Annotated in this window: 105 protein-coding genes, 3 tRNA genes, 1 pseudogene and 1 riboswitch (1 of these 110 running past the window's edge); of the genes and pseudogenes, 59 read left to right on the top strand and 50 right to left on the bottom strand. The window is 66.5% G+C overall.

Features of this window, described 5'->3' with window-relative positions:
• Positions 1-273: the final stretch of a hypothetical protein gene (locus tag CQ040_RS12535; RefSeq protein WP_105526579.1), read on the top strand. 831 nt of this gene lie to the left of the window's left edge; 273 of the gene's 1,104 nt are visible here — the last part of the coding sequence; its start codon lies beyond the left edge, outside the window; it ends in the stop codon at positions 271-273.
• Positions 274-516: 243 nt separating this feature from the next.
• Here CQ040_RS12535 and CQ040_RS12530 read toward each other — a convergent pair whose 3' ends face one another.
• Positions 517-1,020: a GNAT family N-acetyltransferase gene (locus tag CQ040_RS12530; RefSeq protein ID WP_105526578.1), complete on the bottom strand. Its 504-nt coding sequence runs from the start codon at positions 1,018-1,020 to the stop codon at positions 517-519.
• Between the two features lie 92 nt (positions 1,021-1,112).
• On the opposite strand from CQ040_RS12530, the gene CQ040_RS12525 reads away from it, so the two are divergent.
• From CQ040_RS12525 to CQ040_RS12500, 6 genes are read left to right on the top strand one after another with little or no spacing between them, the layout of a single operon-like run.
• A complete protein-coding gene (locus tag CQ040_RS12525; protein WP_105526577.1) occupies positions 1,113-1,808 on the top strand; it encodes a DUF1684 domain-containing protein in 696 nt (231 codons plus the stop codon).
• Between the two features lie 28 nt (positions 1,809-1,836).
• Entirely contained in the window at positions 1,837-3,333 is a 1,497-nt protein-coding gene (locus tag CQ040_RS12520) for an ABC transporter substrate-binding protein (protein WP_105526576.1), read from the top strand.
• A 52-nt stretch (positions 3,334-3,385) separates the two neighbouring features.
• Entirely contained in the window at positions 3,386-4,348 is a 963-nt protein-coding gene (locus tag CQ040_RS12515; RefSeq protein ID WP_105526575.1) for an ABC transporter permease, read from the top strand.
• Complete coding sequence (locus CQ040_RS12510; RefSeq protein WP_181156733.1) at positions 4,345-5,205, top strand: ABC transporter permease; 861 nt, start codon at positions 4,345-4,347, stop codon at positions 5,203-5,205. Before CQ040_RS12515 ends, CQ040_RS12510 begins: the two co-directional genes overlap by 4 nt.
• Positions 5,202-5,999, top strand: a complete 798-nt coding sequence (locus tag CQ040_RS12505) for an ABC transporter ATP-binding protein (RefSeq protein WP_105526574.1) — start codon at positions 5,202-5,204, stop codon at positions 5,997-5,999. The genes CQ040_RS12510 and CQ040_RS12505 overlap by 4 nt, the downstream gene beginning before the upstream one ends.
• Complete coding sequence (locus CQ040_RS12500; protein ID WP_105526573.1) at positions 5,996-6,751, top strand: ABC transporter ATP-binding protein; 756 nt, start codon at positions 5,996-5,998, stop codon at positions 6,749-6,751. Before CQ040_RS12505 ends, CQ040_RS12500 begins: the two co-directional genes overlap by 4 nt.
• A 17-nt stretch (positions 6,752-6,768) precedes the next feature.
• On the opposite strand, the gene CQ040_RS12495 is transcribed toward CQ040_RS12500, so the two are convergent.
• The 4 genes from CQ040_RS12495 to CQ040_RS12480 form a co-directional block, all read right to left on the bottom strand.
• Entirely contained in the window at positions 6,769-7,170 is a 402-nt protein-coding gene (locus tag CQ040_RS12495) for a DUF779 domain-containing protein (RefSeq protein WP_105526572.1), read from the bottom strand.
• 66 nt (positions 7,171-7,236) lie between these two features.
• The gene (locus CQ040_RS12490; protein ID WP_105526571.1) at positions 7,237-8,787 is read right to left on the bottom strand and encodes an aldehyde dehydrogenase family protein; all 1,551 of its coding nucleotides are present in this window, start codon (positions 8,785-8,787) and stop codon (positions 7,237-7,239) included.
• Between the two features lie 104 nt (positions 8,788-8,891).
• Complete coding sequence (locus CQ040_RS12485) at positions 8,892-10,220, bottom strand: GAF domain-containing protein (protein WP_105526570.1); 1,329 nt, start codon at positions 10,218-10,220, stop codon at positions 8,892-8,894.
• Positions 10,221-10,298: 78 nt separating this feature from the next.
• A complete protein-coding gene (locus CQ040_RS12480) occupies positions 10,299-10,865 on the bottom strand; it encodes a TetR/AcrR family transcriptional regulator (protein WP_105526569.1) in 567 nt (188 codons plus the stop codon).
• 70 nt (positions 10,866-10,935) lie between these two features.
• Between CQ040_RS12480 and CQ040_RS12475 the strand changes: the two genes are divergently transcribed.
• From CQ040_RS12475 to CQ040_RS12465, 3 genes are read left to right on the top strand one after another with little or no spacing between them, the layout of a single operon-like run.
• Positions 10,936-11,505, top strand: a complete 570-nt coding sequence (locus CQ040_RS12475; protein WP_105526568.1) for a dihydrofolate reductase family protein — start codon at positions 10,936-10,938, stop codon at positions 11,503-11,505.
• A 47-nt stretch (positions 11,506-11,552) separates the two neighbouring features.
• Positions 11,553-11,900 (top strand): hypothetical protein, encoded by a 348-nt coding sequence (locus CQ040_RS12470; RefSeq protein ID WP_105526567.1) that lies wholly within the window; start codon positions 11,553-11,555, stop codon positions 11,898-11,900.
• Positions 11,887-12,279: a PIN domain-containing protein gene (locus tag CQ040_RS12465; protein ID WP_105526566.1), complete on the top strand. Its 393-nt coding sequence runs from the start codon at positions 11,887-11,889 to the stop codon at positions 12,277-12,279. Before CQ040_RS12470 ends, CQ040_RS12465 begins: the two co-directional genes overlap by 14 nt.
• Before the next feature lie 6 nt (positions 12,280-12,285).
• Here CQ040_RS12465 and CQ040_RS12460 read toward each other — a convergent pair whose 3' ends face one another.
• The gene (locus tag CQ040_RS12460) at positions 12,286-13,713 is read right to left on the bottom strand and encodes a CCA tRNA nucleotidyltransferase (RefSeq protein WP_105526565.1); all 1,428 of its coding nucleotides are present in this window, start codon (positions 13,711-13,713) and stop codon (positions 12,286-12,288) included.
• A 151-nt stretch (positions 13,714-13,864) separates the two neighbouring features.
• Here CQ040_RS12460 and CQ040_RS12455 point away from each other — a divergent pair, with 151 nt between their 5' ends.
• The 3 genes from CQ040_RS12455 to CQ040_RS12445 all read left to right on the top strand — a co-directional run bounded on the left by CQ040_RS12455 (position 13,865) and on the right by CQ040_RS12445 (position 19,045).
• Positions 13,865-16,411, top strand: coding sequence for a metallophosphoesterase family protein (locus CQ040_RS12455; protein ID WP_105526564.1), 2,547 nt, complete (start codon positions 13,865-13,867; stop codon positions 16,409-16,411).
• Between the two features lie 127 nt (positions 16,412-16,538).
• On the top strand, positions 16,539-17,186 hold the full coding sequence (locus CQ040_RS12450) for a hypothetical protein (protein WP_105526563.1): 648 nt from the start codon (positions 16,539-16,541) through the stop codon (positions 17,184-17,186).
• Between the two features lie 80 nt (positions 17,187-17,266).
• Positions 17,267-19,045, top strand: coding sequence for an alkaline phosphatase family protein (locus tag CQ040_RS12445; RefSeq protein WP_105526562.1), 1,779 nt, complete (start codon positions 17,267-17,269; stop codon positions 19,043-19,045).
• 22 nt (positions 19,046-19,067) lie between these two features.
• Here CQ040_RS12445 and CQ040_RS12440 read toward each other — a convergent pair whose 3' ends face one another.
• The 5 genes from CQ040_RS12440 to CQ040_RS12420 form a co-directional block, all read right to left on the bottom strand.
• Positions 19,068-21,011, bottom strand: coding sequence for a collagen binding domain-containing protein (locus tag CQ040_RS12440; protein ID WP_105526561.1), 1,944 nt, complete (start codon positions 21,009-21,011; stop codon positions 19,068-19,070).
• Between the two features lie 50 nt (positions 21,012-21,061).
• Positions 21,062-21,484, bottom strand: a complete 423-nt coding sequence (locus CQ040_RS12435) for a GNAT family acetyltransferase (protein ID WP_105526560.1) — start codon at positions 21,482-21,484, stop codon at positions 21,062-21,064.
• A 35-nt stretch (positions 21,485-21,519) separates the two neighbouring features.
• Complete coding sequence (locus CQ040_RS12430) at positions 21,520-22,170, bottom strand: dihydrofolate reductase family protein (RefSeq protein ID WP_105526559.1); 651 nt, start codon at positions 22,168-22,170, stop codon at positions 21,520-21,522.
• A 99-nt stretch (positions 22,171-22,269) separates the two neighbouring features.
• Entirely contained in the window at positions 22,270-23,325 is a 1,056-nt protein-coding gene (locus CQ040_RS12425) for an LLM class flavin-dependent oxidoreductase (protein ID WP_105526558.1), read from the bottom strand.
• A gap of 28 nt (positions 23,326-23,353) precedes the next feature.
• On the bottom strand, positions 23,354-24,868 hold the full coding sequence (locus CQ040_RS12420; protein WP_181156744.1) for a class I SAM-dependent methyltransferase: 1,515 nt from the start codon (positions 24,866-24,868) through the stop codon (positions 23,354-23,356).
• Between the two features lie 97 nt (positions 24,869-24,965).
• On the opposite strand from CQ040_RS12420, the gene CQ040_RS12415 reads away from it, so the two are divergent.
• The 4 genes from CQ040_RS12415 (at position 24,966) to trxA (ending at position 30,247) form a co-directional block, all read left to right on the top strand.
• Positions 24,966-27,146, top strand: coding sequence for a DUF6049 family protein (locus CQ040_RS12415; protein ID WP_105526556.1), 2,181 nt, complete (start codon positions 24,966-24,968; stop codon positions 27,144-27,146).
• A complete protein-coding gene (gene murJ / locus CQ040_RS12410; RefSeq protein WP_105526555.1) occupies positions 27,139-28,755 on the top strand; it encodes a murein biosynthesis integral membrane protein MurJ in 1,617 nt (538 codons plus the stop codon). Before CQ040_RS12415 ends, murJ begins: the two co-directional genes overlap by 8 nt.
• A 119-nt stretch (positions 28,756-28,874) precedes the next feature.
• Positions 28,875-29,855 carry a thioredoxin-disulfide reductase gene (gene trxB / locus CQ040_RS12405; protein WP_105526554.1) on the top strand — a complete coding sequence of 327 codons (981 nt, stop codon included), beginning with the start codon at positions 28,875-28,877 and terminating at the stop codon, positions 29,853-29,855.
• A gap of 68 nt (positions 29,856-29,923) precedes the next feature.
• On the top strand, positions 29,924-30,247 hold the full coding sequence (gene trxA, locus CQ040_RS12400) for a thioredoxin (RefSeq protein ID WP_028501190.1): 324 nt from the start codon (positions 29,924-29,926) through the stop codon (positions 30,245-30,247).
• Between the two features lie 56 nt (positions 30,248-30,303).
• Here the strand turns inward: trxA and CQ040_RS12395 are convergent, their stop codons facing one another.
• The 11 genes and pseudogenes from CQ040_RS12395 to rpmH all read right to left on the bottom strand — a co-directional run bounded on the left by CQ040_RS12395 (position 30,304) and on the right by rpmH (position 38,931).
• A complete protein-coding gene (locus CQ040_RS12395) occupies positions 30,304-30,834 on the bottom strand; it encodes a GrpB family protein (RefSeq protein WP_181156732.1) in 531 nt (176 codons plus the stop codon).
• Position 30,835: 1 nt separating this feature from the next.
• Positions 30,836-31,171: a hypothetical protein gene (locus CQ040_RS12390; RefSeq protein WP_028501191.1), complete on the bottom strand. Its 336-nt coding sequence runs from the start codon at positions 31,169-31,171 to the stop codon at positions 30,836-30,838.
• Between the two features lie 9 nt (positions 31,172-31,180).
• Positions 31,181-32,665: pseudogene (locus tag CQ040_RS12385) on the bottom strand (sugar porter family MFS transporter); the annotation flags it as partial.
• A 25-nt stretch (positions 32,666-32,690) separates the two neighbouring features.
• Positions 32,691-33,662 (bottom strand): ParB/RepB/Spo0J family partition protein, encoded by a 972-nt coding sequence (locus CQ040_RS12380; protein ID WP_105526551.1) that lies wholly within the window; start codon positions 33,660-33,662, stop codon positions 32,691-32,693.
• Positions 33,662-34,588 (bottom strand): ParA family protein, encoded by a 927-nt coding sequence (locus CQ040_RS12375; protein WP_105526550.1) that lies wholly within the window; start codon positions 34,586-34,588, stop codon positions 33,662-33,664. Before CQ040_RS12375 ends, CQ040_RS12380 begins: the two co-directional genes overlap by 1 nt.
• A gap of 1,267 nt (positions 34,589-35,855) precedes the next feature.
• Positions 35,856-36,485, bottom strand: coding sequence for a 16S rRNA (guanine(527)-N(7))-methyltransferase RsmG (rsmG, locus tag CQ040_RS12370; protein WP_105526549.1), 630 nt, complete (start codon positions 36,483-36,485; stop codon positions 35,856-35,858).
• Between the two features lie 36 nt (positions 36,486-36,521).
• Positions 36,522-37,013, bottom strand: coding sequence for a R3H domain-containing nucleic acid-binding protein (locus tag CQ040_RS12365; RefSeq protein ID WP_028501196.1), 492 nt, complete (start codon positions 37,011-37,013; stop codon positions 36,522-36,524).
• A complete protein-coding gene (gene yidC / locus CQ040_RS12360) occupies positions 37,010-38,080 on the bottom strand; it encodes a membrane protein insertase YidC (RefSeq protein ID WP_105526548.1) in 1,071 nt (356 codons plus the stop codon). Before yidC ends, CQ040_RS12365 begins: the two co-directional genes overlap by 4 nt.
• A 3-nt stretch (positions 38,081-38,083) precedes the next feature.
• Entirely contained in the window at positions 38,084-38,434 is a 351-nt protein-coding gene (gene yidD / locus CQ040_RS12355; protein ID WP_105526547.1) for a membrane protein insertion efficiency factor YidD, read from the bottom strand.
• Positions 38,431-38,787 (bottom strand): ribonuclease P protein component, encoded by a 357-nt coding sequence (rnpA, locus tag CQ040_RS12350; RefSeq protein WP_081663010.1) that lies wholly within the window; start codon positions 38,785-38,787, stop codon positions 38,431-38,433. The genes yidD and rnpA overlap by 4 nt, the downstream gene beginning before the upstream one ends.
• A gap of 6 nt (positions 38,788-38,793) precedes the next feature.
• Positions 38,794-38,931 (bottom strand): 50S ribosomal protein L34, encoded by a 138-nt coding sequence (gene rpmH, locus CQ040_RS12345; RefSeq protein ID WP_013584598.1) that lies wholly within the window; start codon positions 38,929-38,931, stop codon positions 38,794-38,796.
• A 316-nt stretch (positions 38,932-39,247) separates the two neighbouring features.
• Here rpmH and dnaA point away from each other — a divergent pair, with 316 nt between their 5' ends.
• The 9 genes from dnaA to CQ040_RS12300 all read left to right on the top strand — a co-directional run bounded on the left by dnaA (position 39,248) and on the right by CQ040_RS12300 (position 52,056).
• Entirely contained in the window at positions 39,248-40,639 is a 1,392-nt protein-coding gene (gene dnaA / locus CQ040_RS12340) for a chromosomal replication initiator protein DnaA (protein WP_105526546.1), read from the top strand.
• Positions 40,640-41,134: 495 nt separating this feature from the next.
• Complete coding sequence (gene dnaN, locus CQ040_RS12335; protein WP_105526545.1) at positions 41,135-42,277, top strand: DNA polymerase III subunit beta; 1,143 nt, start codon at positions 41,135-41,137, stop codon at positions 42,275-42,277.
• A 147-nt stretch (positions 42,278-42,424) separates the two neighbouring features.
• On the top strand, positions 42,425-43,180 hold the full coding sequence (locus CQ040_RS12330) for a cohesin domain-containing protein (protein ID WP_105526544.1): 756 nt from the start codon (positions 42,425-42,427) through the stop codon (positions 43,178-43,180).
• Positions 43,177-45,045, top strand: a complete 1,869-nt coding sequence (locus CQ040_RS12325) for an amidase family protein (RefSeq protein WP_105526543.1) — start codon at positions 43,177-43,179, stop codon at positions 45,043-45,045. The genes CQ040_RS12330 and CQ040_RS12325 overlap by 4 nt, the downstream gene beginning before the upstream one ends.
• 91 nt (positions 45,046-45,136) lie before the next feature.
• A complete protein-coding gene (gene recF / locus CQ040_RS12320; RefSeq protein WP_105526542.1) occupies positions 45,137-46,351 on the top strand; it encodes a DNA replication/repair protein RecF in 1,215 nt (404 codons plus the stop codon).
• Positions 46,344-46,847 (top strand): DUF721 domain-containing protein, encoded by a 504-nt coding sequence (locus tag CQ040_RS12315; RefSeq protein WP_028501205.1) that lies wholly within the window; start codon positions 46,344-46,346, stop codon positions 46,845-46,847. Before recF ends, CQ040_RS12315 begins: the two co-directional genes overlap by 8 nt.
• Positions 46,848-46,965: 118 nt before the next feature.
• Positions 46,966-49,056 (top strand): DNA topoisomerase (ATP-hydrolyzing) subunit B, encoded by a 2,091-nt coding sequence (gene gyrB, locus CQ040_RS12310; protein WP_028501206.1) that lies wholly within the window; start codon positions 46,966-46,968, stop codon positions 49,054-49,056.
• Positions 49,057-49,099: 43 nt separating this feature from the next.
• Positions 49,100-51,655 (top strand): DNA gyrase subunit A, encoded by a 2,556-nt coding sequence (gyrA, locus tag CQ040_RS12305; protein ID WP_028501207.1) that lies wholly within the window; start codon positions 49,100-49,102, stop codon positions 51,653-51,655.
• Entirely contained in the window at positions 51,652-52,056 is a 405-nt protein-coding gene (locus CQ040_RS12300; RefSeq protein ID WP_028501208.1) for a DUF3566 domain-containing protein, read from the top strand. Before gyrA ends, CQ040_RS12300 begins: the two co-directional genes overlap by 4 nt.
• An 80-nt stretch (positions 52,057-52,136) precedes the next feature.
• Here CQ040_RS12300 and CQ040_RS12295 read toward each other — a convergent pair whose 3' ends face one another.
• Positions 52,137-52,847: a VIT family protein gene (locus tag CQ040_RS12295; RefSeq protein ID WP_028501209.1), complete on the bottom strand. Its 711-nt coding sequence runs from the start codon at positions 52,845-52,847 to the stop codon at positions 52,137-52,139.
• Between the two features lie 127 nt (positions 52,848-52,974).
• Here CQ040_RS12295 and CQ040_RS12290 point away from each other — a divergent pair, with 127 nt between their 5' ends.
• The 6 genes from CQ040_RS12290 to CQ040_RS12265 all read left to right on the top strand — a co-directional run bounded on the left by CQ040_RS12290 (position 52,975) and on the right by CQ040_RS12265 (position 57,616).
• Positions 52,975-54,243: a histidine kinase gene (locus CQ040_RS12290; RefSeq protein WP_105526541.1), complete on the top strand. Its 1,269-nt coding sequence runs from the start codon at positions 52,975-52,977 to the stop codon at positions 54,241-54,243.
• Complete coding sequence (locus tag CQ040_RS12285) at positions 54,231-54,920, top strand: response regulator transcription factor (RefSeq protein ID WP_105526540.1); 690 nt, start codon at positions 54,231-54,233, stop codon at positions 54,918-54,920. The genes CQ040_RS12290 and CQ040_RS12285 overlap by 13 nt, the downstream gene beginning before the upstream one ends.
• Positions 54,917-55,846: a hypothetical protein gene (locus CQ040_RS12280; RefSeq protein ID WP_105526539.1), complete on the top strand. Its 930-nt coding sequence runs from the start codon at positions 54,917-54,919 to the stop codon at positions 55,844-55,846. The genes CQ040_RS12285 and CQ040_RS12280 overlap by 4 nt, the downstream gene beginning before the upstream one ends.
• 85 nt (positions 55,847-55,931) lie before the next feature.
• Positions 55,932-56,005, top strand: a tRNA-Ile gene (locus CQ040_RS12275).
• 27 nt (positions 56,006-56,032) lie between these two features.
• Positions 56,033-56,105, top strand: a tRNA-Ala gene (locus CQ040_RS12270).
• 275 nt (positions 56,106-56,380) lie between these two features.
• Positions 56,381-57,616: a CDP-alcohol phosphatidyltransferase family protein gene (locus CQ040_RS12265; protein ID WP_181156731.1), complete on the top strand. Its 1,236-nt coding sequence runs from the start codon at positions 56,381-56,383 to the stop codon at positions 57,614-57,616.
• A gap of 84 nt (positions 57,617-57,700) precedes the next feature.
• On the opposite strand, the gene CQ040_RS12260 is transcribed toward CQ040_RS12265, so the two are convergent.
• The 3 genes from CQ040_RS12260 to CQ040_RS12250 form a co-directional block, all read right to left on the bottom strand.
• Positions 57,701-58,075 carry an HNH endonuclease gene (locus CQ040_RS12260; RefSeq protein WP_105526537.1) on the bottom strand — a complete coding sequence of 125 codons (375 nt, stop codon included), beginning with the start codon at positions 58,073-58,075 and terminating at the stop codon, positions 57,701-57,703.
• 35 nt (positions 58,076-58,110) lie between these two features.
• Positions 58,111-59,235 carry a Xaa-Pro peptidase family protein gene (locus CQ040_RS12255; RefSeq protein ID WP_105526536.1) on the bottom strand — a complete coding sequence of 375 codons (1,125 nt, stop codon included), beginning with the start codon at positions 59,233-59,235 and terminating at the stop codon, positions 58,111-58,113.
• A 62-nt stretch (positions 59,236-59,297) separates the two neighbouring features.
• The gene (locus CQ040_RS12250; protein ID WP_036273554.1) at positions 59,298-60,209 is read right to left on the bottom strand and encodes a helix-turn-helix domain-containing protein; all 912 of its coding nucleotides are present in this window, start codon (positions 60,207-60,209) and stop codon (positions 59,298-59,300) included.
• 156 nt (positions 60,210-60,365) lie between these two features.
• On the opposite strand from CQ040_RS12250, the gene CQ040_RS12245 reads away from it, so the two are divergent.
• The 4 genes from CQ040_RS12245 (at position 60,366) to CQ040_RS12230 (ending at position 65,817) form a co-directional block, all read left to right on the top strand.
• Complete coding sequence (locus tag CQ040_RS12245) at positions 60,366-61,904, top strand: APC family permease (RefSeq protein ID WP_105526535.1); 1,539 nt, start codon at positions 60,366-60,368, stop codon at positions 61,902-61,904.
• Positions 61,901-63,037 carry a tyramine oxidase subunit B gene (locus CQ040_RS12240; protein WP_258131284.1) on the top strand — a complete coding sequence of 379 codons (1,137 nt, stop codon included), beginning with the start codon at positions 61,901-61,903 and terminating at the stop codon, positions 63,035-63,037. Before CQ040_RS12245 ends, CQ040_RS12240 begins: the two co-directional genes overlap by 4 nt.
• A gap of 40 nt (positions 63,038-63,077) precedes the next feature.
• The gene (gene solA, locus CQ040_RS12235; protein ID WP_105526534.1) at positions 63,078-64,256 is read left to right on the top strand and encodes an N-methyl-L-tryptophan oxidase; all 1,179 of its coding nucleotides are present in this window, start codon (positions 63,078-63,080) and stop codon (positions 64,254-64,256) included.
• Between the two features lie 136 nt (positions 64,257-64,392).
• Positions 64,393-65,817, top strand: coding sequence for an aldehyde dehydrogenase family protein (locus tag CQ040_RS12230; RefSeq protein ID WP_105526533.1), 1,425 nt, complete (start codon positions 64,393-64,395; stop codon positions 65,815-65,817).
• Positions 65,818-65,862: 45 nt separating this feature from the next.
• On the opposite strand, the gene CQ040_RS12225 is transcribed toward CQ040_RS12230, so the two are convergent.
• On the bottom strand, positions 65,863-66,309 hold the full coding sequence (locus CQ040_RS12225; RefSeq protein WP_105526532.1) for a hypothetical protein: 447 nt from the start codon (positions 66,307-66,309) through the stop codon (positions 65,863-65,865).
• 120 nt (positions 66,310-66,429) lie between these two features.
• Here CQ040_RS12225 and CQ040_RS12220 point away from each other — a divergent pair, with 120 nt between their 5' ends.
• Positions 66,430-68,025 carry an amidohydrolase gene (locus tag CQ040_RS12220; RefSeq protein WP_105526531.1) on the top strand — a complete coding sequence of 532 codons (1,596 nt, stop codon included), beginning with the start codon at positions 66,430-66,432 and terminating at the stop codon, positions 68,023-68,025.
• 44 nt (positions 68,026-68,069) lie between these two features.
• Positions 68,070-68,492 carry an NUDIX hydrolase gene (locus CQ040_RS12215; RefSeq protein ID WP_105526530.1) on the top strand — a complete coding sequence of 141 codons (423 nt, stop codon included), beginning with the start codon at positions 68,070-68,072 and terminating at the stop codon, positions 68,490-68,492.
• 9 nt (positions 68,493-68,501) lie between these two features.
• Here CQ040_RS12215 and CQ040_RS12210 read toward each other — a convergent pair whose 3' ends face one another.
• Positions 68,502-69,017: an aminoacyl-tRNA deacylase gene (locus CQ040_RS12210; protein ID WP_374954127.1), complete on the bottom strand. Its 516-nt coding sequence runs from the start codon at positions 69,015-69,017 to the stop codon at positions 68,502-68,504.
• Positions 69,014-69,514, bottom strand: coding sequence for a DNA helicase (locus CQ040_RS12205; RefSeq protein WP_105526614.1), 501 nt, complete (start codon positions 69,512-69,514; stop codon positions 69,014-69,016). The genes CQ040_RS12210 and CQ040_RS12205 overlap by 4 nt, the downstream gene beginning before the upstream one ends.
• Positions 69,515-69,661: 147 nt before the next feature.
• On the opposite strand from CQ040_RS12205, the gene CQ040_RS12200 reads away from it, so the two are divergent.
• On the top strand, positions 69,662-70,219 hold the full coding sequence (locus tag CQ040_RS12200; RefSeq protein ID WP_028501222.1) for a peptidylprolyl isomerase: 558 nt from the start codon (positions 69,662-69,664) through the stop codon (positions 70,217-70,219).
• Positions 70,220-70,240: 21 nt separating this feature from the next.
• Complete coding sequence (locus CQ040_RS12195) at positions 70,241-71,134, top strand: rhomboid family intramembrane serine protease (RefSeq protein WP_105526529.1); 894 nt, start codon at positions 70,241-70,243, stop codon at positions 71,132-71,134.
• Between the two features lie 282 nt (positions 71,135-71,416).
• Here the strand turns inward: CQ040_RS12195 and CQ040_RS12190 are convergent, their stop codons facing one another.
• Positions 71,417-71,656 (bottom strand): cell division protein CrgA, encoded by a 240-nt coding sequence (locus CQ040_RS12190; RefSeq protein WP_028501224.1) that lies wholly within the window; start codon positions 71,654-71,656, stop codon positions 71,417-71,419.
• 102 nt (positions 71,657-71,758) lie between these two features.
• On the opposite strand from CQ040_RS12190, the gene CQ040_RS12185 reads away from it, so the two are divergent.
• Genes CQ040_RS12185 through CQ040_RS12180 form a run of 3 tightly spaced genes read left to right on the top strand, consistent with a single transcriptional unit; the run spans position 71,759 to position 73,366 of the window.
• On the top strand, positions 71,759-72,553 hold the full coding sequence (locus tag CQ040_RS12185; RefSeq protein WP_105526528.1) for a class E sortase: 795 nt from the start codon (positions 71,759-71,761) through the stop codon (positions 72,551-72,553).
• A gap of 28 nt (positions 72,554-72,581) precedes the next feature.
• Positions 72,582-72,737 (top strand): hypothetical protein, encoded by a 156-nt coding sequence (locus CQ040_RS20715; protein ID WP_036273556.1) that lies wholly within the window; start codon positions 72,582-72,584, stop codon positions 72,735-72,737.
• The gene (locus CQ040_RS12180) at positions 72,734-73,366 is read left to right on the top strand and encodes an aminodeoxychorismate/anthranilate synthase component II (RefSeq protein ID WP_105526527.1); all 633 of its coding nucleotides are present in this window, start codon (positions 72,734-72,736) and stop codon (positions 73,364-73,366) included. The genes CQ040_RS20715 and CQ040_RS12180 overlap by 4 nt, the downstream gene beginning before the upstream one ends.
• Before the next feature lie 33 nt (positions 73,367-73,399).
• On the opposite strand, the gene pknB is transcribed toward CQ040_RS12180, so the two are convergent.
• From pknB to CQ040_RS12145, 7 genes are read right to left on the bottom strand one after another with little or no spacing between them, the layout of a single operon-like run.
• Positions 73,400-75,088 (bottom strand): Stk1 family PASTA domain-containing Ser/Thr kinase, encoded by a 1,689-nt coding sequence (gene pknB, locus CQ040_RS12175; RefSeq protein WP_105526526.1) that lies wholly within the window; start codon positions 75,086-75,088, stop codon positions 73,400-73,402.
• 44 nt (positions 75,089-75,132) lie between these two features.
• Positions 75,133-76,875 (bottom strand): protein kinase, encoded by a 1,743-nt coding sequence (locus tag CQ040_RS12170; protein WP_258131291.1) that lies wholly within the window; start codon positions 76,873-76,875, stop codon positions 75,133-75,135.
• Positions 76,872-78,326, bottom strand: coding sequence for a penicillin-binding protein 2 (locus CQ040_RS12165; RefSeq protein WP_105526524.1), 1,455 nt, complete (start codon positions 78,324-78,326; stop codon positions 76,872-76,874). The genes CQ040_RS12170 and CQ040_RS12165 overlap by 4 nt, the downstream gene beginning before the upstream one ends.
• Positions 78,323-79,708 carry an FtsW/RodA/SpoVE family cell cycle protein gene (locus CQ040_RS12160; protein WP_028501230.1) on the bottom strand — a complete coding sequence of 462 codons (1,386 nt, stop codon included), beginning with the start codon at positions 79,706-79,708 and terminating at the stop codon, positions 78,323-78,325. The genes CQ040_RS12165 and CQ040_RS12160 overlap by 4 nt, the downstream gene beginning before the upstream one ends.
• Positions 79,705-81,009 carry a PP2C family serine/threonine-protein phosphatase gene (locus CQ040_RS12155; protein WP_105526523.1) on the bottom strand — a complete coding sequence of 435 codons (1,305 nt, stop codon included), beginning with the start codon at positions 81,007-81,009 and terminating at the stop codon, positions 79,705-79,707. Before CQ040_RS12155 ends, CQ040_RS12160 begins: the two co-directional genes overlap by 4 nt.
• A gap of 7 nt (positions 81,010-81,016) precedes the next feature.
• Positions 81,017-81,535 carry an FHA domain-containing protein gene (locus CQ040_RS12150; RefSeq protein ID WP_028501232.1) on the bottom strand — a complete coding sequence of 173 codons (519 nt, stop codon included), beginning with the start codon at positions 81,533-81,535 and terminating at the stop codon, positions 81,017-81,019.
• Positions 81,532-82,257 carry a DUF3662 and FHA domain-containing protein gene (locus tag CQ040_RS12145; RefSeq protein WP_028501233.1) on the bottom strand — a complete coding sequence of 242 codons (726 nt, stop codon included), beginning with the start codon at positions 82,255-82,257 and terminating at the stop codon, positions 81,532-81,534. Before CQ040_RS12145 ends, CQ040_RS12150 begins: the two co-directional genes overlap by 4 nt.
• 144 nt (positions 82,258-82,401) lie before the next feature.
• Between CQ040_RS12145 and CQ040_RS12140 the strand changes: the two genes are divergently transcribed.
• A tRNA-Leu gene (locus CQ040_RS12140) sits at positions 82,402-82,484 on the top strand.
• A 311-nt stretch (positions 82,485-82,795) separates the two neighbouring features.
• Here the strand turns inward: CQ040_RS12140 and CQ040_RS12135 are convergent.
• Positions 82,796-83,452, bottom strand: coding sequence for a response regulator transcription factor (locus tag CQ040_RS12135; protein WP_219844699.1), 657 nt, complete (start codon positions 83,450-83,452; stop codon positions 82,796-82,798).
• Positions 83,433-84,722, bottom strand: a complete 1,290-nt coding sequence (locus CQ040_RS12130) for a sensor histidine kinase (protein ID WP_105526521.1) — start codon at positions 84,720-84,722, stop codon at positions 83,433-83,435. Before CQ040_RS12130 ends, CQ040_RS12135 begins: the two co-directional genes overlap by 20 nt.
• Before the next feature lie 278 nt (positions 84,723-85,000).
• Here CQ040_RS12130 and lanKC point away from each other — a divergent pair, with 278 nt between their 5' ends.
• From lanKC to CQ040_RS12085, 9 genes are all read left to right on the top strand, one after another.
• Positions 85,001-87,625 (top strand): class III lanthionine synthetase LanKC, encoded by a 2,625-nt coding sequence (gene lanKC, locus CQ040_RS12125; RefSeq protein ID WP_105526520.1) that lies wholly within the window; start codon positions 85,001-85,003, stop codon positions 87,623-87,625.
• Between the two features lie 145 nt (positions 87,626-87,770).
• Entirely contained in the window at positions 87,771-88,493 is a 723-nt protein-coding gene (locus CQ040_RS12120; RefSeq protein ID WP_105526519.1) for an ABC transporter ATP-binding protein, read from the top strand.
• A 110-nt stretch (positions 88,494-88,603) separates the two neighbouring features.
• Entirely contained in the window at positions 88,604-90,418 is a 1,815-nt protein-coding gene (locus CQ040_RS21025) for an FtsX-like permease family protein (protein ID WP_258132746.1), read from the top strand.
• Complete coding sequence (locus CQ040_RS12110) at positions 90,355-92,145, top strand: ABC transporter ATP-binding protein (RefSeq protein ID WP_308736900.1); 1,791 nt, start codon at positions 90,355-90,357, stop codon at positions 92,143-92,145. The genes CQ040_RS21025 and CQ040_RS12110 overlap by 64 nt, the downstream gene beginning before the upstream one ends.
• Positions 92,146-92,373: 228 nt before the next feature.
• Positions 92,374-93,549: a serine hydrolase gene (locus CQ040_RS12105; RefSeq protein WP_219844698.1), complete on the top strand. Its 1,176-nt coding sequence runs from the start codon at positions 92,374-92,376 to the stop codon at positions 93,547-93,549.
• 169 nt (positions 93,550-93,718) lie between these two features.
• Positions 93,719-94,195 carry a MarR family winged helix-turn-helix transcriptional regulator gene (locus tag CQ040_RS12100; RefSeq protein ID WP_105526515.1) on the top strand — a complete coding sequence of 159 codons (477 nt, stop codon included), beginning with the start codon at positions 93,719-93,721 and terminating at the stop codon, positions 94,193-94,195.
• Complete coding sequence (locus CQ040_RS12095; protein ID WP_258131293.1) at positions 94,188-94,976, top strand: HEAT repeat domain-containing protein; 789 nt, start codon at positions 94,188-94,190, stop codon at positions 94,974-94,976. Before CQ040_RS12100 ends, CQ040_RS12095 begins: the two co-directional genes overlap by 8 nt.
• Positions 94,977-95,057: 81 nt before the next feature.
• Complete coding sequence (locus CQ040_RS12090) at positions 95,058-95,759, top strand: GntR family transcriptional regulator (RefSeq protein ID WP_105526514.1); 702 nt, start codon at positions 95,058-95,060, stop codon at positions 95,757-95,759.
• 41 nt (positions 95,760-95,800) lie between these two features.
• Entirely contained in the window at positions 95,801-96,487 is a 687-nt protein-coding gene (locus tag CQ040_RS12085; RefSeq protein ID WP_181156729.1) for a GntR family transcriptional regulator, read from the top strand.
• A gap of 213 nt (positions 96,488-96,700) precedes the next feature.
• Here CQ040_RS12085 and CQ040_RS12080 read toward each other — a convergent pair whose 3' ends face one another.
• Positions 96,701-97,669, bottom strand: coding sequence for a GNAT family N-acetyltransferase (locus CQ040_RS12080; protein ID WP_105526512.1), 969 nt, complete (start codon positions 97,667-97,669; stop codon positions 96,701-96,703).
• A gap of 147 nt (positions 97,670-97,816) precedes the next feature.
• Between CQ040_RS12080 and CQ040_RS12075 the strand changes: the two genes are divergently transcribed.
• Complete coding sequence (locus CQ040_RS12075) at positions 97,817-98,449, top strand: hypothetical protein (protein WP_146113874.1); 633 nt, start codon at positions 97,817-97,819, stop codon at positions 98,447-98,449.
• Between the two features lie 38 nt (positions 98,450-98,487).
• Here CQ040_RS12075 and CQ040_RS12070 read toward each other — a convergent pair whose 3' ends face one another.
• The 3 genes from CQ040_RS12070 to CQ040_RS12060 form a co-directional block, all read right to left on the bottom strand.
• A complete protein-coding gene (locus tag CQ040_RS12070) occupies positions 98,488-98,787 on the bottom strand; it encodes a hypothetical protein (protein ID WP_105526510.1) in 300 nt (99 codons plus the stop codon).
• Positions 98,784-99,050: a hypothetical protein gene (locus tag CQ040_RS12065; RefSeq protein ID WP_105526509.1), complete on the bottom strand. Its 267-nt coding sequence runs from the start codon at positions 99,048-99,050 to the stop codon at positions 98,784-98,786. The genes CQ040_RS12070 and CQ040_RS12065 overlap by 4 nt, the downstream gene beginning before the upstream one ends.
• Positions 99,051-99,374: 324 nt before the next feature.
• Positions 99,375-99,968: an isochorismatase family protein gene (locus tag CQ040_RS12060; RefSeq protein WP_105526508.1), complete on the bottom strand. Its 594-nt coding sequence runs from the start codon at positions 99,966-99,968 to the stop codon at positions 99,375-99,377.
• 124 nt (positions 99,969-100,092) lie between these two features.
• On the opposite strand from CQ040_RS12060, the gene CQ040_RS12055 reads away from it, so the two are divergent.
• On the top strand, positions 100,093-101,046 hold the full coding sequence (locus CQ040_RS12055; protein WP_105526507.1) for a GlxA family transcriptional regulator: 954 nt from the start codon (positions 100,093-100,095) through the stop codon (positions 101,044-101,046).
• Between the two features lie 227 nt (positions 101,047-101,273).
• Positions 101,274-107,228 (top strand): DUF5979 domain-containing protein, encoded by a 5,955-nt coding sequence (locus CQ040_RS12050; protein ID WP_146113873.1) that lies wholly within the window; start codon positions 101,274-101,276, stop codon positions 107,226-107,228.
• Positions 107,229-107,237: 9 nt separating this feature from the next.
• Here CQ040_RS12050 and CQ040_RS12045 read toward each other — a convergent pair whose 3' ends face one another.
• The 4 genes from CQ040_RS12045 to CQ040_RS12030 all read right to left on the bottom strand — a co-directional run bounded on the left by CQ040_RS12045 (position 107,238) and on the right by CQ040_RS12030 (position 110,505).
• Positions 107,238-107,789, bottom strand: a complete 552-nt coding sequence (locus CQ040_RS12045) for a TlpA family protein disulfide reductase (RefSeq protein WP_105526505.1) — start codon at positions 107,787-107,789, stop codon at positions 107,238-107,240.
• Positions 107,782-108,813 (bottom strand): type I glyceraldehyde-3-phosphate dehydrogenase, encoded by a 1,032-nt coding sequence (gap, locus tag CQ040_RS12040; protein WP_105526504.1) that lies wholly within the window; start codon positions 108,811-108,813, stop codon positions 107,782-107,784. Before gap ends, CQ040_RS12045 begins: the two co-directional genes overlap by 8 nt.
• 114 nt (positions 108,814-108,927) lie before the next feature.
• Positions 108,928-110,079, bottom strand: coding sequence for a calcium:proton antiporter (locus tag CQ040_RS12035; protein WP_105526503.1), 1,152 nt, complete (start codon positions 110,077-110,079; stop codon positions 108,928-108,930).
• A 141-nt stretch (positions 110,080-110,220) separates the two neighbouring features.
• A complete protein-coding gene (locus CQ040_RS12030) occupies positions 110,221-110,505 on the bottom strand; it encodes a hypothetical protein (protein ID WP_105526502.1) in 285 nt (94 codons plus the stop codon).
• Between the two features lie 139 nt (positions 110,506-110,644).
• A riboswitch (guanidine-III (ykkC-III) riboswitch) is annotated at positions 110,645-110,709 on the top strand.
• A 179-nt stretch (positions 110,710-110,888) separates the two neighbouring features.
• Between CQ040_RS12030 and CQ040_RS12025 the strand changes: the two genes are divergently transcribed.
• From CQ040_RS12025 to CQ040_RS21020, 3 genes are all read left to right on the top strand, one after another.
• Entirely contained in the window at positions 110,889-112,595 is a 1,707-nt protein-coding gene (locus tag CQ040_RS12025) for a ubiquinol-cytochrome c reductase cytochrome b subunit (protein ID WP_105526501.1), read from the top strand.
• Entirely contained in the window at positions 112,573-113,160 is a 588-nt protein-coding gene (locus CQ040_RS12020; RefSeq protein ID WP_105526500.1) for a hypothetical protein, read from the top strand. The genes CQ040_RS12025 and CQ040_RS12020 overlap by 23 nt, the downstream gene beginning before the upstream one ends.
• Positions 113,161-113,247: 87 nt before the next feature.
• On the top strand, positions 113,248-113,382 hold the full coding sequence (locus CQ040_RS21020; RefSeq protein WP_258131296.1) for a hypothetical protein: 135 nt from the start codon (positions 113,248-113,250) through the stop codon (positions 113,380-113,382).
• Positions 113,383-113,437: 55 nt separating this feature from the next.
• Here the strand turns inward: CQ040_RS21020 and CQ040_RS12015 are convergent, their stop codons facing one another.
• The 3 genes from CQ040_RS12015 to CQ040_RS12005 form a co-directional block, all read right to left on the bottom strand.
• Positions 113,438-114,418: an SRPBCC domain-containing protein gene (locus CQ040_RS12015; RefSeq protein WP_105526499.1), complete on the bottom strand. Its 981-nt coding sequence runs from the start codon at positions 114,416-114,418 to the stop codon at positions 113,438-113,440.
• Entirely contained in the window at positions 114,415-114,660 is a 246-nt protein-coding gene (locus CQ040_RS12010; protein WP_105526498.1) for a hypothetical protein, read from the bottom strand. Before CQ040_RS12010 ends, CQ040_RS12015 begins: the two co-directional genes overlap by 4 nt.
• Before the next feature lie 68 nt (positions 114,661-114,728).
• The coding region (locus CQ040_RS12005) for a hypothetical protein (protein WP_219844764.1) at positions 114,729-115,343 on the bottom strand (615 nt) is incomplete at its 5' end.

Raw genomic sequence — 115,343 nt, 5'->3', positions numbered from 1 at the left:
GCGTGGTTGTTCGGCGTCGTGGGCGCACTGCTGGCGAAGTTCGATCAGTGGTCGCGGTGGCGCGATGAGCGACTGACTGCCGACGACGCTGGTGCCACGGCATCGGGCCGGCACCCTGGACAGGCGCTGCCCTTCGCTCCGCCGGCGGGACTGCGCACACCACCACCGGGAGTCGCTCCGCAGGGACGTCGCCTGAAGCGAGGTGGGACCTGGCTTCCGATCATCGTGGTGATCGGGTTCATCGCGTTCTGGGTCGTGAGCCGACTGAACTGACGCGGATCCGAGTGTGGGGGTGGGCGTCGGCTGGGGACCGAACTCCCACCCCATCCCCCCTCGGGATCGAAAAGAGATCCACTCTCCCTCCGCATGACGGCTGAGCCGCCCCGCCCACGGTCAGCTGGGGACTGACACTGCTGGGCGTATGGCCAAATGGTATACCGGACGAGGTTGCAACCTGTTGCATCCATGCACCGGAATGGGCTTTCCGATGGTGACCGATCGGAGCAGGTGTCCGGATCACGGCGTCAGCGTCGCGCGAGCATCTTTCGTCAGCAGGTAGAGCGTGCGCTGCCCATCGGGGAACGGCGTGAAGCCGAATCGGCGATAGAACGGCACCACGTGGTCGCTGATCGCATGCACGAGCACGGCATGAACGCCGATGGTCTCAGCCGCTTCGAGGGCTCGAAGCGTCGCGTGCTGCAGAAGCGAGACCCCCAGACCTCGTCCGGAGAACTCTTGATCCACGGCTAGGCGACCGAGGAGCACCACGGGGACAGACGCGGGCATGCCGGAAGCGAGAGGTGGCGGACCGTCGTCTCGATCGATGGCGCTGGACGCGAGGCAGTAGTACCCGGCGACCCTCCCCTCCCGCGTCACGGACACCATGGTGCGCGAGGCGCCGCTCCTCTCGTTCGAGCGCGCGCGACCACGGAGCCAGATGTCGAGGCTCTCCTCGCCGCAGCGGAACTCCGAGAGCTTGTCGCCGGACATGAGACGTCGCGGCGTCAGGAAGTCAGTCAACGAAGACGGATCCGCGACTCAGCTCGATGCCGCGTTACTCCGAGTGACGCCCTCGGCCCCACCTCGTTCTGCATGCAAGAGAATTGAAAGTGATGTCTGAACGCGAAGATCATACCCACTGGCAGGCCGAGCGCCGCGCTGCCGTCACTTCGGCGACGGGCAACCTCGCCCTGATCGAGACCCGCTGGACCGGCGAACGCCCTGATCTGGACGCCGAGCAGCGCGCCGCAGCAGACACGGTGACCGTGACGCCGGTCGAGCGCACGAACATCGAGACCGGCCAGGCGGAGCACGGGCTGCGTGTCTGGGATGCCGACGCCCCCGCCATCCGCGCCTTCGACCGCATCGACACCTACGAGTACGACCCCGCATGGGTTCTCGAAGGGCACTTCACCCCTGTGTCGGGTAGTCGCCGCGTCTCGTTCGAGCACATCCGCGACAACGGCGGCACACGCGACCTGGTCGTCCCCGGTGACATCCGCCTCGAGCTCGACGGCCAGGAGTACACCCTCGCCGCCTTCGACGACGGCGGCACGCTGCTGCTCGTGTTCGGCGACGAGACGAACGGATCGGAGACCTACGGTTCCGGTCGCTTCCTGTTCGTCCAGCTGCGCGACGACGAGGGCTCAGTGGTCCTCGACTTCAACCGCGCGTTCGTGCCCCCATGCGGATTCAGCGCCCAGTACAACTGCCCGCTGCCGCCGGCATCCAACCGCTTCCCCCTGCCTATCCGAGCAGGCGAGAAGAACGTCGTCTTCCGCGACGGCTTCGACATCTACGCGGCGTGACGCCGCACACTCTCACCCTGGAGTACTCATGAGAAGAACCCGCATCCTCGGCGCGCTCGGCGCCGTCGCCACGCTCGCCCTCGTGGCCGGTTGCGCGTCCGGCACGAGCAACGATGCCACCGCGAGCGAAGACGCCACGATCTTCATCGGGTCGCTGTACGAGCCCACCAACCTGAGCAACACCCAGGGCGGCGGCCAGGGCGTCACCGAAGCACTCACCGGCAACGTCTACGAGGGCCTGTACCGATTGACGGATGACGGCGCGGTCGAGCCTCTTCTCGCCGAAGACGCCCAGGTTTCCGACGACGGCCTGACCTACACGATCACGCTGCGCGACGACGTGACCTTCCACTCGGGCGACCCGCTCACCTCCGCCGATGTGAAGTCGAGCATCGAGGCCGTCACCGCCGAGGACTCGGTCTCTGCCCGCAAGTCGAGCTTCAAGACGATCGCCGACATCGCCACCCCCGACGACAACACGGTCGTGTTCACCCTGTCGGAGCGGTCGATCTCGTTCCTCTACAACCTCAGCTACGTCTGGATCGTGAACGACGAGGCCGGCGACATCACCAGCACCGAAGACGGCACCGGCCCGTACACGCTCGACGAGTGGAAGAAGGGCTCGACCCTCACCCTCGACCGCTGGGACGACTACTGGGGCGAGCCCGCCAAGAACGGCGAGGTCGTCTACACGTACTTCACCGACGCGACGGCCGAGAACAACGCACTCCTCACTGGCGAGATCGACGTCATCACCAGCGTGCAGAGCCCCGATTCGCTCACGCAGTTCGACTCCGATGACTACGTCGTGAGCGAGGGAACCTCGACCACGAAGGAGCTGCTCGCCTTCAACGACCGCGTCGCCCCCTTCGACAACACGCTCGTGCGCAAGGCGATCTACTCCGCGATCGACACGAAGAAGCTCCTCGAATCGATCTGGGGCGACTACGGCACGCTGATCGGCTCGATGGTCCCCCCGACCGACCCCTGGTACGAAGACCTCACCGCGGTGAACCCGTACGACGTCAAGCTGTCGAAGGATCTGCTCGCGCAGGCCGGCTACGCCGACGGCTTCACGTTCACGCTCGACACCCCGAGCTACGACCCGCACCCTGCGGTTGCGGAGTTCCTGCAGTCGCAGCTCGCCGAGGTCGGCATCACGGTCGAGATCAACACGATCAGCGCCGACGAGTGGTACACGAAGGTCTTCAAGGAGCAGGACTTCGAGGCGACTCTCCAGGAGCACGTGAACGACCGCGACGTGGTCTGGTACGGCAACCCCGACTTCTACTGGGGCTACAACGACGCCGACGTGCAGCAGTGGGTCGCCCAGGCCGAGCAGGCCGCCACGACCGACGAGCAGACGGCTCTGCTGAAGCAGGTCAACGAGAAGATCGCCGCGGATGCCGCGAGCGTATGGTTGTACCTGTACCCGCAGATCGTGGTCGCCTCCAGCGACCTCAGCGGTTACCCGGTCAACGGCCTGAACTCGCAGTTCTTCGCGTACGACATCGTCAAGTCCTGACGTGCGTGGGGGATGCCGCGCGTCGGCATCCCCCACGTCATCCTGAGAAGCCATGCTCGCCTATCTCCTGCGCCGCCTCGCCTTCCTCGCGGTCTCGCTCGTCGTCGCGATGGTCGCGATCTTCGTGCTGCTGCGACTGCTTCCCGGCGACCCGGCCAATGCACTGCTCTCGGTGAACGCCACCCCGGAGCAGATCGACGCCGCGCGCGCCCAGGTCGGCTCCGACCAGCCGCTGTTGCAGCAGTTCACGACGTGGGCGGCACAGCTGCTCCGATTCGACCTCGGCGAGTCCTTCCTGAGCTCCCGTCCCGTCGGACCCGACATCGCCGATCGCCTCGGCGTGACGCTTCCGCTCACGCTCATCGCCTTCACCATCGCGCTGCTCGTCTCGCTCGTGATCGGCATCACCGCAGCCGTGAAGTCCGACCGCTGGTACGGCATCGCGCTCTCGGGGTTCGCGCAGCTCGGTGTCGCGGTTCCCGTGTTCTGGGTCGGTGTCGTGCTCGTGTGGGTCTTCGCGCTCGGGCTGGGTCTGCTGCCATCCGGCGGGTTCCCTCGAAAGGACTGGGAGGATCCGGCCGATGCGCTGCGCTCGCTCGCGCTTCCGGTGCTCACGATCGTGATCGTCATGAGCGCCTCCCTGAGCCGCTACGTCCGCTCGGCCACCCTCGACGTGCTGGGCAGCGACTATCTGCGCACCGCCCGCGCGGGAGGATCCGGCATGGGTGAAGCCCTGCTCCGGCATGGGGTGCGCAACGGCGCGGTGCCCGTCGTCGCGATCCTCGGTATCGAGCTGTCGACCACGCTGCTGGGCGCGGTGGTCGTCGAGAGCGTCTTCACACTTCCCGGTCTCGGCAGCCTGCTGCTGTCGGCCATCGAGCAGCATGACTTCCAGGTCATCCAGGGCGTCCTCGTCGTCAGCACCCTCTTCGTGCTGCTGGTCGGGTTCGCCGCCGACATCGTGCAGCGCCTGATCGACCCGCGCCTGCGCACGAGCGTCTCGGGGAACCGATGAGCCGCGTCGCCGAACAGCTGATCACCGGATCGGTGCCCGTGCGCCGGCGTCCGAAGGCGACCCTGCTGATCGGGATCGTGCTCACGGGCCTCATCGTGCTGATGGCCCTGGTCTCTCTGTTCTGGCTGCCCTACCCGCTCGCCGACACCAGCGGCAGTCGCCTCGAGGGGCCCAGCGCCCTGCACCTGCTCGGCACCGATCGACTCGGTCGCGACCTGTTCTCGCAGCTGATGTGGGGCGCACGGATCGCCCTCATCGTCGGCACCTGCGCCGTCGCGATCGCCGCGCTCCTCGGCACGGTCGTCGGACTCCTCGCCGCGTTCGCCCGCCCCTGGGTCGACGACACGCTCTCGGCGGGACTCGACGTCGTCATCGCCTTCCCCGTGCTGCTGCTCGCGATGCTGGTCGTCGCCGTGCAGGGCGCATCCCTGTGGTCGGCGGTGCTCGCGATCGGACTCGCGATGTCGGCGGTCGTGGCACGTCTCACCCGCATCCTCGCGCGGCGCGTGCTGCAGGAGCAGTACATCACCGCGGCGCGCACGAGCGGCACCGGCGTGCTCGGAGTCGTGTTCCAGCACGTGCTGCCGAACATCGCACCCACACTCGCCGTGAGCCTCGCGCTGCAGTTCGGCGCCGCCGTGCTGGCCGAGGCGAGCCTGTCGTACCTCGGGTTGGGGGCGCCACCGCCCAACGCGTCATGGGGGCGGATGCTGCAGGAGGCGCAGGGCACTGTGCTTGTCGCACCGGTCGGCGCGATCGCTCCCGGTATCGCGATCATCGCGCTCGTGCTCGGTGTGAACTTCCTCGCCGACGGTCTGCGCGATCTTGCCGACCCGACCCGCAGGAGGAGCCGATGAGCATTCTCGACGTCTCCGGCCTCACGGTGCGCTCCGGCACTGGCGCGCTCGTGCGTGACGTGTCGTTCGCGCTCGCTCCCGGTGAGCGACTGGGGCTGATCGGTGAGTCCGGTTCGGGCAAGTCTCTGACTTCGCTGGCGGTGACCGGGCTGCTGCCGGATGCGCTCAGCGCATCGGGATCGGTGCTGCTCGACGGCCACCAGGTCATCGGCGCTCGAGATGCCGATCTGCGCCCACTGCGCGGACCCGTCGCGCAGATCGTGTTCCAGGAGCCCCTCACCGCGCTCGATCCGCTGATGCGGGTGGGGCGTCAGATCGCCGAACCGCTGCGCCGCCACCTCGGGCTGCGCGGCGCGGAACTGCGTGCTGCGGTAGCGGCTGCTCTCGACGAGGTCGCGCTGTCCGACGCCCGCATCGCACGCGCCTATCCGTACGAGCTCTCGGGTGGTCAGCGCCAGCGGGTGGCGATCGCCATCGCCCTGGCAGCCCGCCCGCAGCTGCTCATCGCAGACGAGCCGACGACTGCACTGGGTGTGACCGTGCAGGACGGCGTGCTCGCCCTGATCGAGCGCCTCGTCGACGAGCGCGGCATGGCGCTGCTGTTCATCAGCCACGATCTGGCCGTCGTCTCGCGCATGGTCGAACGCATCGTCGTGCTGCGCGACGGGCTCGTCGTCGAAGCGGGTTCCGTGACGCAGGTGCTGCAGGAGCCTGCGGAGCCGTACACGCGGATGCTGGTCGACAGCGCCCGTGCACTCGATGCGTTCCTCGACGCCGGGAAGGCCGGCCGATGACACTGCTCGAACTGCGCGGCGCCGGCTTCGCCTATGGGTCACACCGGGTGCTCGACGACGTGTCGCTGCGCATCGACGAGGGCGACTCGCTCGGCCTCGTCGGAGAATCGGGCGCGGGCAAGTCGACGATCCTGCGACTGCTGCTCGGACTCGCCGCCCCGCGCGATGGCCAGGTGCTGTTCGAGGACGCACCGCTCGCACTGCGCGACCGCGCGCAGATGCGTCGCTTCCGCGCGAGCGTGCAGCCGGTGTTCCAGGATCCGTACTCGTCGCTCGACCCGCGCCAGCGCATCGATCGGATCGTCGGCGAACCGCTCCGCTCACTGGGGCTGGCATCCGGCGCCGACGCGCAGCGCCGCATCGCGGAAGCCCTCGACTCCGTGGGGCTTCCCGCCGACACCGCACGCCGGTACCCGCACGAGTTTTCCGGAGGACAGCGTCAGCGCATCGCGATCGCGCGGGCCGTGGTCTCCCGTCCCCGGGTGCTGCTCGCCGACGAACCGGTCAGCGCCCTCGATGTCACCACCCGCGTGCAGGTGCTCGAGCTGCTCGACCAACTGCGCCGCGAGAACGGCCTGTCGCTCGTCATGGTGTCGCACGACCTGACCGCGATCGCCTCGGCCTGCGACCGTACGGTCGTGCTCCAGAACGGACGCGTCGTCGAGCAGGGGGCTACGTCGGCCGTGCTGCGCGACCCGCAGGACCCCTACACGCGGGCGCTGGTCGACGCCGTTCCCCGGCTCCCGCGCTGAGCGCGCGACCCCCTCTGTCAGCTCCCTGACGACACCAGACCGAAGTACGCGAGCTCAGCCTCGTTCAGCATCCGGGAGCGGATCAGGAAGCGCATGCCGGTCGGCCCCTCCACACTGAATCCGGCACCGCGCCCCGGCACGACGTCGATGGTCAGGTGCGTGTACTTCCAGTACTCGAACTGAGACTCCGACATGAAGACCTCGACCGGCTGCGGAAGCCCGACGTCGAGCGCGCCGAGCAGCACGTCGCCCGGCCCCGTGATGAACATCCCGATCGGATAGCACATGGGTGAAGAGCCGTCGCAGCAGCCGCCGGACTGGTGGAACATGAGCGGCCCGTGCTGCACGGTCAGTTCGCGCACGAGCGATGCCGCCGCATCCGTCACGTCCACCCGCTGGTAGGTACCGATACTGACCATGACTGCCGCCTTCCGGGGATGGAGCCGGGCGGACGCTGAGGGAGCAGCGCCCGCCCGGGATCGAACTCAGAAGAAGCCCATCGGGCCTTCCGCGTAGGAGACGAGGAGGTTCTTCGTCTGCTGGTAGTGATCGAGCATCATCTTGTGGTTCTCGCGCCCGACCCCCGACTGCTTGTATCCGCCGAACGCCGCGTGCGCGGGGTACTGGTGATACGTGTTGGTCCAGACGCGTCCGGCCTCGATCGCCCGCCCTGCACGATAGGCCGTGTCTCCGCTGCGGCTCCACACACCCGCGCCGAGTCCGTAGAGGGTGTCGTTCGCGATCGAGATCGCATCGTCGAAGCCGTCGAACGAGGTGACCGACAGCACCGGGCCGAAGATCTCCTCCTGGAAGATGCGCATGTCGTTCGTGCCCTCGAACACGGTCGGGGCGACATAGTAGCCCTCGCTCAGATCGCCGCCGAGATCCACTCGCTCGCCACCCGTGAGCAGGCGCGCACCGCCTTGCTTGCCGATGTCGATGTAGCTGAGGATCTTCTCCAGCTGGTCGTTCGACGCCTGCGCGCCGATCATGGTCGCGGGGTCGAGCGGGTTGCCCTGCACGACCTTCGCGACCCGCTCCAACCCGTCGGCGAGGAAGCCGTCGTAGATCGAGCGCTGGATGAGAGCGCGCGACGGGCAGGTGCAGACCTCACCCTGGTTCAGCGCGAACATCGTGAAGCCCTCGAGCGCCTTGTCGTAGAACGGGTCGCCGGTCGAGCGGGCCACATCTTCGAAGAACACGTTCGGGCTCTTGCCTCCGAGCTCCAGCGTGACGGGGATCAGGTTCTGCGACGCGTACTGCATGATCAGGCGTCCGGTCGTGGTCTCCCCCGTGAAGGCGACCTTGCGGATGCGCTTGTGCTGCGCGAGCGGAGCGCCCGCCTCGATGCCGAATCCGTTGACGATGTTCACGACTCCGGCGGGAAGCAGGTCGCCGATGATGTCGAACAGGAACAGGAGCGACGCCGGGGTCTGCTCGGCCGGCTTGATGACGACGCAGTTGCCTGCGGCGAGCGCGGGCGCCAGCTTCCACACCGCCATCAGGATCGGGAAGTTCCAGGGGATGATCTGCCCGACCACACCCAGCGGCTCATGGAAGTGGTACGCGACGGTGTTCTCGTCGAGCTGGCTGATGCCGCCCTCCTGAGCGCGCAGGACGCCGGCGAAGTACCGGAAGTGGTCGACGGCGAGGGGGATGTCGGCGGCGAGGGTCTCGCGCACCGGCTTGCCGTTCTCCCACGTCTCGGCGACCGCGATCTCCTCGAGGTGCTGTTCGATGCGGTCGGCGATCCTGTTCAGGATCACCGAGCGCTCTGCCGGGCTCGTCTTGCCCCACCCCGCGAACGCCTGCCAGGCGACCTCGACTGCACGGTCGATGTCTTCGACGGTGCCGCGTCCGACCTCGGTGAAGGGCTTGCCGTTCACCGGGCTGACGTTCTCGAAGTACTGGCCCTTCACGGGATCGACGAACTCGCCGCCGATGTAGTGGCCGTAGCGCGGGCGGTAGTTCGCGAGGGCGCCCGGCCGGCCCGGGGCCGCGTAGGCGAGGGACACGTCTTCTTCGACGATGCTCATGGGGTCTCCTTCGACGGGCCGCGCGTCGGTGCGGCGGCTGTCCTCCGAAGGTAGGTCGCGCGAGGTTGCGCCCGGGTGCGCAACGTTGCGCCCAGTTGCAGACCTCAGCTCTCGAGGCGCTCGATCCGTGCGACCAGCCCTGCTCGTTTCGGCGACCGGGCGGGCAGCATCTCCAGCGCGAGGCGGAGGGCCTCGGCATCGCCCTGCCCCTCGGGGATCTCGGCGTACGAAAGCAGCACGTCGAGACTGGCCTCGGACAGCATCGCCTCTCGCAGCGCGGCCCGCACCGACTCGCGGAACTCCTCCACGCCGGGTGATGTCGACTCCGGCAGCACCGGGCCTCGATACGCGGTGAGTGCCACCCGGTGGGCACCGCGGTCGAGCAGCGACAGCACATCGTGCGCATCGGTGTCGAGCGGGACGGGAAGGCGATACGGACGAGAGTCCGGCACCAGGTCGGGCGCAGTGCGCTCGAGCACCTTGCGCAGGCGCACCATCTCCGGGCGCAGTGTGTCGGGAGAGACTCCACTGCCGTAGACGAGCTCGCAGAGGCGTTCAGCGGAGAGACCCTGACGATGCACACCCAGCATCAGCAGGATCGCGGCGTGACGCGCGCTGAGCTCGATCACCGACTCCTCGAGATCGGACTCGGTCTCGAGTCGAGCCCGATCCCGACCCAGCACATGAAGGGTCGCGCGGGCGGTGGCCGACGAGCGCCGTTTCGTCGTGACCGACCTGGCGCGAGGCGCCTCGCTGCGTTCGCGAAGACGTGCCACCATCAGCTCCGACTCGACCGCGCGGGCCGTCGCGTCGACGAGCAGTCTCGCCTGCAGAGACACGACCTCGGGACCTCCCGTGATGTCGATGACTCCGAGCACCCGCTGGGTCTCAGGGTCGCGCACCGGGGCAGCGGTGCACGACCACGGATGCACCAGGCGGTTGTAGTGCTCTGCGCCATGGATCTGCACCGACTGCCCGAGGGCGAGCGCGGTTCCCGGCGCACTCGTGCCGACGGAATCCTCCGACCAGTTCGCCCCGGCGACGAAACCCATCCCATCGGTGAGCGAGCGCAGCTGGCTGTCGCCCTCGATCCACAGCAGTCGCCCCGCCTGGTCTCCCACCGCGATGATCACACCGGTGTCCTCCACCTCGCCGGGAAGCAGCAGGGCACGGATCATGTCCATCGCTGAGGCGAGCGGGTGGGCGAGGCGATAGGCCTCGAGTTCGTCGCTGACCAGCTCGAGCGGAGGGGCACCCTCGGGGCCGACCCGACCGCGCCACGACCGTTCCCACGACTCTCGGACGAGGGGTCGCACCTCCTGCAGTCGCCGGTCGTCGAGGTTGCCGGCCAGCAGCTCCTCGTGTGCGCGCTCGATGAGCAGTCGCGATGTCGGAGGAAGGGACTCGCGAGATACCTGCCACGGCGCAGACACAGCGGTCTCCGATCGTCGAGGACGTGCGTTGCCTCAGTGTACGAGCAGCGCGCCCGCGAGGGAACACCCCTTGCGACGTCAGCGGATGAGCCCTGCCACCAGGTCGTCGATCACGTCATCGGTGGAGGTCTCCGGATCGATCGGCGTGGTCAGCCTGTCGAGCAGCAACCCGTCGATCGCGTAGTGGAACAGAGCGATCTCACGGCGTCCGCCCGGGAGCCCTGCCGCGGTGTTGAAGGCTACGTCGCCTTCGAAGCCGGCACGCTGCCAGGCGCCGAGGACCGCAGCGACCTCCGGGCGGCGTCCACCTTCGAGTCGCAGCTCGAAGAGGGCGAGGGTGACGTCCGGGTCGTCGGTGAGACGGCGGACGATGTCGCGGATGTAGTCGGCGAACAGCGCAGGCCCCGGGGCCGCGGAGGCACGCCGTTCCAGATCGTCCGGTGTGGGCGCGAGTCGCTCCCCGATCCGCTCCACGAGCCCCTCGATCAAGGCGTCCCGACTGCGGAAGTAGTTCGAGGTCGTGCCGGTCGGAACCTGGGCGGCGGTGTCGACCGCGCGGTGGGTGAGGCCCCGCGACCCCTCTCGCGCGAGCACCGTGAGCCCGGCGTCTGCGATCGTCCGCCGTCGGGAGTCGTTCTTCACCATGACTCGAACACTAGCGCAATCACTACGCCTGTTGTACTGTAACTGCGACATCTGTAGTGATTGGAGAATCATGCGAGAGCTCGTGTACTACGCCGCCGTCACCCTCGACGGCTACATCGCCGGTCCGAACGGGGAGTTCGATGCCTTCCTCGTCGAGGGCGACCACATGGCGGGCATCAACCGGCGTTTCGCCGACACCCTCCCCACCGTCGCCGCGGAAGCACTCGGCATCGAACAGAAGCGCGAGGTGTTCGACACCGTGCTGATGGGGTGGAACACCTACCAGGTGGGCGGTCTGCCCAGTCCATATGCGCACCTCCGGCAGATCGTGTTCAGTCGCACGAGGTCCGCGGAGGCCGAGAGTCTGGAGGCCACAGCCGAAGATCCGGTCACCGTGGTGCGCCGCCTCAAGCAGGAGGACGGCGCCGCGATCTGGCTCTGCGGCGGCGGCGCTCTGGCCGCGACGCTCGCAGAAGAGATCGATCGGCTCGTCCTCAAGCGGCAGCCTCTGCTGTTCGGCTCGGGCATCCCGCTGTTCGGCGACCGCCCCTACCGTCCGGAACGATTCGACGTCGTCGAGACCGTCGCCTACGACAGCGGCGTCGTGTTCACCGAGCTGGAGCGCCGCCGCGAGGGGTAGATGGGCACCGGAGGCGATGCTAGCATTCTGCTGTCAGGAGGCGAGACATGGCGACCGTGACCATCCGGAATCTCAGCGACGACGTCGTCGACGCTTTGAAGGCGCGTGCCCGGCGAAACTCCCGTTCGATGGAGGCCGAGGTGCGAGATGTACTGACCCGCCTGGCGGAAAACGACGCGAGCGGGATCGAGGCCGCCCTCGCGCAGCGGATTCCGCAACGTCGACGCTGGTCCGTTCCGTCGAGCGAGATCATGGCGTGGATCGACGCGAACCCTTCGACTCCGGCGCAGGACAGGATGCGGGAGGAATGGGCGGCTGAGTTGGAGGCCGATCGGAGGAACCCGCTGTTCGACGAGACCATCCGTGACCCATGGGACGACGATGCTTCTGCTTGACACGAACGTGCTGATCCGGATCCGAGAAGTGCGTCTCCCTCGTGACGACGTCGCTCTGAGCGCACTCTCCTTCGCGGAACTCCGGTTCGGCGTCGAGCGTGCGAGCGCACCTGCAGTCCGCCGAGAGCGTCAGACCGACCTCGCTCGAGTCGCGACCATGTTCTCGTCCGATTGGCTGCCGTTCGACACCGCCGCCGCCGATTCCTATGCCACGCTCGCGGCGCACGTCGCAACCAAGCGTCCCGCCCACGCGCGGAGCACCGACATCATGCTGGCCGGCCACGCCCACTCACTCGGCGCCGCCCTCCTCACCTTCAACCCGAAGGACTTCGAGCTCGTGTCCGACCGGGTCGAGATCATCGTCCCCGAACGGCGCTGAGGCCGCTCAGCTCCGCGCGGCCCACCACTCGCGCAGCCGCTGCTCGGCGACCTCCGGGCCCAGCACACCCTCGTCCAGACGCAGGTCGAGCAGGAACTTGTAGGCCTCGCCCACCTCGCGCCCCGGCGTGATCCCGAGGACCTGCTGGATGCGGTTGCCGTCGATCTCCGGACGGATGGAGTCGAGCTCCTCCTGCTCGCGCAACGCGGCGATGCGCGACTCGATGTCGTCGTAGGCGCTCGCCAGGCGTCCGGCCTTGCGCTTGTTGCGGGTGGTCACGTCGGCACGGGTGAGGATGTGCAGGCGCTCGAGCAGGTCGCCGGCGTCACGCACGTAGCGGCGCACGGCAGCATCCGTCCACGCCCCCTCGGCGTAGCCGAAGAAGCGCAGGTGCAGTTCGACGAGGGTGGCGACAGCGTCCGTCGTATCGCTGTCGAACCGCAGCGACTGCAGTCGCTTGCGTGCAATGCGGGATCCGACCACGTCGTGGTGGTGGAAGGTGACCACTCCCCCGTCTTCGAGCTTGCGGGTGCGGGGCTTGCCGATGTCGTGCAGCAGCGCGGCGATGCGCAACGGCACATCGGGCGCAGCGTCGGGATGCCGGGCGTGCTCGAGTTCGATCGCCTGACTGAGCACGGTGAGTGAATGCTCGTAGACGTCCTTGTGGTGGTGGTGCTCGTCGACCTCGAGGCGCAGTGCGGTGACCTCTGGGAGGAACTCATCGATGAGGCCGGTGTCGACCAGCACTCGGATGCCGCGCACCGGGTCGTCGGTCTGCATGAGGCGCACGAGCTCCGACTGGATGCGCTCGGGGCTCACGATCGCCAGTGTCTCGCGCAGCTCGGTGATCGCGTCGGCAGTGGCCTCTTCCACGCGGAAACCGAGCTGGGCGCTGAAACGGGCCGCACGCAGCATCCGCAACGGGTCGTCGCCGAACGAGACCCGCGGATCGGCGGGTGTGCGCAGCACGCCGGCGACCAGGTCTTCGACGCCTCCGGTCGGGTCGACGAGCTTCACGGACGGCACCAGCAGGGCCATGGAATTGACGGTGAAGTCGCGGCGCACGAGGTCGCCGTCGATCGTGTCGCCGAACTCGACCGTGGGCTTGCGGGTCACGCCGTCGTAGCTGTCGGCGCGGTAGGTCGTGATCTCGACCTGCTCACCCTGCACGCGGGCACCGATCGTGCCGAACGCACGGCCGATGTCCCACTGCGCGGTAGAGAGCGGCTTGACGATCTTGAGGATGTCATCGGGCGAGGCGTTCGTCGTGAAGTCGAGGTCATGCGTCGCACGGCCGAGCAGCGCATCGCGTACCGGTCCACCGACCACGGCCAGGTCGAAGCCGGCATCCTCGAACGCCGTCGCGAGGGTGCGGACGACCGGATTCTCGGCGAGCGCACCGAGACGGGCGAGGCCGTCAGCCATGTTGAGCATGGTTTCCAGCGTACCGGGGTGGGTGCGAAGGCTGCCGCGGGGCCTGTTCACCTCCCGGTCGCCCGGAGGCCAGCCCCCGGTCATCCGCCTTCGATGGGGTGGAGGGGCCCCGTGCGGCTGAGCACGGAACTCCCCACCCCGAAGGACTCACATGACCTCCCCCACCCCTGCGGTGCGGTGGCGGCGTCGCGGATTGACATCCGTCGCGCTCCTCGCCCTGCTCGGCGGCGCCGTCGTCGCCCCCGCGGCCCTCGCCGCACCCGACCCCGAGGTGCCGACGGGCTCGCTGATCACCGGCGACACCGCCTGGCACTACCTCGACGACGGCTCCGACCCGTCTCCTGCGCCGGCACAGCTCCGCGACTGGACGCTGCCCGCCTACGATGACAGCGCGTGGAAGACGGCGCCGGGTTCGTTCGGCGCCAAGGGCGGGAAGCTCGCACCGGTCGGCCCGCAGACGCCGAAGACCCTTCTCAACCACTACATCGACGGCACCAAGGCCCCGACCGTGCCGACCTACTTCTTCCGCACGACGTTCGAGCTCGAAGCGGGCGTGGCCGAGCAGGTCGCGGCCCTGCAGAGCACCATCACGTACGACGACGCGATCATCGTCTGGCTCAACGGCGTGGAGGTCGCCCGCTACGTCGACGGCCGCATCACCGACACCAAGAACGTCGAGTACGCCGGAGACAGTGGCGGCGACCCGCTCACGAGTTCATTCAGCGCCGAAGGCGAGCTGCTGCACGACGGTACGAACACCATCGCCGTGTCGCTGTTCCAGGACCGCGAGACCAGCTCCGACATCTACTTCGACATGTCGTCGCTGACCCTCGTGAAGGCATCCGCTCCCGGCGCGCCCGTCGTGGCGCCGCCGACGCGCGTCATCCTCACCCCGACCGAACAGCCGGCCGTCTCGCAGTCGTTCTCGTGGCTCGCCGGAGACGCCTCGCACACGGTCGGACAGGTCGAGATCGCCCCATCCGCCGGCGGCGACACGCGCACGGTCGACGCCTACGATGCGGGCGTCGTGAACGGCAACCCGAACAAGCACTTCTCGGCGACAGTCACCGGTCTCACGGCAGCCACCGAGTACCGCTACCGCGTCGGCCTGCCCGGCAGCTGGAGCGACTGGTTCGAGTTCCGCACGGCCGACCCCAAAGCGACCGACTTCCAGTTCATCTACTACGGCGACGCGCAGATCGGCCTGGACACCACGTGGCCGAGCGTCGTGAAGCAGGCCGAGGCCAACGCACCCCGGTCGATCGGCTCCGTGCACGCCGGCGACCTGATCAACACGTCGAGCAACGAGAACGAGTGGGTCAACTGGTTCAAGGGCATGAAGGATTCGGCCGTCCGCACCAACGTGATGGCAGCCCCCGGCAACCACGAGTACTCCGGCGACAAGCTGCTCACGGCATGGAAGGCCGCGTTCGAGTACCCGCACAACAACCCGTCGACGAGTTCGATCGGCGAACTCGCGAACCTCGCGAAGGGCGACTCCGAGGTCGCGCAGCAGTACCGCGCGTTCTTCGACCACTGGAGCTCGTTCGCCGCCGAGACCGCGTACTACACCGACTACCAGGGCATCCGCTTCATCACTCTGAACGCAACGCGCGACACGACGTTCCTCACGCCGGCCGGTCTCCCGTCCTGCACGGGAACAGAGTGCCCCTCCGCGCAGATCGGCCTCCTCTGGACCCGCTTCCAGGGCGCGTGGCTCGACCTGCTGCTGCAGAACAGCCCGTCGAAGTGGAACGTCGTCACGTTCCACCAGCCGGTGTTCTCCGCATCCGAGGGACGCGACGAGCCGGTGCTGCGCGCCGAATGGCTGCCGGTCTTCCAGCGCAACGACATCGATCTGGTGCTCATGGGCCACGACCACACCTACGCCCGCGGCTACGTGAACACGGATGCCACCGAGACCCCCGGCCTCACCACCGGCCCGGTCTACGTCGTGTCGAACTCGGGCGCGAAGCACTACGACCTCGAAACCCCCGAGAAGAACGTCTGGACCAACAACGGCGCCACCCAGGTGCTGCGCGGTCAGGGCGTCACGACCTACCAGGTGATCGACGTCTCGAAGAACCAGCTCGTCTACCGCTCCTACCTCGCGGAGAAGCAGCCGGGCGCCACGACCGATCTTCCCGTCGGTGCCGTCTACGACACCTTCACGGTGACGAAGTCGGATGCCGGCGAGAAGTGGGTCACTGAAGCCGGTGTCACGCCTCCGGTCACGCCGGAGCCCGAGGTTCCTGCCAAGGTCGAGCTCGGCGCTGCATCCGTGAAGGCCGGCGGCACCGTCACCGTGTCGGGCAGCGGCTTCGCGGAGGGCGCTCAGCTGCGACTCGAGCTGCGTTCCGACCCGGTGCAGCTGGGCACGGCGACCGCCGGTGCGGATGGCTCGTTCCAGCGCACGGTCACGATCCCGGCGAACACTCCCGCGGGTTCTCACACGCTCGCCGTGGTCCTCCCGGACGGCACCGAGGTCACCGCCGCACTGACCGTCGCGGCGGCAACCGGTGGTGGAGCGGTGGCACCCGGCAACGGCGGCTCATCCGGCGGCGACCTCGCCACCACGGGTGCCGACAGCGTGCCGTACATCGTCGCGGCCGTCGTGCTCCTCGCGGCGGGCCTCGGCCTGTTCGCGATGCGCCGTCGTCGCCAGCACGCCACGGTGGAGACGACTGAGGCGGAGTAGTCCGAAGGAGGGCGCCGTCCGGGCTCCGGGCCGGGCGGCGCCCTCTGCTGATGTCCCATCGATAACGATCCGGATGCCGCCACGCGTACGGGCCGTCCTCGTCCGCGGGGCATCCTAGGCTCGTACCATGCACCGCCGCTCCCACGTCATCCTCGCTTCCACCGCCGCCGTGCTGCTGGGCTTCTCGCTCACCGCCTGCGCCCCCGCGAGTACGGACGGCTCCGCGACACCGTCACCGACGTCATCGCCGGCACCCTCCCCGTCCGCCACACCCACCCCTGAGGTACGCATCATTCAGATCTCGGTCGACGGGCTGTCGATCGACGACGGCCCCGTGATCACGTACAGGGAACCGGACGGTGCTGTCGCCGCCCTCACCGATGCATTCGGATCGGCACCGACGGAAGGTCCGGTCGAGGGTCCCTATGGCAGCGTGTACGCCGGGTTCGACTGGGAAGGGACGAAGGCGACGGTCCAAGAGACATATTTCGACCTGGTCGTGTCGGCAGATGCCCCCGGCGTCACGTTCCGCACCCCGGAAGGCATCGGCATCGGTTCGACGCGCGCCGAGGCGATGGCTGCCGGAGCAGAAGACGAGTGGGATGAGGACGGCGACGGCATCGCCGACTACCTGATGATCGGCATGCGAGAGGCACCCGACACCGTGTCGCTCAGGCATCCCGGCGAGGTCGGAGTGGAGTACATCGTCCTGAAGATCACGGACGACACCGTCACCCGTCTCAGCAGCGGCGGCAACGACTTCGCCGACATCTGACGCGACTCGCGAGGTGCATCGACGGCGATCTCCGAAGTCATGCCGGGCGACGAGGAGTGGCACGGTCATAGGATCGCGGCATGGCCGATGACGACTCCTCCTCCCCCGACGCTCCCCGCGATGCTCCCCGCGACGCCTCCCGCCGAGGCTTCTTCAAGGTGGGGGGTGCCGCTCTCGCCGGCGCGGTGGTCGGGGGTGCAGGTGGCGCGGCCATCGGGGCCTCGATCGCAGGAAGCGCACGCGATGGTTTCGCGGCCGACCCCGACCAGTTCGCCGCACTCTCGCCACGCAGTGAGCCGGGCTTCGACCACCTCGTCGTGGTGATGGGTGAGAACCGCTCCTTCGACAATCTGCTCGGCTACCTGTACTCGAAGGAGAACCTGCCGAAGGGCGAGAAGTTCGAAGGCCTCGACTTCGGCTCGTACAGCAACACCGCCGCCGACGGCACGGTGGTCGACGCGCACGTGTACGAAGGCGACACCGACCGGATCATGAGCCTTCCCGACCCGGATCCGGGCGAGGAGTACCCGCACGTCAACACGCAGATCTTCGGCACGGTCGACCCGAAGACGAACGCCGACCTCTTCGTCGACCAGATGACCGCGCCGTTCAACGCCCCGACGCACGGCGAGAAGGCCACGATGTCGGGGTTCCTCGACGACTACATCATCAACTTCCGACGCCTGCGCCGAGGTGTCGATCCGAAGCACGAAGAGGCGGCGCACATCATGGGCTCGTTCTCGCCCGAGATGCTGCCCGTGCTGTCGACGCTCGCCTCCGAGTTCGCCGTCTTCGACCACTGGTACGCGGGCGTGCCTTCGCAGACCTTCTGCAACCGCTCCTTCTTCCATGCCTCCACCTCGCACGGCTTCGTGACCAACCAGGCGGGCGGTGGCTACCGGAAGTGGCTGGATGCACCGGCCGCGCCCACGGTGTTCAACCGGCTCGAGGACAAGAAGGTGAGCTGGAAGATCTACATCGACAAGCTGCAGCTGGTCTCGTTCACGGGGATGCTGCATGCGGCGGTGCTGGAGAAGTACTGGCGCACCGACCACTTCGGCACCATGGAAGACTTCTACGCCGAGGCCAAAGACGGGAAGCTGCCCGCCTATGCGTTCATCGAGCCGCGGATGGTCTACGACCACAACGACTTCCACCCCCCGTTCGGTTCTCCCCGCGAAGGCGAGGTCGACGGCGAGGCCGTGTTCGACAGCGCGATCTCGGATGTGCGCGCCGGCGACCGGCTCATCCACGACATCTACGAGGCGGTGCGCACGAGCGCCTCCCCGAAGGGCTCCAACGCCGTCAACACCCTGCTGCTCATCACGTTCGACGAACACGGCGGATGCTACGACCACGTGCCGCCGCCCGCTGCCACCAAGCCCACCCCCGACACCGAGGCGGGCGAGATGGGCTTCACATTCGATCGACTCGGATGCCGCGTACCGGCGATCGCCGTGTCGGCCTACACGCGGCGCGGCAGCATCATCCACGACGAGATGCATCACGGCTCGGTCACCGCGACCCTCTCGCGCCTGCACGGCCTGAAGCCCCTCAACGACCGTGACCAGTCAGCCAACACGCTGCTGAACGTCGTGAACCTCGACAAGCCGCGGCACCCGTCCGACTGGCCCGTGACGACTCCCGCCTACACGCCGCCGAACCCGGAGGACACGGCACCGCAGCCAGGCGAGCAGGATCAGATGAAGCCGCTCACGCCGCCCGCGCGTGGCCTGCTCGGCCTGCTCCTCGCGCGCTACGGCAAGCCCGGTGAGCAGGAGCCCGAGACGTTTGCCGACGCCTACAAGCTCCTCCATGAGCATGGCGAAGAGTTGTTCGGCCCGCCGAACGGCAGCTGACCGCGACTCGCGGCCACCCGGGCTACTTCCGCCCTGCGCGCCGGCGGGAGACGATCAGGAGAGTCGCGCCGAGGATGATCACGACCGCACCGCCCGCCGCCCAGGCGAGCGTCTCGGGTCCGAGTCCGGTTGCAGGCAGCCGTCCGCTGCCGTTGCTGTTCGCGTTTCCGGTCGACGGATCGGGCGACGGCGATGGTGGGACGACGACGGCCGCGAGAGTGAAGTCCTGCCCCTCGATGGACTCGCCGACAGCGGAGATCACGACGGTGCGGGTCGCCGGGCCGACCACACTGCTGCCGGTCGGTGTGCGCACGATCAGCTCATAGGTTCCGGGAGCGAGGCTGCCGAGACCATAGGTGCCGTCGGCGTCGGTCGTGAGTTGTTGTGGACCACCGGGCCCGTTCACGTCGATCACCACACCGCCTACGGGGGCGCCGCCGTCGGTGCGCACCGTGCCGTCGATGGCCCCCAGCCGCGCCAGGTCGAAGTCCACACCTGTCACGTCCGTTCCTGCGACGGGCTCGGTGCGGCTGACGGGAGATATGGCGACATACCCCTCGGGCGTCGTCATCGTCACCGTGTAACCGCCGGCGGGCAGGCGCGGGAACGTGTATGCGCCGTCCGCTCCGGTCACGGTCGTGAGAGTGCCCCCACCCTGCAGCACGGCGGTGACCGTGACTCCTGGCACTCCGCCGCCGTTCCATCGGACGGCCCCGCTCAGGCTCGGGTTCGCCTTGATGACGAAGTCGGCGAGGGTGATCAGATCCTCGTTGTCTGCGGGAACCACGAAATCAGGCGGGGCGGCGGTGAGGGTATACCCGGTCGGGACGACGATGCTCGCCTCCTGCGGCCCGTCCAGGACCATGTCGAACAGATACCGTCCGTCGGCGTCGGTCGTCGTCGTCTGTCCGCCGATCGTGACCGCGACACCGGCGATGGGGTTGCCGTCCCCGTCGACCACCAGCCCGGTGACGGGTGAGGGGATGATGTCTCGCACCGTGAAGTCGACCCCCTCGGCATTGCCGCCGCTGAGGTCGACCGGGGTCGTGGTCTGGCCGACCGCGATCTTGTCGTCGGGTGCCGTCACGCTCACGCGGTACCCGTCCGTGGCGATGAATCCCGGGAACGAATAGGTGCCGTCCGCAGCGGTGGTCGTCCTGCCGACGATCGAGCCGTTGCCGTCTGTGAGCGTCAGGGCGACACCGTCCAGAGGACCGGTGCCCACGTCGGCGACGGTGCCTCGGATGTCGTTCGCGGCCGAGACGAACCACGTCTGGTAGACGGGGAGGCCGGATCGCCGGGTGAAGATGAAGCTGAGTGAGCTGATGGGGGTCGAGGGCTCGAACCACGCGGCCGACCCGCTGGTGTCGGCGGCAGCCGCGTTGCCGGTGAGCGTGAGGGTCGCGGCATCCCAGGTCGGCACGTCATCCGCGGCACCGTTGCAGGCGGGCTTGCCGGCGACTCCGGGGGCGCAGTAGTTGAAGCGGTCTCTGAGACCGATCTCCGAAGCGGTGAGCACATGCCCGTCCGGGGCGACGGCCTGGATGCGCACGCTGTCGGAGTCGATGTCCCCGAGCGCGAAAGCCCACCCCGACGTCGGCGTCGGCGCTGCGAACGAATAGGTCGTCGTCGACGGGCTCGTGGCATTGTCGGCCTTGGGGCGCAGATTCAGGTACGGCTGGTCCCTGCTGGATCCGTACTTGGCCCCGATGGGCGTGCCCTCGGACAGCCAGATCGACGCCCCGGTGATCACTCCGACCTGTCCTGCGCGCGAGTCGCTGGTCATGGTCGCGGTGAGCGCAGGCTTCGGCGCCACCTGGACCGTGGTCGTGTAGGCGCCTCCTGTGCCGCCGAGCAGCCCCCAGGTGGCCCAGGACGTCACGGCGGCTGCGGCGGGGATGGCTCCCACGAGCACGGCGACGAGCACGATGGCTCCGGTGATGATCCCGTTGCGGCGAAAACGCATGCGGTCAGAGTACTGGTATACCGGATCGCTGAGAAGTGAATTCTTCGGGATTACACGTCGGCGATCAGCCTCTTGCCGAGGTCCACCGTGTCGTCGATCTCGTAGCCGAGCCGGCGGTAGAAGTCGACGACCTGCGCGTTGCCCGAACGCACCTGCAGGTTCACCTTCGGGCAGCCCAGGTCGCGCAGGCCGGCCTCGACGTGAGCGACGAGTGCCCGGCCCACCCCGAGCCCTCGGGAATCGAGCTGCGTGGCGAGATAGTTCATCCACCCGCGGTGTCCGTCGTACCCGGCCATGACCGAGCCGAGGATTCGGCCCGTCTCGTCTTCCGCCACGACGAAGAGGTGCGACTGCACGGTCGCCTTGCGAGCGATGTCCTTGAGTGGGTCGTTCCACGCTCTCGTGAGCCCTGCAGCCGCCCACAGGGCGACGACGGCATCGGTGTCTTCAGGCTGGAAGGGTCGGATTCGCACCCGTCCAGCTTTCCAGATCGGAGCGCTTCCCCGGATCAGCCCTCGCGTGAGAACGTGATGTGCGTGACGCCGGACTCGGCGACCTCCGAGGTGACGCGGTAACCGGATTCGAGACCGCGCAGATCGTCCCACAGACGGATCCCGCTGCCGATCACGATCGGCGTGATCCCGACATGCAGGTCGTCGACGAGTCCGGCACGAAGATACTCGCGAACGGTCGTCGCCCCACCCCCGACGCGCACATCCTTCCCGCCCGCCGCGTCGACCGCGGTGCGCAGTGCCTCCTCGGGAGTCGCCGAGAGGAAGTGGAAGCTCGTGCCGTTGGCGAACTCGATCGAGGGACGCGGCGTGTGTGTGAGCACGAACACCGGGGCGTGGAACGGCGGCTCCTCGCCCCACCAGCCGCGCCACTCGGGGTCGTCCGGGTTGGCATGCAGACCGAACATCCCGGCTCCCATGATCTCGGCGCCGATGTTCTCGAAGTACTGGGCGGCGTACTTCTCGTCGACGCCGTCGGTGCCCGCCCCGCTGGTGTCGTGGAAGACGCGCTCGTGGAACGTTCTGGTCGCCGTGTAGGCGGCGGTGAGTCGGCCCCAGTCCTCGCCGAAGGGATTCTCCGGAGTCTGGTCCGTGGTTGTGGCGAAGCCGTCGAGCGAGACGTTGAGATCGACGCGAACACGGGTCATGACTGCCTCCGGAACTGCACGGGGTGACGGCGCCTCCATCGAAGCACCGTCACCCAGCGTCAGCTTTCCTCCCGGCGATGTCAAGGGCGCCGGTCGGGATCAGACCGCGTCGCCCTGGACGGGCCCTTCGGTGTTCGGCTTCCACCCGAGGGCGGGGGCCACGTGCTTGGCGAACGACTCCAGCACGTGCAGGTTGTAGTCCGGTCCGAGCTGGTTCGGGATCGTCAGCATCAGGGTGTCAGCAGCCATCACGGCCTCGTCCTGTCGAAGCTGCTCGATCAGCACGTCGGGCTCGGCGGCGTAGGTCTTGCCGAACGTGGAGCGGAACCCGTCGATGATGCCGACCTGGTCGGCGTTCTCCTCGCTCCGAAGGCCGAAGTAGGCACGGTCCATGTCGGAGACCAACGGGAACACGCTGCGACTGACCGAGACCCGCGGGGTGCCGGTGTGCCCGGCTTCCTTGTAGGCCGATCGGAACAGGTCGATCTGCTCGCGCTGCAGTTCGTGGAACGGCTGCCCCGTCGCCTCGGTGACGAGGGTCGAGCTCATCATGTTGAGACCCTTGCGACCCGTCTCGATCGCGGTCGGCCGGGAACCCGACCCCCACCAGATGTGGTCACGGAGTGTCGGCGACTGCGGTTCGATCGCGAGGTAGCGCCCCGCGCCCACCATGCGGGGGTCGCCGGGGGCGATTCCTTCGCCGTCGATCGCGCGGAGGAAGAGGTCGAACTTCTCACGGGCGATGACGCTGCCGCGCTCGGTGTCCTCCTCGTCGACATAGCCGAACGTCTCGTAGCCACGAAGAGCCGTCTCGGGTGAACCACGGCTCACGCCCAACGCGATGCGGCCGTCTGCGATGAAGTCGAGAGCAGCGGCCTCCTCAGCGAACTGGAACGGGTTCTCGTACCGCATGTCGATCACGCCGGTACCGACCTCGATGCGCTGGGTCCGCGCGGCCATGGCACTCAGGAGCGGCATCGGAGAAGCCGCCTGGCGTGCCCAGTGATGGACGCGCACGTACGCGCCGTTCACACCGATCTCGTCGGCACCCTCCGCGATCGCGATGGTCTGCTTCAGCATGTCGCCAGCGGTGCGGGTCGCCGAGCCTGGCACATCCGCGTAGTGCCCGAACGAGAGGAATCCGAAAGCCTTCATGATCTATTCCAACGCATGTATCCGCGGTCTATTCCCCTGGTACCAGGATGCCGTCGAGCACGAGGGAACGGATGCGGGGCTCCAGATCCGCCCACAGCTCCACCAGCGGCACCTCGAAGAGGTCAGCCAGCGCGGCGACGATCTGCACGACCGTGAGCTCGCCATCACAGGCGCCCACGAAGCCTGCGAGTGCGGGGTCGACGTTCACCGTGCGAGCGAAGCCACCGCCCTGACGCAGCTCGATCACGCTCGGGTCGTCGTTGCCGGGAAGCAGGTGCCTCGCCTCAGTGACATCCGCCGCCGTCACCAGCCTCGCCGGTATCCCCACGGCGAGAACATCATGCGCCGCCAGGCCCGTGCCCAGGGCAGCTCCGACGTTCGAGACCTGCTGGGCGATGCGCTCTGTGCGACGGAGCGGCTCACCCGAGGTGCCTCTGCGCATCAGCACGTACCCGAACCCGATGGATGTCACGGCGCGAGCGGCGAAGTCGTCGAGCCATGCGGTGAGCAGTGGGGTGAACGCGGGGTCACGCGGCGTCGTGCCGCCGTCGCGGATCCACAGCTCTGCGTAGCCGAGGGGCGACAGCTCCTCGCGTTCGATCACCCAGAGGTCGAGTTCGCCCGGCACCCAGGCTTCGAGGCGCGCGAGACCTGCGACGCCCGCCCTGGACTCCCAGTTCCCCAGCAGCTGCGCGATGCCGTTCGGGGTCAGGAAGGCAGGTGCACTGCGCACGAACTGCTCGACGAGAGCGTCTCCCACCAGCCCCCCGTCGCGGTACTCGTACGCAGGGACACCCTCCACGCGCGGAGTGATCACGAACGGCGGATTCGAGACGATCAGGTCGAAGGCCTCTCCTTCGACGGGTTCGAACATGCTGCCGTGTCGGAACTCGATGTTCGTCACGCCGTTGAGGTGGGCGTTGAGCTCGGCGAACGCCAGAGCACGGGCGGAGATGTCCGTCGCCACGACCGTGCCGGCTCGCCGTGCGACGAGGAGCGCCTGGATCCCGCATCCGGTGCCCAGGTCGAGGGCACGCTCGACCTGGATCGGAACGACGGTCTCGGCGAGCGTGCGCGAGGCTCCGCCGACACCCAGCACATGGTCGGCGGGCAGCGGGCCGTCGAGAGCCACCTCATCGAGGTCGCTGGCGATCCACCACTCACCCACACCCTCCGCATCGACGAACGACTGCGGACGCAACAGGGCGGTCGGTGTCACGGTGTCGGCGTCGTCGAGCTTCGCGAGCCCGAGGTCGACGAGCCCATCCACTCCGAGCCGCGGCAGTGAGGCGGCGACGGCCACGCGGGGCTGCGGCATACCGAGCACGAGCAGACGGCCCAGCGTCGCCAGCACCCCCGAGTCACCGGCGATCGCGCGGAGGATCGGCTCCCGCATTCCGCGGGCGAGTGCGTCGTCCGCCTCCTCGCCCCACAGGCGTCGCAGTGGCTCGGAACGGAGGTCCGCAGTGTCGAGATCAGCGGCGAATGCGGCGCTGCGAAGCGGGTCTGGGAACGGTGTGGGGGTGTCGGACACGGCCGTCACTCTACGCGTCTTCAGGGTTCTCATTCCCCGCGCCTCCTAGAATCACTAGGTCAGTACTCACGATCAGCCCGATTCCGGGCGTTCGAGGAAGACCTTCATGACCGCGATCACCCCCGAGCACGGCCTCCGTGCGCGCCTGCGAAGGCTCGCAGGCAGGACCGTCGTTCTCGCGATCGCACTGGGCTCGTGTGCACTTGCCGCACCGAGCGCGGCCATGGCTGCCGATCAGTCGTCTTCGAGCGATGATGCGAGCGTGGGGTTCCACGTGGCAGCGGGCCTTCGGGGCCTCGTCGCACCCGGTTCCTCGACCACGGCGATGCTCACCGTGCAGAACGACACCGAGTCGAAGTTGTCCGGTGGTCAGGTGCAGGTCGAGCTCAGCAAGACGCCGCTGACCGATGAAGACGCGGTCTCGAGTTGGCTCGATGATGGCGACGCTCCCGGTGACTTCGCCTCGATCGGCACCGACACGACCGCCGCGCTCGATGCCGGGACCTCGGCCACGACGACGATCTTCGTCCCCGCCGAAACGCTCGCCGATCTCACCCCCGGCGTCTACCCGCTGCGGGCGGAACTGACCGGTGCGACCACCGAGAATGCCGCGGACGACCGTTCGACGACCGTGGCGACGACGGCTTCCAGCGTGCTGGTCATCGCCGGCTCGCAGACGGCTCAGGTCGGGGTGCTCGTTCCCATCACCGCGACTCCGGCCGGCGGTGCTCTGCTCACGGCCGAAGAGCTCTCGAAGCTCACGGCCCCCGACGGCTCTCTCACCGCTCAGCTCGACGGTGTTGCAGGCACCACCGCGGTGCTCGCCATCGATCCATCCATCCTCGCGGCGATCCGGGCGCTGGGTTCGGCGGCGCCCGAGACCGCGCAGGAATGGCTCACACGCCTCGAGGGCCTGCCGAACACACGGTTCGCGTTGCAGTTCGGCGATGCGGATGCTTCGGCCCAGGCTCAGGCAGGGCTGCCCGCTCTTCTGCAGCCGACGACTCTGGCTCCTTTCCTCAACGGAGCGAACTTCCCGCAGGCGCCTGCCTCCCCTGCTCCCACGGCTTCCGCGAGCACGACACCGACACCGACACCGACCGCCACCCCTCAGCTCCCCGACGACGAAGAGCTCACCGCGATCAATGGTGCGCTCCCCCGCATCCTCTGGCCCGACAGCAGCCTCGATCAAAGCGATCTGGCCGCGTTCACGGGCTACCTCGGTGAGGGGACGACCACAATCGTCTCGTCGACGGCGGTCGGCGATCAGAGCGCAGCACACGCGACATCCGGCGGACTCGATCTACTGGTCACAGATGCCGCGACGTCCGACTCCCTCTCGGACGTGGCCGCCGAACCCGACGCCGTGGAGCGTCAGCGTCTGCTCGCCGAGGCCTCTGCTCTGCTCCTGCTTGCCGAGGGCCGCGTGCCGGGAGCTCCACTGCTGATCGGACTCGATCGCGACGAAGCGCGCACCGCCGGCGCGCTGCGCGACGCGATCTCCACCGCCGACTCGATCGGATTCGAGCTGTCCGCACTCCGCGCGACGACGCCCGTTTCGACATCGATCTCAGCTGACATCGATCCGGCTCGCGCTGCAGCGGTGACGGACCTCCTCGCCGACGAGGGCAGGCTCACCGCCTTCTCCTCCATCCTCACCGACCCGCAGGTGCTGTTGAGCCCGGAGCGAATCAGAATTCTGCGCACCCTCTCTGTCGGCACCTCCGCGAGCGCCTTCGCCAAGAAGGTCGACACACACAAGGAACGGACCGAGGGCACTCTGGCCGCGGTCAACATCCCGCCGTCCAGCACGATCCAGTTGCTCACAGCCAATGCCGATCTGCCGATCGCGGTGCGCAACGATCTGCCGTGGCCCGTGAACGTGCAGCTCTTCGCCTCTCCCACTGACCCGCGTCTCGAGGTCACACCGATGATTGAGACGGTCGTGCAGGCCACCTCGACGGTGCGAGTCAAAGTACCCGTGTCCGCACGGGTGGGAAGCGGCGAGGTCGACCTCCGGCTCAGCCTCTACAGCCCCACCGGCGTGCAGATCCAGGACACGCAATCGGTCCGCGTCGCCGTCCGCGCCGAGTGGGAGACCATCGGACTGATCGTCTTCGGCGGTCTCACCGTCGTGCTGATCGCGCTCGGCGTGATCCGCACCGTCCGTCGCAAGCGCCGCGAGGCAGCCGAAGAGGCAGTCCTCGAAGCGCAGATCGAAACTCTCGAAGAGGATGCCGTGGAAGCCAGACCGGATGCCACGACGACCGAAGACAAGCATGAGTAGTCTCGGACGCGCGAGCGCCGTGATCGGCGCCGGCACACTGGTGTCGCGCCTGACCGGCCTGCTGCGCAGCATCGTGCTCGTCGGCGTCCTCGGCTCTGTCGCCTCCGAAGCAGCGGATGCGTTCACCTACGCGAACCAGCTGCCGAACAGCGTCTTCTCCTTGATCTCGGTCGGCATCCTCACCGCCGTCATCGTGCCTCAGATCGTCAAGGCGACTGCGGATGCCGACGGTGGCAACGCGTTCATCTCGAAACTGTTCACTCTCGGCACAGTCGTTCTGGTCGTGGTGACCGGAATCGCGACTGCAATGGCACCGTGGCTGGTGCATCTGGTTGCGGGCAAGGCCAACGAGTCCACGCTCGCGCTCGCGACAGCTCTCGCGTACTGGTGTCTGCCCCAGATCCTCCTCTACGGCCTGTACGCGATGCTCGGTGAAGCGCTCAACGCGCGGAAGATCTTCGGCCCGTTCACCTGGGCGCCGGTCGTCAACAACATCGTCTCGATCGCCGGATTCCTGGCACTGGGCGCTCTCTTCGGCCCAGTTTCCACGAAGGCCACCAACTGGACTCCGGAGATGATCAACCTGCTCGGCGGCACCGCCACGCTGGGTATCGCTCTTCAGGCCGTCGTCTTGCTCGTTTTCTGGCGTCGCACGGGCCTCGCGCTGAAGCCTGACTTCCACTGGCGCGGAGTGGGCCTCGGCAATGTCGGCCGTCTGGCGGGCTGGACGTTCCTCATGGCCTTCGCGAGCCTCTCCGCGGGAGTCCTTCAGGGATACATCGTCAGCGAGGTAGCCGGTCTCGGTGCGTCCGCCACTGTGACGGCGAACGCCTGGCTCATCTTCATGCTCCCGTACTCCGTGATCGTGCTCTCGATCGGCACCCCCTACTTCACCCAGATCAGTGGTCACGCCGCTGCCGGACGTGACGACGAGGTCCGCGCCGACATCGCACGGAGTATCCGCACCCTGCTGTTCTTCATCGTGGCGGCCGTGGCGGCTGTCGCTGCCGCGGCCATCCCCGCGTCTCGTGTGTTCACCGACTCCGCCGATGACGCCCAAGCCGCTGCCTGGGTGCTGATCGCGTACCTCGTCGGACTCATCCCCCTCACGATCCTGTTCATCGTGCAGCGCACCTTCTATGCGTATGACGACACACGCACGCCCTTCTGGTTCACGATCTTCCAGTGCGTCCTCATCGTGGCGACCGCACTTATCGCTCTGGGAATGCGAGAAGCGGGAATCATCCCCCTCACCTCCCTCGCCGCGGCGGTCGCGCTCGGACAGTCGATCGCGAGCATCCTGCAGACGATAGTTGCCACCTGGCTGCTGCACCGCAAGATCGGTGGTCTGCAGGTCCGCTCGTGGATGTCGGCCATCGGTCGCTTTGCGATCGCCGGCATCCCGGCGGGTCTGGCCGGCTGGGGCGCTTTCGCGCTACTCGGTGGCACCACCGGCTGGACGATGGATGACAAGATCCAGGGCGCCGTCGGTACGGCGATCATCGGCCTCGTCGTCGTGGTCGTCTACATCGCGATCCTCGCCGTGATGCGCGCCCCCGAGCTCAAGGCGGGCAGCGCGCTCGTCCGCCGGTTCCTCCCCGGCCGCTGATCCGGACGCGGAGCCTTCTCCCAGCCCGGCGACGCACACTGTCCGGGGAATGCCTCGCGGCTACCATGGGTTGAACCACTCGAAGGTCATTCGACTGCAGTTTCTAAGACGGAGAGCACATGCGTCAGGTCATCATCATCGGCTCCGGCCCCGCCGGATTCACGGCTGCCATCTACGCGGCCCGAGCGAACCTCAAGCCGCTGCTCATCGCGAGCTCGGTCGAGGTCGGCGGCGAGCTGATGAACACCACCGAGGTCGAGAACTATCCGGGCTTCCCCGAAGGCATCCAGGGTCCTGAGCTCATGGCCAAGTTCCAGGAGCAGGCCGAGAAGTTCGGCACCGAGGTCGTCTACGACGACGTCACCGAGCTGCAGCTCGACGGCCCCGTCAAGAAGGTGATCCTCGGCTCCGGTGCGGAGCACGAGACGCAGTCGCTGATCTACGCGACCGGCTCCGCCTACCGCAAGCTCGGCATCGAGGGCGAAGAGCGTCTCTCCGGCTATGGAGTCTCGTGGTGCGCCACGTGCGACGGCTTCTTCTTCCGCGAGAAGACGATCGCCGTCGTCGGAGGCGGCGACTCGGCGATGGAAGAGGCCACGTTCCTCACGCGCTTCGCCGAGAAGGTCTACGTCATCCACCGCAAGGACACTCTGCGCGCTTCGAAGATCATGCAGGAGCGCGCATTCGCGAACCCCAAGATCGAGTTCGTGTGGAACAGTGCTGTCTCCGAGGTGCTGGGTGGCGATTCGGTGACCGGCGTGCGGCTGCGTTCGACGGTCGACGGCACCCTGAGCGACCTTCCGCTCGACGGACTCTTCATCGCGATCGGCAACGACCCGCGCACGCACCTCGTGCACGACAAGCTCGAGCTCACGGCAGAGGGCACCATCTGGGTCGACGGCCGCTCCTCGAAGACCTCGGTTCCCGGTGTCTTCGCCGCCGGCGACGTGATCGATCCCACCTACCGTCAGGCCATCACGGCAGCCGGTACCGGAACGATCGCTGCCCTCGACGCCGAGCACTTCCTCGCGGATTTTGAGGATGCTTCCGTAGAGGTGCCTGCTGCGGAAGCGGCCGAGATCCTCACCGCGTCGGCATAGTCCGGTCGGGAACACTTTTCGCTCGTCCGCTGTTGTAGCTGGCGAACCTCAAATCAAGGAGAACTCTGATGAGTGCAAAGGCTACGAGCCAGGCGACCTGGGAACAGGACGTTCTGCAGGCCGAAGGTCCCGTGCTGGTGGACTTCTGGGCCGAGTGGTGCGGTCCGTGTCGTATGGTCGCGCCGGTGCTGGATGAGATCCAGGCCGACAACCCCGACAAGATCACCATCCTCAAGCTCAACGTCGACGAGAACCCCGAGCTGGCGATGAAGTACCAGATCACGTCGATCCCGGCGATGAAGGTCTTCGACGGTGGTGAGGTCAAGACGACCATCATCGGCGCCAAGCCGAAGTTCGCGCTCGAGAAGGACCTCGCCGCTTTCATCGGCTGATCCTCTTGCTCGAAGGCCCGCATCTCTCCGAAGATGCGGGCCTTTTCGCATCCGGGTCAGCTCTTGTCGTGCACGGGGATCGGGGCCAAGCCGCGGTCGATACGAGCCTTGTCCATGATGAGCTGGATCACTTTCGTCTTCCCGGCGTTGTACGACTGCTCCCCGTTGCGCGCCGCGTCGAGAGCGGCGTGTTTGGCTCGTTCGTAGAGGACGACGTCGTCCGGATGCTCTCGCAGCCAGTCGCGCAGGATCCTCTGGCTGACATCGTCCCAGGTGTGCGCCTCGAAGAAGTGAGCGATCCGGGTGCGTGCATCACCCACTTCGAACACCATCACTCGATGACGGCGTATCCCGCTCCCCACACGCCAGCCGATGGTCTCGAATGCGGGGCGATGCCTGAGGAAATCAGCGTCGTCGACGATTCGCACCGCGACGTCGATGACCGGCTTGGCGCTCAATCCAGGGATCGCCGTGGATCCGATGTGCTCGATGTCCCATCCCGGGTCGCCGTGCTCGCGGAGCTCCGTCGCAACTTCCTCGAACACAGCCGGCCACGCCGGATCATACGGAACGAGGACGATGCTCACGTCAGGAGGCGTCAGCCACGCTCGGATCCCACCGACGATGCCGCTGCTTCTCGTCCAGCAGCCCCCAGACGGCCGAGGTGAGTTCCGGGTACTCCAACGCGATCTGACGCAGCACACGGTAGTGTCTGGCGGCGTTGGGGCGCACTCCGTCGTTCGCGTTGATGTTGTCGGCGCGCAGCAGATACACGACGAGCTCATCGACGCTCGGAAGGTCTTCCATGAACTCCCAGGGGTCTTCCCCACCGAGGAGTCGCTCCTGGATGAGCACCGCGAGCTCGTCGGCGGCCTCGGCACGCAGCACTTCCAGGCTGGCGCGACGCTGAACGGACTCGGTCATGCCTTAAGCCTACGTCGGCTGCGGACCCCTCCGTCGCGTGACCTTCATGTTCTCGGTCATCTCCTCGAGTTCCTTGCCCTTGGTCTCGGGCACCTTGAAGAACACGAAGAAGAACGACAGGAGAGCGAAGAACGCGTAGAACCCGTATGCGAACGTGAGGCCGATCTCGGCGAAGGCGGGGAAGGTCGTCGAGATGAAGAAGTTCGCAACCCACTGCGCGGCCGCGGCCACAGCGAGAGCGCCCGCGCGGATCGAGTTCGGGAAGATCTCACCCAGCAGCACCCAGACCAACGGGCCCCAGCTCGCGCCGAAGAACACGACGAATCCGTTCGCGCACACCAGGGCGATGGTGGCCCACGGATCAGGAAGCGTGGCGGTGCCCTGTGCGTCGAGAGTGCCGAACGAGAAAGCGAGCGCCATGAGGCCCAGCGTCACCGTCATCCCGACCGAGCCGACCAGCAGCATGATGCGGCGCCCGATCTTGTCGACCAGCAGGATCGCCACGATGGTGACCACGATGTTCGTGACCGACGTGATCACCGAGGTCAGCAGCGCGCTGGACTCGTCGAAGCCCACCGACTGCCACAGGGTCGTCGAGTAGTAGAAGATCACGTTGATGCCGACGAACTGCTGGAACACCGACAGCAGGATGCCGATCCAGACGATCGGCTTCAGCCCGAAGCGATTGCCACGGAGATCTCGCAACGACTCGGTGCGCTCCGTGTCGATGGTTCCGGTGATCTCTTGGATCTTGCCTTCGACGTCGATCGTGCCGGTGACGGTCTCGAGAACTTCTGCGGCACGCTTCAGCTCCCCCTTGCGCACCAGATACCGCGGCGATTCCGGGAGCCGGAGCGACATGATGCCGTAGACCAGGGCTGGGATCGCGGCGACCATGAACATCCATCGCCACGCCGTGAGGCCCCACAGCGGCTGGTCCGCGGAACCCGCGATACCGGCGAGGAACGCATCGGAGAGAAGTGCGGCGAAGATACCGGTCACGATCGCGAGCTGCTGCAGCGAGCCGAGTCTTCCGCGCACCGCAGCAGGCGAAACCTCCGCGATGTAGGCGGGGGCGATGACGGATGCTGCACCGACGCCCAGTCCGCCGATGACGCGCCAGATGATCAGGTCGACGACGCTGAAGGCGAGACCCGAACCGATCGCGGATATGAAGAACATTCCCGCCGCGACGACCATCACAGGGATGCGTCCGTACTTGTTCGACACGGGGCCCGCGAACCAGGCCCCCACAGCGCAGCCGATGAGTGCCGACGAGACGGCGAAGCCCTTCAACGCCGTGCCGAGGTCGAATCCGGAGACATCGCCCGCCAGTGCATCGACGGCTCCGTTGATCACGGCTGTGTCGAATCCGAAGAGGAATCCACCCAATGCCGCCGCGATACTCACCGTGATCACACGGCGCTTGATGGCAGCTGGACCCGCTGGTCTGCTCATGACATCCCCCTCATCGTCAAGATGACGCGAGTCTAGGCGACCTGCGACGTTATCGGGGGTGTCACTTCGCCGTGCCGTAGCCGCTCTCGCCGATCTCCTCGAGGATGCGATTGAGATCCTGAATCGAGGCGAAATCGATGGTGACCTGGCCTTTACGAGCACCGAGTGCGATCTTGACCCGGGTGTTCAAGCGGTCACCGAGCTTGCCGGCGACCTCGTCGAGATAGGCGCGACGCGCACCCGGAGTCGGCTTCGCAGACTTGCCGGCGCTGGGCTGCGACTTGGCAGCCTCCTCCGTGGCGCGCACCGAGAGGTCTTCGTTGACGACCTTGTCGGCAAGGCGCTGCATCGATTCCGGGGAATCGAGACTGAGAATCGCGCGCGCATGTCCTGCAGTCAGCACGCCGGCGGCCACCCGCTGCTGCACCGGTACGGGCAGCTTCAGCAGGCGGATCGTGTTGCTGATCTGCGGACGGGAGCGACCGATTCTGGTGGCCAGTTCTTCCTGGGTGATCCCGAAGTCCTCGAGAAGCTGCTGGTAGGCCGATGCCTCTTCGAGCGGGTTCAGCTCAGATCGGTGGAGGTTCTCGAGCAGCGCGTCACGGAGAAGATCCTCGTCCGCGGTGTCGCGAACGATCGCGGGAATGACCTCGAGACCGGCCTCACGAGCGGCACGGGTACGCCGCTCCCCCATGATCAGCTCGTACTGGCCCTCTGTGTTCTTGCGAACGACGACCGGCTGCAGCACCCCGAACTCACGGACGCTGTGGACCAGCTCTGCGAGGTCCTCAGCATTGAAGTGCGTACGAGGCTGTCGCGGATTCGCGACGATGGTGTTCGGATCGACCTGGATCAGGTGGATACCGGGAACAGCTGCGAGCTCTGGCTCGTCAGCTGCCGTCTCGACAGCCTTCTCCGACGCAGCCTGGCGCAGGCTCGCGCCCGGGAAGAAGATGTCAACGGGACGTTCAGACTGATCAGCAGTGGGAATGAGGGCGCCGATCCCCCGGCCCAGTCCAGTGCGCTTCGCCATCATTTCTCCTTGCTCTGCGTCGCTGTCCGCGATGCGATCTCGACGGCAGCCTCGCGATAGGCGATCGCGCCGGCGGATTGTCCGTCGTAAGCGATCACGGTCTGCCCGAAACTCGGGGCCTCGGAAACACGGACCGAACGCGGGATGACCGTCTCCAGAACCTGTTCCGGAAAGTGTGTGCGCACCTCATCGGCGACCTGCTGGGCAAGACGGGTACGCCCGTCGAACATGGTCAGCAGAATCGTGGAGAGATGCAAGGCGGGGTTCAGGTGCTTCTGGATCATCTGGATGCTCCCGAGCAGCTGACTGAGTCCTTCAAGGGCGTAGTACTCGCACTGAATCGGGATGAAAACCTCGGTGGCCGCCGTGAATGCGTTGATCGTGAGCAATCCCAGCGAAGGAGGACAGTCGATGATGACGAAATCCATGGGGTTGTCGACCAGGTAGGTCTCCAGTGCACGGCGCAGACGATGCTCTCGTGCGACCTGAGCGACGAGTTCGATCTCGGCACCTGCGAGGTGGATGGTACTCGGTGCACAGAAGAGGTTGGGATCTTCCGGGCTCGCCTGCACGATCTCCGCGAGAGGGAACTCCTCGATGAGGACGTCATAGACGCTGGGGACATCCGCACTATGCGGAACCCCGAGCGCGGTAGACGCATTGCCCTGGGGATCAAGGTCGATGACCAGCACCTTCGCACCCAGCCCGGCGAGGGCGGAAGCGACATTCACAGCGGTCGTGGTCTTGCCCACGCCACCCTTCTGATTCGACACCGTCAGCACACGGGTTTCCCCCGTGAACTCCACAGCCGTAGCTTCCAGTGCCCGCCGACGAGCGGAGAGGTCAGCGATTTCCCGCGCAAGCGGCGTATCCATCCCGAACGACTCGTTCGATGATGTCTTCTCGGATTGTTTCACGTGAAACATCCACTCCTTTCGGGGCCGCGTTCCACTCTAATCGCATGCAGCGACGTTCGATTACGGATGCGCTCACAGCACTGTGCTCCGGGGCGGAAACGAGCGAACCGGCAGCCAGTTCACGGTTCGGTCGCGCCCTTTGAGTGGGGACGGTTGGTGACATTCCCACGAAAGTGGTCTGAGATCCCTCAAACGGTCATGTTTCACGTGAAACGTCGTGCCAACGGCCCGAGGAGGACTTCACTTCCAGGCGAACGAGCCTCGGAACTCTTGGGTGGTAGGCGACCAGTCCCTCGGGGTAGAGCCTCCAACACAGCTACGTACGGACCGCAGCCTCGCTTACACATCGGCCCGATTTGACCGAAGCTCCAGCGAGGTTTCAAGCGTGCGTCTTGGGGCGATCCACCGTGCACCCACTGTCTCCTACTGCACTCAAGATCCCGACTACCCGAATGCCGCGTATCCCCGCAGCGTCCAGACCCGTTTCACGTGAAACATTCGGCTCCCTACACCTCCGGCTGCACTCAGACGGTCGCATTGCCGGTCCCATCCGGAATGTACTTCTCCTTTGGGGGAGGCGCCTCCCCCAGGAGTCCTCCACTCGCACGGGAGCACATCGACATCTCCGAGCCGAATCCTCAGGGCTGCGCCCCCGACTGGATAGCGCCGTGTCGCCATGTTCAAGCTCCAACGCTTCGCACGGGACGCAACTTGTGGAGCAGCGGCATGTCGGCTTCAGGCGTCGGAAGCCCTTCATCCGCCAGGCACAACAGGAAGCGTGATCATGCCATGGGGAGCGCAACGATCCGACGGTGGCGACAGGGACCGACGACGCGAGAAGCACGATGCGAAATGAGCGATGAGAGAGGAGGGAGGCCTGGCGGAACCCGGGCTGGCGAGTGCCACTCTTAGAAGTCAAGGCACAGACTCACCAGCAACGGTGGTGGGTCTGTCGGATTGCGCTGAAGTACAGGCGGACAGGGCTGTGTCCACGCACGCTGCAGGAAGCACCGCGCGCCATCAACACCTTGGGCCGTTTCACGTGAAACATCGCTTAGCCGCTCATCGGGACCGATCGGGTGGACGTCGCGTCAGTCGCCGCGCTACTCGTCCTGCACTCAAGCCCGCGCTACTCATCTTGCACCCGAGCCCCCGCAACGATTGGAGGTCGACTTCGCCTTAGCGGGTTGCGACCGCCTACACGGCGATAAGCGTCAGCATGCACGCAAAAACCGGATGTTCCACGTGAAACATCCGGCTTGCAGGGTTCGCGGTATCAGCGCACCCGAGCCCGCAGTACCCGGGTCGTCTCGGGCAGAACGCGCTCCCCCAGTACTTCGACCCGCACATTCGTGAGGCGGAACTTCTTGATCTGCTTCTGTGCAGCCTCGATCTCGTTCGCGACATTCATACCCTTGAGGAGAGCCAACTCTCCCCCGTCGCGAACCAGAGGTGCTGTGATCGGGATCAGTGTACGCAGCGCACTGACTGCTCTGGCAGTGACGACATCAAATCCGTCAGTGGACCGGACATCTTCGGCACGTGCACGAAGTACCGTGACGTTCCCGAGCTCCAGCGCAGAGACCTGCTCGTTGAGCCAGGTGACCCGGCGCTCCATGGGCTCAACCAGAGTCCACTGCACGTCAGGACGTGAGATTGCGAGCACGATCCCGGGAAGGCCGGCCCCGGAGCCGATATCGGCCACAGATCCGTAGAAGAGTGGCGCCGCAATCACGCTGTTGAGGATGTGTCGAGTCCACAGACGTGGAAGCTCGAGCGGACCGATGAGACCACGCTCTTCGCCTTCACGGGCGAGCGCGGCTGTAAACGCGCGCGCTATGTCGATCCGATCGCCGAAGAGCTCACCCGCAACTGCCGGCTCGAGCTCCAGCTCCAGATCACTCATGGAAATCTCCGAAAACGCGATGTTTCACGTGAAACATCAACGACGGCGGAGGACCGTGTGCCGGTCAGCGCCCTCGCCATAGGACTCGGATACGAGTCCACGCTCAGCTGCGATGTCATGGACGAGCTTGCGCTCATAGCTCGACATCGACGGCAGGGAAGCCTGCGACGAACCCTCATCGAGCTTCTCGGCCGCTGCGTTGACCAGAGTCTCCAGCTGACGACGGCGAGTGTCGCGCGAGCCGGCGACATCGAGGATCAACCGGGAGAACGATCCGGTCTTGCTCTGCACCGCGAGGCGAGTGAGTTCCTGAAGCGCCTGGACAGTATCGGGAGCGGAGAGCAACGCAAGCCCATCACCCTCAGCCTCCACGGAGACGTAGGCACGGCCCTGGCGGACGTCGAGGTTCAGGTCGCCATCGATATCCGCGATGTCAAGGAGCTCCTCGAGGTAATCCGCGGCGACGTCGCCCTCATTCTCGAGCTGAGCCACGGTGGGCTCGGTGTTCTCGGTCATGGTCTCGCTCATGAACCGCTCCCCTTCTTCTTAGAACGCTTCTTACCCACCGGCTGCTGACGCTTCGGTGCTTCGGCCTTCGCCTTTTCGACCTCTTCCAGCAGACGCTGCTGCTCAGCCTCATACGCGGCCATGGGAACGACCTTGCCCGAGGAGTCGATCGCCTTGCCCTTGCGGGCCAGACGCTCTTCGCGTGCCTTGGCGGCTTCCGAACCCGGAGTCGGCATCTCACGGATGACGAGGAACTGCTGGCCCATGGTCCAGAGGTTCGAGATGAACCAGTAGACGACCACGCCGAGGGGGAAGAACACACCGGAGAAGATGAAGCCCAGCGGCAGAACGTAGAGCATGATCTTCTGCATCTGGTACGCCTGGCCGGTCTTGGCCTCGGGCGACAGGTTCTTCGAGATGATCTGCAGCTGCGTGAAGAACTGCGAAGCGATCATGAGCACGACGAGCGTGACAAGGATGATGATCGCCGTGGTGTTCTTCGCCTCGACCGCGTTGCCCAGGTTCTCGTGCAGGGAGGCGACACCGAACAGCTTGGCGTCGTAGAACTCCTTCGTCAGCTCGGGGCTCATCAAGCCCACGCCGCCGATTCCTGCCTCCGCATGCTTCTTGACGTCGCTCAGAACGCTGAAGAGGGAGAAGAAGATCGGCATCTGTACCAGGAGCGGCAGGCAGCTCGACATCGGTGTCGTGCCGTGCTTCTTGTACAGGCCCATGGTCTCGCGGCTCATGGCCTCGCGAGAGAGCTGATCCTTCTTTCCCCGATACTTCTCCTGAACTTTTCGCAGTTCAGGAGCGATTTCCATCATTTTTCGCTGGCTCTTGATCTGCTTCACGAAGAGCGGGATCAGAGCAGCGCGGACCACGACCACGAGGCCGACGATCGACAACACCCAGGTGATGCCGGATGCCGCAGGGAGACCGACGGCCGTCAGGAGCCAGTGCCAGGCGACGAGGATCAGCTCGACCACCCACTTGAGCGGCCAGAGGATGGTGCCGAGCAGATCGAACCCACCTGCAGCGGGGGCATCGCTGGGAGTGGAGCTGGCTAGCAGAAGGTCAAGACCCACCGATCAGTCCTTTCGGGAAGGGACGACGAAACCGTGTGCGGTCAGGTCGTAGCGGAAGTGGTCATGCGGCCGCACGTCATCGACGCCGCCGCTGGTCCAGGGGTTGCAGCGGAGGATGCGCCACGCCGAGAGCACCGCTCCCTTTGCAGCACCGTGCTGCTGCACCGCACCTACAGCGTAGGCGGAACAGCTGGGGTAGTACGCACAGACATCTCCGTACATCGGGGAGATCACCTTGCGATAGCCCGTGAGGAAGCCAAGGACCAGATTTCGGGGGATCAGCGGGATGCTGCGGAGGAGATCGCTCGAGTGCACCTGCGCCGTGCCGATCGACGAGGCGGGCAGCGCCGTCATGAGGATCCTGCAGTCGATGCCGGCGTGAGCCTGCTGAGACACCGACGTACATCGGCTTCGAGCTCGGCGAAGGAAGCCTCCGCAGATGCAGGAAGGGCACGGATGACGACATCCGTGCCCTCGGGAACACGCGGGAGCGCCTCCGCACAGACGGCTTTGAGTCGCCGACGCACGGTATTGCGCACCACAGCGGTGCCTACCTGCTTGCTGATGATGAATCCGAACCTTGCGGCTCTGCTCTCGCCCGTCGTCAACATCGAGGTGATGACGCGCGCGCCGCCACAACGGGAACCACGACGAACGACCAGACGATAGTCGGTCCCGCGGGTCAGCCGATGTGGGCGGGCGAGCACAGCGGACTACGCAGAGAGCTCGGTGCGGCCCTTCGCGCGGCGGGCAGCGAGGATGCCGCGGCCGGCACGCGTACGCATGCGGGCGCGGAAACCGTGCTTCTTGGCGCGACGGCGGTTGTTGGGCTGGAAGGTGCGCTTGCTCATGGAATCACTCCGGGAATGCTGCCACCGGATTCACTTCGACCGGAGACATGGGGAACTGCCAAAAATGGCATAAGTCAACCGACTTAGGGTACGTCCTACTGGCGCGCAGAGCAAATCTGCGCGCTTCGGAGCTGGTCGACCGACCCGAACCGCACAGCCATTATCCACAACCACGGCTCGCCCGACAGACACAACACGCGCGCGTAATTTCAATGGCAGGTTGCCGTTCACAGCCGGGGTGACTACCGTGGCATCCTAAGTTATCCACAGGGGGCACGGCACGTCGACCCCGCCTCGATCACTCGTCCGGAGCGTCATGTCATCACCTGCCCAGCCCGACGTTCCTATCTGGACCACGGTGCAGGAGCTTCTGGTCGATGACGATCGCGTCACGCCACAGCTTCAGGGCTTCCTGAGCCTGGCCGTACCCGCCGGAGTCATGTCGGCGACGCTGTACCTCGAAGTGCCGAACGATCTCACAGCTGCGCAGATCAACAAGCGACTGCGGCTCCCGATCATGGAGGCTCTCTCCCACATCGGCGACGAGGTCTCCTCGTACCGCGTCGTAGTGAACCACGAGCTCGCCGAGCAGCAGTCGGCACCGATGGTGGTCGGCGACTTCGGTCGGCATGAACAGGCCCGCGTCGAGTCGCCGATGGAACAGCCGACTCAGCTGCGCCATGAGTCGCGGCTGAACCCGAAGTACACCTTCGACAACTTCGTCATCGGTCAGTCCAACCGATTCGCGCATGCCGCAGCGGTCGCCGTCGCCGAAGCACCGGCCAAGGCGTACAACCCGCTGTTCATCTACGGCGACTCGGGGCTCGGCAAGACCCACCTCCTCCATGCCATCGGCGACTACGCACAGTCCCTCTATGCAGGAGTGAAGGTCCGCTACGTCTCGAGTGAGGAGTTCACGAACGACTTCATCAACTCGATCGCGAACAACCGTGGCGCCGCCTTCCAGGCTCGATACCGCGACGTCGACATCCTCCTGATCGACGACATCCAGTTTCTTCAAGGGCGTGCAGAGACGCAGGAGGCGTTCTTCCACACCTTCAACACGCTGCACGACCACAACAAGCAGGTCGTGATCACCAGCGATGTGGCCCCGAAGCACCTCACCGGATTCGAAGACCGGATGCGCAGCCGCTTCGAATGGGGCTTGATCACCGATGTCCAGGCACCGGACCTCGAGACGCGCATCGCGATCCTCCGCAAGAAGGCGCAGAGCGAGGCCCTCCATATCCCGGACGAAGTCCTCGAGTACATCGCCACGGTCGTCTCGTCGAACATCAGAGAGCTCGAGGGCGCGCTCATCCGCGTCTCGGCCTTCGCCAGCCTCAATCGCTCGGCACTCGACATCTCGCTCGCGCAGACGGTGCTCCGCGACATCATCGACACCGCAGAAGACAACATCATCTCGCCGACCGACATCATCACCGCGACGGCTCAGTACTTCAAGCTCACCGTCGACGACCTCTACGGCTCGAGTCGCTCCCAGCAGATCGCCACCTCGAGGCAGATCGCCATGTACCTCTGTCGTGAACGCACGAGCCTCTCGCTGCCGAAGATCGGTCAGCTGTTCGGCAACAGGGACCACACCACGGTGATGTATGCCTATAAGAAGATCAGTGAGCTCATGAAGGAGCGTCGCTCGATCTACAACCAGGTGACGGAGATCACCACGCAACTCGGTCGCCGCTGAGCGTCCGACAGTCGCGAGAAAAGGGAGAGGCAGCACCGTTCGGGTGCTGCCTCTCCCTTTTTCCGTGCCCGCCAGGGAATCTGATCGTGGAATAGATGCCTGTTTGCACATGTGGATAACTTGTGGATGAACGTGGATTCCATCGGGACGAATGTGGGCTGATAGCCCAAACCTGTGGATAACTAGGGGAGGGCGCGGATCGACCCGGATGCCGGTAACCCGCGGATTCCTCAGGGATTCCACAACTGACAACCGTGTAGTTCCCTACTCGCTCTTGCTATCCACCGACTTATCCACAGTATCCACAGCTGTTAACACTGTTAAGGAGTTAAGTCTTTCAAAGCGCGATCCCATCACCAGACGGTGGGGAGAACCGTCGAGCGAACGACAAGAACCTCGGCGTAGGGATACGCCGGACTGTGGGGCTAGCATGGGAAGCCCTGCACCGGCAGGAACGACGACAACGCGTCACAATTCGACGACAAGGGAGCACCAGTGAGGTTTCAGGTCAACCGCGATGTCTTCAGCGAGGCTGTCTCGTTCGTCGTCAAGCTTCTGCCACAGCGCAACCCGCAGCCGATCCTCGCCGGAGTCCTGATCGAAGCGGATGGGTCAGGCCTCACGCTCTCGGCCTTCGACTACGAAGCCTCCGCACGGACGACCATCGAAGCGACCGTCGACACCCCGGGCACGATCCTGGTCCACGGCCGGCTTCTGTCTGACATCGCCAGCCGTCTTCCGAACGCCCCGATCGAGATCGCCGTCGAGGAAGACGGCGGAATCACCGTCACCTGTGGCTCGGCTCGATTCACGCTCGCCGCGATGCCCGTCGAGGAATATCCCTCGATCCCTGAAGTCACCGGGTCCTCCGGTGTCGTCCCGGCCGACGACTTCGGTACCGCGATCGCCCAGGTCGGATTCGCTGCGTCGCGTGACGACGTGACCCCCGTCCTCACGGGTGTTCAGCTCGAGGTCTCCGGGCACAGCTTGAGCCTGGTCGCCACCGACCGCTATCGAGTTTCGCTCCGCGATGTGCCGTGGGACGGCGAAGCCGTCGAAGCCACTGCCCTGGTCCCTGCGCGCACCCTGCTCGAAGTCGGTAAGACGTTCGGACATGCCGGCACCATCCAGATCGCCTTCTCCGGGGCGGGTGACCGCGAGATCATCGCCTTCACCGCCGGCAACAAGACCGTGACTTCGCTCCTGATCAAGGGCAATTTCCCGCCGGTCCGCCGCCTCTTCCCCGAGCAGACCGACCACTACGCGGTGGTCAACACCGCCGACCTGGTCGAGGCCGTGCGCCGAGTGTCGCTCGTGCTCGACCGCGCCGCTCCCCTGCGTTTCACCTTCACGAACGACAGCGTCACGATGGACGCTTCAGGCGGCGATCACGCACGGGCCTCCGAGTCGGTCGACGCGATCCTCTCCGGAGGCGACGAGGTCACGCTCGGCCTGAACCCGCAGTACCTGATCGAGGCACTGGGTGCGGTCAAGAGCGAGTTCGTCCGCGTGACGTTCACTTCGAGCGACAACGCCAACAAGCTCAGCCCGGTGCTGATCACGAGTCAGACGTCTGTGGACCAGGCCGGCCTCGACTCGTTCAAGTACCTCCTTCAGCCGAACCTCCTCCTGCGCTGAGCCCGCTGTTTCCGGCCGTTACCTGCCGGAAACAGCAAAGCTCAGAACGCGAAACACCAGACTGCGAGAGTCGGCCGTGCCCCAGAGCACGGCTGCTCCGCATAGCCGTGCGGCCGCGCTCGTCTCTCCAGACGAAAGACGCTCCGCATGCCCCAAAATGCTCGTGCTCTCTTCCGCAGGCTGCGCGCCCCCCTCTCGGGTGTCGTCGTGCTCGCGGCCACAACCTTCCTGGCGCTGGGGGCGGCATCGCCTGCTTCCGCCGTCACGATCTCGGCCACGTATGACACGGTGTCGCTGACGGCGACTCCGGCCACGGTGTCTGTCGGTGACACAGTCACGGTCTCCGCGGTCTTCACCGGCCTCGTCGATGCCTACGCGTACGAGCTCGACATCGCGTACGACGCGAAGCGCCTCGCGTTCATCGACGACAGCGAGCAGTTGCCCTCCGGAGGATTCGACTCGGTGACGGATCGGGGAGGCGAGATCGCCATCGCTGCCACTCGGCTCGGTACTTCACCCGGTCTGGCCGGCACACAGACTCTCGTGACGCTCAGATTCGCAGCACTCGACGAGGGGGATGCTTCACTCGCCTTCTCATCCGGTCGGATCGTGGGTTCGAACGGCCAGACGTCCACTGTCGATCCGGCCGCAGAGGGCGCATCGACGACCGTCGCGATCTCGAGTGATGACGAGTCGGAGCCCGGTTCGGGCGACGACGGCTCGGTTGGCGCGGATCCCGCGTCCGGGCCCGGGTCACGGCCTCGGACGGGATCGGGCAGCGCTGCGGATGGGTCGCTCGCCATCACCGGTACTGACGCCGCGCCCTGGCTCATTCTCGGTGCCGGCGCTATCGCTGCTGCTGCCGCAGGCACGATCATCGCCATCCGACGGAGGACCCCATGACCCGACGTGCAGTCAGAGCTCACGTGCTGGACTACAGGAGAGACAAGACCGTGAAGAAGATCACCCTTCGGACCGTTGCCGCCGTTTCGGTCGCAGGTTCTGCAATCGTCGCGGGAAGCCTGGTGACCGTGCCTGCCGTTGCCGCATCGCCGACAGCATCCGTGAGCCTCCCGCCGTACTACAGCGAGCTCGATCTGACCGGCGATGCGATGGTCACCGCATCCGATCTGTTGATCGCGGGTGAATCGCTGGGCCTCACGACGGCCTCTCCGGAGTGGTCGCGTGTGTCGATCCTCGATACCGATGTCGACGGGGAGCTCACGATCCTCGATCTCGCAGGTCTGTCGCAGCGGATGATCTACGACGATGGGCCGTTCGAGCTCGTCGAGGCCTCGGTGATCGACATGCAGGCGGCGATGAACGCGGGGATCGCGAGTTCGAAGAGCATCACCCAGGAGTATCTCGATCGGATCGAGGCCTACGATCGCACGGTCGCACCGGGCGGAAGCCGACCTCTCAACTCGATCATCACGGTGAACCCGCAGGCGCTCGAAAATGCGGCGGCGGCCGATGGGATCCGAGCCTCCCAGGGGATGACGAGCCTGCTGCTGGGTGTTCCGATCGCATTGAAGGACAACTACGACACCGTCGGCATGGTGACAACCGGTGGGTGCGCGTGTTGGAACGAGAATCAGACGGCCACTGACGCCTCGATGGTCACAGGTCTCCGGGGCGACGGCGCCGTGATCCTCGCGAAGGCGAGTCTCGACGAGTTCGCCTACGGATTCGTCTCCGAGTTCTCCTCGTTCCAGGAACCGGGATCGACCTCCCTCGTGGCGAGCCCGTATGACACCACGAAGACGGCCGGCGGATCCAGCGGAGGAACGGGGGCCGCGATCTCGGCGAATCTCGCCGCTGTCGGTTTCGGCACCGACACCGGCGGTTCGATCCGGGTGCCTTCGTCGTACAACCAGCTCGTCGGTGTTCGCCCCACCGTGGGCCTGGCGAGCCGTGACGGCATCATCCCGCTGGCGCTCTCGCAGGACACGGGCGGACCGATGGCCCGATCGGTCATCGACGCAGCGGTCGCGCTCGATGCCGTCGTCGGCGTCGACGACGCTGATCCCGTCACCGCGCGGCAGCAGGGCTTGGTTCCCGATTCGTACACCTCGTTCCTCGATCCGGACGCACTTCAGGGTGCGCGCATCGGATACGTCACCTCGATGGTCGGCACCAACACCGGCACCGTTCGCCTCTTCTCTGAGGCGACGGCGGCGCTGACCGCGCAGGGCGCGACCGTCGTTACCGTGACACCACCGGCGGGTCTCGCCGCTGTGCTGAACGAGGGCTCCGGATCGACGAACGAGTTCCGACACGACCTCGACGAGTACATCGACACCCATCTCGGTGCGGCGGTGGAGGCACGGACGCTGACAGACATCCTCGCGTCGAACAGTTTCGTGACCTCACGGCGGCCGATCTACGAAACGCGAGACGCCGTCACCGACGCGACCTATGAAGCATGGGCAGGAGCGAACGGCTCGCACACCGTGCAGATCGCAGCGGGCAAGAGCCTCCTGACGCAGACGATGGAGGATCTCGATCTCGACGCGATCATCTACCCGAGCACGAATGCGTACGCGACGCAGGGCACCAACATGAGGTTGAGCCCGAACACCGGGATGCCGTCGGTGACCGTTCCGATGGGGCAGACGGTCGCGGGCGAGTCTCTGCCCGGCAGCGGGGTGAACCTGGAGTTCCTCGGACGGGACTTCGATGAGGGCACGCTGCTCGGTTTGGCGTACGCGTTCGAGCAGAAGACGGGTGCCCGCACCTCTCCGTCGCTCTACGGACCGCTTCCCTGATCCACGGCCGGCGGCGGCTCGACGAGATCGAGCGGTCGCCGGCCCGGATCCGCCGGAAGGAGATGTCAGACCCCGAAGGTAGGCTGACAGCGTGATTGTGGAACACCTGAGCCTGGTCGATTTCCGCAATTACGCGACCGCTGAACTCACCCTCCACCGCGGTCCGAACGTCCTCGTCGGACGAAACGGTCAGGGAAAGACGAATCTGGCCGAGGCCGTCGTGTTCCTCGCCACGCTCGGATCCCACCGGGTTTCGTCGGATGCGCCCATGGTCCGCGACGGCCAGGAGTTCGCGGTGATCCGCGCCCGACTCTCACATGGCGAGCGTCGGGTGCTCGCCGAAGTCCAGGTGAACCGGCAGGGATCGAACAAGGCCCGCATCAACGGCTCGCCGTCCAAACCGAACGAGCTCCCCCGCTACGTGCACGTCGTGCTGTTCGCTCCCGAAGACCTGCAGATCGTGCGAGGTGATCCCTCGGCGCGCCGCCGCTTCACCGATCAGCTCCTCATCCAGCGCACACCGAGACTCGCTGCTGTACTCGCCGACTATGACCGCGTGCTCAAGCAGCGCAATGCGCTGCTGAAGTCGGCGCGAGCCCGGGGCATCCGCGGAGAAGGCCTGAGCACACTGGACGTGTGGGATGACAAGCTCGTCTCCCTCGGCTCCGAGATCATCACGGCACGTCAACGTCTGGCGGCAGATCTGCAGCAGCCGGTCGCCGATGCTTACGAAGCGATCGCCGGAGAGGATCATCGTCCGCAACTGGAATGGGCGCTTTCGGTCGGTGGCGGAGACCCCGAGGAAGGTGAAGACGGGGCGGAAGACATCGAGGAAGAGGTGGCCATCACCAGGCTCGGCGATCCGAATCACATCGCCGATCTCTTCCGTGCGTCGCTCGCGGCGAAGCGATCGAAGGAGCTCGACCGAGGGCTGACCCTCACCGGTCCGCACCGCGACGACATGGTTCTGCGGGTTCGCGACCTTCCGGTGAAGGGGTATGCCTCTCACGGGGAGTCGTGGTCGGTGGCGCTCGCGCTCCGACTCGCTTCGGCCGAACTGCTGCGCAGTGAATCTCCTGCCGGCGACCCGGTACTCATCCTCGACGACGTCTTCGCCGAACTCGATGCCGATCGACGCCAGCGGCTTGCCGCCCTGACCGCCGGGTACGAGCAGGTGGTGGTGACCGCTGCGGTGGAGGAGGATATCCCCGAGGTGCTGCACGCCCATGTCGTCCGGATCAGCGCCGGAACCATCAACGATGAGCGTGTTCTCGAGCAGACGCCGGAATCGAGTGAAGATGACTGACGCGGCTTCGACTCCGGCAGCCGAGGTGCCGGAGACCGTCGGCACCTATCTTCGGCTGCGCGGACTCCAGCCGAGCTCCAAGAGCTGGAAGCGCAAGCGCCGCATCACCACCGATGACGACAACGCCCCGTTCACGCCGGGGCGCGATCCCGGTTCGCTCGGGGCGGTCCTCGATCGACTGAGTCGCGATTCGGGCTGGCAGATCACCCTGGCCAGGGAAGACCTCGTTCGTCAGTGGGCCGATCTCGCCGGGGCCGACACGGCGAAGCACTCCGAGCCGGTCTCTCTCGAGCGTGGATTGCTCACGGTGAAGTGCGACTCCACGGCTTGGGCGAAGAACCTGCAGTTCATGCGGGCGACCATTCTCACCGAGATCGGTCGGCGGTATCCCGACGCGGGAGTCGAGAACCTCCGCTTCATCGGACCGGACGTTCCCTCGTGGAAATGGGGTCCCAGAGCCGTTCCAGGACGGGGCCCGCGCGATACCTACGGGTAGGGCACCATGCGAAGGGGTCGAAACGCTCAGAGGGCCACACGCGGCCGTTGAGCGGCATTTCCCGACGAAACCCCGCTAGAATGGGAGTTCGTGATATCGATGTGGAGAATGCCCTCTGATGACGCCTGAATCCCCTGCTGACGAGACGGAATCGACAACCGGGGGAACCTCCGACCCCATCGACGGGTCCGAGACCACGAGCAACTCGATCTCCCCCAAGATCAAGCAGCCCGGTGAGTACGGTGCCGACTCGATTCAGATCCTCGAAGGCCTCGAAGCCGTTCGCAAACGCCCCGGCATGTACATCGGGTCGACAGGCCCGCGCGGTCTCCATCACCTCGTGTACGAGATCGTCGACAACTCGGTCGATGAGGCACTGGCCGGCTACGCCGACACGATCCTCGTCACGATGCTCGCCGACGGTGGCGTGCGCGTCATCGACAACGGCCGTGGCATCCCCGTCGATCCGCACTCCTCCGACCCGAACAAGTCGACGGTCGAGGTCGTGCTGACGATCCTGCACGCCGGCGGAAAGTTCGGCGGCGGCGCCTATGCCGTCTCCGGCGGACTGCACGGCGTCGGATCCTCGGTGGTCAACGCGCTGTCGACCCGCTTCGATGTGGAGGTCAGGCAGAAGGGCTTCGTCTGGCGTCACTCCTTCGCGGAGGGCGGCATCCCTCAGCAGAAGCTCGAGAAGGGTGAGGCGACAGAGGAGACCGGAACCAGCATCACGTTCTGGCCGGACGCCGAGATCTTCACCGAGACGACCGAGTTCGAGTACGACACACTCCGCACGCGCTTCCAGCAGATGGCGTTCCTGAACAAGGGGCTGCGCATCGAGCTCCGCGACGAGCGAGAGTCCTCCGCCTACGAGGTGGAAGAAGAAGGTACTGCCGTCACCAAGCAGCCCGGCGACGTGTTCTTCTACGAGCGCGGACTCGTCGACTACGTCGAGTACCTCAACAAGGTGCGTCACGCCGAGGTCGTCAACGACGAGATCATCGCGTTCGAGTCGGAGGACACCGCTCGCAAGATCTCACTCGAGGTCGCGATGCAATGGACGACGTCGTACACCGAGAACGTCTTCACCTACGCCAACACCATCAACACCCACGAGGGCGGAACGCACGAAGAAGGCTTCCGTGCAGCGCTCACCACTCTGGTGAACAAGTACGCCCGTGCGAACAACATCCTCAAGGAGAAGGACGACAACCTCTCCGGTGACGATGTGCGCGAGGGCCTCACCGCGGTCATCTCGATCAAGCTCGGTGAGCCGCAGTTCGAGGGTCAGACCAAGACCAAGCTGGGAAACACCGAGGCGAAGGCCTTCGTCCAGAAGGTCGTCGGCGATCAGCTCGGTGACTGGTTCGACCGCAACCCGGTCCAGGCGAAGAACATCATCCGCAAGGCGCTCGATGCAGCGACCGCTCGTCTCGCGGCTCGAAAGGCGCGCGAGACCGCGCGCCGCAAGAGCGTGTTCGAGTCGGCCGCGATGCCGGACAAGCTCAAGGACTGCACCAGCAAAGACCCGTCGATCAGTGAGATCTTCCTCGTCGAGGGTGACTCGGCCGGTGGTTCGGCCGTTCAGGGTCGCGACCCGCACACCCAGGCGATCCTGGCGCTGCGCGGCAAGATCCTCAACGTCGAGCGCGCACGCCTCGACAAGGCCCTGGGCAACAAAGAAGTCCAGGCGATGATCCAGGCCTTCGGCACCGGCATCGGCGAAGAGTTCGACATCGAGAAGGCGCGCTATCACAAGATCGTCCTGATGGCGGATGCCGACGTCGACGGCCAGCACATCACCACGCTGCTGCTCACGCTGCTGTTCCGCTACATGCGAGGACTCATCGAGGCCGGCTTCGTGTACCTCGCGATGCCGCCGCTCTACCGACTGAAGTGGTCGAACTCCGCACACGAGTACGTGTTCAGCGATGCCGAGCGCGATGCTCTGCTCAAGCACGGGCTCGACAACGGCAAGCGCATCCCGAAGGATGCCGGCATCCAGCGCTACAAGGGTCTCGGTGAGATGAACCCGAAGGAGCTGTGGGAGACGACGATGGATCACTCCACTCGCACCCTCCAGCAGATCACCATCGAAGATGCAGCTGCCGCCGACGAGATCTTCAGCGTGCTGATGGGTGAGGACGTCGAATCCCGACGCAGCTTCATCCAGCGCAACGCCAAGGACGTCCGCTTCCTCGACATCTGACGCCCGCGGGCTCAGACCAGATGTGTGACAGAGAGATTGATTCATGACTGACGAAGAACGCACCGAACCGGAACACGATCACGGCAAGATCGACCAGGTCGACCTGCAGTCGGAGATGCAGCGCAGCTACCTCGACTACGCGATGGCCGTCATCGTGGGGCGCGCACTCCCCGACGTCCGCGATGGACTGAAGCCCGTGCACCGCCGTGTCATCTACGGGATGTACGACGGTGGCTTCCGCCCCGACAAGTCGTTCTCCAAGTGCGCCCGCGTGGTCGGCGAGGTCATGGGCCAGTACCACCCGCACGGCGACTCGGCGATCTACGACGCCCTCGTCCGCTTGGTGCAGCCCTGGTCGCTGCGTTATCCGCTGGCACTCGGTCAGGGCAACTTCGGCTCCCCCGGCAACATGGGCGCCGCAGCCCCTCGATACACCGAGACCAAGATGGCCCCACTCGCGCTCGAGATGGTGCGCGACATCGAAGAAGACACGGTCGACTTCACCGACAACTACGACGGCCAGACGCAGGAGCCGACGGTCCTGCCCGCCCGCTTCCCGAACCTGCTCGTCAACGGCTCGGTCGGCATCGCGGTCGGTATGGCGACGAACATCCCGCCGCACAACCTGCGTGAGGTGTCGGATGCCGCACTCTGGGCTCTCGACAATCCCGAGATCTCGCGTGAAGAGCTGCTCGACGGTCTGATCCAGCGCGTCCCCGGTCCTGACTTCCCGACCGGTGCGCAGATCCTCGGAACCAAGGGCATCCAGGAGGCGTACCGCACCGGACGCGGGTCGATCACGATGCGTGCGGTCGTGAACGTCGAGGAGATCCAGGGTCGTACCTGCCTCGTCGTGACCGAGCTGCCGTACCAGGTCAACCCCGACAACGTCGCGGTGAAGATCGGTGATCTCGCCCGTGACGGCAAGATCACCGGCATCGCCGACATCCGTGACGAGTCGTCCGATCGCACCGGTCAGCGTCTCGTCGTCGTGCTCAAGCGCGACGCGGTCGCGAAGGTCGTGCTGAACAACCTCTACAAGCACACGCAGCTGCAGGAGAACTTCGGCGCGAACATGCTCGCGATCGTCGATGGTGTGCCGCGCACACTCGCGATCGACGGCTTCATCACCAACTGGATCGCGCACCAGATCAACGTGATCGTCCGGCGCACGGAGTACCGTCTGCGCGAGGCCGAGAAGCGCATGCACATCCTGCGCGGATACCTGAAGGCGCTCGATGCGCTCGATGAGGTCATCGCGCTCATCCGTCGATCGCAGACCACGCAGGATGCGAACGAGGGACTCCAGAAGCTCCTCGACATCGACGACATCCAGGCCGACGCGATTCTGCAGATGCAGCTGCGCCGTCTCGCCGCTCTCGAGCGTCAGCGGATCATCGACCAGGCGAATGAGCTCGAGGCTCAGATCACCGACTTCAAGGCGATCCTTGCCGACGAGGGGCGTCAGCGCACGATCATCCGCGAGGAGCTGACCGGGATCGTCGACCGTTTCGGCGACGAGCGCCGCACGCACATCCTGCACGGTTTCGACGGCGACGTCTCGATGGAAGACCTCATCGCCGAGGAGGAGATGGTCGTCACCGTCACGCGCGAGGGGTACATCAAGCGCACGCGCAGCGACAACTACCGCTCCCAGCACCGCGGTGGCAAGGGTGTCAAGGGCGCGCAGCTGCGGGCCAACGACATCGTCGAGCACTTCTTCGTGACCACGACGCACCACTGGCTGCTGTTCTTCACCGACAAGGGTCGCGTCTACCGCGCGAAGACGTACGAGGTGCCGGAGTCCGGGCGTGACGCCAAGGGCATGCACGTCGCGAACCTGCTGGCACTGCAGCCGGATGAGAGCATCGCCCAGGTGCTCGACATCCGCGACTACCAGGTGGCCGACTACCTGGTGCTGGCCACGCGTGAGGGTCTCGTCAAGAAGACCCGGCTCGAGGCGTACGACACCAACCGTCAGGGCGGCGTCATCGCGATCCGCCTGAACGACGAGGACGAGCTGGTCAGCGCGTTGCTCGTCGACGCCACGGACGACATCCTCATGATCAGCCGCCGCGGCATGTCGGTGCGCTTCGAAGCGACCGATGAAGCCCTGCGTCCGATGGGACGCGCGACGGCCGGTGTGCGCGGCATGAAGTTCAAGATCGACGACGACTGCCTGCTCTCGGCATCCGTCGCAGCGCCTGGGAAGTTCGTGTTCGTCGTCACCGACGGCGGGTATGCCAAGCGCACAGCGGTCGAGGAATACCGCGTGCAGGGACGCGGTGGAACAGGCATCAAGGTCGCCAAGCTCAACGACGATCGGGGCACTCTCGCGGGTGGTCTGATCGTCGCCGAGGACGACGAGGTCTTGGTGGTTCTCTCCAGCGGCAAGGTGGTACGCTCTGCCGTGGCCGAGGTCCCCGCCAAGGGGCGAGACACCATGGGAGTGGTGTTCGCTCGTACGACGGAGGCCGACCGGATCCTCGCCATCGCCCGTAACGGTGAGCGTGGCCTCACCGAAGACGAGGCGGATGCGGAGGATGCCGAGACCCAGGCCCCCGAGACGACAGAGACCCCCGAGGATACAGACGCATGAGCACAGTGGCCGACAAGCTGGCGAAGAAGTCGACCCGCAAGACCGGTGGCAAGCAGGTTCGCCTCCGACTGGTCTACGTGGACTTCTGGTCGGCAGTGAAGCTCTCGTTCCTCGGAGCGGTCGCCCTCGCGGTGGTCACCATGGTCGCGTTCTTCCTGATCTTCCTGGTGCTCCAGGCGACGGGCGTCATGACCACGGCCGAGGGGTTCCTGGTCAGCATCACGGACAACACGTTCGTGCTGTCGGAGGTCGTCGGTCTGCCGCAGGTGATGGCGTTCGCCGCCGTGGTCGCGATTCTGAACCTGATCGTGTTCACGGTGCTCGGCGCCGTCGTCGCCGGAATCTACAACCTCGCGGTGAAGGTGACGGGCGGACTGCTCGTCGGCTTCATGTCGAACTGATCCGACGCCTCACGGAACGGATTTCGCGAAGGGCGGATGCTACGGCATCCGCCCTTCGTCGCTCCTCGGGGTGATCGTCGCTAGACGACGCCGGAGGTGCCGAGGAGGGTGCCGATCAACCAGGTGGCTGCCAGGGCCAGGGCGCCGCCGACGACCAGTCGGATCGATGCCGGAACGGGCGCCGAACCGCCGATCTTCGCCGACACGGCACCCGTCACGGCCAGAGCGATCAGGACCGCGATGAAGGTCACGGGAACACGCCACTCGGGCGGTGGCAGCAGGATCGCGAGCAGCGGCAGCAGCGCGCCGAGTGTGAAGGCGACCGCGGAGGAGATCGCCGCATGCCAGGGATTGACGAGGTCGTTCTGGTCGATGCCGAGTTCGACCTCCAGATGAGCCGAGAGGGCATCGTGCGCGGTGAGCTCCTCGGCCACCTGACGTGCTGTCTCCTCTGAGAGTCCGCGGTCGCGATAGAGCTCGGTGAGTTCGCTGAGCTCTGCCGTCGGCATCGTGCGAAGCTCTTCACGCTCCTTCGCGATCAGCGCACGTTCACTGTCGCGTTGGCTGCTCACCGAGACGTACTCGCCGAGCGCCATAGAGATCGCCCCACCGACGAGTCCGGCGATCCCCGCGGTGAGGAGTGCGGCGTTGTCGGTGGTCGCGCCGGCGACGCCGACCACGAGTGAGGCGACGGAGACGATGCCGTCGTTCGCACCCAGCACCCCTGCGCGCAACCAGTTCAAACGCTGGCCGAGACCCGCGCCATGCGGTTCACCTTCGTGGGCTGTCATGCCCCCAGTGAAGCAGACGGGAGTCGTAGAGCGGGGGTACGCACTGATTCCTCGTTACGGAAAACCCGAAGTGGAGTATCCGGATGACTCGGTGTCGCGCGCACTCGCCCGCCCGTAACTTGGAAGCATGACCACTCAGACTGCGACCCCGGCTCCCGCAACGGCGGTGAAGCCGCCGTTGCGCCTCTTCCTCACGATCCTGCATCTCGCAGGCGTCGGCATCCTCGGCGGTGCGATCTTCGGCATGCTCGGCGGCCTTCTCGGCACGGGCCTCGGACTCCTGTTCGCCGCTGGAATCGGGCTCGTCCTTCTCGTGGGTCTGGTCTACGCGCTGTATGGGCTGGGCTGGTTCGAAGTCGCCCGCGTCGGCGCCCTGTACCGCGTCCCGATCGCACCGCTGCGCCTGCAGCCGCGTGACCGCCCCGGGTTCGCCGGCTGGCTGCGCGCCCTCGGAAGACAGTCGATCGATGGACGCATGTGGCGCGCGGTCGCCAACTTCGCCATCTCCGCCGTTCTCGGCTGGATCGTGCTCCGGCTGTTCTGGGGCCTGGTCTGGTCGATCATCATCTCGTTCGCGCCCCTCACCGCTGCGGATTCGGTGATGGGACCGTTCGGCGGCGGAGGCATCCCCGTCGCCTGGGCGCCGCTGGTCGGCATTCTGGGCATCGCGGCCTGCGTCGTCGGCATGATCGGCCTCGCACTGCTGCATCGCACGCTGTCACTCGCGATCGTGATCCGCAGCAAGGAGACCGAGCTCACCGAGCGCATCCGCACCTCGACAGCCCAGCGCGAGGGCGCCGTGCGCGCTGCAGACGTCGAGCGCACCCGCATCGAGCGCGACCTGCACGACGGCGTCCAGCCGCGTCTCGTCTCGGTCGGCATGACGCTCGGACTGGCACAGCAGAAGATCGACAACGACCCCGAGGCCGCGAAGGAGCTGATCAACGAAGCTCACACGTCCACCAAGGCGGCCATCACGGAGCTGCGTCAGCTCGCTCGCGGCATCCACGCCTCCGTGCTCGACGACAGAGGCCTCGACGCCGCACTCTCGGCACTCGCCGGCAGGTCGCACATTCCCGTGCACCTCGATGTGCGGATGGAGGGGCGGTGCAGTCGTGAGGCCGAGGCCGCGGTGTACTTCTCAATCGCGGAGTCTCTGACCAACGCCGCGAAGCACTCACGCGCCAGCGAGGCCCGGGTCATCGTGCGGCTTCGCGAGGGCAACACGCTCTGGGCACGGGTCGAGGACAACGGCATCGGAGGCGCGCAGGTGCAACCGGGCGGTGGGCTCGACGGGATCGCGAATCGCATCCTCGCTGCGGGCGGAACCTTCCGCCTCGACAGTCCGCAGGGCGGACCGACCAGCCTGGAGGTGAACGTACCGTGCGCATCCTGATCTGCGAGGACTCGGTCCTCCTGCGCGAGGGCCTGGTGCGTCTGCTCGAAGACGCGGGCCACGATGTGGTCGCCGCTCTCCCCGACATCGAAGGCCTCGACCAGGCCGTCGCCACCACGGCACCCGACCTGTGCATCCTGGATGTGCGTCTCCCCCCAACGTTCACCGATGAGGGCATCCGCGCCGCGCTCGGGCTGCGTTCGACGCATCCGTCGCTCGCGATCCTCGTGCTCTCGCAGTACGTCGAAGAACGATATGCGTCGGATCTGATCGCGGCGCAGGGTGGTCCGCTCGGATACCTGCTCAAGGACAGGGTCGCGGATGTCGCGGAGTTCCTCGTCTCGGTGCAGCGGATCTCGGAGGGTGCGACGGTGCTCGACCCCGAGGTCGTCGCGCAGTTGCTCTCGCGGCGGAATCGGGATGACCGGATGCTGCGGCTCACCGAGCGGGAGCGTACGGTTCTCGCCCTGATCGCCGAGGGGAAGTCGAACCAGGCGATCGCCGGGCTGCTGTTCCTCTCGGAGGCGAGCGTCGAGAAGCACATCACCGCCATCTTCCAGAAGCTGGGTTTCGAGCAGGACGAGTCGGGAAACCGACGTGTGCTCGCAGCCCTCGCCCACATCGAGAACACCGGTGGCCCGACGCCGCCGACCGGCCAGACAGGAGTGGCACGATGACCACCGACAACAGCGGCGTCCCGGGTGAGCACACCCCGCTCACGCCACCGCCTGCTTCAGCCCCGCAGATGCCCGCTCCGCAGGGGGCGCCGACCCCTCCTCCGCCCGGTCCCTCCGGTGGTCGCTCTTCCGGAGCCACGGCTGTCATGGTCGTGACAGCGGTGGTGGGCGGGATCGCCCTCCTGGGCACCGGCGGCACCGCCGTCGCCGCCGCAGCAGGGACCGTCATCTCGTCGAGTCGACCTGACTCCGTGCAGACCGTGGACGTCGAGGGCATCGATGGCATCGACCTGGATGCGGACGCCAGCAGCATGCGCGTCGAGTTCGGCGATGTCGACGAGGCGGAGCTTGCGATCACCAACGGTCGCGGCACGGCGTGGACGTTCGAGCGCGACGGCGACGAACTCATCGTCCGGAGCCCGGACAGCGTATTCGGCTGGTGGTTCGGCAGTTGGTTCGGAGACGAGCAGATCGCCGTGCTCACGCTGCCGGAGAGTCTCCGTGGCACAGAGTTCGATGCCGACCTGACGCTCGATGCCGGCAGCCTCGACGTCGACGGAGACTTCGGGGTGCTCGACGTCACCGTGAGCGCCGGTGCACTCGACATCACCGGATCGGCGACGGAGCTCGATGTGGAGATGAGTGCCGGTCGTGCCGACATCATCCTCGATGGCGTCACCGCCGCCGATCTGGGTGTGTCCGCGGGTAATCTCACGGTCGAGCTGACGGGTGCGCCGCCGTCTCAGACCACGATCGATGTGAGCGCGGGCTCGCTGGATCTGACCGTGCCCGACGTCGAATACGCCGTCACGCAGGACATCAGTGCGGGCACCCTCAACTCGAAGGTCGACGAGGCCTCGAGTGCGCGGCGGACGATCGACGTCTCGCTCTCCGCAGGCACTGCGACGATCCGACCAGGGCGCTGAACACGGTCGAGGGGGATGACACTCCCGGGTGCTCCCCCTCGATTCGGATTTTCCGTGATTCTCCGGTAAAGTCTTGGAGGTTGACGGGGCTATAGCTCAGGCGGTTAGAGCGCTTCACTGATAATGAAGAGGTCCCAGGTTCAAGTCCTGGTAGCCCCACTCCTTAACTCAAGAAAATCCCCTTACGGGGCCTTAGCTCAGTTGGTAGAGCGCCTGCTTTGCAAGCAGGATGTCAGGAGTTCGAATCTCCTAGGCTCCACAGGATCGAGAAGCCCCCGGCACCTGCCGGGGGCTTCTTCTTTGTCCGACGGCTCTCTCGTCCTCTCCTCCGCGCACGCGACGATCTCGTCCCGCGGGCGGACTTGAATCGTCCTGCGGGACGACGCGCGACGAGATTCTTTACTCGTAGTGTGTTACGTGTGTAAGGCCTCCCGCTTTGACTGGTACTGCACCGATCAATGTTGAATCCGCGTTCGATGCGGACACGACAGCCGCCAGTACGAACAGAGGAGACAGATGGATATTCTCGAATGGGTGAGAACTGCCGCTACGGCGCTCCCCGACCCCTTGGTCTGGGCGCTCGGCGGGTTGTTCGCCTTCCTCGAGAACGGGCTGGGGCTCGGATTCTTCCTGCCGGGTGAGACGATCGTGGTCTTCCTCACGGCCGCGCTGTCCGACATCTGGGCGGTCGTCGTCATGTTCTTCGTCGTCGTGATCGCGGGTAGCGCCGGGGATCACGTCGGGTATCTTCTCGGCCGACACTTCGGTGTGCGGATGCGCGATCTGAAGCTGGTCCGCCGCCTCGGCGTCGACAGATGGGACCGAGCCGTCGACATCCTCCAACGGCGTGGAGCTCTCGCCGTCTTCCTGACGCGCCTGGTCCCGGTCATTCGCACGCTCACACCCGCAGCAGCGGGAGTCGCCAGGGTCAGGTACACGTCGTTCCTCCTCGCGTCGCTCGCTGGCGCAGCGACGTGGGCCGCGATCTACGTGAGCGTCGGGTTCCTGCTGAGGTCGTCGCTCGAGGCGGTCACCAAGGCCCTCGGTCCGATCAGCAACGTTCTGCTGTTCGTCGTGCTCGGTGGCGTCATCGTCTTCTTCGTCGTTCGGTTCGTCCGCAGGCGAACCATCAGCCGTGCTTCCGAGCCGAGTGTCGAGCCTGCGTCGGTGCGTCGCTCCGTCGTCGATCGGCTGTTCCGTGAAGACGAGTGGCGCACGTGGCCCAACCTCATCTCCGGAGTACGTCTGCTCCTGCTGCCGGTGTTCCTCTGGTTGATCACCGCGCGGCTGCTGTGGGCTGCGCTCATCGTGATCGGCATCGTGTTCTTCACCGACTGGCTCGATGGGTGGCTCGCCCGACGGACGAACAGCGTCTCCGCGCTCGGAACCTGGCTCGATCCGGTGGCCGACAGGATCACGGTGGTCGTGACGGCCGTGGCCTTCGCCCTCGGTCATCTCATCCCGTGGGAGACCCTGGTGCTGCTGCTCATCCCCGACGTGCTGCTCGGGCTGGGTGCGCTGCTCTTCTTCCGAGGCGACCCCGCAGTTCCGGTGACCATGATCGGGAAGGTCCGCACAGCACTGATCTTCGTCGGGCTCCTGGGCGTGCTCTTCGGCAGTGCGCTGTTCGAAGCAGGTCTGGAGAGCGACGTCCCGATCGTCGGGATCTCGTTCCTGGTCTTCATGCTCGGAATCGTCGGGCACTACATCGCGGCGAGCCAGTATGCCAGGGCCATGATCACGCAGAAGCTGAGTGCCCGCGAGAGCTGAGATCTTCCGTCCGGCGGAGTTCTCGTCACACGCGATCGCTCCATGGATGCCGCAAGTCCGGGTCGCCGAAGCGTGTGTCGAGGACTATTCCGCCGGCCGCAGCGACCGCAGGATCGTGGCGTGCCGGACAAGGAACGTGCGCTCGTCGAGCTTCTTGCGGCGCAGCCAGCCGGTGACCTCGTCGTTGTGCTTGCTCGCGTTGCAGGAGGCGCAGGCCGGGACCACGTTCTCGAGCGTGTAGCGTCCCCCTCGCGACACGGGCTGGATGCAGTCCCGCTGCAGAGCGGCGCCGTCTCCGCCGCAGTAAGCGCAGCCGCCCCAGGCCTCCATGAGGTCGTACCACTGCTCGTCGGTGAGGTCGTTGTCGACACGGGCGAGCCGATTCTGACGCCGCTTGGCGTAGCGCGCACGAGTAGCCGGCGACGCGTTGGCTGAGGAGACCTTGCGGGGGCGGCGCATGGGCCGATGCTATCGCGGCGGTTGGTCGAGTCCGGTCAGCGGCCGCCGACCGAAGTCAGCTCGTGCGGCGCGACGTTCAACCGTTCTCCGCCGTCGGCCGTGACGATCACGATGTCCTCGATGCGAGCACCCCACGAGCCTGCGAAGTAGATGCCCGGCTCGATGCTGAACGCCATGCTCTCACGCAGCACCAAGTCGTTGCCCGGCGCGATGTAGGGCTCCTCGTGCACCGAGACGCCGATGCCGTGACCCGTGCGGTGCAGGAACGCCTCGCCGAGGCCGGCGTCGGCGAGCACGGTTCGGGCCGCCGCATCCACCTCGGCCGCGGTGACACCCGGACGTACGGCATCGACGGCCGCTTGCTGCGCTCGCACGAGCACCGCGATCCGTTCAGCCGCTGCGGGGTCGGGGGTGCCGACGACGTAGGTCCTGGTGCTGTCGGAGTTGTAACCGCTCGGCACCGCACCGCCGATGTCGACCACGACGACATCGCCCTCTTCGATCACGCGGTCCGACACCTCGTGATGCGGGTCTGCACCGTTCGGACCGGAGCCGACGATGACGAACTCTACGGTGCGGTGTCCTTCGGTGACGATGGCGTCGGCGATGTCGGCTGCGACCTCGCGCTCGGTGCGTCCGGCCCGAAGCCACTCGTGCACGCGGCGGTGCACAGCATCGATGGCATCACCCGCTCGGCGCAGTTCGGTGATCTCCTCGGCATCCTTGATCATCCGTCCTTCGCGCAGCACGGGAGTCGCGAGCTCGAGGCGCACACCCAGTCGTTCGCCGATCGGGATGACGTGCAGAGCGGGAAGCGCATCGGAGACGCCGACGCGTGATGCGGTGCCCACGGCTACGGTGACCAGTGCGTACGGGTCTTCGCCGTCGACCCAATCGGCGACAGCGAGTCCGAGTTCACCGACCGCGGTGGTGCGAACCTTCGCGAGCTCCATCCGCGGCACGATGACCGTGGCGGTGCCGTCGGTGCTGATCACCAGGGCAGTGAGTCGCTCGATCGTGTCGCCTTCGACGCCGACCAGGTACTGCAGGTCGGGGCCCGGTCCCACGATGATGGCTTCGAGTCCGGCCTCGGCGGCGAGGGTTGCGGCGCGGTCGAGGCGGGCGGCGTACACGGAGGCGGGGAAGGGCAGTGTGCTCACAGGCTCAACGCTACTGCGCGGGCGTCTGCAGGGCACCAGGGTTCTGCAGACGTGGCGGCTGTTCAGCTCGCGCGCACCGCGCGGGGAGGCACCCCGTAGTGCGCACGGAACACCCGGCTGAAGTGCGCGGGGTCGACGAAACCTGCGGCGATCGCGATCTCGGCGATGGAGCGGTGCGCCTGATAGGGATCGGTGAGCGCGTCGTAGCAGCGCTGCAGGCGACGCCGGCGGATCACCGTGGAGACGGTGGATCCCTGTTCACTGAACATCGCGTGCAGGTGCCGCACCGAGATGTAGTGCGCTGCGGCGATCTGCGACGGCGAGAGCTCGCTGTCCGAGAGGTGCACGTCGATGTAGGTGAGGATGTGCGTCAGCGTCGCGGAGTGCGCGCTCACCGGGCCGTCGGTCGCGGCGAGGTTGGCCTCCAGCACCGTGCTGAGCATGTCGACCGCTGTCCGCAGCATGCGTCGGGCGATGCGGCTGTCGAGGTTGTGCGCCCCCTCGGCGAGCGAACCCAGATACGGACCCACCATCGCCCCCAGAGCCCCGCCCGCGTTGAGTCGGGTGGCGGTGATGCGGCTGGTGTCCTCTGACGGGATGTCGAGCAGCACCTTGGGGAACATCACGACCGACATCTGCACGGAGTCGTCGAACAGCAGCGAGTACGGGCGGTCGGTGTCGTAGAGCGCCATGTCGCCGCTGCCGAGCGCGGTCTCACGACCGTCCTGCACGATGAGTCCGCTTCCACGTTCGATCCGCGAGAACTTGAAGTACTGCTGCGGTGCACGGGAGATGAGCGAAGGGGTGCGGTGCACGCCGTGTCCGTCGGCGTCGATCGCGAAGACGTGGATGTCGCCGGCCGCGGTGGCATCGATCGCGCCACGGAAGCGATCCTGCTCCGGTGCCGTCACGTCGAGCGCGACGACGGCACGAGAGACCGCATGGCGGTAATCGAGGAACGACAGACTCTGCATCAAGGCTCACCCCACTGTGGCCGATCATATACGATGCTGCATTTTAGCATCAGCCCCCTGTGCCCGCGTAGACAAGTGTTCTGCCCTCGCCGTCAATCGACGACGCGTGGCCCTGGCGAGTATGAGGACATACCCGAGCATCGAAGGAGCTGCGCCATGGCGACGTCCACACCCACAACGTCGACGACGAGAACGGCCGAGCATCGGCGTCTCGGCGTCTTCGCGGTCGCATTCATGATCATTGCGGCCTCCGCACCCCTGACGGTGCTCGCCGGCGGAGTGACCAGCGCCTATGCGGTCACGCACGTCGACGGCATCCCGTTCGGCTACATCGTGCTGGCAGTCGCGCTCGCCGTCTTCGCCATCGGATACGCGGCCATGAGCAGGTTCGTCACCAACGCGGGAGCGTTCTACGCCTATGTCGCGCAGGGCATCGGACGCCCGACCGGTGTCGGCGCCTCCGTGCTCGCGTTCCTCTCGTACAACGCGATGCAGATCGGCATCTACGGGATGCTCGGCTTCCAGATCAGCTCGTTCATCGAGTCCAAGACCGGCTGGGCGACTCCATGGTGGGTGTGGGTGCTGCTGACGATCGTGCTCGTCGGCGTTCTCGGGGTGCATCGGGTCGACCTCTCGGCGAAGGTTCTGGGGGTGCTCGTCGCGCTCGAGTTCGTCGCGGTGATCGTGTTCGACGTCGTCGCCTTCGGCAATCCTGCTGAGGGGTTCACCGCTACGCCGATCAGCCCGTCGGCGCTGTTCGTGCCCGGGGTCGGGGCCGTCCTGGCCTTCGGTATCGCGGCGTTCATGGGCTTCGAGTCGGCTGCTCTCTACGGCGAGGAATCGAAGGACCCGAAGCGCACCATCCCGCGGGCGACTTTCCTGGCGGTCTGCGTCTCGGGCATCTTCTACGCCGTCTCCTCCTGGGCGCTCGCGCTCGCGGTCGGCCCGAGCAAGATCACCGACCCTTCCGGGATCTCGCCCGAAGAGGCCGGTCCCCCGCTGTTCTTCAACTTCGTCGCCGAACAGCTCGGAGTCATCTGGGTGGATGTGATGTCGATCCTCTTCATCACGAGCCTGTTCGCCGCCCTCGTGAGCTTCCACAACGCCGTGGCCCGGTACGCGTTCTCGCTCGGACGCGAGGGCGTGCTGCCTCGGGTGCTGGGCACCGTCCGCACCAAGAGCGGCGCACCGTGGGCCGGTTCGCTGTTGCAGTCCGCGATCGCGGTCGTCGTCATCGTGGGTTTCGCGATCGGCGAGCAGGGCTGGAACCCCGAGAACGGTCCGTATCCGGTGATCACGCTCTTCACCTGGCTCACCAACCTCGGCGCCTTCGGCCTCGTGCTGCTCCTCGTGCTGGTCTCGGTCGCGGTGATCGGCTTCTTCCGGCGCGATCGGCGCGGGGTGGGTACCGGCAGCAGGTTGGTCGCTCCGCTCATCGCGTTCGTTGCGCTCGCGATCGTATGGGTGCTGATCCTGCTGAACTGGGACGTTCTTCTCGGTCAGGCCGAGTCCACCCCGACGACCTTCATCCTCCCCGCCGTCCTCCTGGTTCCCTCGGCGCTCGCCGTCGTATGGGCGCTGTGGCTGCGGCGGGCTCGGCCCGAGGTCTACCGTCAGATCGGGCACGGTACCGAGCTGCCGGAGAACCCCCGCCTGGGTGAACCGGTGGTCGACGCGACGAGAGGAAACCAGTGAGCACCCCGGACACCAGACTGACCTTCCGCTATCTGTCCGAGCCCGACATGATCGCGGCGGGCGTCACAGACATGGGTCTGTGCGTCGATGTGATGGAGGAGACCCTGCGTCTGGTCGATGCCGGTGACTACCGGATGGGCGGCCCCGACGGGAACTCCCATGGTTCGATGGTCACCTTCCCTGCGGAATCGACGCACGACGGCATGCCGCTCGACGGTCCCCATCGACGGATGATGGCGATGCCGGCCTATCTCGGCGGCACCTTCCAGACCGCGGGGTGCAAGTGGTACGGGTCGAACATGGCCAACCGCGAGCATGGGCTTCCTCGTTCGATCCTGATGCTCACGCTGAGCGACAAGGACACCGGGGCTCCGCTCGCGCACATGTCGGCGAACCTGTTGAGCGCCTATCGCACGGGTGCCGTGCCGGGGGTCGGTGCCAGACACCTCGCGAACCCGGAGGCGCGGAGCGTGGGCATCGTCGCTCCCGGCGTCATGAACAGGACCACGCTCGAGGCCTTCGTCGCCGTGCGTCCCGAGCTCGACACCCTGAAGGTCGCCGGGCGCAGCCGTTCGAGCATCGACTCCTTCGTCGAGTGGGTGCGGCGCGAGTACCCGCAGTTCACGTCCGTCGCGGTGGTCGACAGCGTCGAGGAGGCCGTGCGCGACAGCGACCTGGTCACGATCGCCCCCACGACACCGGCCGGCTCTGCGAACTACGTGCGGATCGAGAAGCGATGGATCAAGCCCGGGGCCCTCGTGAGCCTTCCCGCCGACATCATGATCGACGACGAACTGCTGCACGGTGCTCGGCACATCGCGGACTTCCGTGGGCTGTACGAGGCATGGAGCGAAGAGGTGCCCCACCCCGCTCACGAGCACATCGGGCTCCACGGCATGTACCTGCTCGACCGGATCCGCTCCGGAGACGTGAGCGACGAGACGCTCGAGAACCTCCCCGCGATCATGAGCGGTGAGGCCGAGGGGCGCAGGAGCGAAGACGAGATCTTCCTGTACTCCGTCGGTGGGATGCCGGTGGAAGACGTGGCGTGGGGAACCGTCGTCTACCGGCGCGCGGTGGCCGAGGGCATCGGCACCGAGCTTCTCCTCTGGGACACCCCGGCGCTCGCATGATCGGCGTCCATCCCCCATCGTCTTCTCGTCAGGAGTCTTCATGAGTGCGCAGGTCAGAAAGCGGATCGTCATCGTCGGGCTGGGAGCTGTCGGTGCGCTCACCGCGTGGCGACTGGCACAGCGCGACGACGTCGAGGTCATCGGCATCGAGCAGTACGGCAAGGTGCACGACCGCGGTTCGTACGCCGGAGAGTCTCGGGTCTTCCGCACGGCGTATCACGAGGGCGGGTTGTACGTGCCGATGCTGCAGGAGTCACGGCGGCTGTGGCGTGAACTCGAGCAGCACTCGGGCCGGGAGCTCTACCTCGAGGTGGGCGCCCTGTCGATCGCACAGCCCGACCGGATCGAGATGCGCACGACCCTCGACACCATCCGGGAGTTCGACCTGCCGCACACCCGCTATGACACCGAGGAACTGCGGCGCGCACACCCGCAGCACAACGTGCACGACGGCGACGTCGGGGTGCTCGACCACCACGGCGGCGGGATCCGTCCCGAGGTGTCTCTGATGGCAGCGCTCGATCTCGCCGAGGCCGCCGGCGCGCAGCTGCACTTCAACACCCCGGTGCTGTCGATCGAGGAAGAGCCCGGTGGCGTCGTGGTGCGCACCCCGACGGGGGCGATCAGGGCCGACACCGTGATCCTCGCCTCCGGGTCGTGGTCCACGCGACTGGATGGCCGACTGCGCGACCTGTTGCGGCTCCAGGTGCTCGGATTGACCTGGTTCATGCCCACGGACATCGCCGATTTCCTGCCGGAGCGCTTCCCCGCCTTCCTGCGGGACGTGGGGCCGGTGCACTTCTTCGGGGCCCCGAGCCTCGACGGCTACTCGATCAAGGCGAGCAGCAACCCGACCTGGCCCGTCGCCCGCGATGTCGACGAGGTGCCGCGGGAGTACACGCGGCACGAGCTCGTGAAGATCGGACAGCAGGCCAAGGAGTTCTTCCCGTCGTTGAACCCCGAGCCGGTGCGCTCCAGCGTGCATCACTGCGCCTATACGCCCGATCGCACCCCGATCGTCGATGTGAGTGAGAGCGAGCGGATCGTCACCGTGACCGGCCTCTCCGGCCACGGCTTCAAGTTCGCGCCCGTGCTCGGTGAATGGGCTGCCCGGCTCGCCACACAGCCGGGCGACGCCGGGATCGATCCGCACTTCTCGATGGCCGCGCATCTCGACCGACTGGCGACCGTCGGCCCGTACCGCGGTGGAGGGCACTGAGGGCCGCTCCGGGCGGCGTGCTTCGGTCACGGACGGGCAAGCGCGCCGCACGGGCAGTCAAACCGCGCTCCACCCCCGAGCGCAGACTCGAACTGCACGATGAACCAGTCGTGCCCCCCGTCGTGAGGAGACAGTGATGTCGGAAACCGCCCCGGTTCTGGATGAGGCCGCTCTGCTGGAGCGTGTCGGCGCACCGGAAGGACAGGGTCGCGAAGTGGTCGACGCGGCGACGCGCGAACCGATCGGACGAGCACCCGTGCATACGGTCGAGCAACTCGACGCCGCGATCGCGCGTGCCAAGGCGGCTCAGCCCGCGTGGGATGCGCTCGGGCATGCGGAGCGCAGCGCTCTGCTGGTCAGGGTCGCCGATGCGATCGACGCGAACGCCGAGCCGCTCGCCCGACTGCTCTCCCGCGAACAGGGCAAGCCGCTCAACGGACCGAACGCCCGCTTCGAGGTCGGTGCGTGCTCGGCGTGGTTGCGCACCGCCGCAGCGACGCCGCTCGAGCCGGAGACCGTGGTGGACGACGGTGAGACCCATGCCGAGCTGCACTATCGTGCGATCGGTGTGGTCGGCGCGATCGGGCCCTGGAACTGGCCGCTCATGATCGGCATCTGGCAGATCGCGCCGGCGCTGCGGATGGGGAACACGGTGGTCGTGAAGCCGAGCGGGTACACCACGCTCAGCGTGCTGGCGCTGATCGAGGTCATGAACCAGGTGCTTCCCCGCGACGTGCTGATCGGGGTGGCCGGCGATCGCGAGGTGGGTGCGCGGATCGCCTCGCACCCCGACATCGGCAAGGTCATGTTCACCGGCTCGACCGCGACCGGACGCAGCATCGTCGAGAGCTCGGCGAAGAACCTCGCCCGGCTCACGCTCGAGCTCGGCGGGAACGACGCGGGGATCGTGCTGCCCGGTGTCGACGCGACCGCCATCGCACAGGATCTCTTCTGGGGTGCGTTCATCAACACCGGACAGACGTGCGCGGCGCTCAAGCGGCTCTACGTGCATGACTCCGTCTACGACGAGGTCGTCGAGGCGCTGGCCGAGGTCGTGCGTCAGACTCCGATGGGCAACGGTCTGGACGAGCAGAACGTGCTCGGTCCACTGCAGAACCACGCGCAGTTCGAGATCGTGCGCGACCTGGTCGAGGATGCTGCCCGACGCGGTGGCCGGATCGTCACAGGTGGAAGGCCTGCCACCGAGCTCGGGGAGCTCTTCTATCCGGTCACGCTCGTCGCGGATGTGTCCGACGGAGTGGCGCTCGTCGATGAGGAGCAGTTCGGACCGGCGCTGCCGATCATCCGCTACACCGACGTCGACGATGCCGTGGCCAGCGCCAACGGTCTCGATGTCGGTCTCGGCGCCTCGGTCTGGGGCGAACGCGACGAGGCGCGAAAGGTCGCTGCGCGCATCCAGGCCGGGACCGTGTGGATCAACTCGCACGGCGGTGTGCATCCGATGATCCCGTTCGGCGGCCACAAGTCCTCGGGCTACGGCCTCGAGTTCGGTGTCGAGGGCTTGAAGTCGGTGGCGGTGCCGCAGATCATCAACGGCTGAGCGAAGGGTGCGCGGTCGAGTGACCGCGCACCCTTTCGCGGAGGATCAGCTGATCGCGACGCGGATGCGCTCCGCGAGGAACTCCAGGTCGGCCCCGGTGAGGTCGGTCACGGCGTATGCGGTCGGCCAGACGGTGCCGTCGTCGAGGTTCGAGATGGGCTCGAAGCCGAACGTGCCGTAGCGCACCTTGAATTTGCTGGCCGGCTGGAAGAAGCAGAGCACCTTCCCGTCGCGACCCCACGCCGGCATCCCGTAGTACGTGCGCGGCACGAGTTCCGGCGCCACCTCGGAGACGAGCGCGTGCAGCTTCTCGGAGAGCGCCTGGTCTTCCGGGGTCAGCTTCTCGATCGCCTCCTTGATGTCGGCCTCTCCCGCCGCCCGCAGCTCTTCGGGTGACTTCTTCGCGCGGGAGCGCCGCGTGCGAGCCTCCTTCGCGGCGGCCTGCATGGCGTCGCGTTCTTCGGCGCTGAAGTTCTTCTCTTTCTCGGCCACGATCTGTCCTCTCGACGTACTTCCGGTGTGAAGATCACACTACGGAGGCCGAGCATCGATGTGCTTCTCGATTCGTGATCGATCTCGGTGCGGTGGCTCCCGCCCTGCCAGACTGACGCCATGACGACAGTCTTCACCGGCCGGATCCGTCCGCTCTCCCCGACTTCTGAAACCGAGGTCGAGGCCATGGCCGTCGAGGCGGGAACGATCGTCGGCGTCGGTTCCGCGAAAGAGATCCTCCGCCGGTTCCCGGATGCCGACACCATCGCACTCGACGGTTGGGTCATGCCCGGTCTGATCGAACCGCACGGGCACCCCGGCTTCGCCGCGATCCTGCTGTCCGATCTGGTCGTCGACCTCCGCCCTGTGGTCATCCCCGAGGCAGACGGCGTCCTCACGGCCCTCCGCGCGGCGGTGGCGGAAGCCGACGGAAAAGCGGTCTTCGCGAACGGGTGGGATGCGCTGCTGCAGCGCGGGCTCCCCGAGCCCGACATCCATTTCCTCGATGAGCTCGCCGGCAGCGTGCCCCTCGTCGTGATCCACAACTCCGGACACTCGGTGTACTTCAACACTGCGGCTGCGGTCGCCGCAGGCATCGATCGCAGCACACCTGATCCGGTCGGAGCCTCGTTCGGTCGAGATGCAGAGGGCGAGCTCACCGGTGTCGCACTCGAGGCCGCCGCGGTCGAGATGGTCGTCGCCCCGATGCTCGCGAACGCGCAGCAGCATCTTCCCCGCGTCCTTCCTGCGCACCTGCGTGACCTGGCCTCCCGCGGCATCACCACCGTGTCCGACCTGTCGTGGAATCCCGGACTCAATCCGCTCATCGATGCACTCCGTGCACAGCACGCGATGCGCGTGCGGCTGCGGTGGTACGAGATGTCGCGTCCGGGCGGGGCTCCGTCCGTGCGAGGCGGCGCCGATCCGGTCTTCCGCCAGACGGGGGTGAAGACGTGGTCGGACGGCTCCCCGTGGGTCGGCAACATCGCCACCTCCTTCCCATACCTCGACACTCCGGCCACCCGCGGGCTCGGGCTCGAACCGCATCACGTCGGGCAGGCGAACTACACGCCGGACGAGCTGAAAGCGATCGCCGAGCCCTACGCCGCGGCCGGCTGGCAGCTCGCCTGCCATGTGCACGGAGACCTCGCGATCGACGCCACCCTCGACGTCTACGCGCAGATCATCGCGGAGCAGGGACTCCTCGATCACCGCTACCGCCTGGAGCACTGCGGCGCGATGACTCCTGCCCAGTTCGAGCGCGCGGCGTCTCTCGGCGTCACCGTGAGCCTGTTCGTCGATCACATCACCTATTGGGGCGAGGTGCTGGTCGACGACCTCTTCGGTCCGGAGCACGGGGGTGCCTGGGCGGATGCCGGTGCCGCATTCGCCGCGGGTCACCGGGCGACCTTCCACAACGATGGCTGGGTCACCCCGAACGAGCCCTTCCGCAACATGGCCGTGGCCGAGACCCGCACCACCCGCAACGGATACCGGATGCCGGGCGGCACACCGGTCACGCGCGAGCAGGCTCTCCTTGCGCACACGGCCAATGCGGCGTGGCAGCTGTTCAGCGACCACGAGGTGGGTGTCCTCTCTCCAGGGCTCCTCGCCGACTTCATCGTCGTCGACCGTGACCCCGTGACCGTCTCCGCCGAAGACCTCGCCGAGACACAGGTGATGGCGACCTACGTGGGCGGTACGCGAGTGGTCTGACGCGCGGTCATCGAGGGGCTTCGCCGACGGATAGTGTGTGATCCATGGACCTGCGTGTCGCGGCGTATGCGGTCGTCACCGATGACGATGGACGGCTGCTGCTGGCGCGCTGGACCGAAGGGCGCCGCGTGGCGTGGACCATGCCCGGCGGCGGACTCGAGCCCGGTGAATCCCCGGAGGATGCGGTGCGCCGGGAGCTCCGCGAGGAGACCGGCTACACCGTGAAGGTCGGCGAGCTTCTCGGCATCCACTCGCGCGTGATCCCCGCCGGTCGGCGCGTGCAGAAGGCAGCGGATCCGCTGCACACCCTGCGCATCCTCTATCGCGCCGAGGTCACAGGCGGCAAGCTGCGCTTCGAGACCGAGGGCTCGACCGACATGGCGGAGTGGTTCCCTCTGAAGTCGGTCGCGGCGTTGCAGCGCGTCAAGCTGGTCGACATCGCGATGAGGATGGCCGGCATCCTCTGACCCGATCGGTCAGCGATCCTCGGGCACGGAGATGTCGGCGACCGTCGCGCCGTATGCGGAGATGAGGTCGTCTGCCTCGACGAACAGGCTGTAGCCGTGCGCGCCGGCGCCCATCGCGATGCGCTGACCGACGATCGACTCGTCGGCGTAGATCGGCCAGTCTGTGGTGCTGCCGATCGGAACGATGGTGCCGCGTTCGTATCCGGTCGCGGCGAGTGCGAGTTCCGCCTCGGGGAGTCGGAGCTTGTTGACGCCGACCAGAGCGCGCAGCTTGGGCCAGGAGATCGAGCGTCCACCGGGCACGAGGGCGAACAGGAACGTGTCGTCCGAGCGCTTCACGACGAGCGTCTTGACGATGCCGGACGGCGCGATACCGAGGAGCTCCGCGGCCTCGAACAGGCTGCCGGCCGCTGGTCGTTCGCGGATCTCGATGTCGAGTGACCGCGCAGCGGCCGCATCACGGACCCGCGCATGCTGATCGCCTCCGTCACCAGAGGCGACGGAGGCGGGATCAGACTGATTCACGCGTCGGGCGCGGACAGCGGGTCGTCCGCGACCCAGAGCTCGTCGTCCGCGCGCAGTGCCTGCCATGCGGCGTAGAGCACGCCGACGGCGGCAGCAGCACCGAGGATGATCGCGATGACCGAGCCGAGACCGGGACCCGACTTCTGGGGTGCGGTCGCCTTGCGGGCCTGCACAGCGATACCGTGGCGCTTGGCATTGGCGACGTCCCAGGCGGTGAGCGCCGAACCGACGACCCCGCCCACGATCGGCACGAACTTGTCGTCGACGACGTGCTTGCCGAGCTGTACGCCGCGGTCCACGACCGGGGCGACACGGCGGTTGTACGTGTCCTGGATGACCGGCACGACCTGCTCGCGATTGATGTTGCCGAGCTGACGTCCGGCCTCGCGGGCGACATCGGCGGCGTGGCCGACGAGCACCTGCTGGTTCTCCCAGAGCTGGTTCGCGTCGTTCTGAAGACGACGCAGTTCCTTCTTCCGCTTGCGGCTGAGGCTCACGATGCTCTCCTGTCCATTGGAGTACGGGTTCCCCATCTTGCCACGAGAGGCTGGAAGCGGGGCGGGAATCGCCCGGCCCTTGCGTCATCGTCCGATCGGATGTAGGTGCCTCGGCCAACTCACCGGAAGCTCTGCGAGAATGAAGGCATGGCTCACGCTTCTCATGTCGCAACTCTGCACACCAACCACGGTGACATCGTCATCAACCTCTTCGGGGACCACGCACCGAAGACGGTCAAGAACTTCGTCGGCCTCGCCGACGGCACCCAGGAGTGGACCGATCCCGCCACCGGCAAGCCCGGCGAGGGAGCCCTCTACAAGGACGTGGTGTTCCACCGCATCATCCCGAACTTCATGATCCAGGGCGGCGACCCGCTCGGACAGGGCGTCGGCGGCCCCGGCTACAACTTCGACGACGAGATCAACATGGAGCTCGACTTCAACAAGCCGTACATCCTCGCGATGGCCAACGCCGGCCTCCGTCGCAACGCCATCACCGGCAAGCCCGAGGGCACCAACGGATCGCAGTTCTTCATCACCACCGACCCGACTCCGTGGCTGCAGGGCAAGCACACGATCTTCGGCGAGGTCGCCGATGACGCCTCCAGGGCCGTCGTCGACGCGATCGGCGCCGTGCAGACCGGTGCGGGAGATCGTCCCGTCGAGCCGGTCGTGCTGCAGTCGATCGACATCGTCGCGGCCTGACGACAGCTGCGGCCGATCCGGATGACCACGCCTGAGTTCACGAGCAATCGCGACAACTTCTGCTACCGCCATCCGGATCGGCAGAGCTTCGTGCTCTGCCAGCGGTGCATGCGCACCATCTGCCCCGAGTGCCAGACCCAGGCACCCGTCGGCGTCATCTGCCCGGAGTGCATGAGCGCCGACCGCAAGAGCCGTACGCCCGCGCAGAAGAAGGCCGCGCGGCGCTGGGGCGCGAACGCCGGCTCGACGATGGCGATGACCCGCAGCGGCAAGCCGATCGTCACCTACGTGCTGCTGGCGGTCACCTCCTTCATCGGCCTGGTGCAGCTGATCCCGGGCTTCAACGAGCCGATCATCCAGGCACTGGGGTTCTTCGCCCCGTACCTGTACCCGAACCTCTTCGCCGTGCCCTTCGAGCCCTGGCGACTCCTCACCGTGCTCTTCGTCCACGGGAGTTTCATCCACCTGGCACTCAACATGCTCGCGTTGTGGATGCTGGGGCAGAACCTCGAGCCCATGCTCGGTCGCGCCCGCTACCTCGCGCTGTATCTGATCAGCGGCCTCGGCGGATCGGTGATGGTCGCCATCCTCGCGCCGGGCTCATGGACGGTCGGAGCATCCGGGGCAATCTTCGGGCTCCTGGCTTCCCTGCTGATCATCGGCCGCCACATCGGCGCGAACGTCACCGGGATCCTCGTCATCCTCGGCATCAACTTCGCCTTCGGCTTCTTCGCCGGGGGGATTTCCTGGCAAGCGCACCTCGGTGGCGCCATCGTTGGAGCCCTGGTCGCCCTGATCCTCGTCAAGACGAAGCGTCGAGACCAGCGCACCCTGCAGATCATCCTGCTGTCCGCGCTCGTCGTCCTGTTGATCGTTGTGGTGGCCTTCGTGCCACCGCTGATCCTTTTGTCCTGATCCCGAGTTGTTAACAGGGTTGTTAACCCCTGTGAATAACACCGGTGTAATTCTCCCCAGGCTGTGGAGAGTCCTGTGGATAACTTCCGCTCTCGGGGGCTTGTGGGACGGGTGCAGGGCTGTTCCCTTCGCTCGCAGAGCGGGCACCCTCCCCGCTGCGCGGGTCCCCTCCCGATGCTCGCGCCGGGAACAACCCTGCACCCTCACGTGAGTCCCCTTTCGCTCCAGGCATGAGAAAGGCCCCCTCGCGATGCGAGAGGGCCTTTCGACGTAAAGGGGGCGTCAGCGCCAGCGGGTGGTCATCAGGAAGCCGATCAGGGCGATGCCGAGGCCGATGGCGAGATTCCAGTTGTCGAGCCCCGGGATCGGGAACTGCATGCCGGAGATGTAGAAGACCAGGATCCAGGCGAGTCCGAGGAGCATGAAGCCGACCATCACCGGCTTGAACCACACGGCGTTGGGAGCGGCGTCGCCTTCGGCGCGCTCGACTGCGGGTTCTTCATTCTTACGGTCACGTGCCATGCCGTCATTGTACCCATTCCACCTGTCTTCCGACGAGGCCGCGATACCTGTCACAGCCGGACGCCACGGCATCCGCTCAGCGTTCCCGGATATGATCACGGCATGACTGCATCCGTCGCGCCTGGGGGGCGACGTCCGCGGCGACAGCGACCACGCTCTCGCGCGACGTTCGCGAGCGTACTCGGCGAGCTGCTCCTCACCGCAGGAGTGATCGTGCTCCTCTTCGTCGCCTGGCAGATGTGGATCGGCGACATCATCATCGCTGCGCAGAAGAACGACGAGGGCGCCGCGGTTTCTCAGTCGTGGGCACGGGCCGAGGCTCCCGAGCTTCCACCTGTGACGGAGGGCGCAGATGGCGCAGTCGCCTATGTACCGCCGGTACCTGCCGCTCCGGCAGACGGTGAGCTTTTCGGGCAGATGCAGATCCCGCGCTTCGGTGCCGACTACAACTTCGGGATCTACGGCGGGACGAGCCGCGCTCGCACGCTCGATCAGAAGGGCATCGGTGTCTACACGAACTCGAAGATGCCCGGCGAGGTCGGCAACTTCTCGATGGCCGGACACCGCACCACCTGGGGCAAGCCGTTCAACCAGCTCGACAAGCTGCAGCTGAACGACGCGATCGTCGTCGAGACGCCGGACGGGTGGTACACCTACCGATTCCGGACGCTGGAGTACGTGAAGCCGACCCAGACCGACGTGCTCGCCGACGTGCCGCAGATGCCCGAGCAGCAGACCGGAGAGCAGTACATCACGCTCACCGCCTGCTCGCCGCTCTACTCACTGGCCGAACGCATCGTCGCCTACGGGGTGTTCGAGAGCTTCCAACCCCGTGCCGAAGGCCCCCCGTCCGCGCTGACCGACCCGCCGCCGCCACCGGCAGCGCCATCCGTGTGATCGTGGACGTCCACAAGGGAGAAGACTGATGTACGCCGCAATCTGGCGCCTGCTGCCCGGACCCTGGTGGCTGCGCGTACTCATCCTGGTGGTCGTCATCGCCGCCATCCTCTACGGGCTGTTCTGGTACGTGTTCCCCTGGGTGAGCCCGATCATCGCCCCTGGCGAGGTCGACGTCGAATGACACGAGTTCTCGTGGTCGACAACCACGACAGCTTCGTGCACACACTCGTCGGATACCTGCGTGAGCTCGGCGCCGACACCGTGATGATCGAGTCCGATGCCGTGGATGCCGAAAGCCTCGAGCGGATGCTGCCCGAGTATGACGCGCTGATGCTCTCGCCCGGACCGGGTGCTCCTGCCGACGCCGGTGCCTCGCTCGACGCGGTGCGGATCGCCACGCGGCTGCACACACCGACGCTCGGTGTGTGCCTCGGGCATCAGGCGATCGGCGAGGCGTTCGGGGCTCCGGTCTCCGCAGCGCCCGAACTCATGCACGGCATGGTCTCGAAGGTCACGCACGACGGATCGGCCCTGTTCGCCGGCATCCCCTCACCGTTCGAGGCGGGCCGATACCATTCCCTCGTCCTCGCGGCAGCCGATCTGCCCGCCGAGGTCATCGTGACCGCCTGGGCCGAGAACGGAACCGTGATGGCGCTGGCGCATCGCGATCTGCCGCTGCTCGGCGTGCAGTTCCACCCGGAGAGCGTGCTCACCGAGGGCGGCTACCGGCTTCTGGCGAACTGGCTGGAGCTGTGCGGTGACGAGGATGCGGTGGCCCGCTCCGAGAGGCTGCACCCCCTGTCGAGGTGAACCTCAGCGGTGGATCGTCCGATCGGGCGCCCGCTACCCGGTGCAGAAGAAGATCTGCACCGACGAACCGATCGGAACGTCGCCCGGCGCCACAGACATCGAGTGGACGGTCGCCGGCTCCGTAGCCGGGCAATCCGTCGTCGGTGTGGGTGCGGCGACCAGTCCGAGGTCTGTGAGGTTGGTGGTGGCAGCGTCGACGGTCCAGCCGACGAGGTCGGTCAGAGTCACCTTGCCGCTGGCCACGACGAGGTTGATGACGGTGCCTGGATCCAGCTCACTGTCGGCCTTCTCGCTCGCGGAGATGACGGTGTTCGCCGCCAGTGACTTGTCGTTGCGTTGGATGACGGTCCCGAGTTCGAGGCCGGCAGCCTTCAGTGCGTTCGTGGCGTCGTCGAGAGCCATGCCCTCGATCTTCGGCATGACCACCGTCTCCTCACCGGAGGAGACGTGCAGAGTGACCGTCGAGCCTTCCTCCACCGAGACACCCGCTTCGGGGTCGGTACGGATGACGTTGCCTTCCGCGACCTCGGAACTCGTCTCGATCACGATCTTCGAGGTCAGGTCGAGCTTGGCGAGATCGTCCTGTGCACGCTCAGACGAGACGTTGACGAGGTTGGGAATGATCCGAGACGTGCTCGACACGTCTGCCGGGCGCATGCTGATGGTGACCACCCAGAACAGCACGGATGCCAGCAGAACGGCGAGAAGCGCGACTCCCGCCCAGATCCACGCGACCGGCGGGCCGGACTGCGTTCGGGTCATGGTCGTGTCGGTGCTGAGCTGGCGCAGTGAACGCGCAGTCTCCTGTGCCTGCCGCGGGCTCGGACCGTAGAGCTCGCTGGTCAGCGCACCGAGTTCCTTGCGGGTCGGTGCATTGCCGGTCACGGCGGCGTCGAGGGCGGCGCGGAAGTGCGCGGCATCCGGATACCGCTGGTAGGGGTCTTTCGCGAGCGCGCGCAGCACGATCGGGTCGAGAGACCGCGGAGCGTCTTCGTTCACCTCGGTCGGCGGAACGGGGGTCTCGCTCACGTGCTGGTAGGCGACCGCTACGGGAGACTCGCCCCGGAACGGCTGACGACCGGTGAGGAGCTCATACAGCACCACACCGGTGGAATAGAGGTCGGCGCGAGCGTCGACGGGTTCGCCCTTGGCCTGCTCCGGCGAGAAGTAGGCGGCGGTGCCGATGATCTGCGTTGTCTCGGCCACCGTCGACGACGAGTCGGAGACGGCTCGGGCGATGCCGAAGTCCATCACCTTGACCTGGCCCTTGTCGGTCACCATGACGTTGCCCGGCTTGATGTCGCGGTGCACGACGCCGGCGCGATGCGAGTAGTCGAGAGCTTCGAGGATGCCGTCGACGTAGCGCACGGCATCGGTCACCGGTACCGGGCCGGCGGAGATGATGTCCTTGAGGAGAGTGCCCTTGACGAGCTCCATCACGATGTAGGGCGGCTCGTTCGAGCTGCTGTCACCGGTCGAAGGGTCGCCGGCGTCGAACACGCGCACGATCGACGGATGCGACATGCGCGAGGCGGCCTGCGCCTCGAGGCGGAACCGGTTGCGGAAGGCGGTGTCACGCGCCAGATCAGGGTCGAGGACCTTGATCGCGACCTCACGCCCGAGCGTCAGGTCGTATCCGCGGTAGACCTTCGCCATTCCGCCATGCCCGATGAGCTCGTCGACGCGGTACCGGCCCGCGATGACTCGTGGCTCTGTGGACACGGATGACCCCCCTGGAAACTACTCTGACTGAACTGGATTAAAGGTTACCCGTCGGTGTCGCTGTCGCCGTCGCCCGGCACGGTGGCCGCAGCGATCGGGACCGAGAGCGACGGCGACGCGGCCGAGGTGCGCTGGTCGCCACCGGAGCACATGCCCTGGTACGAGACGATGAGCTGCTGGCCGGCGGCATCCGCGACCTTCACCTGAGTGTTGCGCTGTGTCGGCTGGAACGTCGGTCCGCCTGTGGCGAAGGTGCCGTTCTGGACCGACACGACGTAGCCCGACAGGGTGGTACCGCTGGGGCACGTGAAGCCGGTGCCCCAGGAGATCGTCACCGTCGAGCCGGCGACCGGGTCGCCGGTGGGCGAGATCGTCGGTGCGTCGGTCGGCGTCGGGAGGCCGGCGCGAGCGGCGTACACGGTCAGCGTGATCGGCTGGGTCGTCTCGACGTTGCCGGTGGGCGCGACACGGTACACCGTGCCGACGGCCTCATCGGTGGGGGCGGGGTCACCGTCGACGCAGGTGATCTCACTCTCGAAGCCCGCGCCCGTGAGGGTGGACGTGGCGGCGCCGCAGTCCATGCCTTCCAGCTTCAGCGCAGTCACGTCGACACGGGTCACTTCCGGTGTCGGCGGCGGTGTCGTCGGAGTCGGGGTCTGCGAGGTGGTGGTGCTCGGCGTGGGCGTGGGTGTGCCGTCGCCGTCGCCCTGGTTCGCCAGCATCGCCCACACCGTGCCACCCAGCACGATCACCAGCAGCGCGATCAGCGCGATCAGCGGCCAGGTCCAGGGGCTGCGCTTCTTCTTCTTCTCTTCTTCCGCGGCTTCCTCGGTGGGGAGCTGGGCGGTGGTGGGGAGGATGCGCGTGGTGCCGTCGTCGCCGGAAGCGGTAAGGAGTCGCGTGGCGTCGTCGCCGCCGGCGATGCCACCGGTCGCGATCGCGGGAACGGCGATGGCCGCCGAGTTCAGGTCTCCGCGTCTAAGGGCCTGAGCTGCGCGCGCCACCGTCGCGGACGATGATGGGCGGTCGCTGGGCTTCTTGGCGATCATCGCCATGACCAGGTTCTGCACCGGGATCGGCACGGTCGGCGGCAAGGGAGGCGCCTGCTCGTTGATCTGCGCCATCGCGATGGCCACCTGCGACTCGCCGGTGAACGGACGCTTGCCCGCCAGGCACTCGTACGCCACGATGCCGAGCGAGTAGGTGTCGGTCGCGGGCGATGCCGGGTGTCCGGAAGCCTGCTCGGGCGACAGGTACTGCACTGTGCCCATGACCTGGCCGGTCGCGGTGAGCGGCACCTGGTCTGCGATGCGCGCGATGCCGAAGTCGGTGATCTTCACGCGACCGTCGGGCGTGATCAGCAGGTTGCCCGGCTTGATGTCGCGGTGCACAAGTCCTGCGGCGTGAGCGGCCTGCAGAGCGGATGCGGTCTGGGCGACGATGTCGAGCGTCTTGTCAGCGCTCAGCGCGCCTTCGCGCTCGAGCACGGTCGAGAGTGCTTCACCCGGCACCAGCTCCATGACGAGGTAGGCACTGCCGTTCTCCTCGCCGTAGTCGAACACGCTGGCGATGCCCTCATGGTTGACGAGAGCAGCGTGCCGTGCCTCGGCACGGAACCGCTCGAGGAACCCGGGGTCCCCCATGTATTCGTCTTTGAGGATCTTGATCGCGACGGTACGTCCGATGACGTGATCCGTCGCTTCCCACACCTCGCCCATGCCACCGATCGCGATACGCGACTGCAGCTCGTAACGACCACCGAACGACACACCCTGCGTCGGCCTCATCTGCCCAGCACCGCCTCTATGACCTTCTTCGCAATCGGAGCGGCGATGGTGTCGCCGCTACCTGATTGTCCCTGTCCGCCGCCGTCTTCGACGACGACCGCTACTGCGACCGCGGGGTCGTTCGCCGGTGCAAAACCGGTGAACCACAACGTATGCGGCCTGTTTCCGTTCTCTGCGGTACCCGTCTTACCGGCCACGTCGATCCCGTCTATTCTTGCACCCTGGGCCGCTCCCGTAGCGACGCTCGCGACCATCGCCGCGGTGACGTTGTTCGCGACGTCCGCATCCATGGCGCGACCGAACTCGCTGTTCTCGAAAGCCTTGATGACGGACAGATCGTTGCCGATCACGGCGTCGACCATCCGCGGGTTCATCACGAGTCCGTCGTTGGCGAGTCCGGCAGAGACCATCGCCATCTGCAGCGGAGTCGCGGTGACCTGTCCCTGGCCGAATCCGGTCAGGGCCGTCTGGGCATCGTCGAGCGCGCGGGGGTAGCTCGAAGGGGTCGACTTCAGCGGTGTCTCGAAGGACTGATTGAATCCGAGCTTGTCCGCCATCTCGCGGATGGTGTCGTCGCCGAGTTCGACGGCGAGCTCTGCCATCGGAATGTTGCAGCTGAGGCGGATCGCCTCCGCGATCGTGACCGTCTCGCCGGGACCGCAGGTGCCGCCCCAGGCGTTGGATACGCGGTTGGATGAACCGGGCAGCGTGTAAGCGACGGGGTTGGGCAGAGTCGAGTCCGGGGTCCAGTTGCCGCTGGCGTAGGCGGCGGCTGCGACGACGACCTTGAAGGTCGAACCGGGGGGATTGAGGTCGCCCGCGATCGCCCGGTTGGACAGCGGCTTGTTCGAGTCGGCGACCAGCCCGTCATACGTCGCGTTCGCGGCATTCGCGTCGTGGGTGGCCATGAGGTTGGTGTCGAATCCGGGGGTCGAGACCATCGCCAGGATGCGTCCGGTCTTCGGGTCCATCGCGACGACTGCGCCCTTGAGCCCATCGAGCGCTTCGTATGCTGCCCGCTGCGCTGCGGTGTTCAGGGAGAGCTCGACGCTGTAGCCGCGCTGAGGCTGGCCGGACAGGATGCGCTCGACCTCGCCGAGGAACGCGTTGGACCCTGTACCGGAGAGATCGGCGTTCATGGCCTGCTCGATGCCGGTGCTCGACCCGAGAGCGGGGTTGAAGTACCCGGTCACCGGCTCCCACATCGGAGCATCCGTGTAGACGCGCTGGAACTGGTACCGGTCATCGCTCGGTACGGAGTTGGCGATGGTGGCGCCGTCGACGATGATCGACCCGCGTTGGATCTCATAGCTGTCGAGCGTGGTGCGCTTGTTGTTGCTGTTCTGGGCCAGCGCATCCGCCTCGACGACCTGGATCCAGCTGGTCGCCGCGAAGAGTGCGAGAAACATGAACAGCATGATGATGCTGAGGCGGCGGAGTTCTTTGGTCATCCGATCACGATCCTCGGCTGGCGGCGCACGCCGTCGGAGATGCGCAGCAGCAGCGCGACGATGAGCCAGTTGGCCACGAGCGATGAGCCGCCGGCGGCGAGGAACGGAGTGGTCAGACCGGTCAGCGGGATGAGGCGGGTGACGCCGCCGACCATGATGAACACCTGAAGGGCGATCGTGAACGAGAGCCCGGTCGCGAGCAGCTTGCCGAAGTCGTCCTGACCTGCGAGGCCGATGCGCATGCCTCGGCTGACGAACACCATGTAGAGGCAGAGGATCGCGAACAGGCCGATCAGGCCGAGTTCTTCGCCGAGGCTGGTGATGATGTAGTCGCTGTGGGCGAGCGGGGTGACCTCGGGGCGTCCCTGACCCCAGCCGGTGCCCATGAGCCCGCCGCGCGCGAGCCCGAACAGGCCCTGCATCGGCTGGTATCCGGCACCGTCGGGGTCGACCTGGTCGGCGTCGAAGAGGAACAGCCAGTTGACGAAGCGACCCTGCACGTAGCTGAGGATCTGCGTCGCGAGCGCGACGCCGGCGACCACCAGGGCGAGGCCGATGAGCACCCAGCTCGTCTTGCCCGTCGCCACGTAGAGCATCGCGACGAACATCCCGAAGATCAGGGTTCCGGTGCCGAGGTCACGCTGGAAGACGATGATCCCCAGCGAGATGAGCCAGACGACGAGTACCGGTCCGAGCTCGCGCATGCGGGGCCAGGTGATGCCGAGCACGCGTTTGCCGACCGACGTCAGGCTCTCACGGGTGCGGACGAGGTATCCGGCGAAGAAGATGGCCAGGCAGATCTTGGCGAGCTCACCCGGCTGGAAGGCGAACGCGCCGCCGAGCGAGACCCAGACCGCGGCGTTCGCATCGGGGATGCGCAGGCCGGGGACGAACGGCAGGAGCAGGAGCAGGATTCCGGCGAGGCCGAAGATGTAGGTGTACCGGAACAGGACGCGGTAGTTGCGCAGCAGGATCACCACGGCGATGGCGCCGGCGAGCGAGATCGCCGTCCACGCGAGCTGCTTGGTGGAATAGGCGTTCCAGCCGGTGTTCTTGAACGCGATGTCGATCCGATAGATCATCGCGATGCCGAGGCCGGTGAGCAGAGTCGCGATCGGCACCACGAACGGGTCGGCGTCGGAGGCGACGAAGCGCAGCACGATGTGCAGGGCGAACGCGAGGGCAGCGAGCCCACCGCCGATCGCCAGGATCATCGGGTCGATCACACCGAGTGCGCCCAGCTGCACGAGCGTGAGGGCGGCGCCGCTGATGGCGCAGGCGAAGAGCAGCAGCCAGAACTCGCGGTTGCGCTGGTTCTGCGGCATCCGGATGCGTTTGAGGGCCTTTATGACGCTGGTGTCGGCTGTGACGTCGGTGCTCATCCCTCACCCCCGGCAGGGGTGTCGACAGGGGTCGGCATGGGCGTGGGCAGCGGGGTCTGCTCGATCACGTTCGCCTCGGCGCCCGCTCGGAGCCGGTCGACGATCGCCATCGCATCGGACAGCGAACGCGCGGTGATGGTGCGCTCGACCGACGCCCGTTGATAGGGCGGAAGGTTCGCGAGGAGGATGTCGGTGTCTTCGATCGGAGTCGACAGGGTGACCGGTCCGATGTTCTGCTGCACACCCTGGAAGATCACCACGCTGTCTTCGTCGGCGCCGATGAAGTAACGCGTCTGGGTCCAGCTGTAGGCCGCGAAAGCGGCGACACCGAGCATCACGACGACCACGAGAGCGCCGGCGATCCAGCCGAGACGGCGACGCTTGGCGCGACGGCGATCCTCTTCGATGAGCTCTTCGAGATACTCGGGGGCGGGCTCGAAGTGGCTCGGCTCGTTCGCAGCCTGACGCACCGGGTGCAGCCAGTTGCCGCGCGGAGCTCGCACCGGCGGCACGTACACGCCATCGGGGTTCGAGGCCGAGCCGACGATGGTGGGGGTTCCCGAGTGGATCGGATGCTGTCCGCCGACGTCGACCAGGACCATCGTGACGTTGTCGGGCGCGCCGCCGTCGAGAGCCTGCTTGAGCAGGATGTCGGCCGTGCGACCCGGGGCGAGGCCGAGCTGCATCGCCTTGAGGATGTGGGGCTCGTCGACGACGCCCGAGAGTCCGTCCGAGCAGAGCAGCCATCGGTCGCCGGGCTGCGTGTGCATGACGAACATGTCGAGCTCGGGGTCGGAGTCCATGTCGCTGAGCACGCGCATGAGCACGGAGCGGCGCGGGTGGTAGCGCGCCTCTTCCGGGGTGATGCGGCCAGAGTCGACCAGGCGCTGCACGAAGGTGTGGTCGGCGGTGATCTGGGTCAGCGCCTCGTCGCGGTACAGATAGATGCGCGAGTCGCCGATGTGGCCGATGACCGCGTATTCGTCGACCATGATGATCGCGCTGACCGTGGTGCCGAGGCCTGCGAGCTCCGGGCGGTCTTTGGCGGCGCGGATGAGGTCGCCAGCGGCCGTGGTCGTCGCGGCCTGCAGCGAGGCCTGGGCGTCTTCGGTCGACGTGTACGCCTGGTCGAGGGGCTCGAGGCGGTGGATCGCGATGCTCGAAGCGACGTCTCCACCGGCGTGACCGCCCATGCCGTCGGCGACGACGAAGAGGTTCGCTCCGGAATAGCCGGAATCCTGGTTGTTGGAGCGGACCTTCCCGGTGTGGGAGATCGCGACGCTCGAGCCTTCGAAGACCATGCCGGCGTCAGGCTCGCAGCTCGAAGGTCGTGGCGCCCACCTTGATGGGGGTGCCGAGCGAGAGGGCGACGGGCGAGCCGGAGACGCGCTGGCCGGCGACGAAGGTGCCGTTGGTGGAGTCGAGGTCCTGGATCGCCCAGCTGTCTCCGCGCAGCATCAGGCGCGCGTGGTGGCTCGACGTGTAGTCGTCGCGGATCACGAGGGCGGATTCGCTCGAGCGGCCGATCGTGAGCGAGTCGGCGCTGAGCGGCAGTTCGAGGCCGGCCTTGGGACCCGAGGTGATCACGAGGCGCTTGGCCGTCGCGACCGTCGCCGGTCCGGTCGTCGTGGGGCGGGAGGATGCCGGTTTCGCGGCAGGAGCAGCAGCCGGAGCGGGCACCGGAGCACCAGCGGTCGCCTCGACGGGGAGCTTGCGCACCCGCACGCCGAACAGGTCGGCGCGGAGCGAGTAGACGACACCGAAGACGAAGAACCACATCAGGAGGAGGAACCCGATGCGCAGGAGAAGCAGGATCAGTTCACTCAACCGAGGGCTCCGAACGCTCGGGTGGCGTCGTCGCCCCTGGACGCTGGACGCGAGGGCGTGGCCACGGGAACGATGCGGAACACCAGGTCGGTGCGACCGATCGTGATCGTGGTGTCGGTGGGGAGAGCCGCTTCGCGCAGCTTCTGACCGTTGACCTTCGTGCCGTTGGTAGAACCGAGGTCACGCATCATGGCGCGCTCGCCGTCCCACAGGATCTCGACGTGCTTACGGCTCGAACCGGCATCCGCGATCGTGATGTCGGCATCCGACCCGCGGCCGATGACCGTGCGGGCGCGGGAGATCGAGTGACGACGGCCGTCGACGTCGACGACGGCCTGCCAGTTGACACGACCTTCGACCGTGCCCGAACTCACACGCACAGTGCCGGTGGCGACCTTCTCGTCGGCCTCGAGGTTGATCGAAAGCGGGCCGGCGAAGCTGTAGCCCTGAGAAGTGGCGTGCTTGGTGAGAAGTGCGTGCAGCTCATCGGTGAGGGCGCCGCCGAGGCCCTGCATCCGCTCTGCATCGTCGGCACTGAGGCGCACGACGAAGCTGTTGGGCGCGATGATGCGATCGCGGCTCACGACCGCGGCCTTGGTGTCGGCCTCGCGCCGCAGCGCCGAAGCGATCTCCACAGGCTGGATGCCGCTACGGAAGGTCTTGGCGAACGCGCTGTTAACCGCGCGTTCGAGACCCTTCTCAAAGCTGTCAAGTAGTCCCACTGGGCTCCTCTGGCATGCCGACTGGTAGACACATCGTAGCCAGGTGTCCTGGGGGAAAGCCGCCGAACCCCCTCCAGGCGCGTGCAACGAGGCCGAAAACGCATGATATCTTTGGGAAGTTGAGTTCTTCGGAACGAGACACTCGCGCGAGTGGCGGAATGGTAGACGCGCTGGCTTCAGGTGCCAGTGTCCGTAAGGACGTGGGGGTTCAAGTCCCCCCTCGCGCACAGGGCTGGTTCATGAAAATCCATGAATCAGTTCATGAAATTGATGAGCGGCGGCTTGCTTCGGTGAAAATCGAGGCGGCCGCCGCTCGTTTTTTGCGCTCCGGTTGCCTTCGCGGTCCCACACTCGATGAGAGCTTGACGTCGAAGCTCTCTGCATGAGTACCGGAGACGATGCCGTTCTCGAGTGTTGCGGCGGTGAGGCGATGTGCAGGAGGGAGCGCTGGCGCTCACTGAGTTCTGCTGCAGGGCGCGTCTGGAGCGTGAGCCTTTCCTGGAACATCGTGCCTCTTTCTGCGGTGCTGTCGGGGAGATCAGGGGGTGCGCGATGCTTGCAGGTACGTGAGCACTGCTTTCACACGCCGGTTCTCGTCTACGGGGCTCAGGCCGAGTTTCTGGAAGATACGGCCGACGTGCTTACCGACCGCGGGATCGCTGAGCACGAGTTTCTCGGCGATGGCGGCGTTCGATTGGCCGTCCGCCATGAGGACGAGGACTTCTGTCTCGCGTGGGGTGAGCGTGTCCAGGGGCCCGGGGCGCGCTGTGCTGAGGAGGTGCTGGACCACGTGGGGGTCTATGGTCGTTCCCCCGCTGGCGATGTTCTGCAGTGCGCCGGCGAAGTCGCGCACCCGGTTGATGCGGTCCTTCAGCAGATACCCGACAGCCCCTTCGGGCAGTGTGAGGAGACGGCGTGCGTTCGTGTCCGCGAGGTACTGCGAAAGCACGAGGATCGGCTGGTGCGGGTGCTTCTCACGGATGCGGAGCGCAGCTTGAAGTCCATCGTCCTTGTTTCCCGGCGGCATGCGGACGTCGGTGATGATGATGTCGGGCGCACTGTCCAGACCCGCGAACGCATCCTCCAGCTGGGGGGCTGTCTCGGTGGCGCCGACCACCGTATGACCCAGCCGCTCGAGCAGAGCGATGAGTGCCTCACGCAGCAGCGCTGAATCCTCAGCGATCAGTATTCGCACGCGACGCGTCTCCTTCTTCATCAGGCAGGGGGAGGTCCATTCGCAGGACGGTGGGTCCGCCGGCGGGGCTTGTAACCTGCAGGCGGCCGTTGAGAGCTTCAGCGCGCTCTGCGAGCCCTCGAAGCCCGGTTCCGTTCCGTTCGTCGGCGCCGCCTGTTCCGTTGTCGGTCACGGAGACGGTGAACGTCGTCCCATCGGTGCCGGTGGCGACCACTGCGGAAGAGGCGGAGGCGTGCTTGGCAATGTTAGTGAGCGCCTCAGTGACCAGATAGTAGACGGTGGTCTCATGGGCGGCGGGGAGACGGACGCTGGGGTTCCCTTCGAGCGTCACGCGAATGTTGCTGCGCTCAGCGAGCTCCTCGAGGGCCGCACGGAGTCCGTAATCGGTGAGTACTGAAGGGTGGATCCCGCGGACCGTGTCACGAAGGGTCGTCATCGCATGCTCCGCCTGAACCTGTGCATCGTCGACCGCCTGTGATAGCTGAGTGGTGTCAGTACCTCGCGCGGCAAGCTCATCGACCTCGAGGCCGATCATCCCCAGCCGTGCACCGAGCGCGATGAGTTCCTGCTGTACGCCGTCATGCAGGTCCCGTTCGATGCGACGGCGCTCCGCGTCTGACGACTCGGCGAGAGCACGGCGAGAGTTGATGAGACGTTGAACGCTCGCATCGACGCCGCGCGCTCTCTGCCCACACAGGAGTCGCAGCACGCATGCCTGTCCGGTGGCGACACACGCGTTGAGGTAGCCGAAGAGGGCCAGCACGACGAGGGTTACGAGCGCGACCGGCCACCAGTTTGTAGGGGTCATGACGCCCTCGGCGTCTCCGAAGAACTGGGTCGGTGTCGGTCCGGTTATGCCGGCGACAGCGATCATGCCGAGCGCCAGAAGCGTGATGGTCTCGAAGAACAGCACGATGAGCGCGACGAGAGCGCAGACGAGATCCCAGAAGAGCGCCAGCGTCTCGCGCCATGTCGCACGTTCGGTGAGGCGGATGTTCATCCAGTGGTGACGCTCGCTGGCATCGACCGTGGCGTGGTCGCTCGTCTGCACCGGGAACCCGAGGAGGCGCGTGCGTCGGCGCTCCACGGATCCGAGGACGAGACCCCAGAACGGCAGCAGTAGGAATGTGAAGATCACAAGCGGGACGAGGATCGCGCCGATGAGCACACTCAGCATCAGATAGATGAGTGCACGCCACGGCCAGCGGCTGAGAACGAAGCGCCACGGAGGCAACTTCATCGCCTCCCACACGTGACCCGCCGTTGTCATGGGTCCAGCCTAGGGATCCCCCGCGCCGGCCATCGCCAGCGGCACCGAAAGGTATGGCCAGCCCTACCTCGAAGAGTGGGGCAGGGCCCATCGTGCGGGTCGCCACGGCTGAGATTCGATGGACGTCAGGCGCCACCCACCACGAGGAGGCAGCCAGCTAGCAATGCAGCGGAAGGAGATGCCATGGCAGTCAGTCGATGTCAGGCATCGTCACCGCTCGAGGTCTCTGTGAAGGACCCGATGCTGGTTGCGGGGCTCGGTCAGCCGGGTGATGCCTGATGTACCGCAATCGCTCCATGCTGCGGTTGCAGCACTGCACGCCCGGCGAGGCGTACTACGAGCAGTCAGCCGCTGCTGCGCCGATCCGTCTCTTCTCGCACGCCGCGCACGCCGCCTGGTCGCTCTCGCGGTTCGGTCCGTGGATAGCGCTCCACCCAAACGAGGGCGTCGAGCTTCCACGCCAGGGGTGGAAGATACACATCAGCACCCGCCCGGAGCAGGCGAGGGATACCCTCCGCATCGCTGGCGACGTGTGCGTCGAGCGCGGTGTCCCCTTCAGGCACCTCTCCGACGAGACCGAACTGCGCCGAACCAGCATGAAGTACGCCAACCGTGGGACGGCAGGCAAGTTCGTCACTGTCTTCCCCCGCACCGATGAAGAATTCTGCGAACTCCTACCGCTGTTCGATGAGGCTCTTCGCGGATTCGACGGTCCATACATTCTGTCGGATGTGAAGTTCGGCGAGAGCCCTGTCTACTTCCGCTACGGCGCCTTCTTCCTGGACCGCTTCGAGCACGCGGACGGTTCTGCGGGCTACGCCATCCAGGCCCCGGACGGAGAGAAGGTTCACGACAGTCGCGCCGCCGTCTTCACGCTGCCGAGCTTCGTGAATCCCCCGGCCCTGATCCGTGAACTTGTCGAGGACCGACTCAGCCCGACGCCCGGGGAGCTGGAAGAACTCCTGCATCCGTACCTCGTGCGCTCCAGCTTGCATTTCAGCAATGCCGGTGGTGTGTACCTTGCTGACGCCGGATCGAGTCAGGTCGTCTTGAAGGAGGCGCGACGATGGTCGGCGTACAGCTCGGACTCCACCGACGCCACGTCGCGTCTGCGTAGCGAATACCGGGCTCTGAAGGAGCTCGCGGGAGTGAGCGCCGTCGTCAACGCCATCGACTACAGGGTCATCGGCGACCATGAGTTTCTCGTCGAGGAGTACATTCCCGGGCTCACGCTCCAGTCCTGGGCAGCCAGCAACTATCCGTTCAGCACGGAAGAACCTGTCCTCGCCGACTACGCCGCACGAGCTCTGCCACTCGCCCGGCAGGTGATCACCGCGGTCGATCAGATCCATGATGCAGGCTGGTGCATCCTCGACCTGCAGCCGAAGAACATCCTGGTCGACGGCGACCGTGTCCGACTCATCGACCTCGAAGCCTCCCGTGAGATCGATGCCTCGGCGGCCGGGAGTATCGGTACCCCGGGCTTCATTCCCCACGCGCAGACTTCGAACCGTGACCGCGACAGGTACGCGCTCGCTGCCGTTGTTCTGCACTTGTTCTGGCCGTCGCTGGCCGGGGCGTTCGACCCGTCCGTGCTGACCTACCGGGCACAGAAGGTTGCGGAGCAATTCCCGGAAGACGTCGCCGGAGTCGTCAACACGTTGGTCGGCGCTGTGCCCCCGGCCGCGATGGCAACATCGCACCCGTACCGCCACGCCACAGGCCTTGCTCTTACCCCCGGTAGACAACTCTTGGAGCAGGTGTGCAACGGCATCGAAGGGACACGACATGACGGACCCCGCCGATTCCCCGGGGACGCGACACAGTTCGTAGACGGAGCTGGCGCCCTGCTGAACATCGAGACGGGAGCCGCAGGCGTGATCCTCATGCTCGCGAGAGCCGGCCGCGACGTCACGCAAGACCGTATGTGGTTGAGCGCGCGCCTTCGAGAAGTGGACGACATCCCGTTCCACGGTCTCCTCCGCGGAACCGTAGGTATCGCCGCAGCACTCGCCCAGCTCGGCGACACTGACACCGCTGAAGTGATCCTCGCGGCGGGAGCGGTAAGCGCCGACCCCGGACATGACCTATCCGTGCGGAGCGGCTTGGCAGGCACGATCCTCGCTTTGTGCGATGCTGCCTTCGCGGACACAGGCGCTGCTCGCGACATGCTCGACCGATACGCCGCGTTGCTCGCCGCCCGTGTAGCGGGCGAAGCGGACCTCCGTAGCCCTCACTCGGAAACCGGTAACACCATCGGGTTGTTCGACGGGTGGTCGGGCGTCGGACTGGTCTGCCGCCAGCTCGCGGAAGTCACCGGGGACGCCTCCTGGGATCACCTGATGCACCTCTGCTTCCAGCGTGAGCTGCAGCAGCTCACCGAATCGGACAACGGCACCCTTCGTGTGGACTATTCGCGTGTCTCCTACGGCTACCTGTCGGAGGGTGCAGTGGGGATCGCGTTCGCTCTCGCACAGTGCGCGCCGACCCACTACCGGGACGAGATCGCACGACTCGCTCAGACGGTCGACGGCATCATCAGCATGAACGGCGGCCTGTTCCGGGGGACCGCTGGCATCGCCTGCGCGCTCCTGTCGGCTCCGCTCCCTACTGCGGACAGCGAACGGGTCCGGTTGATGTCCTTCACCGCCGAGAACTTCCTCTTCCGCGGGAGCGACCCTGACGCGCTGGTGATGCTCGGAGACAACGGATACCACCTCTCCGCGGACTACTCCACGGGAGCTGCCGGCTACGTCGGCGCGCTCCTCGCCTTATTCGAAGAGAACCCGGACGACTGGTTCCCGGTGACTCTTCCCAGACCACTTGACGATGACATGGAAGGAGGTGAACACAATGAGCGCATTGCTTTCTCTGCAGGGCCTGTCGAACGAGTCCGGGCCTGAGGTCGGTGTCTTCGGATCCGGCATCAGCATGTGGTGTGACGGCGACAACAGCGGTATCAGCATCTCCTGCGGACCGAACTGATACACGGACGTGTGGGGCGCGCGGCGACGCGCGTCCCACGCTTCTTCTACGAAAGGGCAGCACATGCTCACAGCAACCGCACTCGGGCACACGTTTTCGAACGGGCGGGTGGAAACCCTCGCGCTTGACGGTGTCAGCTGCGCATTCGAGCCTGGTTCGTTCACCGCCATCATGGGCCCGTCCGGCTCCGGGAAGTCCACCCTCCTCTACTGTCTCGCCGGTCTCATCCGCGCGTCAGCGGGATCCGTCACCTTCGATGCCACGGAACTGACCACCGCGAAGCAACGTCAGCTCGATCTTCTCCGACGTGACGAGTTCGGGTTCATTTTTCAGAGCTTCAATCTCATCGATGCTCTGACAGCGCTGCAGAACGTCACACTGCCCTCCCTCTTCGGGGGAGCGGCGATACCGCGTGAGCAGGCCGTGAATGCCCTGGCCAACGTCGGGCTCTCTGAGAAGGTCAAGTCGTACCCGGCAGAGCTTTCCGGTGGGCAGCAGCAACGCGTGGCCATCGCACGTGCCCTCGCTCAGACCAGGCGCGTGATCTTCGCCGATGAACCGACCGGAGCGCTGGACCGTAAGAGCGGTTTCCTGGTGATGGATCAGCTCCGTCAGTTCCGGGACGTCGGCACTGCGGTTGTCATGGTCACTCATGATCCCCAGATCGCGGCATACGCCGACCGGGTCCTGTTCCTTGTCGACGGGCGCCTCGTGGACACGATGGATGCCCCGACTGCGGAGGCTGTCAGCTCTCGTATGACGGGGCTGGAGAGCGCCGCGCGATGACTGTGGCTCAGCAGCTGCCCGTCTCTCTGGCGTTCGTGCGTCGTCATCGAACGGCATATGTCGGGGTCGCCATCCTTCTCAGTATCGCCACGGTCGTCGCGACTGCGGAGATGGTCCTATTCACCGGCCTTGCCAGCGGGCAGGCGGTCCAGATCGACTCGATGTCGGAGTTCGATGCACGCGTCGTACGGGCTGCTGTCAGCGCATCGCAGGGCATCCTGCAGGTCATGTGCTTCACCACGGTGGTCATCGCACTCGTGCTGGTCTACTTGGGCTTTCGGAACATGCTCGCCTTGCGGCGCAGAGAACTCGGCCAGCTTCGGCTCGCAGGAGCGAGCGTGTTGCGCATTCGGGTGATGGTGACTGGTGAAGCGTTCGTCTTCGCCACGTTGGTCGTGATTCCGAGTGTCCTCGTCGGTGGCCTGCTCGCCCACCCCTTCTACCTCCTGCTCCAGGCCGTGGGCGTGTTCGGGAAGACCCTGCGGGTGGACTTCGGCTTCCCGATCCTCACACTGAGCCTGGTCGCGGCAGGGATGATCCTCTGCTCCATGGTCGCCGCCTGGTTGAGCCTTCGCTCCAAGCAGACCAACGATGTTCTCGCGGCCCTCGAGGCGTCTGCGACGGGCACACAGGGCAAGAAGATGAGCGCGATTCGTATCGTCATCGCGGCCGCATCTGTCATTGGGCTCGCCGCATTCCTCATCTTCATGCCGGACACCGGGAGCGAGAACCCTGTCGCCTCCATCATCGTCCCGCTGCTGATCATCTTCCCCCTCGGCGCGCTCGCTCCTGTTCTCGTTCCGGTGGTCGCGCGAGCGTTGGGCTGGCTCCTCAGGCCCCTGATCGGCGGCTCCGGTGTCCTCGTCGCGCAGCGCGCCTCCCGCGACTCGCGACGGTTCGCCTCCAACGTCCTCCCGCTGCTCATCTTGATGGGCGTCATGGGTGGGTTCGCCATCGGTGCGGGGCCCGACCAAGCCATCATGCAGGCTGACTACGAATCCAAACTCGATGCCGACCTCATCGTCGAGCCGTCGACCGTCAAGGATGCCGACACGGTCACCGGCGACATCGGGAGTATGCAGGGCGTGGACGCGGTGATGCGTTCCGCAGCAACAACCAGGCTCATCGAACAGGGGCGCGCGGACGGAACCTTCCTCACGGTCTTCAACTTCGTAGATCTCGACGCCTACCAGAACGTCTTCGAGACCGAAGTGAAGTCGGGTGATTTCGCTGACGCCGGGGACACAGGCGTCGTCTCCACACGCGAGAGCGACACAGTCGGCGACACGGTCACGGTGGAAGCGCCTAACGGGGAGACGGCCACCCTCACCGTGACGGCCGTCATCACCTCCCGGATATACACCGGGCTCCTCGTCGACTGGGGGATGCTGCAGACCCTGGACCCGGAGGTGTGGGACATCCGTGTGTTCGTGAGCGCGGACTCCGCCGCCGTCTCCGACATCACCGCGCGCGTCGACGACCTCGCCCCGACGATGACGAAAGACGAGTTCATCCAGACGCGTGTCGAGCTTCGCCAGAGCAACGCCGCCACCGGCAACATCGCCTTGTTCGGCACCATCTATGGTCTCGCCATCGTCGCCATGATCCAAGGCCTCACCGCGTCCGTCATGAATCGGCGGGGCGAGTTCCGACTCCTGAGCCTGCTCGGGATATCCCGCGCTCGAACGATAGGCACACTGCTCTCAGAAGCCCTCGTTCTCATCGTGTCCAGCGGTGTGCTGCTTGCTGGCGCGTTTGCCTTCATCGCATGGCGGTACCTTGCGCAAGACCCGGCGAAGATGGCTACCGCGATCGGGGCCATTCCGTGGGGCGACATCGTGATCACGTTCTTGGGCATGGGATGCCTCTTCACCGTCACCATTGTCATCGCCGCAGTGGTCGCGACCAGGAACGCCCAGCGATGATCCGAAGCAGCACCCTCCGAGCCTTCATCCGCCGCCATCGTTGGCGGCTCGGCGGACTTGTGGCGTTGTCCCTCTTCGGGGCAGCGCTGGGTCTTGCCCAACCGCTGCTGCTGCAGAGGATGTTCGATGCCTTGACTTCTGGATCGGTCCCGCTTCCTGCGGTGCTGATCCTGACTGCGGTGGTTGTCGCTCAGGCGCTGCTCGCCGGAGTGGAGTCGTATGCTCTTGCTCGCACGGCACACGATCTCATCCTCGAACTGCGGACACGCGTGTCGGCACGCATCCTGTCGTTGCCAATGAGTCACTTGCAACGGGTGCCGCAGGGTGAGTTTCTCTCCCGGATGATCTCCGACACGGCCGCATCATCATCCGTTCTGACGACGGGTGTATTCAAGCTCCTCGCTGCGGTCGTCACCTTCGCGGTCGCGGCCGTCCTCATGGCCACGATCGACCCGATTCTGTTCGCCTTGTCGCTGGTGATCACCGTTGTTGCCACGGTGCTGTCCACCGTCATGGGGCGGCTGGTGCGCTCGGCGTCCGGGAGAACTCAGGCGGCCACCGCGACGCTGGCAGGCAGCTTCGAACGCACGCTGACTGCGCTGCCGCTGATCCGAGCCTACGGAGTGAGTGGACAGCAGCTTTCCCTCGTCGCAGCCGACGCCGGCGAGGTTAGGGCGAACGCCATCAAGGTGGCGAGGTTGGGCGCATACATGCAACCAGTCATGACCCTCGCCACCCAAGCACTCCTCATCATCACGCTTGCTCTGGGTGGCGTCCGAGTGGCTGAGGGGAGCCTGTCGCTCGGAGGGCTGATCGCGTTCATGATGTACCTGATGATGATGGTCGGACCGGTCTCTCAGGTCGGTTCGACGTTTGTGAGCATCCAGACGGGACTTGCGGCGATAGACCGTGTCGATGAGATTGTCTCTGCGCCGCAGGAGAGCGATCTCCTGTCGGGCGGCGATCACACCGATGTCAGGCGTGGCGGCGAGACTCTCATCGAACTCGAGAACGTCACTTTCGAGTACCCGCAGGCGTCGGCCGGGCCAGCTACTCGCATCGGGCCGCTCGACATCACTATCCGGGAAGGTGAGCACGTCGCTCTCGTGGGCCCGTCCGGGTCTGGGAAGTCCACCGTATTCGCTCTTCTCGAGAGGTTCCACGAACCCAGCAGTGGCACCATACGAATGTGTGGAGTACCGGCTCATGACAGCTCGCTCGGCGACTATCGAGCTCATATGGCGTGGGTGCCGCAGAACTCGCCGCCGGTCGGAGGAACCGTTCGAGACAATCTCGACATCGAGCGGCGCGGGCTTCCGGATCACGCGCTCTTGCGGGCGTTGGGGGACGTGGGGCTGTTCGACAGCATGGGCGGTGATGTCCTCGACCGACCTGTGGCAGTGTCCGGAAGCAACCTCTCAGGGGGCGAACGGCAGCGGCTGGGTGTTGCCCGAGCGCTGCTCTCCGACCGCGGGATGCTGCTCCTCGACGAACCGACATCGAGCCTCGACGCCATCTCCGCCGAGCGACTGTCGTCGCTACTGCGGGAGCGTGCAGGGTCGAAGACCATCGTCATGGCCTCCCATCGTTTGGCGGAGGTGCGCGACTTCGACAAGATCATCGTCATGGAGCATGGCCGCATCGTGGACGTCGGCGCACACGATGAGCTCCTCGACAGATGCGAGCTCTACCGGACACTGCGCACGCAGCAACACGTCCCTGCGTGAAAGCAACGTTCATGGCAGCAAGAACGCACGACCCGGGGCGATCCGAGGGTCGCGAGCCGTGGCTTCCTCCTGTCACCAAGCGATGTTCATCCCTCAGCACGATGCGCCGCCGAACGGGTCGTGAAACGTCCATCCGCGGTATCACCTCGCCCCTACCCGTGGCCGATGTGGCGAGCATCCACCCCCGAGACGATGAGAGTCCACCCTCTCCCCCATAGAAGGCGTCTCGTGACCTCACGCACCCCCAGCCCTCGCTTCGCTCTCGCTCTCGCCGCCGTCGGGCTCAGCACCTCGGCTCTCGCGCTCGCCGCGTGTGCTTCGCCCGCCCCCTCCGCGACGTCTTCCACGAGTTCCGGATCGTTCGACGCCGAGACGGTGAAGAAGCTCGACCGGATCCTCGACGACGCGATCACCGAACACGATATGCCGGGCGTGACGCTCGCCATCTGGAGTCCGGACGGCGAGTACGTCTCGTCGGCCGGTCTCGCCGATGTCGAGAAGAAGACCGAGATGACCCCCGCGCTGAACCACCGCATCGGCAGCGTCACCAAGACCTTCGTCGTGACGGCGCTGCTTCGCCTCGTGGACGATGGCGAGGTGTCGCTCGACGACCCGATCTCGAAGTACGTCGACGGCATCGCCGAGGGCGACAGGATCACGCTGCGCAACCTCGCCGGCATGACCTCGGGTATCCCGGACTACACGAACGACACCGATTGGCAGAGCGCCTACCTGGCCGATCCGCTGGCGACGCTGACACCGCAGAGCCTGATCGAGGGCATCAAGGACAAGCCGCTGCACGACGAGCCCGGCACCGTGGTGGAGTACTCGAATTCCAACACGATCCTGATCGGCCTCGCGATCGAGAAGATCACCGGTGCGCCTCTGTCCGAGGTGCTTCGAGTCGAGGTGACGGAGCCGCTCGGCCTCGACCACACGTTCCTCCCTGAAGCCGCCGAGTTCCCGGAACCGCATGCCCAGGGGTACACGAAGCAGACGATCGACGGCTCGAAAGCTGTTGCGACGGACTGGAACCCTTCGTGGGGATGGGCCGCCGGGGCGATGATCTCCGATCTGGATGACCTGAAGGTGTGGGTTCCCGCCCTCGCGACGGGCGAGCTGCTGTCGCCGGAGCTTCAGAAGGAGCGCTTGGCGGTGACGCCGCTCTCGCCTGAGGACCAGGACTCCGGCTACGGGCTCGGACTCTTCCGGCTCGACGGGTGGATCGGCCACAATGGCGGACTCCCCGGGTACAAGACGGTGACGATCTATCTCCCCGAGAAGGAGATGACGCTCGTCGCGTTCGTGAACTCCGACGTCGACGGCGAGTCCGACCTCGGACCGAACCTGCTCACGCCGGTGACCGAGCTCCTCACGCCGGAGAACGTCTACCAGCTCGGGTGACCATCAGCGGGTCACGCCCCATCCTTCGACCAGTTCGTCTTCCGTGAGGGTGTCGAGACCCTCTCATCATGACGTCGAACGGGAATCCCCGAAATCGACACCTCCTCCGGAACGCGACATTCAGGATGCGCTTTGCCAATATCGTTAGCCGCCTAGTAATCTCTGATCGATGACGAATGCGGTGGGGATCAAGCAAGAGCTTCTGCTGTCGCGGCTCGGCGACGACGATGCCGCACGATTGGTGATGACGGTGCTGACGACCGCGCGCCGGATCGACGCCGCGTGCGCGGAGATGCTCGCCCGACACGATCTCTCCGAGGGCCGGATGGCTGCGCTCCTGGCAGTCTCCGCCGAGTCGGGGATCACGCCGCGGCTGCTCGCGACTCGGCTTGCCGTGACCTCCGCGACGGTCACCGGGCTCCTGGATCGGCTCGAGCGTGACGGGCTGATCGAGCGCCGCCCTCATTTGACCGACCGGCGCACGCACACGCTCCTCGCGACCCGTGCGGGCGAGCAGCTCATCGCCGAGCTGGTGCCCGTCTATGCAGGCTGGCTGCGACAGCTCGGAGTCGGGATCAGCGCTGTGGAGCGCGACGGCGCAGCGCTCGTCCTGGCCGCCTTGCAGCAGAACCTCGCCGGTGAGTAGCCAGGCGAGCGGACGAGGCGCACGCACTCTGGCCGACATCGACGCGGCGCACCTGGGGGCGCTCAACACGGGCACCGCATCGTCGCGCACGCTCACCGAAGCCCTCGCCATCGACCACACGATCCTGCTCCGCACAGTGTTCCCCGACGCAGACGACGCGTTGCTCGCCGAAGCCGCCGAGGCGCAGCAGCTGGGCATCCTCAAGCGGATGGCGCGCATCGGAGCCGCCCTGGCAACCCGACTCGATTCCGCCGAGCTCGAGTACGTTGCCGGCCATCCCTCCGACACCGTGCGCGGGTGGGCGTGCTTCCTCATCGCCGCGCGTCCTAGCGCCCCGCCCGTGCTGCTCGATCGACTCCGGCGGTTCGCCGATGACGAGCACTTCGCCGTTCGCGAGTGGGTATGGATGGCGGCTCGTCCGGTGCTCGTGACCGATCTCGGAGCCAGCATCGACATCCTCACCGGATGGACGAGTGATCCGTCTGAGCGTGTGCGCCGGTTCGCCAGCGAAGCGCTGCGGCCACGAGGCGTGTGGGCAGCGCATATCGGCGCACTCAAGGAGCATCCGGAACGCGGCGAAGCGATCCTGTATCCGCTGCGTGCCGACCCCTCTCGCTCGGTGCAGGACTCCGTCGCCAACTGGATCAACGACGCCGCGAAGACCCGCCCTGACTGGGCCGTCGAGCTCTGCGACCGATGGGCCGGGGAAAGCGACGCCGCGGCAACGGCCTACATAGTGAAGCGCGCGCGGCGCTCTCTCGTTCGCACTCCCGGACGGTGATCGGTGCGGCCCTTGCCGCTTGCGGCGGTCCGCACCGGCAGAACCGAGACAAACGAAAGGCCGCTGGCTAGTCTGGCCGTTATGACGGACGAGCCGAAACCTTCGACGAAGGCCCGTCCGCGCACGTTGATCCGTGATCAGGTCTATGCCCGCCTGGCGCAGGAGATCGTGACGGGGCGTCTGGCGCCGCTCGAGGAGATCCGCGATCAGGATCTTCAGGCCGAGTACGGAGTCTCCCGCACACCGATCAGGGAGGCGCTCATCCGGCTCGCCGATGTGGGCCTGGTGGAGATGAGCTCGAACCGCTTCACTCGGGTGGCTCCCATCGATCTGCAGGCGCAGGCGGATCGAGCCGAGGCCGCCGGGGCGCTGGTCGCGTATGCGGCGGCGAAGGTGGTTCCGAACCTGACCGACGACCAGCTGGCTTCTCTCGACGCCAGAGTGCAGGCGATCCTGGACTCCGACCTCACCCGCGGCGGGATGCCCGATGGGCTGCGGCTCTGGTTCGCTTTGTGGGTCGGGGTGATCGAGCTGGCCGACAACGCGGTCGTCACCGAGATCCTCGATCGCAATCTCGTCCTGCACCTGAGCCGCTCGGTTCAGGATCGGCCGCTACCGCAGTGGCTCGGAGACCAGCAGCGCGCACTCGTCGAGCCGCTTCGGAGCGCACTCCGAGCCCGAGACGGCGATGCGGCGCGCGACGCGGTCTTCGAGATCTTCCGCATCACCACCGTCGAGCGGTTGCGTGCGGCGCTCACCGGCGAATGGCGGCTCCCCGAGTGAGTAGCGCCGATTCGGATCCGCGCGCGGGCGTTTCCTCGTTCATGTCGGTCGAGATCCTGGATCTCGTCGACCGGAAGGAGCTGGCCGCTCCCCGACCCGTCCCGACGCGACTGGAATCCGTGGTGGAGGCGCTGACCACGAAGATGGAGATCGGCGACCTGCCGCCGGGCGCGGCGCTGAAGGTCTCGAAGCTCTCGAAGGAGCTCGATGTCGCCCCGAACACCGTGCGCGAGGCGATCTCGATCCTGACGGCGCAGCATCTGGTCGAGGCGCATGCGCACAAGTCGTCGGTCGTGGCGACCCCGACGGATGCGTGGCTCGCGGCCATCGTGGCGGAGTGCGCGGGGCTGTCCACTCTGGCGGCGACCCTGGGCATCGCGCGCGCAACCCCGAACGAGCGCCGGGAGTTCCGCGTGGCGGCAGAGCACGCGATCACGGCCTGGCGCGCGCCGCTCGTCGACCACCGCGTCGCCTCCGGGTTGACCTGGAACCTCTTCCAGCAGCTCGCCTCCTTCTCGCGGAATCAGTATCTAGAGGCGATGCACGCCGCCAAGCGCCCCGCCCTCGTGCTCGGATTCACGCACCTCGGGCGTGAGCGCAATGCAGCGATGGTGAGCAATGCGATCGCGGAGCTTCTCGAAGCGGTCGACGACGAAGCGGCTCATGAGGGGGCAGAGATCGTCGGCGACCTCTACGTGTACGTGCTCGACGACCTCACGCCGGACTGAGTGCGCACTGATATTTCACCGCGACGGCCGGGGAGTGGATACCGTTTGATCGTCGCCTTCTGATGGCGACAGCACAGCACTCCCGACGGTCCCCACCGTCACAGCGATCGTCCCCAAGATCGCGCCTCGACGGGTGCTGCGCTTCGTTCGTTGGCCGCCGTCCCCACGGCGGCCGGCGGACGCCCAATCCCGCTCTCGAATGCGCGACGGATGTCAGCCCAGCGGGCCCTCGAGCACGGTGAGCACGTCTGCCTCCTCGAACCCGATCGAGCTGTTGAGTGCGAGCATCGGCTCGTTCGTCAGTTCCGTGGAGGTCTGCAGAAACAGCGAGCCGGCGCTCTCCGGGACGCTCGCGAGTCGGCGGAGGTTGGCGATCTTCAGCGCGCGGCCGATGCCGCGACCACGAACGCGCTCCTCGACGAAGGTGTCGTCCTGAAGCACGATCGTCGGATCCGGCCGCGAGAGCAGGATCTCGGTGTAGCCCACGGCTTCCCCGTCGAGGCGCGCCACGCTCCGCACCAGGGCATACCCCTGTTCGGACATGCGCTCCTCGTTCCGGCGCACGGCCGCGACATCGGCGGGCAGGGTGGTGCGGGTCAGGTCGCCCATCGGCACGTCGTGGGACATGTGAGTGCGAAGCCGGGCCCACCCTTCGAGCAGTTCATCGGGACACCCGCCCACCCACGAGAGAACCTCGACATCGGACGGAGCACCGGGGAGTCCGTCGAACGCGTCCTCAGACAGAGGGAGATCGATCACCTGCCGGCTCTCGCGAACGCCGACCCACAAACCCTCGGAACGCGCGAAAGCGACTCCGACATCGGAGTACGTCTCGGTGCGCATCAGCGTCGCGGTATCGCGAAGCGCGTCCCGGACGGCGTGGAGCAGCGTACGGGCGACCCCGCTGCGGCGGAAGGCGTCGAGGACGGCGATCTCGACGTCGGCCGGCTCGCCGGGATGCACGTGCGCTTCGGCTGCGCCGACCGGAACCCCGTCGATCTCTGCGAGCAGCAGCACCGAGCGGCGGGTCGGATGCGGGTTCTGGAACTGCAGGCGCGTCGCAGCGTCGCTGCGAGACCACACCTTCTGACGCCCGACCGCGTAGCCGTCGCGCAGGGTGCTGTTCCACTGGAGCAGATGAGCGGTGTTTCGCGGATCGACGTCCGTGACGTGGATATTCACCGGAGATCACGACGCTTTCGGTGTTCGAGGACGGACGAGGGCATGACCCAGGGTGCCATGCCGCCGAGCCGTCATCCCTTCCCTTGACGCCTCGGGTGTCTGAGAAGGTGGATGCAGGACCTACCCCTGAGCATGAAGCGGTGAGTGATGAGTGGACCTGATTCCCCGGTGATCGCGATCGAAGGCGCATCGTCGCGGTGGTCGCCGTGGTGGCTGGCATCGGGAGCGCTGTTCATCGTCTCGGCGCTGCTGGTCGCGTTCCGCAGCCTTCCCGGCTCTCTCGTCGTGGACGTTCTCGTCGTGATCTCGACCACGGCGACCGTGGCCTTCAGCCTCGCGCTCGTTGCAGCCGGTGTCGGTGCCGCGCGCCGCGACGGTACTGTTCAGCTGCCGAACGCCGCGATCGTCTCGCTCTTCCTCCTCGCGGCTTGGCTCCCCGTGGGGCCGCCGGTGCTGGCAGCTTCATTCGACTTCACCTCGGCGGCGCCGCTCTATGTGAACGCCCTCGTCAAGCTGGGGTTGAGCGGTGCGATCGTCGCCGGGGTGCTGCGCAGTCCGTTGGTGAAGCCCTGGCGGTTCGTTCCCGCGATCGCGCTCGCCGCGGTGGTGCTGGGGTCTCTGATGGAGGTCGCCATCATGTCGGGCGGCGTGTCCGACCAGAACGCGATGATCCTGGTCGTCAACGTGATGATCCTGACGCGCATCCTGGCAACGGGCGCGTTGGGTGCCGTCGCGCTACGGGCTGCCCGCTCACGTTCCGGGTCGGTGGTCGTGCTGTAGGGGTGACCCTCGTCCTAGACCCTGCTGCTCACCCTGCGTCATGCGACGGTGACGTAGCCGCTCGAAGAATCGTCTTCGACGAGGGCATACATGAGGACGCCGTCGGAGTGGGGTCGAGTCTGCCGCCACACTCGCTCGTGTCCACCGGTGGCGTAGTCGAGCACGATCCATTCGGGCGCCCGCGGATCACGACGCCCGATGACGTACGAGGTGCTGCCGAGTCCGACCGAGCTGAGCTGCGCGACGAACTGGTCGGCACCCAGCGGGGCCGTCGGCAAGCTGCAGAGCTCGGAAGAGCGGATGTGCAGGGTCAGTTCCGCCTCGGCCCTCCTCTTCATGCCGACCTCCCGGCGCGCGCGCCCAGCTCGCTGGTGTCACGGAGGCCGTGCGCGTCGAGGTAGGCGCGGATCACATCGTGGACGATACGGATCTGGGCCTCGTTCCCCATGGCGGCCTGCATGGCACCCATCGTGGGTACCGGTTTGCCGTTCACGCGGTCGAGTGCCTCCCAGACGATGTCCTCACGTGAGCCACGGCCCATCGAGTGCGGCATCGAGCTGAACACCGGATTCTGCTTCCAACCGGTTCGGGTCTCCTCCATCAGCGGTTCCTCTCCTCTGTTTCCGGGCGCAGTCGGATGCGGGTGCACCAGATCATGCGTGGTGGGCGCGCAAAACACCCCTGGGGCGAAGTGCCCCCGATGGGCGGCGCGCGATCCGCCGACCGGACGCCTTCCCTGAGAGCTGTCGGATGTCGACGTGAGGAAGGTCGATTCGGTCTTTCGGTTCCCTACGACCGTACCACGTTATTTTGAGTCATTCAAAATAAAGATCGCCGCTGGGTGCGGAAAAGGCCCGGCTCTCAGGGAACCGGGCCTTCGTCGCGAGCGTGTCAGTCCGTCGCGTGGGGAGTCGTTCCAGGATCGTCAGGAGAGGTCGGCAGCAGTCGGAACCACGGTCGCGTAGAGGTCGGCGATGCCGGCGAGAGCTGCGCGGTGGAGCTGCGCGGCCGACACGTCGCCGACGACCGAGGGGAGACTCCGTGTCGCGGTGGCGGCAGCGACGACAGTCGGACGGTTTCCCCGAAGGAAGGCGCCCTCGGTCGTGTAATTGACGCACATGTGTGTCATGAATCCGGCGATGACGACGTCTTCGTGGCCGGCTGCGTCGATGAGATCCCCCAGCTCGGTGCCGACGAAGGAGTTCGGAGCGGTCTTCACGACGACCGCTTCGTCATCGTTCGGAGCGACGCGCTCGTGGATCGCGCCGATGTCGTCGCGGATGTCGTATGCCGAACCGACGCCGCCATCGTGCTGCACGTGGATCACGGTCGCACCCGCGCGGCGCGCCTTCGCGAGAAGGTCGGCGGCGGCATCGAGTGCCGCGTCCCATCCCTCGAGCTCCATCTCGCCGCGGGTGTAGGTGTTCTGGAAGTCGATGAGCACGACGGTCGAGGTCGCGAGTGCGGCGGGGCTGTCGACGATGCCGCTCAGTGTGCGGAGTGTGGCTGACGTGGTCATGGCGGGTGTCCTCTCTCAGGGGTCGTCTGTAGTCTGGTTGACCCGAACCGCTCTGAACAGCCGGATTCGGGTCAGGCGTCGCCATGATCGGCTCGTCCACATCGCACGGGAGGAAGGAACACGCATGGGCGCTCCCCGCGTGACCGTGATCGCCGTGGACGGCATCAGCCCGTTCCACCTCTCCGTCCCGTCCCTCGTGTGGGGTGGCGAGACTCCCGTCGGGGAGATCGATCCGTGGCCGATCCGGGTCGCGGCCCTGCGGGCGGGCACGCTCCGTACCTCTGCCGACTTCGACATCGACGTGCGACACGGGCTCGAAGCCGTGCGCGGTGCCGACGTCGTCGTGGTGCCGTGGTGGGGTGAGCCCGACCGCGCGGCGCCGGACGAGCTGTCGCTCGCGCTGCGCGATGCGCGCGACGACGGCGCCGAGCTGGTCGGGCTGTGCCTGGGCGCATTCCCTCTCGCCGACAGCGGAGTGTTGGACGGGCGAACCGCGACCACGCACTGGAAGTGGGCCGACGTGTTCCGGGAGCGGTTCCCCCGCATCTCACTGGAACCCGACGAGCTCTACATCGACGAGGGGGCGATCATCACGGGTGCCGGAGCCACCGCCGGCATCGACGCCTGCCTCCACCTCCTCGCCCGGAGAGAGGGGCAGCACGTCGCGAACCGCATCGCACGGAGGATCGTCGCACCGCCGCACCGGGCCGGCGGGCAGGCGCAGTTCATCGAGAGGCCGATCCCGGAGGCCGGTGGCGACCCGATCGACGAGGCGATGCGGTGGAGTGCGGCGAACCTCGAGGCTGATCTGTCGATCGACGTGCTCGCCGCCCGCGCACATCTCAGTCGCAGCTCGTTCACTCGGGCTTTCCGCGTCCGCACAGGGTCGACGGTCGCGAAGTGGGTGCTCGCCCAGCGACTCGCGGCGGCGCGCGAGTTGCTCGAAGCCACCTCGCTCCCGGTGGATGCAGTGGCATCGACGACGGGGTTCGGAGGGGCGGCTCTCTTCCGCCAGCACTTCGGCCGCGCATTCGGTGCGACGCCGAGCCAGTATCGATCGGCGTTCCGAGCTTCCTGACCAGAGGCGCGTGTGACGATCACCGCTGTGGCTCCGAACTTCTCACCCCGGGTGGGTGAGGCCGGAGGCCACCCCCTAGAGCGGCACGGTCTCCCGCTCCTATACTCCACAGAACATGAACACGTGGTCTCCGGCCCGGCCTCACCACTGATCCATCGAGACGGCGTCGGCGGCCAGCACTCCTTCGTTGCCCCTGCGGGCTTCCCCACGAAACGAGCACCATGTCGATGACGTCACGGCCCACCGAGAACCGGTTGCGCAAGTTCCTCCTCTCCCTCGTCGCGGTGTTCGCCCTCGTCGGCGCCGGCCTCGTCGTGCCCCTCGCGGCACAGGCGGCAGAGTCCTCGCTCCGCATCGACAAGCGCGTCGATGGGCTGGACACGCAGGACACTCTCGGGCCGGGCGACGAGTTCACCTACACGGTCGACCTGGTCTGCGACGACGTCGACTGTCTCAACGTCGTACTCACCGATACGCTCCCGGCCGAGTTCGCGGGATTCGAGTTCGTCGGCTCCTCGTACACTCCCTCCGACCTGCCGCTCACCGTCACCTCGGAGGGATGCGTGGAAGAGGGTGGCGTACCGGTCGAGGTCACGGACGACTGCACGTTCCAGGTCGTCTTCCAGCAGCCGGTGGATGGCGGGATAGGCCTCGAGGCGGGTGGAACGCTGAAGTTGAGCCTCGTGCTCCGGGTCCCCCTCGATCTGCCGGCGGATTGGCAGTACAACGGCGACACCGTCACGAACACGGCGGCGGCGGACTGGGACAACGGCCCTGGCGATCTGCCGGCGACGATCACGGACACGGCCGACGCGGTCGTCACGGTCGACACCGTGATCGGGGTCGAGGCCAGCAAGAGCTGGACACCGGCTTCGCAGCAGTTCGATCCGGGAGAGAGCTCGGAGATCACGATCGGCGCGCAGAACCAGTCGAACATCGGTGCCGACACGCTCGCGATCCAGGAGCCGACCACGGCGGTCGACGGGGCGACGACTCTGTCCGCAGACAACCCGTTCCGCATCGTCGACTTCCAGGGATTCGGGGCCACCACCCTGCCGCCGGCTGCGACCGCGGTGCAGGTCGACGCCTATGTGTACGACGAGGGGACAGGCACGTGGAGCTGGCAGTCGGGAACGCCGGGTGCGGCCCCGGCGCTTCCCGCAGGCGTCGATCCGGCGGATGTCGGCGGCGTCCGCCTGACGTACTCCGGTGGCACGATCGCGTCCGATTCCGCTGCCTCGACGGCGTTCTCCGTGGGCCAGCGGTCGACGGATCGCAACGACGGGAGCACGCTCGCCACCGGCGACACCGTGACCAACAGCATCACCTCCACCGTGAACGCCCCCGGCGGCGCGACGGCGAACGACGACGCCACCGCGCCGTATGAGATCGGACCCCTGACGGTCGATGTGCTCGCGGGAAAGACGATCACCCCCGCCGAACTCGCAGCCGGTGGTGAGGCGCTCGCAGAGCTCACCGCGACCAACACCTCGAACGGCCCGGTGGAGAGTCTCACGATCTCCGACCTCGGCTTCTTCGACGCGGACATGGTCTTCGGCGGCTTCCTCTCCGGCATCGACTACCCCGCGGGAGCGACAGCGGCGACGATCACCTGGTACATCGACGGGGTCGCGCAGGCACCGGTCCCCTTCGCCGATTCCGCGTCTCCGACCCCGCCGCCGGGGACCGTCACCGGTTTCGTGATCGAGTTCACCGGAGACATGCCGGCGAACACCGCGGCGACGATCGACGTCGCGATCGAACCCGCACTCTCGCTGGTCAGCACCGAGGTGCCGACGCATCAGCGCACGAACACGATCGACGTGACGGCCACGAACGATGTGGGAACGGCCGATGACTCCGCCGCCGACGACATCGCCGTCTACTTCCCGCAGATCGGCGTCGCCCTCGACAAGCAGATCACCCCCGGCGGGGCGGTGGAACCGGGCAACAGCGTCGTCGCGAGCCTGACCGCCACGACCGAGACGGGTGTCGCGCAGGTCGACCCGACCCAGATCGTCGTCGAGGACACCTGGCGTGATGATCAGGTCGACGACTTCTGGAACGCGTTCGACATCGTGGCGATCGCCCCGACCCAGGTCCCCCCGAACACCACGGCGACCGCCGAGTACCAGCGCGCCGACGGCACCTGGGTCACGCTTGCCACGGTCAGCACCGGTGCGACCGCAGAGACGTTCCAGATGAGCCGCGCCGAGTTCGCCGCTGCGCTGACGCCACCCGACGTGCCGTCCGATGTCACAGGCATCCGCTTCACCTTCGACAACCCTGACGGCTTCTCGCAGGGGTTCAGCGTCGAACCGAACCTCGTCTTCGAGGCGCGGACCGACCTTCGTGACGGCTCTGGGCCCACGGATTCACGTGACGATCCTGCCGACGAGCAGTCGGCGCAGCGACCTACCGTCTACGAGAACGAAGCCACGGCGCAGAGCCATGGGGAGGTCGACGGCCTCCCGGACGGCATCGACAGCGACGTCGTCACCGATCAGGACACGATCGGCGTGCAGACACCCGCGACAGGTGAAGGGGCGGGTGTCGACGCCAACAAGCGGTGGGTCGAGAACGGCGACAAGACCACTGATGTCGACTTCCTCGATGCGCAGTCCGGCGACATCGTCTCCACGCGCAATGAGTGGCGGACCGGGACCATCGGGATCAACACCCTCGTCCTCACTGACCCTGCCACCGCGCCCGACACCGATCCGGCAGGTGCGGCGACGACCGTCTTCCAGGCGTTCGATGTGCTGAGCATCGACCCCATCACGCTCGCCGACGATCCGCTGCTGGCCTGGGACGACATCACCGAGGTCTGGTTGTTCGTCGACGGTGCCTGGGCGCCCATCTCTCCGCCCGGCGGCTCCTGGATGGGCGCGGACGGCTTCATCGGCTACACGCTCACTCCGCAGCAGACCGCCGGTACGACCGGTGTGCGCCTCGTCTATGCGCCCGACGATGCCACGCGTGCCGCCAGCACCGACCCGACGAGGCCCGAACCCGGCTCCGGTCTCGCCACCTCGGCGGTTGGTCAGTATCGGCCGACCTTCCTCACCTGGGAGCTGCGCAACGTGGTGCGCGACGAGACGGCGACTGTCGACCGCTGGGTGAGCGCTGACCAGACCTTCAACGATCCCGACGCCGGGATCGTGTGGAACTCGCTCCGCGGAGACTGGACCTCGGCGGCGGGCAACGGCAGCGACACCGAGCAGGACAACATCACCCTGATCGATCAGCCGCCGCTCGTCTCGGTGGACAAGACCGTCACGCCCTCGACCGTGACGATCCCGGAGTCGGCCGACGTGGACCCCGCGAACTATCCGACGGTGACGTTCGACATCGCCGCGAGGAACGACAGCACCGCGCGCGCCTCGTACGTGCGGGTGACCGACCCGATCCCGTGCGCTGCCGGGGCGGCCGACCAGTGCGTGAGCGCGGCCGATGCCTGGGCCGACGACCCCTTCGATGGCGCCGACTACGACGCGGCGACCAACCCCTACGAGCGGCTCGACGTGCAGTCACTCGTCTTCACCTATCCCGCCGACCAGGTCGACCCCGCAGCCTCCACGGTGACGCTGTGGGACCGTGCGGCCGACGGCACCCTGAGCACGCGCACCCTGTCGATCACGGCAGCGGCCGCGCTCGCGTCGAGCGATCTGACGACCGTCGTCGGCGTGAGCGTGGTGTTCCACGGCATCGCTCCGGAGACCGAGGGCGGCAGCATCCGCGCCGGCGAAGACCTCGGTGTGCAGATCGAGACCCGCGTGCGGCAGTACGAGCGCTCGGATGCCGGCCAGCTCGTTGAGCCGGGCACCGTCGCCAACGACGTGATCGCGCAGTCGTACGACCCGGTCCTCACGCCGTCCGGTACCGCGTCGACGCCGAACGACACGGCCGTCGACACGGTCGTGCTGGTCAGTGCGCTCCTCGACGTGACTCTCGCGAAGACCATCGATCCGGATGCGATCCTCGAGACCGAGTTGGCGAATCCCGTCACCGTGACCCTCGACGCGACGGACGGAGCCTCGACCGCGGCCACGCAGCAGGTCACGATCACCGATGCGGATGCCGACTTCTGGAACGCGGTGCAGCTGGCGCCCGATCCGGCGTTGAGCGTCGTGCTCCCGGCAGGTGCCGATCAAGTGCGCATCGATGCGCGCGTGGGGACGAACTGGGTCGAGGGCGCGTACGCGGCGACCGCCGCCCTCCCCGCGGGAGTCGATCCGTCCGCCGTCGTCGGACTTCGGGCGGTGTTCCGTAACGCCGCGGGTGACGTGTTCTCCCGCAACGCGCCCCCGGACGACTGGACCGCCCAGCTGGCCTTCGACGTGGTCGTGCTGGCGACGCAGCGCGACGGCGCCCCGCTGGCGCTGCCCACCACGCTCCCGAACGCGGCCACCGCGGAGAGCGCGAGACTCGACGGGCTCTACGCTCCGGCCGATGATGAGGGCGATGCCGAACTGGCCATCGACCCCGGCACGCATCAACTCGACGTGGTGAAGTCCCAGCCGGGAACGAGCCATGTCGTCTCCATCGGTGCGAGCCTGCCGTGGACGCTGCAGTTCACGAACACGGGTACCGGGTTCGTCACGATCGATCAGCTCGTCGATCAGCTCCCGGAGTATCTCGACTGGGACTTCTCGCCGCCCACCTATCAGACCTCCGCAGGTGGAACGCTGTCCACCGACGTGTCGGCCCTGATCGACGGCACCGGCAAGAACGTGACGTTCACGTGGCCGGAGGGCGGTGACCGGATGTCTCCCGGCGAGGTCTTCACCATCACCGTGAACCTCGTGCTCGCGCCGGGACTCGCTCTCGACCAGTTCACGACCAACACGTTCGTCGTCACCACGGATGAAGAGCTCGACGCCTGCACGAACGCTTCTGGCAATGGAGAGGGTACGGTTCCCGACCTCGCTGCCGACCAGTGCGGCACGACGAACTACGTGCAGCCGTCGCCCGGCGGCGCGCTCGCGGCGTACAAGTACGTCAAGGGCGAGATCGACGGCGACCTGGTCGACGGCCAGCTGAACCTCAACAACCCCGATGCGGCGTGCCCGCTCGATCCTGACGGGTACACCCGCACCCCCTGCGCCGCCTACACCGCAGTCGGTGCGACGGATGACTGGCGACTCTCGGTCGTGAACGGCGGCACGGTCGGCTTCGAGACCGTGTCGCTCGTGGATCCCCTCCCGCGGATCGGCGACCGGCTGCTCGCGACCGGTGCGGCGCGCAACAGCACCTACGCGCCGGTGCTTCTGCCGAACTCGCTCTCGGCCAACGTTCTCCCCAGCGGTGCGACGCTCACGCTCGATGTCACGACATCCGCTTCGCCCTGCGTCGGGACGGGATCCACTTCCGCCTGGTTCGACGACCTGCTCTGCGACACCACGGCCACCTGGACGCCGGTCCTCTCCTACAGCGGAGCCTGGGAAGACGTCACCGGGATCCGCGTGACCATCGACTTCACCGGGACCGCCGCCGGCTCGTTCGCACCCGGTGAGGTCTTGTCTCTGCACTACGAGACGCAGAACGTGCCCGAGTCGGCCACGTATCCGGACCTCGCCCCGATCGCTGTTCCCGATGCGGGCGGGATCGCCTGGAACCAGATGGGTGCCGTGGGGACCGATGCCGGAGGCCGCGAGTACTCAGTCGCCCCCGTGCAGGCCGGAGTCATGCTGCTCGACGGCGACCTCGCTGTGCAGAAGGTCGTGGCGGGTGACACCGGTCGTGCGCCCGACGCGTTCGACTTCCAGCTCGACTGCACGGTGGCGGGCGTTCCGCTGGCGCTGCCGGCAGACGGGGTCATCAGCGTCTCGAACCAGAGCCAGTTGAAGGGACGCCTCGATGGGCTCCCACTGGGTTCGACCTGCGCGGTCGCCGAGACCGGCGCGGTCGGAGCGCACGGCGAAGCCTCCAGGCTCGGAGACGGTCAGATCGTCACGATCACGACGCCTTCGACCCCGGGTTCCGAGCCGCCGACGACCCAGACCGCATCGATCACGAACGTGTACCCGGTGCTGTCGCCCGATCCGACGCCGGATGGTGGCGGCGGACTCCCGACGACAGGTCTGGACGGCTCGTCCGTGTCGTTGCTCGCGGGGCTCGGTGCGCTCCTTCTGCTGGCGGGCGCGTTCCTCGTCCGCCGTCGGCGGGGTGTCCTGCGCTAGCACGGAGGCTCAGGTGCACACGCCGTCGATGCTGCACGACTCGCCGGCTTGCCCCGCCACACCTTCGGTCACCAGCGCGGAGGCCGTGGCGGGCTCGGCGAGGAGTCGCCCCAGGTACACACCGAGGGCGACCTCGTCGACCGTGCCGAAGGCGATCTGCCGCACGCGGCCTTCTCGATCGACGATCATCATCGACGGTGTACCGCGGAGTCCGTATCGCTGCATGGTCGCAGGGATGTCGTGACCTGCGACCGGACGATCGATCGCCACCGGGAACTCGATCCGGTACTCCGAGAGGAAGACCTCGAGAGCCTCGCGTCCCATCACGGCATGATGCTCGAAGACCGTGTGCAGCCCGAGGACGACGAGCTCGCTGGGATCGAACATCCCGTGCAGGCGCTGCGCCAGGGGAAGTCCGTGACTCACACATCCGGGGCAGAGCATCTGGAACGCTTCGACGATCACCACCCGCCCACGGAGGGATTCGGGGCTGATCGGGGCGCTGTTCACCCACCCCGAGACGTCGAGCGCGAACGTATCGGCGTCGAGTAGCTCAGGCACCGGCGTTCTCCTCGCGAGAGGGCAGCCGCTCGGCGACGTATTCGGTGAGGTCTGCCAGACGGTTCGAGTAGCCCCACTCGTTGTCGTACCAGGCCGACACCTTCACCTGGTCGCCGATCACGCGGATCAGGCCCGCATCGAGGATCGAGGAGTGCGGATCGGCGACGATGTCCGATGACACGATCTCCTCCTCCGTGTAGCGCAGGATGCCTTTCAGCGGCCCCTCTGCGGCCTCCCGGTATGCGGCCTTCACCTCTTCGACGGTCACGGGCCGCGAGGCGGTGACGGTGAGGTCGGTGATGGAGCCGGTGAGCACCGGCACGCGCAGGGCGAAGCCGTCGAGCTTTCCCTCGAGTTCGGGGATGACCCTGCCGATGGCCTTGGCCGCTCCCGTGCTGGTCGGCACGATGTTGACCCCGGCCGCTCGAGCGCGGCGGAGGTCGGAGTGCGGACCGTCCTGCAGGTTCTGGTCGGCGGTGTACGCGTGCACCGTGGTCATCAGGCCGGCCTCGATCCCGAAGGCATCGTGGAACACCTTCGCGACCGGTGCCAGGCAGTTCGTTGTGCAGGAGGCGTTGGAGATGATGTGGTGCCGCTCGGGGTCGTACGTGTGCTCGTTCACGCCGAGGACGAACGTGCCGTCGTCTCCGGTCGCCGGCGCTGAGATGATGACCTTCCGAGCGCCGGCCTCGACGTGCTTCGCGGCGAGCTCAGCTTTGGTGAACAACCCGGTCGACTCGATCACGATGTCGACACCGAGGTCGGCCCACGGCAAGCGAAGGGGATCGCGTTCGGAGAACACGCGGATCGCCTGCCCGTTGACGAACAGGTGGGTTTCGTCGTGCTTCACCGGCCCCGGCAGGGTGCCGTTGGCTGCGTCGTACTTCAACAGGTGCGCAAGGGTGCGCGTGTCGGCGAGGTCGTTGACGGCGACCACCTCGAGATCCGAGTTCTTCGCGAGCAGGGCTCGGAAGTAGTTGCGCCCGATGCGTCCGAAGCCGTTGATGGCGATCTTCGTGGACATGATGCTCCCTCCTGTGCCGGGTTCCGGCAGCTGTGACTTTTGGCCTATGCCAAAAATATCACGGAGAGAGAAGAGGAGGGTCGGCGAGGCGTGCAACCTCTCGCCGACCCTCGATCAGCTGAAGAGCACCACCAGGTACACCGCGAACGTCACCAGGTGCGCCGCGCCGTGCATCGCGGTCACACGCTTCGCGGCGAATGTCGTCACCGACAGCAGCAGCGTGACGCCGAGCATCAGCAGGTTCGCCGGCGACTCCGCGAGCACGACGGTCTGGCCGGTGAACATACCGATTATCAGCACTGCAGGGATGGTCAGGCCGACGGTGGACACCAGAGCTCCGAGGCCGAGGTTGTTCACGCGCTGTGCTTCGCCGCCGAGAGCAGCACGCACTGCGGTGATCGATTCCGGCAGGAACACGATCCCCGCGATGAGCACGCCGGCGAGGGCGACCGGCGCTCCGAGGCGGCCCAACCCGTCGTCGAGCAGCGCAGCCATGTCGTGCGACAGCAGCACGATGGGGATGACGGTGATGACGAGCAGCGCGAGGCGGACGATGACCTCCTTGCGGTGCTCGGCCAGCACCTGGCGGATCCCGCCTGTGGCTTCCGCCTTCTCCTGATGCTGCGAGGTCTGGAGCAGGCGCGGGTCGACCTCGGTGAAGTCGCTCGCCTGCGCACCCATCTGCCGGTAGAGGAAGAAGGCGTAGAGCACGAGGGTGAGCACGATGATAGGGATCTCCTGCGCCGTCGTGTACGAGCCGTCGGTGCCGATCAGGGCGGGAAGGCCGAAAGCGAGCGCGACGAGCACGACCAGCATCGACAGGTACGCCGAGGTGCCGGTGCGGTTGTGGGCCATGCCGCGATGGCGGAGCCCGCCGAGAAGGAGGGCGAGGCCGATGACGAGGTTGAGGATGATCATCGAGACGGCCATGACCGAGTCACGGGCGATGGTCGCGTGCTCGCCCGGTCCGAGCATGACCGCGGAGATCAGGATGACTTCGATCAGCACGATCGACAGCGTCAGGACGAGCGAGCCGTACGGGTCGCCGAGCCGATGCGCGAGGGCCTCGGCCTGCTTCACGACGCCGAACGCGCAGACGAGGATCACCGCGATGATCGCCCCGAGCGCGATGATGAGGATGGGTACTGGCACAGGGGGCGCCAGCACCGGGTGGAGGAGGAGGAGTGCCGCGAAGGCGCCCCATCCCAGGACGACGCGGACGATATCCGTGACGCCGATCAACTGCCTAATCTCCGTGCGTGACATCGCCGGACTCCTTCGAGGTGGGGCCGTCCCCGAATGATAACCACGACCGGGTCGTCCCGGCCGCAGCGCTGTATCAGCGCACTGCATCTGATGGTACGCGGTCGGTCGTGGCGGGTGGCCTCGCGATCGACGGCGATGGGCTCACTCCCGAGCGGAGGCTTGGGAGAGTGCGTCGATGTAGCGCTCCACATCGCGGCGGAACGCCGATTCACGACGTCGACGGCGCTCGACGCACGCCCATTGCGCAGTAGCCCAGACGAGGAATCCCGCGGCGAGGACGAGCTCGAGCCAGATTCCCCGCACGCCGACGGAGAGCGCGGCGGCACTGACCATCGAGAACGAGGTGATGCACAGGACGAGGGTGGCGCGGGCGGCCCTGGGTTCGCGGGACACGATCCAGACCGGCCAGGCGGAAGGCTGATTCACGGGAGACTCCTGTCGGGGTCGTCCCCGGTCTGTCTCACCGTCAGAGGTCGTCCTCCGTCGTTGTTTCCTCCCCCAGGGTAGCAAACCGCGTGGACGTCGCGCCCCTTCGCGGGGCGGGCACGTTCTCTGATAGCTTGGCGGCAGGTTCGATCCTGAACCAGCGGACGAGGGCGCAGTACCCGCACAGCGACAAGACTGACCAGAAGGTCATTTCGTGTTGCCATGTGCGTGTGGAACCGCCTCGCATCCTCCCCGTCGTCCCTCCCGGACGTCTCCTCCCCGCGCGTCGCAGCAGCCCTCTCGTGCTGTCGTCCGGCCGCGGGCGGTCCTGCATGCGCAGCCTCAGAGCTCCCTGGCCAGCAACGACCGAAGAGGATCGCACCATGTCACGTGAGTCTCCGACTCTGGATCAGACGGCGCAGAAGAAGGCACCGCCCCTCGGCGGACGCTTCGTCGGCGCCGCCTCGAACTACATCGACGAGCGCACCAGCGTCTCCGGGCTCCTCAAGGAGTTGAGCCGCAAGGTCTTCCCCGACCACTGGTCGTTCATGCTCGGCGAGATCGCACTGTGGGCGTTCGTGGTGGTGTTCATCTCGGGCACCTTCCTGACCTTCTTCTTCCAGGCCTCGATGGTGCCGACCCACTACACGGGCGCATATGCGCCGATGCGCGGGATGGAGATGACCGCCGCCTTCGACTCGGCCCTGCGCATCTCGTTCGACATCCGCGGCGGGCTCCTGGTGCGACAGATCCACCACTGGGCCGCGCTCGTCTTCGTGGCAGGGATCGGTCTCCACATGCTGCGCGTGTTCTTCACGGGCTCGTTCCGCAAGCCGCGAGAGCTCAACTGGGTGATCGGGTTCGTGCTGTTCGTCCTGGCGATGGCTGAGGGCTTCACCGGCTACTCACTGCCCGACGACCTGCTCTCCGGCAACGGCCTCCGCATCATCGACGGCATGATCAAGGGTCTCCCCCTCATCGGCACCTGGACCTCGTTCATGCTCTTCGGCGGAGAGTTCCCGGGGACCGACATCATCGGACGCCTCTACACGCTGCACATCCTCATCCTTCCGATGCTGGTGATCGCGCTGATCGTCGTGCACCTGATGCTCATGATCATCAACAAGCACACCCAGTTCGCCGGCCCCGGCCGCACCAACGACAACGTCGTCGGCTACCCGATGATGCCGGTCTACGCGGCGAAGATGGGCGGCTTCTTCTTCATCGTCTTCGGGGTGATCGTGGTCCTCGGCACGTTCTTCCAGATCCTGCCGTTCTGGATCTACGGGCCGTACGACCCCTCGCCGATCTCGGCCGGCACGCAGCCGGACTGGTACATCGGCTTCGCCGACGGGGCACTCAGGCTCGCGCCACCGAACTGGGATGTCGTGATGTTCGATCGCACCTGGTCGTTCGGGATCATCGTCCCGGTCGTCGTGATGGGACTGTTCATCGTCACGGTCGCGATCTACCCCTTCCTCGAGGCGTGGGTCACGGGAGACAAGCGCGAGCACCACATCGCGGAGCGCCCGCGCAACTCGGCCACGCGCACCGCGATCGGCGTGGCGGGCATGATCTTCTACGCCGTCCTGTGGGCTGCGGCGTCGTCCGACCTCATCGCGACGCACTTCATGCTCACGATGGAGGGGGTCATCCATTCCCTGCAGGCACTGTTGCTCCTCGGGCCCATCAGCGGCTACTTCATCACGAAGCGCATCTGCATCGCGCTGCAGAAGAAGGACCGCGAGATCGTGCTGCACGGCTTCGAGTCGGGACGCATCGTGCGTCTGCCGGGCGGCGAGTTCGTGGAGGTGCACCAGCCGGTGGACGAGTACGACCGCTGGAAGCTCATCGACGTCGAGGGCTATGCGCCGCTCGTGGTGCGTCCGAATGCCAAGGGACGCATCCCGTGGACGGAGAACGTGCGCTCGGCCGTTTCGCGCTGGTTCTTCGAGGACCGCTTGATGCCGCTCACGCAGGCCGACATCGACGCGGTCGATGCCCATGGCGTGCACGCAGCGGATGAGGTCGAGACGGGAACGGCGGCCGATGCGGTGGGCAGCGGGAATGCCGACCACCGAGAGAGCTGATCGCTGGCGTCCGAGTGCGGCGTTCGGGCTCTGCGTCTCCGGCGTCGTGCTCGGGTTCTTCCTCGGGGGGTTCCAGGGCGCGTTCGGGGCCTTCGCCGTGGCCGTCGGGGTGATGTCCGTGCGTCGAGCGCGAGCGAAGCAGGCATCCATTCCGAAAGCGGCATGTACCTTCGTGGTGTTGAATCGGGGCGGGCTTCCGCTCGCGACGATGCTCTTCCGGTTGCCCGATGGCAGTGCAGAGGGGACGACGGATCATCTGCGTGAGCGCGGCTGGAGCACCCTCGAGCCGCCCCTGGACGGACCGCTCACTCCTGTCGGTCGGGTCGGCGTCGCATTCCAGGGGGATCGGATCCTGACGGTGCACGACCTTGTTGGCATCGACGCGCGACCGCTCCTCATCGCTGATCGGGTGACCGACCTCCCCTCGGACTGGGGTCGGGCGGCCCAGCGATCGGGCTACGTGCTCCTCCTCGTCGAGGAGGACGTGGACGCCCCGGGTACGGCGCCGACACTGGGGGCGTATGCGCTCCTGCAGGGCGTGGACCACGTCAGACCGTCGTATTAATTTCCCGGTCAGAAGCAAATTTGACTTCCCCTGGTTCCGGGCTATGGTCGGAGGTTACGCCAGCCACCGAAGGGGAAGCGAGTAACCATGTCCGGAAAGTCCATCCAGGGTCGCGACAGCAAGAAGACGCCGCAGCTCTCGCTCAAGGAGAAGCGAGCAGCGAAGCGGGAGAAGAACGCACCAGCCGAGTTCATCAAGCCGCGCAAGGGCGCGAAGGGCTGAGCGGACTCGATCGGGCGGGCGCATCTTCGCGTCGCGGGGATGTGCCCGCCGTCCCTCAACGGAAGACGCGGGTGATGCCGCTCTCGATCTGTGCGAGCTGGGTGAAGATGAGGAGGCGGTGGAGTGGCTTCAGGAGGGGGCGCACCACACGAAGCCCTCGACGGCGTCGTGTCGTATCCCAGGTGAGAGTCGCGCGGATTTGCATTCCGCCAGCGGCATGTTCGAGTTCGAAGTCGACCTCTCGTGGATTCGATCGCACGGCATCCGGGTACGAGAACCGCCAGCGAACGAGGGAGGGCTTCTCGCACTGCGACCGCTCGACGCGCTGCCGGCGGAACTCGCCTTTCACGCGCAGGGGTTTGCCGTCGGGGGTGGCGAGCGTCGACTCGGCGTCCCAAGGCCCGATCGCGCCATCGTCCGCGTGGATCATGGCCACCGCCGGATCCCATTCGGGAATGCGGGCGGCAGACGACAGCAGGGCCCAGACGTCTTCGAGTGACGCCGGGACGAAGAGGGAGCGCGTCCCGGACAGCGCATGCGTTTCGGGTGCCGTCGGGGGAGAGAGGCGGAGCTGCTGGACCTCGTCCAGCCGTGCGGCGAGAGTCGTGGGGTCGATGTCGAGTCGTCGCAGGATCTCGTCGATGAGCCCGCTCGGTTCGTCGATGAGCGTGCGCAGCACCGCCGCAGAGTCGCCGTTCCGGTCGCCGCTCGTCGCCTCCTTCAGGACGCTGAGGGCCCGTTCGGTCCATTCGTATCCCGAGGTCTCGTGGAACACGATGCGCCCGGGGCCGTCTGTGTCGGAGGCGATGCCGACGAGCTCGAGCTGAGCGGCGTGCTGTGCTGCGACGGCTGCGCGGGACGTGTCGAGGCCGGCGCCCATGCCGCGCAGGATCTGCCCGCCGGTACCCGGATCGATCGTCAGGGCGAGGAGCAGGTGATCTATGTCGGCGTCACGTACACCGAAGCGGGAGGCCTCCTCCATCGAGGCCAGCGACAGGGTGTGCATGGTGGCTGCGGCATGGGTGAACCTGCTCATGAGTTCCTCCTCGGGACATCGATGGTCGGGTCGATCCGCTTGGCATGCTTCTTGTGCACCGCCTGGCGGGTGACGCCCAGGGCATCGGCGATCGCCTGCCAGCTCATGCCGGACCGCAGAGCGGCTTCGACCTGGCGCAGTTCGAGGGTGTCGGCGAGCGTGCGCAGTGATGCCACGGCACGCAGCCCCGCTCGAGGATCGGTCGTATCCGCGGCGACCTGTGCGACATTGAGGGATTCCATGCTGTCAACCTACGTTGCTTAGCGAGGCCCTGTCAACCCGGGTTGCTAGCGGAGTGGGATCCGTCGGTTCACTCCCCCGCGCCCTCCTTGAACTGACGCTCCCAGTCGCGCAGTTCGGATCGCCCGATGAGCGAGTCCAGCGACACCTGGAACAGCAGCCCCTTGCGGGCATTGACCTGCTTGATGTTGTCGACGATCTGGGTGGTGACGGCTGCCAGCGCGTCCCGCACCTCACCGACCCGCTCATCCGGTGCGTCCCACAGGTCGGGGCGGGTCAGCAGATCGAGCAGGTAGTCAGGCTCCAGCGCCGCGACGAGTCGTGCCAGCTTGTCGGAGTACTCCGCCTCTGCGAGCACGCTCTGGTCTTCCCCCGCCTTCGCATCCAGCCGCACGAACAGCTGCTCCACGTGCGAGGCGAGTGCATCGATGCCCGCGGCCGTCTCGGCGGCGACGGGGTTGTTCGGCACGTTCGCGTAGTCGGCGCGCAGCTCGCGCAGGCGATTCACGCGCAGACGGATGCCGGCGGGCACCGGATCGGTCGCTGCGACGGCCTTCGGTGCACGGCGGCGCCGGGCGAGCAGACCGATCGCCGTGCCGCCGGCGGCGAGCAACACGATACCGCCGATCACGACGGGCAGCAGCCAGTCGACTCCCCCACCCGCTCCTCCGCCTCCGCCACCCCC

The organism is Microbacterium sp. MYb54, from assembly GCF_002979515.1.
GTDB lineage: Bacteria > Actinomycetota > Actinomycetes > Actinomycetales > Microbacteriaceae > Microbacterium.
Note: the sequence above shows the minus strand (reverse complement) of the source record. Positions and strands in the feature narration are given on the sequence as shown.

Excerpts from the sequence above, each read along its gene's own strand:
- CQ040_RS12230 (WP_105526533.1), top strand. The coding sequence starts at position 64,393 with ATGTCGGAAACCGCCCCGGTTCTGGATGAGGCCGCTCTGCTGGAGCGT.
- CQ040_RS12165 (WP_105526524.1), bottom strand. The coding sequence starts at position 78,326 with ATGACCAAAGAACTCCGCCGCCTCAGCATCATCATGCTGTTCATGTTT.
- CQ040_RS12290 (WP_105526541.1), top strand. The coding sequence starts at position 52,975 with ATGACCACTCAGACTGCGACCCCGGCTCCCGCAACGGCGGTGAAGCCG.
- CQ040_RS12495 (WP_105526572.1), bottom strand. The coding sequence starts at position 7,170 with ATGGTCAGTATCGGTACCTACCAGCGGGTGGACGTGACGGATGCGGCG.
- CQ040_RS12020 (WP_105526500.1), top strand. The coding sequence starts at position 112,573 with ATGCCGACCACCGAGAGAGCTGATCGCTGGCGTCCGAGTGCGGCGTTC.
- CQ040_RS12245 (WP_105526535.1), top strand. The coding sequence starts at position 60,366 with ATGGCGACGTCCACACCCACAACGTCGACGACGAGAACGGCCGAGCAT.
- CQ040_RS12300 (WP_028501208.1), top strand. The coding sequence starts at position 51,652 with ATGAGCACAGTGGCCGACAAGCTGGCGAAGAAGTCGACCCGCAAGACC.
- CQ040_RS12025 (WP_105526501.1), top strand. The coding sequence starts at position 110,889 with ATGTCACGTGAGTCTCCGACTCTGGATCAGACGGCGCAGAAGAAGGCA.
- CQ040_RS12490 (WP_105526571.1), bottom strand. The coding sequence starts at position 8,787 with ATGAGCATCGTCGAAGAAGACGTGTCCCTCGCCTACGCGGCCCCGGGC.
- CQ040_RS12100 (WP_105526515.1), top strand. The coding sequence starts at position 93,719 with ATGACGAATGCGGTGGGGATCAAGCAAGAGCTTCTGCTGTCGCGGCTC.
- solA (WP_105526534.1), top strand. The coding sequence starts at position 63,078 with ATGAGTGCGCAGGTCAGAAAGCGGATCGTCATCGTCGGGCTGGGAGCT.
- rsmG (WP_105526549.1), bottom strand. The coding sequence starts at position 36,485 with ATGAGTGATCTGGAGCTGGAGCTCGAGCCGGCAGTTGCGGGTGAGCTC.
- CQ040_RS12470 (WP_105526567.1), top strand. The coding sequence starts at position 11,553 with ATGGCGACCGTGACCATCCGGAATCTCAGCGACGACGTCGTCGACGCT.
- CQ040_RS12315 (WP_028501205.1), top strand. The coding sequence starts at position 46,344 with ATGACTGACGCGGCTTCGACTCCGGCAGCCGAGGTGCCGGAGACCGTC.
- CQ040_RS12450 (WP_105526563.1), top strand. The coding sequence starts at position 16,539 with ATGCACCGCCGCTCCCACGTCATCCTCGCTTCCACCGCCGCCGTGCTG.
- CQ040_RS12155 (WP_105526523.1), bottom strand. The coding sequence starts at position 81,009 with ATGGTCTTCGAAGGCTCGAGCGTCGCGATCTCCCACACCGGGAAGGTC.
- CQ040_RS12475 (WP_105526568.1), top strand. The coding sequence starts at position 10,936 with ATGCGAGAGCTCGTGTACTACGCCGCCGTCACCCTCGACGGCTACATC.
- CQ040_RS12055 (WP_105526507.1), top strand. The coding sequence starts at position 100,093 with ATGGGCGCTCCCCGCGTGACCGTGATCGCCGTGGACGGCATCAGCCCG.
- CQ040_RS12445 (WP_105526562.1), top strand. The coding sequence starts at position 17,267 with ATGGCCGATGACGACTCCTCCTCCCCCGACGCTCCCCGCGATGCTCCC.
- CQ040_RS12465 (WP_105526566.1), top strand. The coding sequence starts at position 11,887 with ATGCTTCTGCTTGACACGAACGTGCTGATCCGGATCCGAGAAGTGCGT.
- rpmH (WP_013584598.1), bottom strand. The coding sequence starts at position 38,931 with ATGAGCAAGCGCACCTTCCAGCCCAACAACCGCCGTCGCGCCAAGAAG.
- CQ040_RS12365 (WP_028501196.1), bottom strand. The coding sequence starts at position 37,013 with ATGAGCGAGACCATGACCGAGAACACCGAGCCCACCGTGGCTCAGCTC.
- dnaA (WP_105526546.1), top strand. The coding sequence starts at position 39,248 with ATGTCATCACCTGCCCAGCCCGACGTTCCTATCTGGACCACGGTGCAG.
- CQ040_RS12325 (WP_105526543.1), top strand. The coding sequence starts at position 43,177 with ATGACCCGACGTGCAGTCAGAGCTCACGTGCTGGACTACAGGAGAGAC.
- CQ040_RS12065 (WP_105526509.1), bottom strand. The coding sequence starts at position 99,050 with ATGGAGGAGACCCGAACCGGTTGGAAGCAGAATCCGGTGTTCAGCTCG.
- gyrB (WP_028501206.1), top strand. The coding sequence starts at position 46,966 with ATGACGCCTGAATCCCCTGCTGACGAGACGGAATCGACAACCGGGGGA.
- CQ040_RS12180 (WP_105526527.1), top strand. The coding sequence starts at position 72,734 with ATGACACGAGTTCTCGTGGTCGACAACCACGACAGCTTCGTGCACACA.
- CQ040_RS12190 (WP_028501224.1), bottom strand. The coding sequence starts at position 71,656 with ATGGCACGTGACCGTAAGAATGAAGAACCCGCAGTCGAGCGCGCCGAA.
- CQ040_RS20715 (WP_036273556.1), top strand. The coding sequence starts at position 72,582 with ATGTACGCCGCAATCTGGCGCCTGCTGCCCGGACCCTGGTGGCTGCGC.
- CQ040_RS12085 (WP_181156729.1), top strand. The coding sequence starts at position 95,801 with ATGTCGGTCGAGATCCTGGATCTCGTCGACCGGAAGGAGCTGGCCGCT.
- CQ040_RS12480 (WP_105526569.1), bottom strand. The coding sequence starts at position 10,865 with ATGGTGAAGAACGACTCCCGACGGCGGACGATCGCAGACGCCGGGCTC.
- CQ040_RS12430 (WP_105526559.1), bottom strand. The coding sequence starts at position 22,170 with ATGACCCGTGTTCGCGTCGATCTCAACGTCTCGCTCGACGGCTTCGCC.
- CQ040_RS12110 (WP_308736900.1), top strand. The coding sequence starts at position 90,355 with ATGCCTCTTCACCGTCACCATTGTCATCGCCGCAGTGGTCGCGACCAG.
- CQ040_RS12515 (WP_105526575.1), top strand. The coding sequence starts at position 3,386 with ATGCTCGCCTATCTCCTGCGCCGCCTCGCCTTCCTCGCGGTCTCGCTC.
- lanKC (WP_105526520.1), top strand. The coding sequence starts at position 85,001 with ATGTACCGCAATCGCTCCATGCTGCGGTTGCAGCACTGCACGCCCGGC.
- CQ040_RS12050 (WP_146113873.1), top strand. The coding sequence starts at position 101,274 with ATGACGTCACGGCCCACCGAGAACCGGTTGCGCAAGTTCCTCCTCTCC.
- CQ040_RS12455 (WP_105526564.1), top strand. The coding sequence starts at position 13,865 with ATGACCTCCCCCACCCCTGCGGTGCGGTGGCGGCGTCGCGGATTGACA.
- CQ040_RS12375 (WP_105526550.1), bottom strand. The coding sequence starts at position 34,588 with ATGTTTCACGTGAAACAATCCGAGAAGACATCATCGAACGAGTCGTTC.
- CQ040_RS12440 (WP_105526561.1), bottom strand. The coding sequence starts at position 21,011 with ATGCGTTTTCGCCGCAACGGGATCATCACCGGAGCCATCGTGCTCGTC.
- CQ040_RS12060 (WP_105526508.1), bottom strand. The coding sequence starts at position 99,968 with ATGACCACGTCAGCCACACTCCGCACACTGAGCGGCATCGTCGACAGC.
- CQ040_RS12280 (WP_105526539.1), top strand. The coding sequence starts at position 54,917 with ATGACCACCGACAACAGCGGCGTCCCGGGTGAGCACACCCCGCTCACG.
- CQ040_RS12220 (WP_105526531.1), top strand. The coding sequence starts at position 66,430 with ATGACGACAGTCTTCACCGGCCGGATCCGTCCGCTCTCCCCGACTTCT.
- CQ040_RS12035 (WP_105526503.1), bottom strand. The coding sequence starts at position 110,079 with ATGTCACGCACGGAGATTAGGCAGTTGATCGGCGTCACGGATATCGTC.
- CQ040_RS12505 (WP_105526574.1), top strand. The coding sequence starts at position 5,202 with ATGAGCATTCTCGACGTCTCCGGCCTCACGGTGCGCTCCGGCACTGGC.
- gyrA (WP_028501207.1), top strand. The coding sequence starts at position 49,100 with ATGACTGACGAAGAACGCACCGAACCGGAACACGATCACGGCAAGATC.
- CQ040_RS12090 (WP_105526514.1), top strand. The coding sequence starts at position 95,058 with ATGACGGACGAGCCGAAACCTTCGACGAAGGCCCGTCCGCGCACGTTG.
- CQ040_RS12015 (WP_105526499.1), bottom strand. The coding sequence starts at position 114,418 with ATGAGCAGGTTCACCCATGCCGCAGCCACCATGCACACCCTGTCGCTG.
- CQ040_RS12390 (WP_028501191.1), bottom strand. The coding sequence starts at position 31,171 with ATGACCGAGTCCGTTCAGCGTCGCGCCAGCCTGGAAGTGCTGCGTGCC.
- CQ040_RS21020 (WP_258131296.1), top strand. The coding sequence starts at position 113,248 with ATGTCCGGAAAGTCCATCCAGGGTCGCGACAGCAAGAAGACGCCGCAG.
- CQ040_RS12510 (WP_181156733.1), top strand. The coding sequence starts at position 4,345 with ATGAGCCGCGTCGCCGAACAGCTGATCACCGGATCGGTGCCCGTGCGC.
- CQ040_RS12500 (WP_105526573.1), top strand. The coding sequence starts at position 5,996 with ATGACACTGCTCGAACTGCGCGGCGCCGGCTTCGCCTATGGGTCACAC.
- CQ040_RS12185 (WP_105526528.1), top strand. The coding sequence starts at position 71,759 with ATGACTGCATCCGTCGCGCCTGGGGGGCGACGTCCGCGGCGACAGCGA.
- CQ040_RS12330 (WP_105526544.1), top strand. The coding sequence starts at position 42,425 with ATGCCCCAAAATGCTCGTGCTCTCTTCCGCAGGCTGCGCGCCCCCCTC.
- CQ040_RS12200 (WP_028501222.1), top strand. The coding sequence starts at position 69,662 with ATGGCTCACGCTTCTCATGTCGCAACTCTGCACACCAACCACGGTGAC.
- CQ040_RS12415 (WP_105526556.1), top strand. The coding sequence starts at position 24,966 with ATGACCGCGATCACCCCCGAGCACGGCCTCCGTGCGCGCCTGCGAAGG.
- CQ040_RS21025 (WP_258132746.1), top strand. The coding sequence starts at position 88,604 with ATGGTCCTATTCACCGGCCTTGCCAGCGGGCAGGCGGTCCAGATCGAC.
- CQ040_RS12010 (WP_105526498.1), bottom strand. The coding sequence starts at position 114,660 with ATGGAATCCCTCAATGTCGCACAGGTCGCCGCGGATACGACCGATCCT.
- CQ040_RS12250 (WP_036273554.1), bottom strand. The coding sequence starts at position 60,209 with ATGCAGAGTCTGTCGTTCCTCGATTACCGCCATGCGGTCTCTCGTGCC.
- gap (WP_105526504.1), bottom strand. The coding sequence starts at position 108,813 with ATGTCCACGAAGATCGCCATCAACGGCTTCGGACGCATCGGGCGCAAC.
- CQ040_RS12070 (WP_105526510.1), bottom strand. The coding sequence starts at position 98,787 with ATGAAGAGGAGGGCCGAGGCGGAACTGACCCTGCACATCCGCTCTTCC.
- yidD (WP_105526547.1), bottom strand. The coding sequence starts at position 38,434 with ATGACGGCGCTGCCCGCCTCGTCGATCGGCACGGCGCAGGTGCACTCG.
- CQ040_RS12260 (WP_105526537.1), bottom strand. The coding sequence starts at position 58,075 with ATGCGCCGCCCCCGCAAGGTCTCCTCAGCCAACGCGTCGCCGGCTACT.
- CQ040_RS12215 (WP_105526530.1), top strand. The coding sequence starts at position 68,070 with ATGGACCTGCGTGTCGCGGCGTATGCGGTCGTCACCGATGACGATGGA.
- trxB (WP_105526554.1), top strand. The coding sequence starts at position 28,875 with ATGCGTCAGGTCATCATCATCGGCTCCGGCCCCGCCGGATTCACGGCT.
- CQ040_RS12380 (WP_105526551.1), bottom strand. The coding sequence starts at position 33,662 with ATGGCGAAGCGCACTGGACTGGGCCGGGGGATCGGCGCCCTCATTCCC.
- CQ040_RS12525 (WP_105526577.1), top strand. The coding sequence starts at position 1,113 with ATGTCTGAACGCGAAGATCATACCCACTGGCAGGCCGAGCGCCGCGCT.
- CQ040_RS12170 (WP_258131291.1), bottom strand. The coding sequence starts at position 76,875 with ATGAGGCCGACGCAGGGTGTGTCGTTCGGTGGTCGTTACGAGCTGCAG.
- CQ040_RS12460 (WP_105526565.1), bottom strand. The coding sequence starts at position 13,713 with ATGCTCAACATGGCTGACGGCCTCGCCCGTCTCGGTGCGCTCGCCGAG.
- CQ040_RS12130 (WP_105526521.1), bottom strand. The coding sequence starts at position 84,722 with ATGACAACGGCGGGTCACGTGTGGGAGGCGATGAAGTTGCCTCCGTGG.
- CQ040_RS12520 (WP_105526576.1), top strand. The coding sequence starts at position 1,837 with ATGAGAAGAACCCGCATCCTCGGCGCGCTCGGCGCCGTCGCCACGCTC.
- CQ040_RS12295 (WP_028501209.1), bottom strand. The coding sequence starts at position 52,847 with ATGACAGCCCACGAAGGTGAACCGCATGGCGCGGGTCTCGGCCAGCGT.
- CQ040_RS12120 (WP_105526519.1), top strand. The coding sequence starts at position 87,771 with ATGCTCACAGCAACCGCACTCGGGCACACGTTTTCGAACGGGCGGGTG.
- trxA (WP_028501190.1), top strand. The coding sequence starts at position 29,924 with ATGAGTGCAAAGGCTACGAGCCAGGCGACCTGGGAACAGGACGTTCTG.
- murJ (WP_105526555.1), top strand. The coding sequence starts at position 27,139 with ATGAGTAGTCTCGGACGCGCGAGCGCCGTGATCGGCGCCGGCACACTG.
- CQ040_RS12160 (WP_028501230.1), bottom strand. The coding sequence starts at position 79,708 with ATGAGCACCGACGTCACAGCCGACACCAGCGTCATAAAGGCCCTCAAA.
- CQ040_RS12425 (WP_105526558.1), bottom strand. The coding sequence starts at position 23,325 with ATGAAGGCTTTCGGATTCCTCTCGTTCGGGCACTACGCGGATGTGCCA.
- CQ040_RS12075 (WP_146113874.1), top strand. The coding sequence starts at position 97,817 with ATGAGTGGACCTGATTCCCCGGTGATCGCGATCGAAGGCGCATCGTCG.
- CQ040_RS12195 (WP_105526529.1), top strand. The coding sequence starts at position 70,241 with ATGACCACGCCTGAGTTCACGAGCAATCGCGACAACTTCTGCTACCGC.